Source organism: Amycolatopsis ultiminotia (genome assembly GCF_039536925.1).
In the GTDB taxonomy this organism is placed as follows: domain Bacteria; phylum Actinomycetota; class Actinomycetes; order Mycobacteriales; family Pseudonocardiaceae; genus Amycolatopsis; species Amycolatopsis ultiminotia.
On sequence record NZ_BAAAZN010000024.1, the window covers coordinates 1 to 115,343 of the forward strand.

Genomic DNA, 115,343 nt, shown 5'->3' on the forward strand with positions numbered 1-115,343 from the left:
GGCGCGGTTGCGGGCGCGGTTGCGGGCGCGGTTGCGGTTGCGGGCGCGGTTGCGGTTGCGGGCGCGGTTGCGGTTGCGGGCGCGGTTGCGGGCGCGGTTGCGGTTGCGGTTGCGGGGACTTGGCCACCAGGGGCTACCCGACCGGAAACTCGGCCACCACACGTCTGCCGCACCGGCAACCCGGCCGCCACACCGGCAACCCAGCCGCCGTACCTCTGCCGCACCGGCAACTGGGCCGCCACGCGCCTGCCACACCCACCGAAAACTCAGCCACCACACGTCCGCCACACCCACCGAGAACTCGGCCACCACACGTCCGCCACACCGAAAGCTCGGCCGCGCGCCTGTCGCACCGGCAGCTCAGCCACCGCGCCTCTGCTGCACCAGCAACCCAGCCAGCACGCGCCTGCCGCATCGCGACCCTGGCCACCGCGCCCCTGCCACACCACGACCTCGGCCACCACGCCTGTGCCACACCGGCAACTCAGCCGCGCGCCTGCCACCCCGGGAACTCGGCCGCCCTTCGCCGGAGACCCGGCTGCCGGGTGTCTGGTTCGTCGGAGCTTGGCCGGCGGGGATCTGCTCAGCGGGAACCCGGGCGTCCGGGTGCGCTGCGGGTCGCCTGCGGTCAGCAGCGGTGCGAGGGGGCCCGTCGTGGCCTGGCCGCGGCCGCGCCCACCAGGCCGGCGATCGCCACGAACGTCCCCACCGCGACGCCGATCTGCGGGCTCGCCACGAGCACGAGACCGGCCGGCACCGCGACGACCGCCACGGGCAGCAGGCACGCCCACAGCATCGGCGCCCAGGCCGAGAGCAGGCCGGCCAGGAACGACAGCCACGGCTCGCGGGTGTCCGGTTTGCGATGACGCCCGGTGCCGCTGCGGGCCAGCACCCTGGCCCCGGCGGCGATCATCTCCTCCGGGGTCGCGATGCGCCGCTCGGGCCGGGCGGGCGGCCAGTCGACGGTCACCCGGACCCGGCTGCGACCCGGCTTCTCCCCGATGTCGGCAAGTACGGTCACGAGGTCCTTTTCCTTGTCTCTTCCAGGCAGGCGGACGGGCTCGGGTGCCCTTCGGTGTCCGCTGGAGTCACGCCTTCCTCCCTCGACAACTCCGGTTGCCCACATCTTGGCGGGAACTCTGCGTTACCACTCGGTAGTACCCGCAGTGTCGCGACGAACGGTATTTCACGATCGCCCAGCGGTTCGAGTGACAACGCCAGCTACTCCCCGCGACCACCCTATCGTGGTACCAGCCTACCTCCGCGACCGGTCCGCGACGGTCACGATCGACCCCACATTCGGCCCGCACCTGCACAATCCCGGGCATCTGCACGTTCATCCGCACGTACCTCCGGTAGCCCGTCGCACCGTGGGCGGCAGCGCAGATCAACGCGGGCGCACACTGGGCGTCACCGAATGAGTCAGGACACGAGCACCGCTTATCACTCGGACGAGTTACCACGGAGAGTGAACATCACCTGACTGCACACACCGGTGGCAGCAGTGCGGAGCCGGTGGCCGCAACACCGGCAGCCGGTGGCACCGGCTGGCGGCACAGTCTCGCCCAGCATGCCCCGAGCCGTGGCCGGTCTCCGGTCCCGGACCGGGTTCGAACGGCGGTCAGTGGTCGTGGCGGCTGAGGGTCTCCGCGTCTTGTACGCGGAGCGTGCGGAGTCACACCAGAGTGCAGCCGAGGATCTCCGCGGGAGTCACACCGGAGCGCGGCCGAAGATCTGCGCGAGACTCACTCCAGGCCGCGGCCGAAGATCTGCACGAGAGTCACACCAGAGCGCAGCCGAGGATCTCCGCGGAACTCACACCAGGCCGCGGCCGAAGATCTGCACGAGAGTCACACCAGGCCGCGGCCGAGGGTCTGCGCGGGAGTCACACCGGGGCGGGTCCACTGCGGCGTGGGACGGCTGGTCGGGCCCCACGTCGCGACGCCGTCCGCGTCTGTGCGCCAGTACCAGCAGATCGGCGCGCCGTGCCCGCCGACCGGGGAACCGGCCTCCGCGGCATCGGGCCAGCCCGCGGGGTTGTCCTCCCACGCCTCACGGCGGCCGTAGGGCGTCATGTCGAGCAGGCCCAGGGACCCGTTGGCCGGCTCATTGCCCCGGCCGGTCGTGGAGTAGGTGAGGAACACGCGGTCCCCGTCGCGCAGGAAACAGGCGAGATGGCCCATGCCACCGCCGATCGGAGCGGCCACGTCGCGCACCGAGTACCAGGGTTGGGTGTAGCCCATGAACTCGACGTAGGCGGCGACCTCGTCCCAGCGGCCGGTGGTCAGCACGGCGAACGAGACGCCGCGGGCGTTGAGGTACACGGCGTCCTTGAGGTGCCAGACCGTGGTGGTGCAGCCTTCGCACTGGCCCTGGTGCGGCGCGCCGTCGTACCACATGTGCTGGTAGACCACGAGCTCGTCACGGCCCTCGAACAGACTCAGGAACGGGACCGGGCCGTCCGGTCCGACGAGTTCGACCGTCCCGTCGAGCTCCACCATCGGCAGCCGACGGCGGGCCGCGGCGATTGCGTCACCTTCGCGGGTGTGCGCCTTCTCGCGGACCAGCAGTTCGTCGCGCGCGGCCTGCCAGGTGGCCAGATCGACGATTGGCGGACGTCCTGGCGCCGCAGTGGCCGGATCGTTCGGAGTGCTCGGCATGGCGTCCTCCATGATGTCCCGCGCCGGGCGACGGTCGCCCGCGCAGGCTCGCGGCCGGGCCCGTCGCGGCGAGTCCTCCGCCGAGCCTGCACCGGCCGCGCGCGGCTGACAAGTGCGCGGACGCGCTTGCCGGTCCGCCGAGACCCGGGGTACCTTGCAATTAGGCAAACCTAACCTAACTAACTGTCAGGAATCCCGATGCCCACCATTCCCCAGCGGCGTGCACCCGTGGCGCGGCGGCTTCTCCGGGCTCCGGTCGTGCGGAGTGAACGGACCTCGGCGCATTTCGTCACGCTCACGCTCGGCGGGGACGAGCTTGCGGACTTCGTCCCGCTCGGATTCGACCAGTGCTGCCGGCTGTTCTTCCCGCGCGAAGGGCAAGCCGAGCTGCGCTTGCCCACTGCCTCGAACACCCGATGGTTCGCCCAGTACCTGCTGATGAGCACGCAGTCGCGGCCGTGGGTGCGCAACTACACCGTCCGCGCGTTCCGGCCGGCGGCGGCCGAGCTGGACATCGAGTTCGCGGTGCACGACGACGGCGGACCGGCGACCAGGTTTGCGCTGCGCGCCGGTCCGGGTGACGAGGTCGGGATCCTCGACGAGGGCATCACCTTTCTGCCGCCGGAGAACGGCACCCAGCTGCTCGTCGCCGACGAAAGCGCGGTGCCCGCCGCGCTGGCTGTGCTCGAGTCCTCCCCCGCCGAGCTGCGGGCGACCGTGCTGCTGGAGGTCGGCGCGCCCGAGGACGTGCACCCGGTCGAGGCGCCTGCCGGGGCGGACGTGCGATGGCTGGTGCGCGAGGACGACCGGCGGCCCGGTCTGCTCGCCCTCGGCGCGCTCGCGGAACTCGACCTCGCCGACCCACCCGCCTACACCTGGGTCGCCGGCGAGAGCGGCCTGGCGACCGGCGCCCGCCGGTTCCTCACCCGGGAACGCGGCGTGCCGAAGAGCGCGATCGCGTTCTTCGGCTACTGGAAACACGGACGCAGCGGGTTCGGCTGAACCGGCCGTGATCGGGGCCACGGCGCGGCGCCGGCCGATGCCGTGCGTGAGAGCATCGCGGTCCGACGACAGGAGGGCCATGCACGACGAATTCGCCGACGTCCCGACCACGACACTTGCCGACCTGCTCGGACGCGGCCGAGTACTCGACGGCGGCGTACGCCCGTTGTGGGGGCCGCCGGTCCCGCGCGTCGCCGGGCCCGCCTACCCCGTCCGCTGCCCGCCGGGTGACAACCTCATGCTGCACGCGGCGATCTACCGCGCACCGGCAGGTTCGGTCGTCGTGGCCGAATCCGGCGACCTCGGCTATGCGCTGGCCGGCGGCAACGTCTGTGCAGTCGCCCAGCGCCGTGGCATCGCCGGGTTCGTCCTGGACGGTGTCATCCGCGACGTCGCCGAGGTCCGGGAGCTGGGCTTTCCGGTCTTCGCCCGCGGCGTGGTCCCGATCCCCGGCACGAAAGCCGCCGCGACACCACTCGGCACGGCAGTGCGGTGTGCCGGCGTCACGGTGGCGCCTGGCGACGTCGTGGTTGCCGACGAGGAGGGCGTCGTGGTGGTCCCCGCTGCCGACACCCACCAGGTTCTCGCCGACGCCCGCGCGAAGCTGGCGAAGGAGCAGGCACAGCCGCTTGACGACTGGGAAGCCGACCATCGGGCGCGAGTCGAGGCCGCGTTGCAGGCGGCCGGTTTCACCGGCTGAAAACCGTCCGAAGAGGACTGTCTACTCCGGTCCCGGCTCCGAATCCGGTGGCGGTTCTTCCGGCTCCGGCAGCGGACGGTCCGGCCCGGGAGAGGGCAGCACCGGATCGGGCTCGGCCGGAACCGGCGGCACCGGTTCCGGCGGGGCGGGTGGCGCGGTGAGGCGGACGCTGGACATCGGGCTCCTTCCGCGGTCGCCGGACGGCCGGCGCTCGGCCGTCTCCATGGGGCTACCGCAGATCCGCGCCGGTGAAACCTCACCCGGTCCGGACGCAGTCGGCTAGGCTCGGAAAGGGGACCGGACGAGGGACGGAGCAGAGGACCATGACCACGGACAACCCCGGCGAGCAGCCGTTCGACCCCGGACAGGGGCCGGCGGTACCGGACCCGGACTACAGCGAGGGCGGAGTGCCGTCCTACGACTACGTCCGGGACCGGATCGAGAAGCGCTACACGACCTCGCTCGGCTCGACCGACCTGGCCGGCATCGGCGGCCCGGAGACCGTCGAATCGCTGGACAAGAAGATCGCCGACCGGGACAAGGCGGCGAAGGACAAACTGGCCGAGATCCGCCGCTCGATGGGCAAGGAGTGACCGAGCCCGAACCAGCAGTCCGCCCCGGCACAACACCGCACCCACCACCGCACTGAACGCCACCACAGCGCACTGCGGTGCCGGAAACACCGTACGGACACGGCACTCGACGCCACAGCCTGCGCCACGCCGCGCCCCGGACGGTGCTGCATGGGCAAGGCGCTCCGCAGCGACACCGCGCGCTGCACGGACAACACGCTTCGCGCCGCTGGCAACGCACCTCGCACTGCGCGGACCGGACTCTGGACGGTGCCGCGGGAGGAAGACACCCCGGCACTGCGCTGACAATTCTACTGTGGACTGACGACCGGTTTCCGTGGCGTGACCGGTGAATCGGGCCGGAAAGCGGCGAAAACCCGCCCGTGAACCGGCCGGACGCCGCCGCGGGCACCGGCCGGGCACCCGGGCAGCGGCCGCTCTCCGCTGCGGCGAATACGCGGTGGTGCACCGGCCGGATACTCTGGTTTGATGGTGGTCATGGGCAACACCATGGGCGCCACTGTGCGCGTCCCCGGGCTGGTTCTCACCGAGCACGAGTTTTCCGTGCCGCTCGATCACGCAAGTCCCGGGGACGGCGAGATCACCGTCTTCGCCAGGCAGGTGGCCGATCCGGACGGGCTCGACCGGCCGTTTCTCGTTTACCTGCAGGGTGGTCCCGGGCACGAGGCACCCCGGCCGTCGGCGAGCACGCCCAGCTGGCTGCCCCGCGCGCTGCGCGAGTACCGCGTGCTCATGCTCGACCAGCGGGGCACCGGCCGGTCCACCCCGGTGGGCACGCTGCCCGGCCGGTCGCCCGCGGAACAAGCCGCGTACCTCACGCACTTCCGCGCCGATTCGATCGTGCGCGACGCCGAGCTGATCCGCCGGGAGCTCGGTATCGACCGGTGGAGTGTGCTCGGTCAGTCCTTCGGCGGTTTCTGTACGCTGGCCTACCTTTCGCAGGCTCCCGACGGCCTTCGCGAAGCGTTCTTCACCGGCGGCCTGCCACCGCTGAAGCGGCATCCGGACGAGGTGTACACCGCCACCTTCGCCACCATGCTGGAGCGCAACCGCCGTTACTACGAGCGCTATCCGGCCGACCGGGAGCGGGTCCGCGCGCTGCTCCCCCGCCTCGACGAAGGCGAGATCACACTGCCCGACGGAAGCACGCTCACCGCGCGGCTGTTTCGCCAGCTCGGCTACCTCCTCGGCGCCGGCGGCGGTCCGGAGACACTGCACTACCTGCTCGAACGCGATCCGGCCTCGCCGGCGTTCGCCCACGACCTGGCCTCGATGCTGCCGTTCACCGCACGCAATCCGCTCTACTCCGTCGTCCACGAGTCGTCCTACGCCGACGGCGGAGCCACCCGCTGGTCCGCGCAACGCGTGATACCGGAGGCCTTCGCCGAGGATCCCACGCTGCTCACCGGCGAACACGTCTTCCCTTGGCTGTTCGAGGACGTCCGGGGCCTCCGGCCGCTGCGCGAGGCCGCCGGATTGCTGGCCGCGCACGAATGGCCCCGGCTCTACGACGCCGACGCCCTGCGTGCGTGCACAGTCCCGGCCGCGGCCGCGATCTACGCCGAAGACGTCTACGTCGATCGCGTGTTCTCCGAGGAAACCGCGCGGCTGATCCCCACCCTGCGGCCGTGGGTCACCAACGAGTACGAGCACAACGGCGTCCGCGTCGCCGGCGAGCAGGTGCTGGGCAGGCTGGTCGACTTGGTGCGCGGCCGGGTCTGAGCCGCGGGTCAGGGCCGCGCGAGGATCACCGCACGAGCGGCCAGGTGCAGGGCCAGCCGTTCGTCCGGACGCGACAGATCGATGTCCAGCAGCTGCTCGATCCGGGCGACCCGCGCGGCCACCGTATTGCGATGCACGCCCAGCACGGTGGCGGTCTCCGCGAGCGAAGACTCGGCGTCCAGGTAGACCGCCAGCGTCCGGATCAGGTCACCGGGGGCGGAGTTCAGCGGTGCCAGCAGGGCGCGAGCCGCGGGGTCGAAGGTGTCCGTACGGGTCCATTCCAGCAGCAGCTGCGCCATGCCCAGCTGATCGACGTGCAGGAAGTGCCCGGTTTCCTGGCGGGTGGCGGCGAGCCGGGCCGCGTCGGTCGCCTCGGCGACGGTCGCGGCGAGACCGTCGGGATGCGGATGCGGACGGCCGACGCCCAGATCGGCGTCGAGCGTGCGACGCAGGCTGCGGTGCACCGCACGCAACCGGGCGGACAGGGTGCGCACGCGTTGCGCGGTCGGTTCCTGGTCGAAGGTGACCCAGCCGGTCCAGCCTTCGCCGTGCTCGACCGCCACCGCATCCACGGATTCCGCACGCAACGCGCGGATCACCTCCTGCGTACGCGCCACCGTGTCCACCTCCGCGGGCACGCCGATGCGCAAGCCCACGTGCCAGCCGCCGAGCCGCCAGCCCGCGTCGGCTGCCCGGCGACGCAGATCGGCGCCCGGTTCGCTCTCCGGCCGCAGCAGATCGCCGAGCAACGCGGACCGCGAACGTGCATCACGTTCCAGTTCGAGCCGATTCGCCAGCAGCCAGCGCTGTACCGCCCCGGCGGCAACGGCGAGCGTGGCCGCCACCACGTCGGCGCGCGGCGCGTCCCGCTCGCCCAGCTCGGCGGCGAGCCACACCGACGGCCGCGGCAGCACCGCCGGATGCGCCAGCAGCACCCCGCCGTCGTCGAGGTCCACCCGCTGGGGCACCGGCTCGCTCACCCGCACCCGCGCGGCACCGGTGAGTTCACCGGCCAGCAGCCCGCCCCGGTCGTCGAGGACCGCGACCGGGACCCGCGTCAGCCGGCGCAGCACGGTGACCACCTCCTCCGGCGGAAGCAGCCGCTCCCCCACTGCCCGGTGCGTGGCGAGCACCGCGGTGGCCCGGTCCAGGTCCGGTGCGGCGAGCAGCATTCGCGCGTCCACGAGCAGTTCGAGCGGGTCCGCGGTGCTCGTCAGCAACGGCACGGACAACCGGTCGGCCAGCAGCCGTGACGCGGTAAGCGGTTCCGGACCGGGTAGCAGCACCCCGGCGGCACCGGCATCGGCACACCGCCGCAGCAACGTGTCCACCCGCCAGTCCGCGTCGAGCGGACGGACCAGCACGACCAGCTCCGCCTCCCCGGGTGTGCCGGACGCGTCGAGTGCCGGCCGCACTGTCTGCAGTGGACCGTCCACACCGGCCTCTCCGGCGAGTACCCGTACCTGTCCGTGCCACGACGGGAGCGCGAGCACCCGGCGCAGGATCACTGTGACACCACCGGATCACAGTCGATGCCGTACGCCCGCGGCCGCACCATCGGCAGCCGCCGCGGATCGGTCCAGAACGGTGCGGCCGCCAGGCACACCACGTCCACCTCCGCCCCCACCCGGATCGCGTCGCACAGGACCGGGGCACCGGTGCGGTGGTCGAGCACGGACAGCACCTCCGGAGTCGAGGCCACCGGTTCGCCGTCCCGCAACGCCAGCAGGTACTCGTTCTCCATCTCCAGCCGCAGCAGTGCCCCGTCCTGGTGATCGGCCAGCGTCACCGAACCGCGGCCGAAACCGGGGCTGCCGCGCCTGCTGCTGCCGACGTGCCGCGAGACCTCCAGCACCCGGCCCCGTGCGAGCACCCGGCCGCCGAGCGCCTCGGCCAGCGCCGGGCGATCCGGGCTCTCGCCGACCGCGAGCGCCCGCGTGCCCAGTTCCAGCGCCGCGCGCACGGTTCCGGTCACCGCGTGCCCGGCCAGTTCACCGGCCGGGATCGGGGCGAGCGCGATTGCCGCCCAGCCACCCGAACTGGCCAGGAACGCTCGTGCGCCCCGTTCCACCAGCGCGTCCGAGCCCGCGGCGAGCACCACCACCTGTCCGCCCGGTTCGGCGAGCGCGGCCGGTGCCACCCCACGACCGGTCGCCGCCACGGAGAACTGGTCGAGCCGCGGCAGTCCGCGCCCGGACAGGTCGGCGTCCACGCACGCCAGTCCCTGCTGCCGCGCGATCACCGGTGCGAGCAGCCCGTTGAGCCCGCCGATCTCGATCGACATCAGCGCCTGCCCACGGACCCCGGTCCACCGTTCGATCGCCGCGATCGCGGTGCCGAATTCGTCGCCGCCCGGCAGTTTCTCGGTGAACGCGGCGGTCGCGCCGACCAGGCCCACCGGCACCACCAGCGTGTCCGCGGCCAGCTCGGTGATCGCGTGCACGACCGGCTCCCGGCCGGATTCGATCAGCCTGCGCAGCAGCCCTGCCGAGGTGACGGTGTCCCCGCCGCCGCCGGAGCCGAGCAGCGCGACCCCGCGTTCGAGAGCAGGCACGTCCGCGGCGGTGATGCGCATGGCTGACCAGAGTAGACGAACTCAACGCAGGCTGTAGCCCCCGTCGGGATAGAGCGTCGAGCCCGTCGTGTAGCTGTTCCCGAACAGGTACAGCACCGCATCGGCCACTTCGGACTCCTTCCCGACGCGCTGCAGCAGCGTGTCCTTGCGGTACTGCGCGAAGCTCGCCGCCCGCACCGCGGCGGGCCGGTTCGCCCACAGGTTGCCGTCGATCGTGCCCGGCGAGACCACGTTCACCCGCACCGGAGCCAGTTCCACCGCGAGACCACGGCCGAGCCCCTCGATCGCCGCGTTGCACGCCACGTACGCGGGCGCCGCCGCGGGCGGGCGCACGCTCGCGGCGCCGGCCATCAGCACCACCGAAGCATCCGCGGACAGCTTGGCCGCGGCGTACTTCACCGCGTGGTACTGACCCCAGAACTTCGTGACGAACGGGCTGGCCGCCTCTTCGTCGCTCAGTTCCCGCATGGGTCCGACGGTGTAGGACGCACCGGGGGTGAACAGGTGGTCCACCCGGTCGAGCGCGCCGAAGAACGCGGCCAGCGAGTCCTGCTCGGTCGAATCGACCACCTGCCAGGTCGCCGCGGGCCCCAGTTCCGCGGCCGCGGCGGACAGCCGGGCCGCGGTCCGGCCACCGAGGTGCACGAGCGCGCCCGCGGCCACCACCTGGCGCGCGAGCTGCAGTCCGATGCCGGAACCACCGCCGACGATCACCACGATCCGGCCGGTCAGCGCGCTCATCCCGCCACCTCCACCGGGACGAAGCGGTGCGGCAGCCCGAACGCGGCCGGGCCGAAGGTGGCCAGCGCCTCCGGCGTGCGCATCAGCGAGGGGGTCGAGATGCCCACCACGGTGACCCGCTGGCCGTAGCGCAGGGTCTCGGTGGTGATCGGTTCCGCGGTCTCGGCTTCCAGTACGCAGACCAGATCGGGTACCAGGCAGCGGACCTCGCCGTCCACCATGGCGACCAGATTTTCGTTCTGGAACAGGATTTCCAGCTTGTGCTCACCGTCGAAGGACACCGCTTCGGCCCGGCCCCGGGCAAACCCGGCCTCGGTGCGTCGTTCCACATCGGACACTTTGCCGCGGAACAGCACCCGCAGATGGGAGTACCGGGTGTCGCCCAGCGCGGTGGCCAGTGCGGCCACCGGGTCGGCGCCGGCTTCCCGTGCCTCGCGGATCGCCCGGCCCACGGTCAGCGCGAGGGACAGCGTTCGCGGCACGGCGGTGCGCTGCACGTCGGCACCGCTCATCGGGTACTCCGCGATGTGCGCCACGCCGCCGAGCCGGATGGTGATCCCCCGCGCGAGCCACTCCATCCGCCGGTTGTCGGTGCCGGTGTCGATCACCGTGGTCTCCCCGCGTTCCCCGCCGATCGCCATCGGCGAGCCGGAAACGCCGTACACGCCGAACGTCTCCATCTGCAGTTCCGGGAACGCACGGCCCATCCCGTCCGCGTCCACCAGCGGCAGGCCGAGCCGGGCGGCGACGGCGAGCGGGATCGTGGAGTTGATCCCCCCGCATTCGATCGGCATGGTGGCCTCGGCCCGCCTGCCGAGGTGCCGTTCCAGGGTGCGCAGCGCGAGCGCGGGTTCCTCGCCGCTGGGCAGCTTTTCGTGCACCACGGTCGGTGCGCCCATCTGCGCGGTCGGGATCACCAGTGCGTCGCCGGCCAGTTCACCGGGGTCGAGGACGGTGACCGGCCCGTGCTCGCGGATCGCCTGGCGCGCAAGCAGCCGCCCGACGTACGGGTCGCCGCCCCCGCCGGTGCCCAGTACCGCGGCACCACGCGCGAGATCCTCCAGATGTTCTTCGGTCAGCGTCCAGCTCATCCGGCGACCCCGATCGGGTCGAGGTCGTAGCCGAAGTACCGGGGCCCGGCCAGTGCAATGCCCTCCGGGGTGTGCCAGCGGGGGTCCGCGGGCGCGGCCAGCACGCTCACCCGCTGTCCGTACCGCAGCGCCTCGGTGGTCACCGCGTCGCCGGATTCGTGGTCCAGCGTGCAGATCAGGTCGGGTACCGAGGCCAGCACCGCACCTTCCGCTTCGGCCACCAGATGCTCGTTCTGGAACCGCAGCACCATCTCCCGGCCGGTGTCCTCGTCCGTTCCGGACAGCCGGGCGGCACCACGGGCGAACCCGGTCACCGTGCGGCGCGAGACATCGACGACCTTGCCACTGAACAGTTTCCGCCCGCGCAACCGCGATGCCACGCATGCCACCGGGTCCTCGTGTGTCTCGCGCGCCCGCCGCACGAGCGCACCCAGTTCGGCGCACAGGCTCAGCGTCCCCGGGACGAGCGACTCGCGGGCCTGCGCACCGGACATCGCGTAGTTGCTGATCATCGCCGAGCAGCCCATGTCGATGGTGGCCGAGCGCGCGAGCCGTTCCGCCCAATGATTGTCCACAGTGTCCAGTACGCTGCGGTTGCCCTTCTCGTCCGCGATGGACATCGGGGTCGCCCTGATCCCGTACAGCGTGGGCAGCACCATCTGCAGTTCGGGGAACGCCCGGCCCATCCCGTCCGCGTCCACCAGCGGCAGCCCCAGCTGCGCCGCCGCGACGACCGGGATCAGCGAGTTCACTCCGCCGGCCTCGGCGCAGGCGATGTGCGTCAGCTCCCTGCCGAGGTACCCGGCGAGCGTCCGCGCGGCGAGGCCGACCTGTTCGGTGGACGGCAGTTTCTCCACCATCACGGTCGGCGCGCCCATCATCGCGACCGGCAGCACCACCGCGTCGTCGTCGAGATCGGCCGTCGGGACGAGCGGCACGGCGCCATGCTCGCGCACCGCGGACTGCGCCAGCAGGCGCCCGATGTAGGGGTCACCCCCGCCGCCGGTGCCGAGGATCGCGGCGCCACTGGCGATGTCGGCCAGGTCGTTGCCGGTGATTTCCCGCATCGGTCACACCCCCAGCTGCAGGTCGCCGACTGCCTTGGCCCGGATCCGGGTGGCATTGCCGGGCAGGTACGGGATGGGTACCTCGTCGAAGTCGACGATGCCGACCGAGGCCGGGCTCGCGCCGGCCGCGACCGCGCGGTCCACCGCTTCCTGCTTGGCCTCGTCCACCACCGCCTCCCGGCGCCCCGGTTCGATCACGTACACCCGGTCCACCTCGCCGCCGATCTGCGCGATCGCCGCCCCGATCGCGTTGGCCACCGCGTAGTGACCGGGACGGTGCACCTCGCCGGCCCCGGCCAGCTCGTCGGGCAGCAGCACCGAACCACCGCCGACCGCGACCACCGGCAGCGGCTCGGCCGAGGTGCGCATCCGGTCCACGACGTCGGAGACGTTCGCGGCGATCCGGTCCAGCGCGGCCCGCACGAGGTCGCGGTCCAGGTGCGCGACCAGCGCGGGGTCACCGATCTCGGCGCGTCCGGCGGCCACCGCGATGTCCGTGGCGGTCAGCGTGCCGCCACCGAAGACGAGTGCCCGCGAGGTCAGCTCGTAGCCCACCGAATCCGGTCCGACGGACACCTCGCCGGCCGTCCCGCGGATCCGGCTGCCGCCACCGAGGCCGATGGACAGCACGTCCGGCATCCGGAAGTTGGTCCGGATCCCCGCCACGCTCACGTCGGTGGTCGCCTCGCGCGGGAAACCCTGCCGCAGCACGCCGACGTCGCTGGTCGTGCCTCCGACGTCCACCACCGCACAAGTGTCCAAACCGGACAGCACGGCGGCCCCGCGCATCGAGTTCGTCGGACCGGACGCGAAGGTGGCCACCGGATACCGGCGGGCGAACCCGACGTCCATCAGCGTGCCGTCGTTCTGGCTCAGGTACAGCGGCGCGGTGATCCCGGCCCCGGTCACCGACGCGGCGAGACCGTCCACGATGTGCGCGGCCAGCTCGCGCAGCGCCGCGTTGATCACCGTCGCGTTTTCCCGTTCCAGCAAGCCGATCCGGCCGATCTCGTGGGACAGCGAGATCGCCACGTCGGGCAGCGCCGCACCGATGATCTCCGCGGCCCGTGCCTCGAACTCGGCGTTGACCGGAGAGAACACCGACGTGATGGCCACGCTGCGCACCCCGGCTCCGCCCATGTCCTCGGCGGCCTTGCGGAGTTCGCTCTCGTCGAGTTCGGCGATGTGCCGTCCGTCGAATTCGTGCCCGCCGTGCACCAGGTAACTGCGCCCGGACACCGCGTCGACCAGGCGCTGTGGCCAGTCCACCATCGGCGGCAGCGAAGCGCCGGCGGGCAGGCTGAGCCGCACCGCGGCGGTCGGCGCGAGCCGGTGTGCCTCCACCAGCGCGTTGATGAAGTGCGTGGTGCCGATCATCACCGCCTGCACCGCGGCCGGGTCGAACGCGCGCTGCTGCTGCAGCCCGTCGATGGCCGCGACGATGCCCGAGGTGACGTCCTCGGTCGTCGCGGTCTTGACCGAGGCGAGCACTTCGCGGCCGGACAGCAGGACCGCGTCCGTGTTGGTGCCGCCGACGTCGATGCCGATGCGCACGGGCTTTCTCTCCTTGGGGTTCTAGTGGGCCGCAGAAGCAGGCGAAGCCTCCGCGGTGCGGCTGCTGCCGACCCCGCGGATCCAGCCGAGCTTCCCGGCAACGACGTACAGGACGAATGCGACGACGAGCGAGTTGATGCTGGGCAGGCCCCAGCCCACGAACTCACCGCACAGCGCGGCGGCAAGCCAGACCACGATCGTCGCGGGCACCCATGCCGGTGCATCCGCGGGCACCGTGCCGCGGGCTCGGGCGGTCTCCAGCTCGCCGCGCCAGCGTTTCACCACGAAGTACTCGGCGACCATGATCCCGGCGATCGGCGGGAAGGCGACGCCGAGCACGGTGAGGAAGTCGGTGAACTTCGAGAGGATGCCCGCCGCAGCGAGCGCACTGCCCGCCAGGCCGAGCACCGCCGTGACGAGACCGCGGTGCGCCCGGCGGCCGCTGACCGTGCCGATGAAGTTCACCACACCGAGGCCGGAGGAGTAGAGGTTCCAGTCGTTGATCTTCATCGTGCCGGCGATCACGATCAGCAGCCCGGCCCAGCCGACCGACGAGGTGACGATGGTGGTGATTTCGGCCGTGCCGACGGCGTGTGCGAGCAGCACCCCGGCCAGTCCGATCACGTACTCGCCGAGCGTGATCCCGACCAGTGTCTGCTTCACCACGTCCCCGGCGCTGCGGTTGAACCGGGTCATGTCCGGCGTGATCACCGCGCCGACGATGAACCCGCCCGCCACCAGCGTGGTGCCCTCCAGCAGGCTCAGCGACGGCCCCGGTGGCGCGGACGCGACGAGCGCGCCCAGATCGTGCCGGCTCAGCTCGGCGACCACCGACCAGCCGACCAGGATCAGGAACGCGGGCACGGTGACGTAGGCGGTCCAGGCCATCGAGTGGAAGCCGCGCACCACGATCGCGGTGACCAGCAGCCCGAACACCAGCGCCCACGCCCATTCCGGAAGCCCGCCGACCAGCGCGACCAGCCCCTGTGCGGACACCGCGGACTGGATCCCGAACCAGCCGATCAGGCTGATCCCGATGGCCAGCCCGATCAGCGCGGAACCACCGCGGCCGAACCCGGTCCAGCGGGCGATCATCGACGTGGACAGGCCTTCCCGCATGCCGATCACGCCGACCAGCACGGTGATCAGCTCGAGGATCACCGAGCCGAGGGTGAACGCCAGCACCGCGGGCCAGAAACCCATGCCGAACCCGACCGCCGCACCGAGCAGGAACTGCGAGAGCGCGGACACCTGGCCGAACCGTTGCACCGCGACCGACCACCAGGAGTACCGGGCGTGGTCCGGGACCCTGGTCAGCGCGTAGTCGTCGGCTCCGACTGCCGAGGCCATCGTGACCTCCTTCGTCCGGGAGAGGAAACGGTTCCCCGCACGGTAAGCAGCGGTTCCGGCCTCGTCACCGGGCGAAGCGCACAGCCGTTCCGGCTCGGCGGTGCCAAGCGCACACCGCTGGTCAGCTGATCAGGGCATGCACCGTCTCGTAGGCGAAGGCCGCACCGCCGACGCCGGCTGCGAGGCTGACCACCACGTTCGCCGCAGCGGCGAAGTAGGCCCGGCGTTCGGTGAGCCGGACGGTCTCGTAGCCGAACGTGCTGTAGGTGGTGAGCGCACCGCAGAAGCCCGTGCCGAGCAGGGCGAACAGCGATTCGGGCAAGGCCGTCCCCGCCCCGGCGAGCCCGCCGAGGAGCAGGCAGCCTGCGAGGTTGACGGTGAACGTGCCCCAGGGGAACAGCGACTGGTGCCGGGACTGCACGGCCCGGTCGGTGAGATAACGCAGCGGCGCGCCGACGGCGGCGCCGAGGACCACGAGCAGCGGCGTCATCAGGCAGGCACCTCTCGTCCGCGGAGCACGGCTTTGCGGGTGACCGCATGCCCGAGCAGCACTGCCAGCAGTGCCGCGGCCAGCGTGCCCGCCAGGTAGCCGAAGGCAAGCGGGACGGTGTCCGGCCCGAGCAGGGCGCGGGTCTCCACGGCGTAGGTGGAGAACGTGGTGAACCCGCCCAGGATGCCGACGCCGAAGAACGGCCGCACCAACCGGTGCGGCTGCCAGGCCTCGGTGACGAGCACCATCAGCACGCCGATCAGGAAGCATCCGGCGACGTTCGTCAGGAAGGTGGCCCACGGGAAGCCGCCGGACGGGGTGGGCAGTGCCTTGGCCAGCCCGTATCGGGCCAGTGCACCGAGCGCGCCGCCGAGCGCGATCACCCCGAGCACCGGACCGTGCTGCCGGACGAGTTCGGTGCGCTGGACCGGATCACGAAGGTCCACGTCGGGGTCGACGGGCTCCTCGGACAACGGCCGGTCCGGCATCGGCTCCGCGGACGGCAGTGCCGCGCCGAGCGTGCGGGCTTTCCCGGACGGCAGTGCGGCCCCCGGCGGCACTGCGCTGGACGACGGTGCTTCCCCGGAGAACGGTGCTCCCCCGGAGTGCAGGGCTTCCCCGGAGTGCAGGGCTTCCCCGGAGTGCAGGGCTTCCCCGGAGTGCAGGGCTTCCGGCGGCAGCGCGCCGGTCGACCGTGCGCCGGACCGGGGTTCCGCCGCCTTCGCCGGCACCGGCTGCGATTCCTCGGACGACGGCTCTTCGGGGAGGGCCATTTCCGGCACAGTCTTCTCCTACTCCACGGACACGCGGGTCACGGTCGAGTAGGGACTGTTGGCGGTCACGACCGCGGTTGCCCGGGTGGATCCCCGGAGCGGCGAGCCCCACCACCGCACGTGTCGAGCTTACCCGATCACCCGCGCAGGGCGGCCAGGGCGGGCGCGAACATGGTGGACTTGATCGCCGCGAGCGTGCCCCGGTCCTTGCCTGCCAGCGGGGCGACGACCTCGCCGGCCGCGGCGAGCAGCGCGTCCGGTGCGGCGGTGCCCTCGACCAGGCCCAGCTCGGCTGCCTGCGGGCCGCCGAAGCGGCGTCCGGTGGTCATCGACGCGATTGCCGCCGACGGGGTGAGCTTGCTCTGCAGCAGCGCGGCCATCCCGGGCGTGAACGGGATGTTGATGTCCGCCTCCGGGAAGCAGAAGTAGCCCCGGTCCGCGCGCATCAGGCGGAAGTCGTGGGCCATCGCGAGCATCGCGCCGGCACCGAAGGCGTGCCCGTTGACCGCGGCGATCGTGGGCACCGGCAGCGACAGCACCCGGGCCAGCAGTTCGTGTACCTCGGCGACGTACTTCTCCGAATCGGCACCGTGCGCGGAGAGCCAGTCGAGGTCGAGGCCGTTGGAGTAGAACTTGCCACCGCCGACGGTGACGAGCGCCGCCGGTTCCGCACCGGCGACCACGGTGTCGAGGTGCGTGTTCACCGACTCCAGCCAGGCCGGCGAGAAACGGTTCTCGTCGCCGCCGAAGTCGAGTACGAAAACCGCGTCGGTACGGGTGAGTTCGGGCACGATCAGTCCTTTCCGGACAGTGGACGCCGCCCCGGCCGATCCGGTGGCGGAAGCGAGAGCACCGCACGCACGGCCGCGGCCAGCCGGTCGCGGCCGGCTGACCCGACGTGCCCGGTCACCAGTTCGCGGCGCAGCAAGGCGGTCGGCAGGTCGACCACACATGCGGTGATCACCTCGACGGCCGCGCCGTCGCCCCGGCCCCACTGCGCACGGGCGAGCCGAACGAGCAGCCGCACGAGGCGTTTGTCCAAGGCGTGCAAGGCTTCCGTAAGGTCTTCGGGCAACTGCGGGCCGAGTACGCGGTCGGGCGGCACGGTGATCATCAGCCGAGCCGCATCCGGGCGGGCCCCGGCGACCACCGCGGGCGTGCCGGCCGCCGCGACGACAGCGGCCACCGGATCACCGGAGGCCAGCGCCTGCCCCACGAGCCGCTCCTGTTCGTCGAGGAAGAACGTGGCGGCACGCAGCCAGGTCTGCCCGATCAGCGCGGGCAGCGAGCCGAACGCGTGGTAGATCGTGCTGTTCGGCACCCCGGCCTCCCGGGCCAGCAACCGCACGGTGAGTTCCTCCGGCCCCCGGTCGGCGACCAGCCGCTCGGCGGCGTCGAGCATCCGCTCGGGGTCGTGGATCCGGGGCCGGGGCATACCGGTGACCATAACGGAACACGTGCTCCAAAACCAGTGCGACGCGGGTCACCCGTCGGCGGACGAACCACCGCTCGGCGCACGGCCCCGGTCTGCGCGGCCGCCCTCGTCCGGCGGTGCTCAGGCGAACCGGCTGTGGCGCACGGGGTTGTGCAGGGTTCCGATGCCGTCGACGGTGATGGTGACGTCGTCGCCGGCCTCGAGCGTGATGTCCTGGCCGGGTACGGCGGAGGTCCCGGTGGCCAGGACTGCCCCGTGCGGGTACCGGTCGCCGCGGTAGAGCCAGGACACCAGATCGGCGAGCTTCCGGTGCAGCCGCGAGGTGCTGGTCTCACCGGACCAGCGGAGCTTTCCGTCGCGGTGGATGGCCACCGAAATACCCAGCGCGTACGGATCCGGCAGTTCGCTCGCGGGCACGATCCACGGCCCGGCCGCGCACGATCCGCGGTACATCTTCGCCTGCGGCAGGTACAGCGGGTTCTCCCCTTCGATACTGCGGGAACTCACGTCGTCGACGATCGTGTACCCGACGATCACGCCTTCGGCGTTGCTCACCACCCCGAGTTCCGGTTCGGGAACGTCCCAAGTGGAATCCTCCCGCACACCGATCGGCTGCCCCGGCCCGCGGACCCGGTGCCCGATGCTCTTGAAGAACAACTCCGGCCGAGCCGCGTCGTACACCCGCGCGTACACGTCGGCATCGCCGCTCTCGGCCATCCGCGCCTCGCGCGAGACCTCGTACGTCACCCCGGCCGCCCACACCTCGGTGTGGGCGTCAACTGGCGCCAGAAGGGTTTCCGGCGCGCCCGCCGCGAGCGGCACGGCGGCGAGCGTTTCCTCGAACGCCTCTGCGGACAACGCGAGCAGACCGCCCAGCATCGTTTCTGCCGGCAACGTTCCGGTAGCCGTGCCGTCGGAAACGACCCAGCCCGAAGGGGTCTTGGCCAGGCGGCGCATCAGTGCGAGTCCCTCGGCACGCCGGAACCGCGTTTGCCACGCAGGAAATCGAAGTCCGCGCCGACGTGTGCCTGCAGCACGTGCTCGCGGTACAGCCAGGTGTAGCCACTCCGGTAAGGGGATTCCGGCGCCGTCCACGCCGTGCGACGGGCGGCTAGTTCTTCGTCGGGCACGTGCAGGGTCAGCGACCGGGCGGGCGTGTCGAGGGTGATCAGGTCACCGGTGCGCACGAGCGCGAGCGGACCACCGGCCACGGACTCCGGGCTGACGTGCAGCACCACCGTGCCGTAGCCGGTACCGGACATCCGCCCGTCGCACACGCGGACCAGGTCGGTGACCCCCTCCTTGAGCAGTTTCGCGGGCACCGGCACGTTCGCCACCTCGGGCATGCCCGGATAGCCCTTCGGCCCGGCGCCGCGGATCACCAGCACCGTGGCGGGCGTGACGTCGAGCTCCGGATCGTCGGCGACCCGGTGGTAGTCCTCGGCGGTGTCGAACACCAGCGCCGGACCGGTGTGCGTGAGCAGTTCCGCCGACGCGGCCGACTGCTTGAGCACCGCACCTTCGGGCGCCAGGTTCCCGGTGAGCACGGCGGTTCCGGTACCGGGTGGCTGGAACGGAGCGTCGATCGAGGTGATCACCTCGTCGTTCCAGCAGTCCGCGGCAGCGGCCTCGTCGGCCACCGTCCGGCCGGTGACGGTGACCGCGTCGCGGTGCAGCAGACCGGCCTCGATCAGCCGGCGCAGCACCACCGGAACCCCACCGGCGTAACAGAAATCCTCCATCAGGAAACGACCGGAGGGCATCAGGTCCACCAGCGTGGGCACGATCCGGCCCAGCTCGTCGAAATCGGCCATGTCCAGCGGCACGCCCGCCCGGCCGGCCAGCGCCAGCAGGTGCACGATCGCGTTGGTGGAACCGCCGATCGCGGCGTTGACCCGGATCGCGTTCTCGAACGCTTCCCTGGTCAGGATCGCCGAGGGCCGCAGATCCTCCGCCACCATCGCGACCACCCGCCGTCCTGCCGCCTGCGCGGTTTCGAACCGCCGCGCGTCCACCGCGGGCCAGGCGGCCGAACCGGGCAGCTGCATGCCCAGCGCCTCGGCGAGACAGGCCATCGTCGAGGCGGTTCCCATGGTCATGCAGTGCCCGTTGGAGCGGGCCATACAGCCTTCGGCGAAGAAACACTCCTCCTCGCTCATCCGGCCCGCCTTCAGCTCCTCTTCGAACTTCCAGACGTGCGTGCCGGAGCCGACGTCCTGGCCGCGGAACTTGCCGTTGAGCATCGGCCCGCCGGTCACCATCACCGCGGGCAGGTCCACGCTCGCCGCGCCCATCAGCATCGCCGGGGTGGTCTTGTCGCAGCCGGACAGCAGCACCACCCCGTCCAGCGGGTTGGCCCGGATCAGCTCCTCGACCTCCATCGCCATCAGGTTGCGGTAGAGCATCGCGGTCGGGCGCATCAGCGTCTCGCCGGTCGCCATGGTCGGGAACGCCAGCGGCAGGCCGCCCGCCTGCCAGACCCCGCGCTTGACCGCATCGGCGACCCGGTCCAGGTGCACGTTGCACGGTGCCAGCTCGGACGCGCTGGTCGCGATACCGATCACCGGTCGCCCGTCGAACACCTCCGGCCCGAAGCCCTGCGAACGCATCCAGGACCGGTGGATCATCCCCGCCCGCCCGGACGCGCCGAACCACGCCGCACTGCGCCGTGCACCCCGTCGTTCACCCACTTGAACCCCGCCTCCCAGCTCGTGCCTGCCGGTCCACTCCACCGCAGGGAGCCGGACGGGACAAGACAGTTCAGCCCTTCACCGGCCGGCCGCTTGCCCGCCGCGTGGCACCGGGGCTGCGCGCAGCCCGGTGAGCTCGATCCGGCTGGGCTGTTCCCCTTCGGACCCGGGTGCGGCAGCCGGTGGCCACCGTTGCCGGCTGATAAGTCCCTGAGAACCCGGGCAAACGGGACACTGTACGGCGGTGCCGGACGTTGAACCGGATGACGGGAACGGTTCCCGGGGACGACGAGGTGTGTCATGAGCCTGATCGGAACCCTGATCGGGTGGGTGCTGACCCTGTTCATCCTGGTGCTGGTGGTCCGGATGGTGCTGGACTGGACCCGGCTGGTCAGCACCGGGCCCGCCTGGCTGGGCCAGGCGCGCCAGCTCAGCCACCGCGCCACCGAGCCGGTGATCGCCCCGGTACGCCGGGTACTGCGACCGGTACGAACCGGCGGAGTATCCATCGACCTGGCATTCACCGCGGTGTTCGTCGCCGCCCTGATCGTGCGGACGATCGCGTTCGCACTCTGACCACCAGGAGCTGCGGGAACCCGGTGAGTGCCCGTCCGAGCCGCACATCGGTCACAAGTGCAGCAACAGTCTGCCCGGTGGGTTCGCGCTGAGCCCGAAACAGGACCGCACGGTGGGAACGGCAGGGCAGCCGCGCGGACTCGCCGAAGCAAGCTGTCGTGGCACGCTTTCCCACCGCCGACGCGTGCCCGGCTGACGCACTCCGCCGGGACGCGGGCCGGGCCGTTGACCACCGGGCCATCGGCCGGCCGAGCCGCCGGGACGGAACCGTGCATCGTCGACCAGCTGAACAAAACGACCGTTCGTAGTGGCCGGATGCGTCCGGGATGCCGGGCTCGTCCCGCTTCGTGGTACGGCTTTCCGGCCTGGGCGCGGCAGGGCGATAGTCGCGGCGTGACGCACGTACTGCCGGTTCTCCCCCAGATCGCACCGCCCGAACCCGAACGGGGATCGGGTGGCGTGCTGTACCGGGACGCGGTGGTGGCACCGCTGCTCGGGTACCGCCCGTTGCTGCTCGACCTGGTCGTGCCGGACGAGCCCGCGCCGGATCGGGGCTGGCCGGTGGTCGCGTTCGTGCACGGCGGGGCGTTCGCGGTCGGCTCGCCGAAGCACGCGCCGCTGGGCCGGTACCTCACGCAGCAGTTGCGGGAAGCCGGGTTCGCGGTGGCGAAAGTCCACTTCAGACACAGCCGTGAAGCGGTGTACCCGGCGCAGCTGCACGACGTGAAGGCGGCAGTGCGCTGGCTCCGGCACCACAGCGCCACCCTGGCACTGGACCCCGAGCGGTTCGCCGCATGGGGCCACGCCGCCGGCGGGCACCTCGCGGCGATGCTCGCGGTGACCGGTGGCCGCGACGATCTCGAAGGAGACGTGGGCGTGACCGGGCCGGACAGCACGGTGCAGGCGGCCGTGGCGTGGAGCCCGCCGTCGGACTTCACGCGCCTGCCGCCGCCTCCGCCGGGGTCTCCCTTCCACGCCACCGGCGAAGACCCGCACGCCTGGCTGCTCGGCGACTCGCCCGCCGGGAACCCGGCGCTCGCCGCGGCGGCGAGCCCGCTCACCCACGTGAGCGCGTCGGCGGCCCCGCTCCTGGTCACCCACGGCACGGCCGACACCAACGTGCCGCTCGCACAGAGCGAAGCACTGGTCGCCGCCTACTGGCGCGCCGGAGCGGACGCCGACTTCCGCTGGCTCCCCGATGTCGGCCACACCTACGGCAACCCGACCCGAGCCGCCATGACGGCGACCGGAATCGCCTTCCTGCACGAACACCTGAGCAACCACCCCGGCCGGCCCCGCACCGCACACCCGTGACCGGTGGCACCACGCCGGAACCGCCGCCCCCGGACGTTCCCCCACCAAGCCCGAAACCACCCGACCCACGCGAACCGCAACGAACGACAAGCCGGCCACCCACCCGGAACGCGACGACACAGCCCGCCCGCCGCCACCACCGCACCAACCCCACTCAAGCCACCCCGCAACGACCGCCGGCGCCCCGCCACAGCTCGCAACCGCCTCCCCGCACCCCACCGCCGAACCGCCACCACCAGACCCGGACACCCACCAACCAAGCCCGCCACACGTCACGGCCGCGCCCGGACACCCACCGGCCCAGCGCGGCACAGCCCCACCGCCGTGCCCGGACACCCACCAGCCGAGCCACCGCGGACCATCGCCGAGCCCAACAACCCACCGACCGAACCGCAACGCCCCGCAGCCGAAAAGCCGCGCTCCCACCGCGGAGCCCAGGCGTCAGTCAGCGGAGCCCACCGCACCTCGCCGACAGACGTCCCGACCGCACCGGCCCAGCGCGCTGCCCGCCCAGACTAGGAAAGTGCACCAACACCGGCCTTCGTCAGCCAGCACCCAACCACGCCGCCCGCAAGCGAGCAGTCCCGTACCCAGGACGCGCACACGACCGGCCACCCGGCTCAGCAGCCACCCGCACCCGACGGCCCACCCGGCCCGGTCACCGCCCACACCCGGCAGCACCGTCGCCCGGCAGCACCCCTCACCCAGTCGCTGCCCTCGCCCAGCACGCCACCCGGCCCCGGCAACGCCCACGCCCGGCACCACCCTCGGCCTAGCAACACCCTCGCCCGGCGGCCACCGTTGCCCGGTGGTCACTTGCACCCGGCCGCCACACTGCCTCCACGATTACGCTCGGCCCATATTCGGTCGCTGCCCCGCCCAGTCACCACTCCTGCCCAGCCGCGCCCTAGCCCGGTGGTCGCCACTCCGTCCGGTCGCCGCGCTGCCCCGGCGGCCACCGTCACCGGTCCGCCGCACCGGCTCGACGGTCGCCCTCGCCAGCACTCCGCTCACCGCGGCCGCGACCCCACCCAGCGGCCACCCGACCCGGTCACCACCCTCACCCAGCTACACCCTCGCGAGCACACCCCTCACCGCGGCCGCCACCCGCACTCACCAGTCGCCACCCTCGCCCGGCACCGGCCTGGCCCGGCGGCCATCCACACCGAGTCGCCCTGCCCCGGCGGCCACCGTCACCCGGCCGCCGCACCGGCTCGACGGTCGCCCTCGCCAGCACTCCGCTCGCCCCGGTCGCGCCCCCGCCCAGCGGCCGTCCGGCCAGCACTCTGCCGCCGGCCACCCGGTCGCCCCGCAAGACCCGGCTCGCGCAACCACCGCCACCTGGGGCCGGTTCACTGTGCCGTGGTGAACTCCAGTTCCTCGGTGGTCACCGTGCCTGCGGTGCGGCCTGGGGCGCTTTGGTGCGTCCAGTACAGGTTCGTGTGGGCGATGACCTGGGCCGGTGGCGGGGCGCCCCACCTGGTGAGGTCTTCGGTGGTGTGTGCGTCGCTCACCAGGGTCGTGTCGTAGCCGCGGGTCAGTGCGCCGTGCAGGGTCGAGCGGATGCAGGCGTCCGTCTGCGCACCGCTCACCACCACGCGGCCCACGCCCAGTCCGGCCAGTACCGGCTCCAGCGTGGTGTCCTCGAACGAATCCCCGTAAGCCTTCTCCACCAACGGTTCCTCGCCCGCCCTGGGCAGCTCGGGAACGTACTCCCACGCGTCGCTGCCCTTCGGCATGTCCTCGTCCGCATGCTGTACCCACACCACGGGCACCCCGGCCCGCCGGGCCTTCTCCACGAGCGCACCCACGTTCGCCACCACGGCGTCCGCCTCGTGTGCCTCCGCCATGACGCCCTTTTGCACATCCACGACCAGCAGTGCGGTGTTCGGCCGGTTTTCCAGCGTGGTCATCACGCCTCCCCTCAGTCAGGTGGCGTCCACGCTAGCCCGCACCCCCGACAAAACCCGGGGACCGCGGTCAGACCGTCGCGAGATCCTGCTGTTCGACCGCGCCACGGTAGTGCGCGATCTTCATCCGGATGTGTTCCTGGTGCCCGTGCAGCCGTTCGATCTGCTCGGTCACGCGCTTTTCGTGCTCGAGCAACACCGCAAGGCGCTCTGCCGAGGTGTGCTCGCCGGCGCGCAGCAGGCCGACGAAGCGGAGCATGTCCGCGATGGGCATGTCGGTGTCGCGCAGACACCGCAACAGCTGCAGGAACTGCAGGTCTTCGTCGGTGAACCGGCGACGGCCGCCGGCGGTCCGGCCGACCTCGTGCAGCAGCCCGATGCGCTCGTAGTAGCGGATGGTGTCGATGCTGAACCCGGTCCGGGCGGTGACCTCGGCCGGTGAGTAGGAATCCACCCGTCCAGAATCGCACCTGGAGCGTGCTCCGGGTCAAGGTCCGGGTCTTGACCCGGAGCGCGCTCCGGGTAGTTGACTCGTCATCATGACGGACTTGAGCGAACTGCGGCCGCTGGGCCGCTCCGGCCTCTGGGTATCCCCGATCACGCTGGGCGCGATGACCTTCGGCACCTTCGGGCTGTGTTCCGACGACGACACCTCGCGCGAGGTGTTCCGGAGCTACTTCGAAGCAGGCGGCAACTTCGTCGACACCGCGAACAACTACAGCGACGGCCGCAGCGAGGAACTGGTCGGCGAGTTCCTGCGCGAACTGCCCGACCGCGACCGCGTCGTGCTCGCCACCAAGTATTCCGGACCACGCGTCGATGCCGGCGGTGACGAGGTCCGCGACCTCCCGAACCGCAGCAACGGCCGCAAGAACATGATCGCGTCGCTGGAACGGTCGCTGCGGCGCCTCGGCGTCGACCACGTCGACCTGTACTGGCTGCACATCTGGGACGGCTTCACCCCGGCCGAGGAGGTCGTCGCGGCGTTCGACGACCTGGTGCGCGCGGGCAAGGTGCGCGCGGTCGGGCTGAGCGACGTACCTGCGTGGTATGCGACCAAGGCGGCCATGCTCGGCGGCCCGCCGATCACCTCGCTGCAGCTGGAATACTCGCTCGTGGAACGCGTGATCGAGAACGAATACGTCCCGCTCGCCGTGGAATTCGGGATCGCGGTGCAACCGTGGAGCCCGCTGGCCGGCGGCTTCCTCACCGGCAAGTACACCCGCACCGGCTCCGCCGAGGGCCGGCTCACCGGTACCGAGCACTCCGCGTACCGCTGGGACGTGCTCGACGTGCTCCGGGAGGTCGCCGGGAAGATCGACACGACGCCCGCGCAGCTCGCGCTGCACTGGGTCCTGCGCCGGCCGGGCGTCGTGAGCCCGATCGTGGGTGCGCGTTCACCGGAGCAGCTGCGCGAAACACTCGGCGCGCTCACGCTGGATGTGCCGCAGGACCTCCTCGACCGGCTCACCGCGGCCGGCCGGACGACGCTGCCGTTCCCGCACAAAATGATCGAGTGGCTGCGACCCCGGTTCTGAGGATCACTCTTCACCGAGGGTGTCCAGCGGTGCCGAGGGCCCCAGCTCCGCCTCGAACCGGGCGAGCAGCTCCGCCAGCAACCCGTTCAGCTCGGTCATCCGGCCGGAGTCGAACGCGGCGGTGAACAACGCCTGCTCGTCTTCGGTGCGCTTCTTCGTCGCCGCGGCCCAGCGGGCCCGGCCCTTGCGCGTCAGCCGGACCGGCCTGCTGCGACCGTCCGCGGCGGAGACCCGCTCGATCAGGCCTGCCCTCGCGAGCCGGTCGATCCGGACGCTCACCGTGCCGGACGTGACGCCGAGCAGGTCGCCCAGTTCCTTCGGGGTGAGCACTGCGGCCGGTCCGGAGCGCTGCAGCGCCGACAGCGCCTGCCAGTCGCCTGCGGTGCAGCCGTAGTCCGCTGCGACCCGCCGCAGCAGCTGTTCGAACTGCCGTGACAGCCGCCCGATCCGCTGTCGCGCTGCCTCGACGTCGGGGTCCACGCCACCGGGCATCACGCGCAACCACGCGGCGAGCCCGGCACCGACCGAGTCCTGCTCCACTGGACACTCCCTTGATATTCAAGGTATATTTCCTTGAGTATCAAGATACCTGGTCCGAGGAGGTCCCGCGTGTCCGATCGCGTCTGGTTCATCACCGGTTCGAGCACCGGCTTCGGCCGCGTGCTCGCGGAAACCCTGCTCACGCAAGGGGAACGCGTGGTGGCGACCGCGCGGGACACCACCACGCTCGCCGATCTCGCCGGACGCGCGTTCGTGGCGAGGCTCGACGTCACCGACCCGGAATCCGTGCGCACCGCAGTGGCCGCCGCGATCGCCGAGTACGGACGGATCGACGTACTGGTCAACAACGCCGGCCACGGTCTGCTCGGCGCGCTCGAGGAACTGTCGGACGAGCAGACCCGGCGCGTGCTGGAGACCAATGTGTTCGGGGTACTCGCGGTGACCCGCGCGGTGCTGCCGCACCTGCGCGCGCAGCGAAGCGGGCACATCGTGCAGCTCTCCTCGGTCGGCGGCGTGGTCGGCAACCCGGGACACGCGCTGTACGCGACGTCGAAGTTCGCGCTGGAGGGCATGTCCGAGGCGCTGGCAGGCGAGGTGGCCCCGCTCGGCATCCGGGTGAGCATCGTGGAACCCGGGCCGTTCCGCACCGATTTCGCCGGGCGGTCGATGACCTTCGCCGACCCCATCGACGACTACCGGGACACCCCGGCGGGCCTGCTGCGCGAGCGTTTCTCCGCACAGAACGGCAACCAGCCCAACGATCCGGTGCGCGCGGCCGAGGCGATCGTCAAGCTCGTGGACACCCCGGACGCACCACTGCGGCTGCCGCTCGGCCCCGAGGCGGTCGACCGGATCCGGGCGAAGCTGGAACAGCAACTGGCCGACCTCGCCGCGTGGGAGGCGGTCTCGACCGACACCCGCTACCCGGCGTGAGCGTCAGGGCAGTGCGTCCAGAAACGGACGGTGCGCGTTCTGGAAGGCCCAGCCGGAGAAGTTGTCCCAGTTGATCGACCAGGCCATCAGGCCGCGCAGGCCGGCGATCGGGCCGCCGCGCAGACTGTAGCTGCCGCAGTCGGTGCCCTTGGCCAGGCAGCTCAGCGCGGTCTGCACGTCGGCGGGCGGGGTGTAGCCGTTGCCCGCTTCGCCGGTCGCCGGGACGCCGACCGCGATCTGGTCGTCACGCAGCCCGGGGAACGTCTGGCCGGTGTCCGCGACGCTGAAACCGGCCTTGAGCATGTCGGTCATCGCGATGTGGAAGTCGGCGCCGCCCATGGTGTGGTACTGATCGTCGAGGCCCATCACCGGGCCGGAGTTGTAGTCCTGGACGTGCAGTACGGTCAGCGCGTCGCGCAGTGCGTAGATCACCGGGAGGTACGCGCCGGTACGGGCGTCCCCGCCACCCGATCCGCCGTAGAACTGGTGGCCGACCTGGACGAAGAACGTCTCCGGCGCCATCGTGAGCACGAATTTGTCGCCGTAGTGGTCTTTCAGCGACGTGAGCGCGGAAATCAGGTTCACCACGACCGGTGTGGTCGGCTTGTGGAAGTCGGTGTCGCCGGAGTCGAGGGACAGCGAATGGCCTTCGAAATCGACGTCGAGACCGTCGAGACCGTACTTGTCGATGATCGCCGAGACGGAGCTGACGAACGCATCCCGTGCGGCGGTGGTGGTGAGCTGGACCTGGCCGTTGGCCCCGCCGATGGAGATCAGCACCTTCTTGCCCTGCGCCTGCTTCGCCCGGATCGCGGCGATGAAGTCGGCGTCGCTTTCCACCCCGGCGCATTCCGACTCCGGGCACCGGGTGAACCGGACGTCGCCGGAGGTCGGCGAGGTCGGCTCCGCGAAGGCGAGGTCGATGATGTCCCAGTCGTCCGGCACGTCGGCGAGCTTCAGGTAACCGGCACCGTTCGCGAAACTCGCGTGCAGGTAGCCGATCAGGGAGTGCTTGGGCAGCTCGGCCGCGCCCGCGGATCCGGCGCCGGCGAGGAACCCTCCGGCCACCAGGGCCAGCACGGCCATCAGCACACACAGTCGGGAACGCCTCATCGCGACCTCCGGTGTCGGTGGGGAGGCTCTTATTGTCTGGACCACTCGGCAATTTGTCCAGACCACTTCCGTAGGGTGCGGCAACCGGGCGAACTCGGGCGAGCGGGGTGCCGGTCCGGCGAGCGGGTCCGGTGAACCGGCTGCCCGGCCCGATGAACGGGACGGTGGTCGGGGAGTTGGGTCCGCAGGCCGTGGTCCGGGGTACCGGACGTGTTCCGGGGTGCCGGGGTGCGCGGGGCCGCCCAGGCGATCCGAATCGTTGGGCGCGTTCCGAGGCGCCCAGCCGGCACCGGCACGCTCCGTCCACGAGAGGTCGGCCAGCGGGCACCCGATTGTCAGGCACCGGCAAGGTTGCCGGGCGCAGTCAGGGGTTGCCGGGGCGAGTCGGGTTCCCGGAGGCGGGCCGAGCGGCCGGAGCGGATCAAGATGCCGAAGCGAGCCGAACAGCCAGGGCAGATCAAGATGCCGAGGACAGGCCGAGCAGCCGGGGCACGGGCCGGGGTGGCTGGGTCTCCGCCGGTCTGGCCGGAAGCCGTGCCCCCGAAGGGCGGTCCCTGGCCGGGGGCCGCTCTTCGGGGGTGGTCGGCCGGTGGGCTCAGCCCACCGGGCCTTGGACCGGGGTCACGGTGACGTCGTGTTGTCCGCCGGTGGCGGATACGACGGTCAGGGTGAGCTTGTCGCCGGGGTGGTGCTGGTCCATCAGGGTGGTGAGAGTCGTGGCCGAGTCCACTGCCTTGCCGTCCAGTGCGGTGATCACGTCACCTGCGGTGAGGCCTGCCTTCGCGGCCGGGCCGCCGGACACCAGGTCCTGGATGGCCGCGCCCTGGCCGGTCGTACCGGTTCCGCCGGGGGCGCCCTGGCCCTGCTGGCCGCCACCGTCGGACACCGTCACGCCGAGGAACGCGCTCTGTCCGATGTGCACGGTGTCGGACGCAGTGCCGCCGACGATCTGGTGCGCGATCGAGATCGCCTGGTTGATCGGGATCGCAAAACCCTGCTGGCCGGACGAGCCGTTCCGGCCGCTCCCGTTCTGGCCGCTCCCGTCCTGACCGGAGCCGTCTTGGCCGCTCCCGCCTTGGCCCTGGCCGAATCCACCGTCGCCCTCGCCGAGACCGCCCTGGCCCTGGCCGAACCCGCCGTCACCTTCGCCGAGACCGCCCTGGCCCTGGCCGAATCCACCGTCGCCCTGGCCGAGGCCGCCTTGGCCGGAGCCGCGACGGCCGCCGCCGTTGAACTGGTAGCCCGCCGACGCGGCCGTGTCGACGCCGACCACCTCGCCGTTCGCGTTGGCCAGCGGACCGCCGGAATCGCCGGACTGGATGTTCGCGTCGACCTGGATCAGGCCGGTCAGTTTCTCGGACGAACCGCTGGACTCGTCGGACGCGGTGATCGACTGGTTCAGCGCACGCACCCGGCCCGCGGCGACGGCGGGCTCCCCGCCCGTGCCGCCGGCGTTGCCGATGCCCACGACGGCGTCGCCGACCGTGACCTTGGACGAGTCGCCCAGTTTCTCGGTGGCCAGCCCGGACGCGCCGGCCAGCTTGAGCACCGCGATGTCGTGACTGCGGTCGTAACCGGTCACCGACGCGGTGTAGCTGCGGCCGTTCCCGATATCGGTGACCTTGATGCTGGTCGCGCCCTCGACCACGTGGTTGTTGGTGAGCACTTCACCGTCCGCGGTGAGCACGATCCCGGTGCCTGCCGCGGCCGCGCCCTGGTAGCCGAGTTCGGTGTTCACGTCCACGATCCCCGGATTCACCTTGCCCGCGATCGCGTTCGGATCGAGCGAGGTGTTCGACGCGCCACCGGGCGTGCCCACCGAGCCGAAGTCCTGGTTCCCGGACGCACTGTGCGGCTGCCACACGTAATGCCCGACGCCGAGCCCCACCACGACGGACAATCCGATCGCGCCCACCGCGATCGCCGCCGAACGCACGGGGTGAGCACGCCGGGCACGCGGCGGCTGCGGGAACTGCTGAGTCGGATACGGCCCCCACCCCGGGTAGGCGGCTCCCGGGTGAGCCGCACCGGGCTGTCCAACGCCGGCGTGCCCGAATCCCGGCTGTCCGGCCCCGGGCTGCCCGAACCCCGGCTGCCCGGCACCCGGCTGTCCAACGCCGGGCTGCCCGGCGCCCGGCTGTCCGATGCCGGGGTGCCCTGCGCCCGGCTGCGCGGCCCACGGACTGCCTTGCGCGTCGTACCCGCCGTACGGGGGGTAGCCCTGCGGATCCCGGCCCGGGTTCGGTTCCTGCTCGTTCATCTGCCGCTCCAGCATCGCTCGTGGCCTTCGCCTGCCCCAGCACACACCCTCTACCTGAGAGTTTCCTGGTCGTGGTCCAAGTGAATGCTGTGGAGCCGGGCGAGCATCCCGGAAAAACGGGCAAAACAGCTGGAACCGGCAGGTCAGCCGCTGGTGAGGCGCCAGCCGCGCGACCGTTCGTGGTCTGCCCACAGCGCGGCGTAGCGGCCGCCTGCCGCGAGCAGTTCCCGGTGCCGGCCCTGCTCCACCACACGGCCCCCGTCCAGCACCGCGATCCGGTCGGCGTGGGTGATGGTGGACAGCCGGTGCGCGATGACGAGCAGGGTGCGGCCGCGGGCCAGTTCCGCGAGTGCCCGGTGGATCGCCACCTCGTTCTCCGCGTCCAGCGCGGAGGTCGCCTCGTCCAGCAGGACGATCGGGGTGTCCTTCAGCAGCGTGCGCGCGATGGCGACGCGCTGCCGCTCCCCGCCGGAGAGCAGCCGGCCGCCCTCGCCGACGCGGGAATCCCAGCCGTCCGGCAGCCGCTGCGCGATCGGCTCCACCTGGGCGCGGCGCGCGGCGTCGAGCACCTGCTCGCGGGTCGCATCCTGGCGGCCGAGCCGGATGTTGTCCTCGATCGTGCCGTCGAAGAGGTGCACGTCCTGGAACACCAGGGAAACCGCGTCCATCAGCGCCGGGGTGGGCACCTGCCGGACGTCGCTGCCGCCGACCAGTACCGTGCCCGCCTCCGCGTCGAAGAACCTTGCGACGAGCTTCGTCACGGTCGTCTTCCCTGCGCCCGACGGTCCGACCAGTGCCGTGGTCGAGCCGGCCGGGACCCGCAGCGAGAACCCGTCCAGCACCGGGGCGCCGTCGTAGCCGAACCGGACGTCGCGCAGCTCCACCGAAGCGTCCGACACCGGCGCCGGCGAGGCGGGTTCGGGCAACGGCGGCGTGCGCAGCACCGCGTCGATGCGTTCGAGCGCGGCGCGGCAGCTGCGCACCGAGTTCGCCACCCCGGCGACGACCGCGAACGGCTGCAGGAAATGCAGGCCCAGGACCAGGATCGCGACGATCCGCGCGGGCGGCACCGAGCCACCGGTGGCCAGCAGCAACCCGACCACGACCACGGTGGTGAAGGCGAGCTGGATCGCGAGCTGCCCCAGGTTCTCCCCCGGCAGCGCGCCGAGCACCGCCCGCCGCGCGGCGCGGTACTGCCCCTCCAGCGCGTCGTCCAGCAGCGCACGACCGCCACGGGAGCGGCCGTTGGCCCGCAGCACCGGCTGGGCACCGGCGAACTCCACCAGCCGGGCTCCGGCATCGGCCGACGCCGCGTGGTGCGCGGCTTCCGTGCGCGCAGTCAGCCGGCCGGCGACCACGAAGGCCAGCAGCACGACCGGAACGGTCACCAGCACCGCGAGCGCGACCCGCCAGTCCGTCACCAGCAGCACCACGAAGATCGTGGCCGGGGTGAGCACCACGCCGACGAGTGCCTGCACCAGCCCGACCGTCCGCACCGCGGTCGGGATCCCGCTGCCGAGAACCTGCTGCAGGTCCGCGGTCCTGGTGCCGGTGAACCAGCCGAGCGGCAGCCGGACGACGTGCGCGCCCAGCCGGTCATACAGCGTCCGCCGCCACGCCGAGGTCAGCTCGAGCGCCCGGCTTTCCTTGTCGTAGTGGGCAAACCAGCCGATCACCACGGCACCGGCAAGCGGGAACAGCCACCACGCGGCGTCCGCCGTGCGCCCGCCGAGCAGATCGCTCAGCAACGGCACGAGGAGCCCGAACGCCGCACCCTCGGCGAGCGAATAGACCACAGTGGACACGACGAACCGCACGAACAGCAGCCGGTGCGCGCGGCCGACGAGGCGCAACAGCAAACCGATCACCGCACACCTCCGTGCTGGGCCCGCCACATCCGGGCATAACGGCCCTCGTGTGCCAGCAGCTGCTCGTGCCGTCCGCGTTCGGCCACCCTGCCGTCGTCGAGCACCAGGATCTGGTCCGCCTCGGCGATCGTGCGCAGCCGGTGCGCGATCACCAGTACCGTACGGCCGCCGGTGAGCGCAGCGAGCCCGTCCTGCACCGCGGCCTCGGACTCCGGGTCGGCGAACGCGGTCGCCTCGTCGAGCACCAGGATCGGGGTGTCCGCGAGCAGCGTGCGCGCGATGCTCACCCGCTGGGCCTCACCGCCGGAGAGCACCGCGTCCTCCCCCACCACCGAGTCGTAGCCACGCGGGAGCGCGAGGATCCGGTCGTGGATCGCGGCGGCCTTCGCGGCGGCGAACACCGCCTCGTCGCCTGCCTCCGGATCGGGCAGTGCGATGTTGTCGCGGATCGAGGTCCGCAGCAGGGTCACGTCCTGGAAGATGAAGCCCACGTGCCGGTACAGCTCCGCCCGCGACAGCCGCCGGATGTCGTGCCCGCCGAGCCGGATCGCGCCGCCGGTCACGTCGTGGAACCGGGCCAGCAGCAGGCCGAGCGTCGACTTCCCGGCACCGGACGGGCCGACGAGCGCGGTCACCGTGCCCGGTTCGAGCACCGCGTCCACGCCGTGCAGCACCTCCGGCCCGCCCGGATACCCGAACCGCACACCGGCGAGCTGCACGTCCGGCGGACCGGACGGCAGCGATTCCGGTTCCTCCGCCACCGCCTCGGCGGGCTCGGCCAGCAGCGCACCGACCCGTTCCGCAGCGGCCGCCGCGGTCCGGCGCTGGTCCCGTGCCGAGTAGATCGGCGTGAGCTGCTCGAACAATCCCAGGCCCAGCAACGCGAACGCGACCACGTCGATCGGCCGGGTCCAGCCCGCCGCGGTGAACCCGACCCCGCAGCCGGTGACCAGCAGCAGGATCGTGGCAGGTGCGACCGTCGCCCTGGTGATACTGCGCTGCACCAGAAAACCGCGCTGGGCCTCGTCTCCGGCCCGGACGAGTTCGTCGGCGGCGGCCCCGAACCGGCGGGGCACCCCGGCCCCGCCGAACGCCTTCACCACCGCGATCCCCTGCACCAGTTCGACCGAGGCCGCGGACAGTTCCACCGACGCCGCGGAGATCCGCCGAACCGGTTCCGCGGCCCGGCGCGCCAGGCGCATCCGCACCCCCTGTGCCGCGGCCACGACCGCGACGGTCAGCAGCGCCAGCCGCCAGTCCGTCGCGAACAGATACAGCGCGATCACCGCCGGACCGGTCACCGCGGCCGCCATCTCCTCCTTGGCGTGCGCGATGGCGTGGTGCAGCGCGGACACGTCGTCCTGCACGGTGGCGCGGACCTTCGCGGACACCCCGCCGGCGAACCAGCTCAGCGGCAGCACCGCGAGGTGCCCGGCGAGGCGACGGCGCAGCGCGATCGCCAGATCCGCGTCCGCGAGGTGCCCGACCAGTCCGGCGACCAGGTAGAGCACGATCCGCAGGGCGAGCAGCCCGACCGCGAACCAGGCGATCGGCCACACCCCGTCGGTACGCCCGGCCAGCAGCCTGCGGCCGATCTCGACCACCGCCACCATCGGGACGACCGACAGCGCCGCGGCGAGCGCCTGGAACACCGCCGCGACGGCGATCCGGCCACGGACCGGGCGTTCCAGCTCGGAAACAGCGGACACGCCGCCGATCATGCCCCGCTCTTGAGCGCGGCCGCCAGTTTGGGTGCCACCTCGTCGAGCGCGTACGGAATGCTCAGCACGGACGGGAACGCCATCGCGATCCCGATGCTCTGGTCCAGTGGCAGGTACGCACCGCGTTGCACTGCGGGCAGCGCGCGGAAGAGCGGGTTCGCCTCGAACGCGGTGCGCGAGGCCTGGCTGTCGTAGCTGATGATGATCACGTCGGCGTCGAGCAGATCGAGCCGCTCCGGTGAGATCTCCGCGCGCCCCGGCGTGCTCGACGCGGGCAGCGAGGTGACCTTCGGCGAGAGTTTCAGCCCCAGCTGGGAGAAGAAGGTCGCGGCGGCGTCCGCGGTGCTGTTGATGGTGTAGACGCTGTTGGTCGAGACCGGGCCGAAGGTGAACGTCTTCCCGGCGAAGTCCGGATGTGCCGTGCGGACGCTCTCGATCTTGTCCTTCACCTGCTTGACCAGGGCGGCCGCCTGGTCACTCTTGCCGAGCACCTGGCCCGCCCGCTGGGCCATCTCCGGCCAGCCGTCCTTGCCGACCCCTGCCCGGTACCCGAGGGTGGGCGCGATCTTGCTCAGCTTCGCCAGGTCGTCTTTCAGGCTGTAGTCGTCCGAAGCGAGGATCAGGTCCGGCTTCACCGCGGCGATCTTCTCCAGCGGCAACCCGCTGTCGGCGGCGTAGGCGGCCTCCGTGCCGGAGCCCAGCTTCGCCCATGGCGCGAGCCCGCTCGCGAACGACTGGTTCCGCACCGACAGCACGAGGTCCGCGCCGAGCGCGAGCGCCAGATCGGTGTCGCGCAGGTATCCGGCCGCCACCACGCGCCGCGGCGGCGAGGTGACCGTGGTGCTGCCCAGTTCGCCCGGCACGGTGACCGGGAACCCGGGTGCCGCCGTCCGGTCCGTCGCGGACCCGCCGCCGGAGCTGCAGCCGGCGAGCAGCAGGGAGGCACCGGCGGAACCGAGCAGGAAACCGCGGCGGGACAGGCTCATGGGGGACTCCTCGGGGTCAGCCGGCAGGCAGTGGTTAGCTTAGCCTAACCACGCCCACCGGCCGACCCGTCGGGCCGTACCGGAACCACCGGCGCCACCGGACCCGGCCCGCAGACCCGGCCCGGACGGCGCCGGGTCACGCGGGGAGCCCGGGAAGTCCCGTCCGGCCCGCCGGGCCGAGCCGGACGCCGACCGCGGAGATCCGCGCCGGGAATCTCCGCCGGAGCGCCCCGGGCACCGGCATCGGCCCGGCCGTGCCCGGGGACGGGGAGCTCAGCTCACGTGCACGTAGTCGATCACGAGCTGCTGCGGGAACTGCGTGGAATCGTCCGGGTCGCCCGGCCAGTCCCCGCCCACCGCGAGGTTGAGGATCAGGAAGAACGGGTGGTTGTACACCCACTGGTTGCCGTTCAGGTCCGCAGGCGTGCGGGTCTGGTAGGCGTTGCCGTCGACCGACCAGACGATCTGGTTGTCCGTCCAGTCGACCGCGAAGGTGTGGAAGTCGTCGGAGAAGTTCGGGCCGTCATACGGGGCACCGATGCCGCCCTCCCCGGAGTAGCCGGGACCGTGGATGGTGCCGTGCACGGTGTTCGGCTCCTTGCCGATGTTCTCCATCACGTCGATTTCGCCGTCGGCGGGCCAGTTGCTGCCGCCGAGCATCCAGAACGCGGGCCACATGCCCTGTCCGCGCGGCAGCTTCATCCTGGCCTCGATGTGGCCGGACGCGGTATCGAACTTGCCCGAGGTGTTCAGCCGCGCCGAGGTGTACTCACACGCGCCGTACCAGCAGGTGTTGCCGGAGTCTTCCTTCTTGGCGGTGATCACCAGGTTGCCCTGGCCGTCCAGCGCGGCGTTCGCCGCACCGTCGGTGTACCACTGCCGTTCGTGGTTGTTGCCGCCGTTGTCGCCGGTTTCGTAGGTCCACTTCGAGCCGTCCGCAGGTGCACCGGCCGCACCGTCGAAATCGTCGGAGAACGTGGCCGCCGGTGCGGCCGAGGCGGAGGTGCCCAACGGAGCGAAGGCGACCGCACCGACCACCGAGACAAGCACGGGAATCGTGAGCAACCGCCACCGGGCAGGGGACTTCGGAGACTTCATTGTCGGCATCCCTCATCACTCGAGGAGCGGCCTGGCGGCGCCACCCCGGGTTTGTTGTGGATGACAACAAAGTATGCCTGTGCCCTCACCCACCGGCAAGCCGCGACGTCAGATATTTTCCGCCGTGCTGCCGCCGGTCGGCACTGCCGCCGCGGTGGCCTCCTCGGCCAGCCACAGCACCCCGCTCGGCGGCAGCTGCAGCACCGCCGACGCCGGAAGCCCGTGCCAGGGCTCTTCGGTGGCCTCGACCGCGCCCAGGTTGCCGACGCCCGATCCGCCGAATGTCTCCGCGTCGGTGTTGAGCACCTCGATCCAGCGTCCGGTGGACGGCAGGCCCACCCGATAGTCGTGGTGCGGGACGCCGGCGAAGTTCGCGACGCAGGCCAGCCGCGAACCGTCCGCGCCGAGGCGCAGGAAGCTCAGCACATTGCCGCCGGAATCGTTCGCGTCGATCCAGCGGAAGCCCTCGGACTGCACGTCCGCGCTGAACAGTGCGGCACTGTCGCGATAGGCCTGGTTCAGCTGGCGGGTCAGCTCCCGCACGCCGCGGTGCAGCGGGGTGTCGAGCAGCTGCCAGTCCAGCGACCGGGACTCCGACCATTCGCGCGGCTGGCCGAACTCGCCGCCCATGAACAGCAGCTGCTTGCCCGGATGTGCCCACATGAAGGCCAGCAGCGCACGGAGGCCGGCCGCCTTGTTCCAGTCGTCGCCGGGCATCCGCTCCCACAGCGAACCCTTGCCGTGCACCACTTCGTCGTGCGACAGCGGCAGCACGAAGTTCTCGGTCCACGCGTACACGAGCGAGAAGGTCATTTCGTTGTGGTGATAGGCCCGGTGGATCGGTTCGTGGCCGAGGTACCGGAGCGTGTCGTGCATCCAGCCCATGTTCCACTTGAAGCCGAAGCCGAGCCCGCCGAGATGCGTCGGCCGCGTGACACCGGGCCATGCGGTGGATTCCTCGGCCACCATCACCACGCCCGGGTGTCGCTTGTAGACGGTCGCGTTCAGCTCCTGCAGGAACCGCACCGCGTCGAGGTTTTCGCGGCCGCCGTACTCGTTCGGCAGCCACTCCCCCTCGTTGCGCGAGTAGTCCAGGTAGAGCATCGAGGCGACGGCGTCCACGCGCAGGCCGTCGAGGTGGAATTCCTCCAGCCAGTACAGCGCGTTGGCCACCAGGAAGTTGCGCACCTCGTTGCGGCCGAAATTGAACACCAGCGTGCCCCAGTCCGGCTGCTCGCCGCGGCGCGGGTCCTCGTGCTCGTAGAGCGGGCTGCCGTCGAACCGGGCGAGCGCCCATGCGTCCCGCGGGAAGTGCGCGGGCACCCAGTCGACCAGCACGCCGATACCGCGCCGGTGGAGCTCGTCCACCAGGTACCGGAAGTCGTCCGGTGAGCCGAACCGCGACGTCGGGGCGTAGTACGAGGTGACCTGGTACCCCCAGGACCCGCCGAACGGATGCTCGGCCACCGGCAGGAACTCCACGTGCGTGAAGCCGGTTTCCTCGACGTAGTCGGCGAGCTGGACGGCCAGTTCGCGGTAACCGAGCCCGGGTCGCCACGAGCCGAGGTGCACCTCGTACACGCTCATCGGCGCGTCCGCCCAGTCGGTCGCCTCGCGCCGGGCGATCCAGTCGTCGTCGGCCCAGGTGTAGGCGGATTCGGTGACCTTCGACGCGGTCGCGGGCGGCACCTCGGTGGCGAACGCCATCGGGTCGGCCTTCTCGTGCCACTGCCCGTCCGCGCCGAGGATCCGGAACTTGTAGCAGGCGCCGGGCGCCACCCCGGGCACGAACAGCTCCCACACCCCGGACGAACCGAGCGCCCGCATCGGGTGCCCGCGGCCCTCCCACGAGTTGAAGTCCCCGATCACCCGCACGCCGCGGGCGGTCGGCGCCCAGACCGCGAACGAGACACCGCGGACGGTGCCCTTCGGGGTGTCGTAGGCACGCACGTGCGCACCGAGGGCGTCCCACAGCCGTTCGTGCCTGCCCTCACCGATCAGGTGCAGGTCCAGTTCGCCGACCGTGGGCAGCCAGCGGTACGGGTCGTCGTCGGTGACCACGGACTGCCCGTGGTAGCCGACCTCGAACCGGTAGTCGCCCGGATGCTCGGGCAGCGTCGCCGCGAACAGTGCGTCGGCCACGCACTCCAGCGGGTACCGGTGGTCGCCGGCGAGCAGGGCGACCGACTCCGCACCCGGACGCAGTGCGCGCACCACCACGCCTTCCTCGCCGGCGTGCACGCCGAGCACCGAGTGCGGGGCGTGGTGCGAACCGGCCAGCAGCCGGTCGATGTCCTGCGGGGACGGGGCCGCCGCGGGCAGATCCCGGGGAATCGCGTTCACGGGGTCACTCTCCTCCATCGGTGCTGCGGGCGATCGCCGCCAGCGGCACGGCCAGCCAGTCCGGCCGGTTCGCGTGCTCGTAGGCGACCTCGTACACCGCTTTGTCGAGTTCGAAGGCACGCAGCAAACCCGCGTGCGCCAGTGGGTCGCCGACCGGACCGTCGGCACCCGCGTACCCGGCGCAGAAGGCGGCACGGTTGCGCGTCGCCCACTCCAGCGCACGGGTGGCCGTCTCCGGTTCACCCGGGCGGCCCACGAGCAATTGCTGGGCGGCGTAGTCGAAGGACCGCAGCATGCCCGCGACGTCACGAAGCGGCGACCGCAGCGCGTGCCGCTCCGCCACCGGCGCGGCCGGCTCACCCTCGAAGTCCAGCAGCAGCCAGCCGCCGACCGTGCGCAGCACCTGGCCGAGGTGCAGATCTCCATGGATGTACTGCATCGGCCCCGGTGCCGTGCCGTCGGACCGGACGGCCTCGAACGCCGCCCGCACCGCGGGCACCTGCGCGGCCAGCTGCGGCACCTGCGCGGCGACCCGATCCAGCCGGTCGTGCATCGCCTGCACCGTGCGGTCCAGTTCGGCCCGGTCCACCGCTTCGGTGCCGAGTGCCCTGGCCAGGTCCGCGTGCACCTCGGCGACCGCGGCGCCCAGCCGTTCGGCCTCGCCGGCGAAATCGCCACCCGCCTCGTCCGGATGCCGGTCCTCGTCGGCCATCAGGTCCCGCACGCTGGTGGTCGCCATCGCCCAGCCGTCCACCGCGTCCGGCAGGTACTCCTGCAGCATCCCGATGGTGGCGGGCTCCCCCGCCAGCGCACCGGTGATCGACCCGACGACCCGTGCCACGTGCCGGCATCCGGCAGCCTGCAACGCCCGGTGCGCCAGCAGGTCCTTGTTCGTGCCGGGGCTGAGCTTGCGGAACAGCTTGAGGATGTACTGCCCGCCGTACACGAGTGAGGTGTTGCTCTGCTCCGCGGTGATCGGCCGCGCGCGCAGCCCGCCGGTGAGCGCCTCGCCCGGCTCCGGTTCGAACCTCAGCGCACCGGCCCGCGCGCCCGCCGCGATCCGGTCCAGCAGCACCGCGGTGAGGTCCGCATCGCCGCTCGCCTCGTACAGGCCGGTGCCCTCGCCGAACCACGCCGCGGACGGGATCTCCGGCGGCTGCGAGCGGCTGCCGACCAGCAGCTGGTACGGCTCGGTCCGGTCGCCCTGCACCACCTCGACGACCACGTGCAGCAGCAGCGGATCACCCTCGACCAGCACGGTCAGCGCGACCGGGCGGACCTCGCCGACCGGCCGGTCCTTGCCCGCGAACCAGCGCTGCGCCGGCAGCCATCCCGGCAGCAGCGCGGCCAGCTCGGCCTCGACGGACCGGTGCTCGGTCAAGGGACCCACCTCATTCTTCCGGCTCGAGCAGCTGGAACCAGTAGAACCCGTGGCCGGGCAACGTGAGCAGGTAGGACAGCTCGCCGATGTCCGGGAACCGCACCCCGCCGGTCAGCTCCACCGGCGTGGCACCGCGGTGCGCGGACAGGTCGAGTTCCACCGGCTGCGGGAAGCGCGACAGGTTGTTCACGCACACCACCACGTCCTCGCGCCCGTCCGGACGGCGCCACCGGCGCTGGTAGGCGAGCACGCTCGGGTTCGAGCCGCCGAGGTCGGTGAAATCGCCCTGTGCGAAGGCCTGGTGCTGCTTGCGCACCTCGATCATCCGGCGGGTCCAGTTCAGCAGCGACGAGGCGTTGTCGGTCTGCGCCTCGACGTTGAGCGCCTGGTAGCCGTACACCGGGTCCATGATCACCGGCAGGTAGATCCGGCCGGGATCGCACGAGGAGAACCCCGCGTTGCGGTCCGGCGTCCACTGCATCGGGGTGCGCACCGCGTCGCGGTCGCCCAGCCAGATGTTGTCGCCCATGCCGATCTCGTCACCGTAGTACAGCACCGGCGAACCCGGCAGCGACAGCAGCATCGCGGTGAACAGCTCCTGCTGGTTGCGATCGTTGTCCAGCAGCGGCGCGAGCCGGCGGCGGATGCCGATGTTGGCCTTCATCCGCGGGTCCTTGGCGTACTCGGAGTACATGTAGTCGCGCTCTTCGTCGGTGACCATCTCCAACGTGAGCTCGTCGTGGTTGCGCAGGAAGATGCCCCACTGCGTACCGGACGGGATCTGCGGGGTCTGCAGCAGGATCTCCGAGATCGGGAACCGCGATTCGCGGCGCACCGCCATGAAGATCCGCGGCATCAACGGGAAGTGGAACGCCATGTGGCATTCGTCGCCACCGGCCGCCGGATCACCGAAGTACTCCACCACGTCCGAGGGCCACTGGTTCGCCTCGGCCAGCAGGATCCGGCCAGGGAACTCGTCGTCGACCACCTTGCGGCAGCGTTTCAGGAACTCGTGCGTGCGCGGCAGGTTCTCGCAGTCGGTGCCCTCCTGTTCGTACAGGTAGGGCACCGCATCCAGCCGGAACCCGTCGATGCCCAGATCGAGCCAGAACCGCAGCACGTCCAGCATCGCCTCGGCCACCTCGTCGTTCTCGTAATTGAGATCGGGCTGGTGGGTGAAGAACCGGTGCCAGTAGAACTGCCCGCGCACCGGATCGTAGGTCCAGTTCGAGGTCTCGGTGTCGACGAAGATGATCCGCGCGTCGGCGTAACGCGAATCGTCGTCGCTCCACACGTAGTAGTCGCCGTACGGGCCGTCCGGATCCGACCGCGACTGCTGGAACCACGGGTGCTGGTCGGAGGTGTGGTTCAGCACCAGATCGGTGATCACCCGGATACCCCGGCGGTGCGCCTCGTCCAGCAGGTAGACGAAATCCTCCACGGTGCCGAATTCCGGGAGCACCGCGCGGAAATCGCTGATGTCGTACCCGCCGTCGCGCAACGGCGAGGCGTAGAACGGCGGCAGCCACAGGCAGTCCACGCCGAGCCATTCGAGATAGTCCAGCCGCCCGGCCAGCCCGCGCAGGTCCCCGGTGCCGTCCCCGTTGGAATCGGTGAACGCCCGCACGAGCACCTCGTAGAACACCGCGCCCTTGAACCACTCCGGGTCCTTCGGCGCCGCGTGCGCGTGCTCGAAGTCGCCTGCCTGCGGCTCCACCAGTATGCCGCCCGAGGTCACCGCCTCCCCGGTGTGCGGCACGCCCGCCAGGCCTGCCGCGGCGTCGGGCCGGCTCTCCTCGTCCATCCGTTCCACCTCGTCCTGAATACCCGGGTACGTTCGATCGTCCCCGCCGCGGCGGGGACGTGCAGGGTGGGCGAGCTCCGCCGGGTCAGTCCGCGAGCCTGCGGCGCAGCGAGACCACGTGCGCGACCACCCGCCACGGTTCGAGCCGCACGAAGTTCGCCTGGCCCCAGTCCCAGGTGTCGCCGGTGACCTCGTCGTGCGCGATCAGCCGCTCCGGCCAGTCGAAGCCGAGCGCGGGCAGGTCGAGCCACAGGGTGCCCTCCTGCGCGCCGTGCGGATCGAGGTTCACCACCGTGACCACGGTGTCGCCGGTCGCCGGATCCTGCTTCGAATAGGCGATCAGCGCGTCGTTGTCGACATGCTGGAACCGCAGCGACCGCATGCCCTGCAACGCCGGATGCGCGCGGCGGATCGCGTTCAGCCGGGCAATCCAGGGCTCCAGCGACCGCCCCTGCGCGAGCGCGCCGGCGAAGTCACGCGGGCGCAGCTGGTACTTCTCCGAGTCGAGGTACTCCTCGCTGCCCGGCCGGACCGGCTCGCTCTCGAACAGCTCGTAGCCGGAGTAGACCCCCCAGGTCGGCGACATCGTGGCGGCCAGCGCCGCGCGCAGCGCGAACATGCCGGGACCGCCGTGCTGCAGGGATTCGTGCAGGATGTCCGGGGTGTTCACGAACAGGTTCGGCCTGCCGTGGTCCCAGTGCGCCAGCAGATCGACGCCGAACTCGACCAGCTCCTCCTTGGTGGTCCGCCAGGTGAAGTAGGTGTAGCTCTGGGTGAAGCCGAGTTTCGCCAGTCCCCACAGCCGGGCCGGGCGGGTGAACGCCTCGGCGAGGAACAGCACGTCCGGATGCGCGTCCTTGACCGACTGGATCAACCAGGTCCAGAAGTCCGGTGGCTTGGTGTGCGGGTTGTCCACCCGGAAGATGCGCACCCCGTGTGCCACCCAGTGCAGCACGACGCGCAGCACCTCGGCGTAGACCGCGCGCGGATCGTTGTCGAAGTTGACCGGGTAGATGTCCTGGTACTTCTTCGGCGGGTTCTCCGCGTAGGCGATGCTGCCGTCCGGGCGGGTGGTGAAGAACTCCGGATGCTTGAGCACCCACGGGTGATCCGGCGCGGCCTGCAGCGCCAGATCCAGCGCGACCTCCATGCCGAGCTCGCTCGCCCGCGCGACGAAGGCGTCGAACTCCTCCTCGGTGCCCAGCTGCGGGTGGATCGCGTCGTGGCCGCCCTCGTCCGCGCCGATCGCCCACGGCGAGCCGACGTCGTCCGGGGTCGCGGTGAGGATGTTGTTGGGGCCCTTGCGGTTCACCCGGCCGATCGGGTGCACCGGCGGCAGGTAGACGACGTCGAACCCCAGGCCGGCGATCCGGTCCAGCTCGCGCGCGGCGGTGCCGAAGGTGCCGTGCACGGCCTTGCCCTGCGCGTCCACCCCGCCGGTGGAACGCGGGAAGAACTCGTACCACGAGCCGAACGCGGCGCGGCGCCGGTCGACCCACAGTTTCAGCGCACGGCCCTTGGTGATCAGCTCCCGCACCGGGAACTCGTGCATGATCTGCCGGACCTGCGGCGCCAGCGCCGGGCCGACCCGCTCGGCGAGGGTGCGGTGCTCGTCGCGCAGCGCGGCCGCGGCGCCGGCGAGCAGTGCGCGCTCGGCACGCCGGTCGGGCCGGCGCGAGACGCGCTCCAGCAGCCGGGCACCGGTCTCCAGATCGTTGGCGAGTTCGTCCGGCCCCTGCCCGGCGGCGATCTTCACCTCGGCCGCGTGCTCCCAGGTGGTCCACGGGTCGCTCCACGCGTCCACCCGGTAGGTCCACATGCCCTCCGCGTCCGGCACGAGCACCGCACCGAACCGGTCGAGCCCGCGGCCCTGTTCGGTCATCCGGGCCTGCCGGGAGACCCGGTCGCCGGGTCCCCGCCAGCTGACCGTGGCCGCGACCGCGTCGTGGCCCTCCCGCCAGACCGTGGCGGTGACCGGAAAGTGTTCTCCCACAACGGCTTTGGCCGGATACCGGCCAGCACTGACGAGGGGCGTGACGTCGTCGATCCCGAGCCGGCCGGACATGGCAACGCCCCTTTTTCGCTGTGATCGGACTGTGCGGACGCGAGCACGCTCAGTGTGCCTGATTCCCGCAAAGCCCTTGACAGCGGGGCCTTTTTCGGTATCCGGCACCACCCGGTCGGGCGAACGCAGCTCCGATCGGGGGGCGGAGCCGGATTTTCCGGCCGGGCTTGCCGCACGGCCTTCCGGCACGGGCTTCCGGCAGGGCCCCGGACGTCCCGGCGAACCCGGCCCGTCCGGCGGCCCGGCCACCGGGTCACCGGCGTTACGGGGTTTCCGGTGCTGCCGAATTCCCCACGGCTTCCGGGCTTTCCGGGACTTCCGGGTGCACCAGCAGATCCCGCGGCGCGCGCAGCAGCTGCAGGGACCGCGCCTGCACGCGGATCGTCGACTTCGGTTCCAGTACGCCGGGGTTCGCCGGGCTGCCGTCCGCGGTTCCGGTGTCCAGCGTCGGCTTGAACGTCTCGCCGTATTCGGGCCCCGGCAGCACCACGTCCACCGGCTCGGCACCCGCGTGCAGTATCAGCAGCCAGGAATGGTCGGTGACCAGCGCGCCCTCGCGGTTGCGGGCCTGGCTGTTCGAGCCGTCGATCCACATGCACAGCGTGTGCCGGTCCTCGTCGAACCAGTCCACCTCGTCGAACTCCTCGCCGTCCGGGCGCAGCCAGACCAGATCGGGTTCGCCGGTGGGGGTGGTGCGGCCCTCGAAGAACTCCGGTTGCCGCAGCGCGGGACTCTCCGCGCGCAGCCGGACCACGCGCCGGGCGAAGGTGAGCATCGGCGAGGGCGTCTCGGCCGGCGTCCAGTCGAGCCAGGACGTCTCGTCGTCGAGGCAGTAGGCGTTGTTGTTGCCGTGCTGGGTCCGGGACATCTCGTCGCCCGCGGTGAGCATCGGCGTGCCGGTGGACAGCAGCAGGGTGGCGAGCAGATTGCGGGCCTGGCGGGCACGCAGCGCGATGATCGCCGGATCGTCGGTCCCGCCCTCCGCGCCGTGGTTCCACGAGCGGTTGTCGGTCGTGCCGTCGCGGTTGTCCTCGCCGTTGGCCTCATTGTGCTTTTCGTTGTAGGACACCAGATCCTGCAGGGTGAATCCGTCGTGCGCGGTCACGAAGTTGATCGACTGCCACGGCCGGCGCAGGTTGTGGTCGTAGAGATCCGACGAGCCGGACAGCCGGTAGGCGAGATCGCGCACGCCGGTGGCGCCGCGCCAGAAGTCGCGCACGGTGTCGCGGTACCGGCCGTTCCACTCCGCCCACTGCAGCCCGAAGCCGCCGACCTGGTAGCCCTCCGCGGTCGCGTCCCACGGTTCGGCGATCAGCTTGCACCGCGAAAGCACTGGATCGGTGGTGATCGCGGTGAGCATGGTGGATTCACGGTCGAACCCGCCGCCGCGCGGGCGGCCGAGCGTGCTCGCCAGGTCGAACCGGAACCCGTCCACGCCCAGCTCCTGCGTCCAGTACCGCAGCGAGTCGGTCACCAGCCGGACCACCGCGGGCGAACCGGCGTCGAGCGTGTTGCCGCATCCGGTCAGGTCGGCCGGCTGCCCGCGCCGGTTGTGCAGGTAGTACGCGGGCGCGTCGAGCCCGCGCAGGGACAGCGTCGGACCGTCCGGCCCGCCCTCGCAGGTGTGGTTGAAGACCACGTCGAGGATCACCTCGATGCCCGCCCCGTGCAGGGCGGCCACCATCGTGCGGAACTCCTCGACCTCCCGGCCGGGTTCGCTGGCGTAGTCCGGATGCGGCGCGAAGTAGCCCAGCGGCGAGTAGCCCCAGTAGTTGTGCCGTCCGGCGCGGATCAGCGCGGGCTCGTCGGCGAACGCGTGCACCGGCAGCAGTTCCACCGCGGTCACGCCGAGCCGGGCCAGGTGTTCGATCGCCACCGGATGCGCCAGGCCGAGGTAGGTGCCGCGCAGCGCCTCCGGGATGAACGGGTGCTGCGCGGTGAACCCCTTCACGTGCACCTCGTAGAACACCGACTCCTCGAACGGCACCTCCGGCTTGTTCCCGGTCTCCGGCCCGCCGGGCGAGCTGACCACCGACAGCGGCACACTGCCCAGTGAGTCCACAGTGGACATCGGACCGCGGTCGGGGTCGCCGGTGAAGCCCTGTGCGGCGGCCAGGTCGGTGAGCCGGCCGGTGATCCGGTGCGCGTACGGGTCCACGAGCAGCTTCGCCGGATTGCAGCGCAGGCCGCGGGCCGGATCGTAGGGCCCGTGCACCCGGTAGCCGTAGCGCTGGCCGACCGTGACGCCGGGGACCAGCCCGTGCCACACGCCGAAGGTGCGCTCGGGCAGCTCGATCCGCCGCTCCGTCCCGTCGTCGCCGATCAGGCACACCTCGACCGCGTCGGCGACGGCCGAGGTGACCGCGAAGCGGACGCCGCCCGCCTCCGGGTGGGCGCCGAGCGGGAACGGACGGCCGGCGAGGACCTGAGTGCCGGGTGCGGGTCGGATAGCCATGGGCCGATCCTTCCAAATCCGGCGCCCGCCCGGCTCCGGCTCCCGGTGGAACTTCCCCGCCGGTACCGCGGGCCTGCCCGCTCAGCCGGTGCTGACCAGTGCGAACGACTGCGGGGCCAGCCGTGCCGAAGATCCTTCGAGGCCGGGCGCGCCCCAGGCCGCGAGCACCTCCCCCGGTGTCCCGTCCAGCGGGACAGTGGCGGGAACCGGGCCGAAGTTGCAGGCCAGCCGGAGCGCGCCGCGGTGCAGGACCAGCCACGAGCCGTCCGGCGCGGCCGCCACGACCAGCCGGTCCAGCCGGGGATCGGCCAGTTCGGGGCGCTGCCTGCGGAGCCGGATCAGCGTCCGGTAGAGCGCCAGCATCTCGCGGTGGCCGTCCTGCTCCGGTTCGGTCCAGTCCAGCCGCGAGCGCGCGACGGTGGCCGGGTCCATCGGGTCCGGCACGTCGGCCTCGACCCAGCCGTGCCGGGCGAACTCGCGCCGCCGCCCGGTGCGCACCGCCTCGGCCAGCTCCGGATCCGGGAACGACGCGAAGAACTGCCACGGCGTGCTCGCCGCCCACTCCTCGCCCATGAACAGCATCGGGGTGTACGGCGAGCAGAACACCACCGCCGCGGCGGTGGCCAGCAGCCCCGCCGGCACGGTCGCGGACAGCCGGTCGCCTGCCGCGCGGTTGCCGATCTGGTCGTGGTCCTGCAGGTAGCCGAGGAACCGGTGGCCGGGCAGCACCCGGGTGTCGACCGGCCGTCCGTGCGTGCGCTCGCGGAACGACGACCAGGTGCCGGCGTGGAAGAACACCTCGCGCAGGGTTTTCGCCAGCGCGTCCGGGGTGGCGAAGTCCGGGTAGTACCCGGTGGTCTCGCCGGTGAGCCGCACGTGCAGTGCGTGGTGCAGGTCGTCGGACCACTGCGCGTGCAGGCCGTAGCCGCCGCCGTCCCGGCTGGTGACGAGCTTCGGGTCGTTCAGGTCGGACTCGGCGATCAGCGTGAGCGGACGGCCGAGTGCCGTGGACAGCGCCTCGACCTCGACGGCCAGCTCCTCCAGCAGGTGCGTCGCGCGCTTGTCGACCAGCGCGTGCACCGCGTCGAGCCGCAGCCCGTCCACGTGGAAGTCGCGCAGCCAGCCCAGCGCGTTGTCCAGCACGTAGCGGCGCACCTCGTCCGAGCCGGGGCCGTCGAGGTTGAGCCCGGCACCCCAGTCGGTGCGCCCGGCGAAGTACGGCCCGAACCGGTCGAGGTACGCACCGGACGGGCCGAGGTGGTTGTAGACCACGTCGAGCAGCACGGCGAGACCGCGCGCGTGGCAGGCGTCGACGAACCGCTTGAGCCCGTCCGGACCGCCGTAGGGCTCGTGCACCGCACCCCACAGCACGCCGTCGTAGCCCCATCCGGCGGTGCCGTCGAAGGAGTTCACCGGCAGCAGCTCGACGTGCGTGATGCCGAGCTCGACGAGGTGGCCGAGGCGCTCGATCGCCGCGTCGAACGTGCCGGCCCCGGTGAAGGTGCCCAGGTGCAGTTCGTAGAGGACGCCACCGGGCAGCTGCCGTCCGGTCCAGGACCGGTCGGTCCACGCGAACTCGGCGTGCTGATAGGTCCGCGACGCCTCGTGCACGCCGTGTGGCTGGCGCAGCGAGCGCGGATCCGGCAGCGGCCGGTCGTCGTCCCCGAGCAGGAAGGCGTAGTCGGTCCCGGTGACCTCGGCCTGCCACCAGCCGCCCTGCCCGGCGGTCATCGCGTGGTCGGTGCCGTCGACCCGCACCCGTACCCGGTCGGCCGCGGGTGCCCACACGGTGAACATCAGGATTCCTCCCGGACCAGCAGCGCCACCGGATAACGGTCGAACAGGGCGGCCACGCGCGGTGCGTCGCCGACCGCGCGGCCGGTGAGCAGGTCGGTCCAGGTGCCGGCCCGCAGCGGCAGCACGGTGTCCCGCCAGCCGCCCGAGCGCTCGAGCCCGAGCGGCAACCGGGTCGCCGCCACCGCCAGCCGCCCGCCGCGTTCGAACGCGAGCAGGTGATCGGCGGCCACTCCCTCACCGTGCAGCGGACGGTATCCGGTGAACAGCTCCGGCCGGTCCCGGCGGGCCGTGAGCGCCTTGTGCACGACCAGGAGTTTCGCCGCGCCGGTCTCGTCGATCTCCGGCTGCTCGCCTGCCCGCACGCGGTCCAGGATCTCCCGGCGCGCGCGGTAGCCGACCTCCCGCCGGTTGTCCGGATCGACCAGCGACAGATCCCACAGCTCGGTGCCCTGGTACACGTCCGGCACCCCGGGCCCGGCCAGCTGCACGAGCTTCTGGCCGAGCGAGTTCGACCAGCCCGCGCCGCGCACGCGGGCGACGAACGCCTCGACGTCCGCGGCCAGTCCGGCGTCGCCGAGCACCTCGTCCGGCCACGCCTCGACGGCGCGCTCGAACTCCTCGTCGTGCTCGGTCCAGCTGGTGCGGAGCTTCGCCTCCTTGGCGGCCTTGTCGAGATAGCCGCGCAGCCGCCGCGGCGAGATCGGCCAGGCCGCCACGAGCGTCTGCCAGGCCAGCAGGTTCAGCGCCGGTTCGTCGATTCCCCGCCGCGCGCTCCACCGGCGCACCGCGGCGGCGAATTCTTCGGCCACTTCGGACAACGCGGCGAGCCGGGCGCGGGTGTCCTCGGAACGTTTGGTGTCGTGCGTGGTCAGTGTGGTCATGGTGGACGGCTGCGCGGCGGCCCGACCGGCGGCCAGAGCGTGGAAGCCCGCGACGTCCAGGCCGAACCGGTCCGGGCTGCCGCCGACCTCGTTCAGCGCGGCGAAGCGGGTGAACCGGTAGAACGTGGTGTCCTCGGTGCCTTTCGCCACGACCATGCCGGAGGTCTGCTGGATCCGGGTGGCCAGCTCGCCGTCCGGCGCGCCCCGCACCCGGCTGTCGAGCGCGTCGAACGCCGGAGCGAGTTCCGGACGCCGCTCGCGGGCGCGTTCGAGCGCGGCCGCCCAGTGCGCGGCGCCCTCCGGCAGGTACGAGCGGTAGACCGGGAACGCGATCAGCACCTCGGCCACTGCGGCACGGGCCGCCGCGGCGTCGACGCCGTTGAGCAGCGCGGCGATCCGGTGCACCTCGGCGACCAGGATGTCGTCGGTGACCAGCCGCCGCGACCGCTGCTCGACTTCGGCGTAGCCGGTGCGCGCGCCCTGTTCCGCGGCCAGCCGGGTGAACACCGGCTCCGCGGCCGGATCGACGAACACGCCGCCGATCTCGCGCAACGCGTCGTACCCGGTGGTCCCGTCCACCGGCCAGCTCTGCGGCAGCGATTCGCCCGGGTGCAGGATCTTCTCCACCACCAGCCACGCACCGGGCGCCCCGGTCCGCAGCCGGCGCAGGTACCCGCCGGGGTCGGCGAGCCCGTCCGGATGGTCCACCCGCAGTCCGGTCACCTCGCCGTCGGAAACCCAGCGCAGCACCTCACCGTGCGTTTCGGCGAACACCTCCGGCCGTTCCACCGACACCGCGGCCAGGTTCGTGATGTCGAAGAACCGCCGGTAGTTCAGCTCCCGGTTGCCGCGCCGCCAGCCGGCGAGCTCGTAGTGCTGGCGCTCGTGCACCTCCTGCGGCGTGCCCTCGCCGGTACCGGGTGCGATCGGGAACCGGTGCTCGTAGTAGACGAGTTCGTCCCCGTCCACGGTCAGCTCGGCCACCGCGGCATCGTCGCCGAGCACCGGCAGCAGCAACCGGCCGCGGGTCCAGTCGATGTCGAAGAACCCGGCGTACTCCGAGGCACGCCCGTGCCGCAGCACGTCCCACCACCACCGGTTGGCCTTCGGCACCTCGACGGACATGTGGTTCGGCACGATGTCGACCACAAACCCGAGCCCGGCGTCCTTCAGCCGCGCCGAGAGCGCTTTCCGCTCCGATTCGCCACCCAGCTCCGGACGGGCCTGGGTCGGGTCGGTGACGTCGTAGCCGTGCGTGGATCCGGGCGTGGCATCGAGCACCGGCGACCCGTAGAGCGCACCGGCGCCCAGCTCTCGCAGGTAGTCCACGATCTCGGCGGCAGCCCGGAAACCGAACTCCGGACGCAGCTGCACGCGGTAGGTCGAGGAAGGCACGCTCATGCGTCCTCCTCGGTGGCGGTGCGCTGCAGCACGACCAGCGAACGCGCGGCGAGCGTGAACTTCCCGCCGCCCTCGACCGGTTCGGTGCCGGTGCCGTCCACCTCACCGGTCGCGGTGTCCACCACCACCGTCCACTCGCGACCGTAGCCGTTGCCGGGCAACGTCATCGCGATGTCCTCCCAATAGGCGTTGAAGGCCAGCAGGAACGAGTCGTCGGACACCGGCATGCCACGCGGGTCCAGATCGGGGATGCCCTCGCCGTTGAGGAAGATCACCATCGACTTGCCGAAGCCGTCGTCCCAGTTCTGCTCGGTCATCACCTCGCCGGCCGGGGTGAACCAGGCGATGTCGCCCAGTTCCGCGCCTTTGCGCACCGGCTTGCCCTGGAAGAACCGGCGGCGCCGGAACACCGGATGCGCCTTGCGGAACGCGGTCAGCGCGGCGGTGAACCCGACCAGGCCGGTGTTCTCGGCGGCGAGGTCCCAGTCCATCCAGGACAGTTCGGTGTCCTGGCAGTAGGCGTTGTTGTTGCCCTGCTGGGTGCGGCCCATCTCGTCGCCGTGCAGCAGCATCGGCACTCCCTGCGACAGCAGCAGGGTGGCCAGCAGGTTGCGGCGCTGGCGGGCCCGCAAGGCGAGCACCTCGGCGTCGTCGGAGGGGCCTTCCACCCCGCAGTTCCACGAACGGTTGTCGTCCGCGCCGTCGCGGTTGTCCTCGCCGTTGGCCTCGTTGTGCTTTTCGTTGTAGGACACCAGATCGGTGAGCGTGAAGCCGTCGTGCGCGGTGACGAAGTTGATCGAGGCGAACGGACGGCGGCCGTCGTCCTGGTACAGGTCCGCGGACCCGCTGATCCGCGAGGCGAACTCGCCGAGGGTGGACGGTTCGCCACGCCAGAAGTCGCGCACGGTGTCGCGGTACTGCCCGTTCCACTCGGTCCACACCGGAGGGAAGTTGCCCACCTGGTAGCCACCCGGCCCGACGTCCCACGGCTCGGCGATCAGCTTCACCTGGCTCACGATCGGATCCTGCTGCACCATGTCGAAGAACGTGGAAAGCCGGTCCACGTCGTAGAAGTCGCGGGCGAGCGCGGAGGCGAGGTCGAACCGGAAACCGTCCACGTGCATCTCGGTCACCCAGTACCGCAGCGAATCCATGATCAGCTGCAGGGTGTGCGGGTTGCGCACGTTCAGCGAGTTGCCGGTGCCGGTGTAGTCCATGTAGTACTGCGGATCGTCCTCGACGAGCCGGTAGTAGGCCTCGTTGTCGATACCGCGCATGGACAACGTCGGGCCGAGGTGGTTGCCCTCCGCGGTGTGGTTGTAGACCACGTCGAGGATCACCTCGATGCCCGCCTCGTGCAGCGCGCGCACCATGCCCTTGAACTCCGGCACCTGCCCGCCCTGTTCCGGCATCGCGGTATACGCGTCGTGCGGGGCGAAGTAGCCGATCGTGTTGTAGCCCCAGTAGTTGCGCAGGCCGCGCTGATCGAGGCCGTGGTCGGTGACGAACTGGTGCACCGGCATCAGCTCGACCGCGGTCACGCCGAGCTTCTGCAGATGCTCCACCACGGCCGGATGCGCCAGCCCGGCGTAAGTGCCGCGCAGCCGCTCCGGCACGAACGGATGCGTCATCGTCATGCCGCGCACGTGCGTCTCGTAGATCACCGTCTCGTGGTACGGCGTGCGCGGCGCGCGGTCGTTGCCCCAGTCGAAGAACGGGCTCACCACGAGCGAGTACGGCACGTGCCCGGCCGAGTCGTCGTCGTTGCGCTGTTCCGGATCGTCGAAGTGGTAGCCGAACAGCGTCTCGCTCCAGTCGACGCCACGGGAAAGCGCCTTGGCGTACGGGTCGATCAGCAGCTTGTGCGGGTTGCAGCGCAGGCCGCGCTCGGGCTCGTAGGGACCGTGCACGCGGAACCCGTAGCGCTGCCCCGGCCCGACGCCGAGCAGGTAGCCGTGGTGCACGAAGCCGTCGACTTCCTCCAGCCTGGCCCTGCTCTCGGTGCCGTCCTCGTCGAACAGGCAGAGGTCCACGTGGTCGGCGACCTCGGAGAACAGCGCGAAGTTGGTTCCCACGCCGTCATAGGTGGCGCCGAGGGGGTAGGGCGTTCCTGGCCAGGGCCGCACAGGGCTCTCCTTCGGGACTTCGGGTTCGGGCTTCAGCTGCGGGGCAGCGGGCGGGCCGCCGCGAGCGGGGCGACCGCCGCCCGCACTCGGGGGTCGGCGAAGAACCCGTCGACGGTGACGGGGAGCGGAATCCGCCAGTTAGGGTACTCATCCACGGTGCCGGGCAGGTTCGGCTGGCGCCGCTCGCCGATCACGTCGGCGGGCGCGGTGAGCACCAGCCGGGACGCCGCGGAAGCCAGCAGCGCGTGCAGTGCGACCACGAGATCGTCGTCCGGGAGGTGCTCGCGGGCCACCAGCTCGAGCAGCGCCCGGCGCTCGTCGGCCGCCTCCGCGTACTCCTGCTCCGCCGGGCGGGTGAGCAGATCCAGGCCGGACCGCACGCGCACGTGCTCCGCGCCGAGCCAGCCGGAGACCGTCGGCAGGTCGTGTGTGGAGATGCTGGCCATCGCATCCGGATCCCATTCGGCGGGCCGGACGAACGGCTGGTCCGGGGCGTCCCAGTCGCGCTGGAACCACAGCACGGCGGAGCTGAGCAGCCCCCGCTCGTGCATGGTCTCGGTGACCGCGTCCTCGACCGTGCCGAGGTCCTCCCCCACCACCACGGCGCCGGCGCGGTGTGCTTCCAGCGCCAGTACGCCGAGCATCGCTTCGGCGTCGTAGTGCACGTACGTGCCGCGGCCGGCCGGCTCGCCGGGCGGGATCCACCACAGCCGCCACATACCGGCGACGTGGTCCACGCGGATGCCGTCCGCGTGCTGGAGCACGCCGCGCACGACGTCGCGGAACGGCCCGTACCCGGCTTCGGCAAGCCGGTCGGGGCGCCACGGCGGCAGGTTCCAGTCCTGGCCCTGCTGGTTGAACGCGTCCGGGGGCGCACCGACCCGGACGTCCGCGGCGAACACCTCCCGTGCCGCCCAGGTGTCCGCGCCGCCGGGATGGACGCCGACCGGCAGATCGTGCACCACGCCCACCGGCATCCCGGCCACGCGCGCGGCGCGGCGGGCGTCGTCCAGCTGTTCGTGGCACAGCCGCTGGAGCCAGCCGTGGAACTCGATCCGGTCGGCCAGCTCCTCGCGCGCGGCGGCCACTTCCGCACTGCCGGGAGCACGCAACGGCTCGGGCCATTCGCGCCAGTCGCTGCCGTGCACCTCGGCGAGCGCACAGAAGGTGGCGAACTCGCGCAGGTCCTCGTCCAGCTCCACCGGCCGCGGGTCGAACGGGCGCAGGAGGGTGAGGGCGTCCCGCTTCGCGGTCCACACCGCGTCGTAGTCGATCAGCTCGCCACCGGCCGCGGGGCCGCGGACCTTCGCCCGGGTTTCGCCGTCGGCCAGCCGGAACGCTTCGGTGTCAGTGACGCGCAGGTACAGCGGGTTCGCGAACCGGCGGCTGGCGGGCGAGTACGGCGAACGCTCCACCGGATGTGCCGGGGCGACCGCCTGCACCGGGTTGACCAGGAGCACCCCGGCACCCAGCTCCGCGGCCGAGCGGGAGGCCATCGTGCGCAGGTCGCCGAAGTCGCCCATCCCCCACGACTCCGCCGAGTGCAGGGCGTAGAGCTGCAGCATCCAGCCCCACGCCGGGGGCACCGCGGGGAGCCGGCCGGGAACCACCGCCAGCGGGATCCGCCGGTCCGCGGTCAGCACGTGGTGCCAGCCCAGTGGCAGATCGGCCGGGAGCGCGGTGCCGACGTCGCGGAGCGTGCCGTCCTCCAGCTCGACGGTTGCCGTCCGGCCGAGGTCCCGCTCCTGCCCGGCGCGCACCACGAGGGTGGGCGGCAGCTCGGCGGAGGCGCGTGCCCGGCGCACGGCGGCCAGTTCGCGCCGGATCGCCTCGGGAGTCCCCGCATCGACGTCCAGCTGGGCGAGCACCGCGACCACGATGTCCTGCTCGACCGCCACCTCGACCTGGTCGGAGTTCTCGTAACGGGTGGCCACGCCGTGCGCGGCGGCGAGTTCGGCCAGTTCGGGGGACACGGTCACGTTCGGGGATCCGGGGACGGGGCTCAGCACCGGTCCAGTCTCGCGGGCCGGACCCGCGTCCGCCATTCGCCCCTCCGCTGCCATCCGGGCGAAGCGGTGACCGGCCAGTCGGGGGGCGTGCCGGCCGGTCACCGCCACACGAACACAGAGGGCACCGCGCCGGCACCATGACGCACGACGGCGGACTTCACTCGTTCGAGTGGACACCGTCCGGTCGACGGGCACTTTTGCACGCACGTGGCACCGGTGCGTGCCTCAGCCCCCGAGACCGCATGGCGACCTGGGTCCGGCCCGCGCCATTGCCCCGGATGCGGGCAACGGCCTGCCGACGCGCCCGCGACCGCCCCGGCAACACCGCCGCCCCGACCGGTCCCGACATCCCACGCGACCACCCACCGGACCCCGTCTTCCGGACACCCCCTGAATCGGCCGAACCCGCCCGCGACCGTCCGCAGGCACCGCACGATGTTCCGCAGCCGCAGCCGGACGTGTCGCGGCTGCAGTCAGGAGCGCACGGACGTCGCCCGCTCGAGTTTGCCCGCCAGCCGGCCCAGCCACGCCTCGACCTCCGCGGGTTCGCGGTCCGGCAGGCCGAACACCACCTCGGTCACGCCCGCATCCGCGAGCCGGGCCAGTCCGTCCGGGTCGGGGCGCGGGCCGAGCGCGATCACCTCCGGATCCCCGGTCCGTCCTTCGGCGCGCCAACTCCCGTGCAGCTGCGCGATCTTCGCCTCGATGTCCTCTTCGGACGGTGTGGTGAGCCAGCCGTCGGCGTGCCGGGCGATCCAGCCGAAGGTGCGTTCCGTACCGCCGGCCCCGACCAGCACCGGAACCTGTGCCTGCACCGGTTTCGGCCACGCCCAGCTCGGCCCGAACTCCACGAACTCACCCTCGTGGCTGGCCTCCTCCTCGGTCCACAGCGCGCGCATCGCGGTCAGGTACTCGCGCAGCGCGGTACGCCGGCGGGCACCCGGCACGCCGTGATCGGCGAGTTCGTCGGTGTTCCAGCCGAAACCGACCCCGAGCGTGACCCGGCCGCCGGAAAGGTGGTCGAGCGAGGCGATCGTCTTGGCCAGCGTGATCGGATCGCTCTCCACCGGCAGCGCGACCGCGGTCGCCAGCCGGATCCGCGAGGTCACCGGCACCGCGGTGGCGAGCGCGACCCACGGGTCGAGCGTGCGCAGGTACCGGTCGTCGGGCAGGGTCGCGTCCCCGGTCCGCGGATGCGGCGCCGACCGCCGGATCGGGATGTGCGTGTGCTCGGGCACGTAGAAGGTGTCGAATCCGGCCGTCTCCGCCGCCCGCGCCGCGTCCGCCGGGGTGATCCCGCGGTCGCTGGTGAACAGCACGATCCCGTATCTCACGACCACGACAATATTAGAACATGTTTCAGTTTGCAACGAGCGGGCCGGCACAGGCCGGCGGATTCGCGATTATTCCGGCAAAACCCATGCTTGACGGCACCCCCGCCCGGGTACTCCACTGGTAGTGCATCACCGGCCCGTCCCGCCCGAGGAGGGGGTCATGCTGCCCCATCGCGACCGCAGCGCACTGCGGAAGATCGAAGAGGAACTGGCCGCGAGCGATCCCGAGTTCGCGGCCGCGCTGAGCCACGGCTCGCCGCCCGCACGGTCCCGGCTCTGGTTCGCCGCACTGGTCCTCGCGGACATCACCGTCCTGCTGATGATCATCCTCGGTCTGGCCACCGGAGACACCGGGCTGTTCCTGTGGGGCCTGGTCGCCACGCCCGGCCTCGTCTGGGCACACCGCGCCCGGCGGCCGCAGGACCGCGAACACGACACCGGCAGCACTGCGTGAGCATCACCGGTCGAACGCGCGCTCCAGCAACGGGGTGAGCCGGTAAGGCACCATCTCGCGCATCACGAGCGCGTTGCTGGTGCGCTCGACGCCGGGGATCTCCAGCATCTGCCCGGCGATCCGGTAGAGGTCGTCGGCGTCCGCGGCCACCACGTGCACCAGCAGGTCCTGCGGTCCGGTCAAGCCGTGCACCTGCAGCACCTCCGGTACGGCCGCGAGGGAGCGGCCCACCTCGTCGAGCATCCGCTGGGTGACCTGGACCGTGACGAACGCGGTGAGCGGGTAGCCGAGCGCGGCCGGATCGATCCGGTGCTCCGGTGAACGCAGCACGTCGCCCTGTTCCAGCCGGGCCAGCCTGCTCTGCACGGTGTTGCGGGACAGCCCGAGCTCGTCGGCGAGCGCGACGGCGGTCGCCCGCGGGGCGCGGCCGAGCGCGAGCAGGATGCGGGCGTCGGTGGCGTCGAGCCTCCGGCCACTGGGCATGGTGCGCAGTCCTTTCCGCGCCGGACGGCGCTGTTCTGGGCGTTCTGCTCAATTCCGGACGGACTGGTTGAGCAGCATACCCAGCTCTGCTGGACTGGAGCTCACTTTCCGCCCAAGAGAGGTTCCGCAGCCGTGACCAGCACCACCCCCGGGTACCGCCCGGAGAACGACACCGTGGACGTCCTGCGCGAGGTGGCCGACCGCGTGCTGTGGCTCTCCACCGCGATCATCGACCACGCCAACCGCGTCCGGCCGAACCCGACCGGGCTCAAGGTCGGCGGCCACCAGGCCTCGAGCGCGTCGATGGTCTCGATCATGACCGCGCTGTGGTTCGCACGGCTGCGCGAACAGGACCGGGTTTCGGTGAAGCCGCACGCCTCCCCGGTACTGCACGCGATCAACTACCTGCTCGGCGACCTCGACGAGAAGTACCTGACGTCGCTGCGGGAATTCGGTGGCCTGCAAAGCTATCCGTCACGCTCGAAGGATCCGGACCGGGTCGACTACTCGACCGGTTCGGTCGGCATCGGCGCCACCGCACCGATCTGGGGTGCGCTGGCCCGCCGCTACGTCGAAGCGCACGGCGGCGGCGCGGGCACCGGACGGCAGTACTCACTCGTCGGGGACGCCGAACTCGACGAGGGCGCTTGCTGGGAAGCGATTCTCGACCCGAACGTGGCCGAACTGGGCGAGGTCGTGTGGATCGTCGACCTGAACCGCCAGTCGCTGGACCGCGTGGTGCCGAACATCGGCGCGACCCGGCTGCAAGGCATGTTCGAAGCGGCGGGCTGGCAGGTGCTCACCGTGAAGTACGGCCACCTGCTGCAGGAGCTGTTCTCGCGGCCGGGTGGCGAGGCGCTGCGCCGCCGGATCGACGAGATGTCCAACCCGGAGTACCAGCGGCTGCTGCGATGCACGCCTGCGCAACTGCGTGCACGGCTTGCCTCGCCGGAGCTGGCGCCGTTGCTCGACACCCTCGGCGACGACACACTGCACGCGGCCATCCGCAACCTCGGCGGGCACGACCTGTCCGCACTGCTGGACACCTTCGACGCGATCGAGGACCACCGTCCCACGGTCGTTTTCGCCTACACCGTCAAGGGTTTCGGCCTCGCCAGTGAAGGACATCCGCAGAACCACTCCTCACTGCTGACCGCCGACCAGATCGGCGAACTCGCCGCCCGCGTCGGCACGTCGGCCGACGATCCGTGGCGGAAGTTCGCCGACGGATCCACCGCGGCCCGGCTGTGCACCGAGACCGCCCTCCGGCTGCATCGGAAAACCATTGCCCCGCAACGGATTCCGGCTATCCCGGCGGATATCGGGCGCACCCCGGCCGGCCGCGCCACCACGCAGGCCGCGCTCGGGCGGACCCTGCTGGACCTCACCCGCGAGGCACCGGAGGCGGCAGAACTCGTGGTGACGCTGTGCCCGGACGTCTCGTCCAGCACCAACCTCGGCGGCTGGGTCAACAAGGTCGGCGTGTGGTCCCCGCAGGAACGGGTGGACTGGTTCGCCGACGATCCGGAGACCATCCTGCACTGGCGGGAACAGCCCACCGGGCAGCACCTGGAACTGGGCATCGCCGAGGTGAACCTGGTGAGCGCGCTGGGCGAACTGGGTACCACGTGGTCGCGCTGGGGCAGGCCGCTGCTGCCGATCGGGGTGCTCTACGACCCGTTCGTGGAGCGCGCGCTCGAACCGTGGTCGTTCGGCATCTACGGCGGCGGCCAGTCGATCCTCGTCGGCACCCCGTCCGGGGTCACGCTCGCGCCGGAGGGCGGCGCGCACCAGTCGGTGACGACGCCGTCGGTGGGCCTGGAGCAGCCGGGCTGCGTCACCTACGAGCCCGCGTTCGCGATCGACGTCGAGTGGACGCTGCTCGCGTCGCTGGCCCGGCTCGGACGGCCGGACGGCACCTCGGCGTACCTGCGGCTGTCCACCCGCCCGGTGGACCAGAAGCTCGCCGCGGTGCCGGCGGACCCGGCGGCGAGGGAACGCCGCCGCCGCCAGGTCGTCGCCGGTGCCTACCCGATCCGTCTCGCCCCGGTCGCCAGGCCCGACGTCACGCTGGTCACGATGGGCGCGACGGTGACCGAGGCGCTGGCCGCGGCCGATCGGCTCGACGCACTCGGCAAGCACGCCGACGTGGTCTGTGTGACCAGCCCCGGGCTGCTGTTCCGCGCCGTGCAGGCCCGCGCGGGCCGGGACACTACAGAGACCTGGATCCTCGAATCGGCGCTGCCCGCCGAACGGTCCGCGCCGATGGTGACCGTGCTCGACGGGCACCCGCACACGCTCGCCTTCGCCGCCACCGTGCACCGCGTCCGCGCCGCGCACCTGGGCGTGACGCAGTTCGGCCAGTCCGGCGACCTGGAAAGCGTGTACCGCCACCACGGCATCGACACCGACAGCATCATCCGGGCGGCACTCGACGTCGCCGACTGAACTCCGGCTCGCCCTGCTCGCGGCGGCGCCGCGGTCCATTCCGGACCGCGGCGCCGTGTGCGTGACGCCAGTCACAATCATACCGGGAGAGAACCTCGTGCCGGGGTGCCCGCGACTACCCGGACGAACCCCGGGATGCGGGGTACACCGGCCAGTGTCCGAATCGGACGCCAGTCCGATTCGGACACTCGAGGGAGGGAGAACGCGATGTCCACGATGGCAGGCAAAGGACGGATCGTGATCGGAGCAGCCGGGGTGGCGGCAGTCGCAGCCATCGGAGCGGGCGGGATCGCCGCCGCGTCGACAGCCCCGGCACCACTGCAGAAAGCGGGAAACATCGTGCAGACCCAGGATCAGCAACCGCCGAAGGGCACCAGGGCGACCGTGCAGGTCAGCCCGAACCCCGCCTACCGCGGCGACGAGGTCACCATCACCGGTAACTGCGCCGGCGGCACCGGGTTGAAGCGGGTCGCCAGCCTGCCGAACGTCCCGGCGCTCGTCGACATCAAGATCGTCGACCCCGGCCCGGAGAAGTTCGTCGCCAAGGCCAGGGTGAGCGACAAGATCGGCAACGGCGTCGGCCCGGTGATGGTCGACTGCGGCGGCGAAGCAGGGGTCACCCTGCTGATCACGCACACCCGGTAGCCGGATCGCTCCCGGTTCGGCCCGGCAGGGGCGGGCCGAACCGGGAGCCGGGCGTGCGGGACACACCGCCGGAGCGGGCAACGACGGCTGGACACGCACACTACGTCCAGACCGTCGAACCCCTGCCGCGAAAGACTGCGACCCTCGAGCTGGACGGCCGCGCCGGCGTGAACGAACTCGCGGCAGCCGTCGAAGAACTCATTTGGCAGCAAACCTAGTGAAATCCGCCGGCAAACCAGCTCACGAACGGGATCAGCAGCGCGATCGGAATGCTCAGCGTCGCGTACGGGGCCAGCGTGATCAGGTTGTCGACCAGGATGATCCGCCGGCCATCTGCCCTGGCAGCACGGGAAAGCGCCCCTTCGGCCGGTGCCGGATTCCCCTTGGCCGTGTCCCGGTTCGCCCGGATGTGGTCGGCCCGGGTGTGGTTCTCCGAGAATTCGACCGCGACCCCGTATTCCTTCTGCAAATCCACGAAGCGTTCGCTGGTCGGCGCGAGATGGCTGACGAAGAACCCCTCGGCGGAAATCGAGATCTGCTGGATCCGCTTGTAGCCGGCTTCCATTGCCCGCGACCGGGATCCGTAGTTGACACTCGAGACCACGAGGGAGGCGACCAGGGAAAGAATGGCCAGTGCGACCATCAGGCCGTCGCCGCCCGAACCGTACATGTCCCGGTCGGCCAGCAGGCCGACCGCGGAGATGGTCGTGGAGGTGGCGAGCGCGATGAGCGAGGCGTTCCAGGCGTTGTTCCTCCGCGCCAGCCGTTCGTAGGCCTTCAGGCGCGCCAGGTAGGTCGTGAACGCACGCCGCTCCAGCTTTTCGACCGCACTCTTGAGATCCGCAGACACTTTCACTTCCCTGGTCTTTCCGAACTGTGCCGCAACCGGACCCGGTCCACCGATCAGCCGGAGCCGGACGAGGTGGCCGGAACCCGGTGCAGGGCGAGGTTCTGCCCGGCGTCCGGATCGGCCGCCCACGCGCCCGACTCCGCAGTCCAGGTCTGCCCGGCGAAACTGACCTTGTCCACGCCGACCGCGGCAGCGCGCGCAACGAGCCAGCTGGCGATCCGCCAGCCCTCCGCGGGCGGGTGCGCGCCGCTGAGCCGGGCGGTGCCGAGTTCGGCGTTCGCGGTGTTCACCAGGTCCGCCTCGGCCGGGCCGACCGCAATGTTGCGGCAGGTCATCGCCGCCGGGTACTGGCCGGTGAACGCGCCGGCGGCGGCACCGGCCACCGGCTCCCACTGTGCGTAGGCATCCGGGGCACCCGAGCGCTGCACTTCCTGCGCCGCTTCGGTGATCGGCAGGTTCTGCCAGCCGGACAGCTTCGCCAGCCTCGCGTAGAACGCGGTCGCCGCGTAGACCGGGTCCTGCAGCTGCTCCGGCGTGCCCCAGCCCTGGCTCGGGCGCTGCTGGAACAGGCCGACCGAATCACGGTCACCGCCGGGCAGGTTGCGCAGCTTGGATTCCTGCAACGCGGTGGCAAGCGCGATCATGACCGCGCGCGCAGGCAGGCCTTCCTTGCCCGCCACCGCGGCGATCACCGCTGCGTTGCTCATCTGCTGGGGTTGCAGGGTGTACTGCGAGGTGTCCTGGTCCTTCGCCGCCTTCGGCACGGTCACCGTGCAGCCCGGCGTCTTCACCTCGCCTCCGCGCGACAGCACGACGACCACCACGACCACGGCAACCAGCACCACCACCACAGCGGCGATCGCCGCCCGCACGCCACACCCGCGCACCGTCTCCCCTGCCCTTCCACCCACGCTCTCCGGCTGTCCAGTCTGCCGGGACAGCGGTGCTCGCGGATGCGCGGGTGGGTCAGCTGCCCAGGAAGACCGGATTGGACATGGCCACCATCGCGTTCGGCGTGGTGGTTGCCGGGCCACCCGACGGCCTGCGCACCTCGACCCGCGCCCAGCGGCTGTACCGCGGGTAGGTCGTCCAGCTCACCGTCGCACTGCCGGAATCCGGCACCGTCTCGGTGTGCTCCGGCCCCAGCTGGTCGAGGAAGGTCACGGTGGTGCCGGGCACCCCGGCGACGGTCGCCCGCACGGTGACCGGCGTCCCGGTGCCCGCGCGCAGCCGCTCGCCGATACCGGCGGTGCGCCCGCCGCCGGACGCGGAGAACTCGAGCTGCACCGTCTTCGACTCGGCCAGCCACGACCGGCCCGCCTTGATCCCGGCGAGCAGGTCGGCGCGCGCGAGCCGGTCGGCCAGGACCACGGTGTGCGGCAGCGCGACCGTCTGGTCCGGGTTGTGCGCGTCGGAGTCACCGATCGCCGGGATCCAGCGGCCGCCGCGGAGCAGGCCGTCCCAGTGCGTGACGGCGGCTTCGTCGTCGGCGGTCCACGGGCCGTTCCAGACCTCGACGAGGTCGGCGATCTCGTAGCCGAACTCGTACGTGCAGCCGAAACAGTTGGCGAACGGATGTGCCGCGGTGACCAGGCCGCCCGCATGGTGCACCTGGTCGACGAACCGCCGGAAGTCCCGCGCGTCGGCCGCGCGGTAACGCCAGTCGATCCAGGTGCCCGCGGGCAGGCCGATCGCGGGCCAGTGCCCGGAGCGGGTGGTGACTTCCTCGCCGTTGAGGATCAGCAGGTCGTCGGTGGCGTAGTCACCCCACACGAGCTGCGCGCTCTGCGTGTTGTGGTCGGTCGAGACGATGAAGTCGAGCCCGGCCGCCCGCGCATCGGCGACCAGCTGCTCCGGGGTCCGCTTGCCGTCGGAGTGCACGGTGTGCAGGTGGCAGTCCCCCCGGTACCAGGCCCGTCCGCGCTCCTTGGCCGGTGCGCGTTCCGGCGCCGGGTTCGGCCGGAACGGCTCGGCGTCGTCCTCGCCGAAGGTGAGCGTGACGTCCACGCGGTAGTTCATGCCTTGCGGGGCGACCGTGTACGGGCCGAGGATCACGTGCCAGCGGCCGGGGGTGATCGGACCGGCGAGGTACCCGGGCGTGGCCTGCGCGGCACTGATCGAGAACCGGTCGCGGAACCCGCCGGACCAGCCCCGGAACCCGCGACGGTTGCCGAGGTCGTGCCCCTCCGGCCCGAACATGCCGATGTCGCAGGCGTTCCCGCGGGTACCGGCCGGGACGGACGGCTTGTCGTAGGAGTAAGTGACGTCGATCTGCCGTACCCCCGGCGGCACGTCGACCGGCAGGTAGTACCAGTCCGGGACGTCCGGCCGGAACGTGCCGGTCACCGTCTTGGTCTGGCGCGCGGTGCCGGGCGCCGGCGCCGCGAACGACACGCCGGGTAGCAGGCCGGTCGCCGCGACGGCCGCGGCCACCCCGCTCGCGCGCAGCACGGCACGCCGGCTCGGTTCCCCAGTGGACATCTGCCTACCTCCGCGCTCGGGCGTCGCGCCGACGCTAGGCGAGCGCACCGGCACCCGCAACGACGCACACGTGAACACTCGGCGACGACCGGCACGGGATAATCCGGAAAAAGATCAGCCGCGGCTGCCGGTCAATTCTCTTTCCGCCGCGGGCCGCCCGGCCGCGGGGCGGACCGGAACGCAAGCCAGGAGCAGGAAAGCCGCCACGACGCCCAGGAGCACGTGGCCGGCGAGGGCGCACAATCCGCACAATGCGGTCCATAGGACGATCTTCATTCACCGAGTGTAGAACCCACCGGAATCGACGGCGGAAAACTTGGGAAAGACTTAGGGTTGGCACGATTACTATTCCATGAGACGAATAATCACCCGGGAAGGAAAGGGTTGCCTGACCTTTCCGGTACCGCCACGCCACACCGCAACACCGAACCAACGCCGGGTCATCGCCCACCGCCCCGCCGCGCCGCACCGCACCGCCGGCCCGCTCCGCCCTGCCACGCCACCCCGCCGACCCGCTCCGCCCTGCCACGCCACCCCGCCGACCCGCTCCGCCCTGCCACGCCACCCCGCCTGCCGCGGCACCTGTCCCAGCGCCCGCGCTGCCCAGCCCCGGATCAGGCTCGCCAAACCGCAATCGCGAGACAGCCCCGGCGCTCGGCTTTCCGCTCACCAAACCGCTGCCGCGACCGGCTCCCCGCGACGCTCGGCTCGCCAAACCGCTGTCGCAACGCTTCCCGCCCTCCGGCACTCGGTTCACCACACCGCCACCGCACCACCCAACCCTCGACCTTCGGCCCACCACACCGCGACCGCAGTGCGTTGCCCAACCCCGGCACACGGTCACCACACCGCCACCGCACCACCCAACCCTCGACCTTCGGCCCACCACACCGCGACCGCAGTGCGTTGCCCAACCCCGGCACACGGTCACCACACCGCCGCCGACCACACGACCGACCCCGCTCACCACGCCGCCATCCCGGCTCGTCAGGCTCCGTCGCACCGCACCGCCGGCCTACTCACCACACCGCGACCGCAGCGCCTTAACCAACCCCGGCACACGGTCACCACACCGCCGCCGACCACACGACCGACCCCGCTCACCACGCCACCATCGTGGTGTGTCCCGGACGGCGCGCTGCCACCGCACTGGCCCGGTTTGCGCCCCACCTGGCGGTTGTGGCGGACCGTCCGGCAGGATCGGGGCGTGCCTGAACCCGGAACCAGTGCGCTCGTCGTCGAACTGCCTGCCGCGGGTGGGTTGCTCGCTCTTGCCGCGGAAGTCGATCCCGGGCTCGTCCGGCCGGGGTTGCCACCGCACGTCACCGCGTTGTACCCGTTTCTGCCCGCCGCGCAGCTCACCGAGGCGGTCGACGAGGCGGTGCGCGCCGTCGCCGCCGCGCACCAGCCGGTCGACGTCCGGCTGACCGAGCCGGTCACCGCGCCCGGGTTCGTCGCGGCCGCTGCGCCGGCGCTGCAGCCGCTGGCCGACGCGGTGTGCGAGCGCTGGCCCGACGTGCCGCCCTACGGCGGACGGTTCGGACCGCGGCCGCCGGTGCACCTGACCATCGCGATGGGCGGCACCGACGAGCAGCGCGCAACCGTCACCGAGCGTGCCGCCGCCGCACTCCCGGTGACCGATCGCGCCGAGAAGCTGCATCTCGTCGTGCTCACCGAGCAGGGCTGGCAGCTCCGGTTGTCGGCTCCGCTCGGAACGCCTGCGCGATAGCCCGTAGCCGCGCCACCTCCGCGGCGAAAGCGGTGTCCGCGAGGCCTGCTTCGCCTTCGTCGCGCGAAGGTCCTTCGCCGCTTCTCAGCACCCGCGCGGCCGCGGACGGGGAAAGCTGTGGGCCGACGCCGGCGAGCAGAAGACCGTCGTTGATCTCGCTCATCACGGTCAGCAGCCGTTCCCGGCTGTTCGTCGCGGCACCGTCGAGCCGCACGACCTCCGGGTACCGCGCCACCACGTGCGCGTGCAGCGGGCGCAGCGCAGCACGAGTCCGCGCGTCACGCACCGAACGCCCGGCGGCCGGGAGCGCCGGCAACGTCAGCCCCACCACGAGCAGCAGCACCGAAATCGCCGGAAAGCCCACCGCGAGCGAGCAATCCGGCGTGGCGAACGCGCCGGGGCAGACGTGCGCGACCGGGTGCGCATCGGCCACGTTGCGCACCAGGTCGACGATTTTCCCTGCCAGATAAGCGAATGCGAACAGGCAGCCGACGAACAGCACACCCATCCCGGCACGGAACGCACCCGTGCCCGCCCGCACCGCGCCGACGGACACCACGGCGATTTCCCCCACCGCGAAGCCGAGATAACCGGTGTAGACCACGATGTAAGCGATCAGCGTGGGGTTCGAGCGGTACAGCTCGTCGAACAGCCCCACCCCGGTGGGCAGCCCGCGGGTGGCGAAGAACGACGCGGTCAGGATCACCAGCGCGGTCAGCAGGACGCCCAGCCTCGTCCGCCGCCGCCGGTGCGCCACGCCGCCGATTTCCGCAACGGTGACCGAGATGCCGTACGCAGCGATCATGGTCGCGAGATTCGACAGCAGCCTGCCGAGGCTCGGGTAGATCTCGCTCTCCACCGCCTGCGCGCTGTCGGCCAGCAGGCAGAACGCGAGCCCCAGCGCGATCAGGCTGATCGCCAGGCCGCGACCGGCGCCGGTGCGCCTGGCCCGCAGCGCCCGCCAGATCCCGATCGCGACAGCGAACAGCCCGACCCCGAAGAAGAGGGCGTCGATCATCCGGCGGCTACCCGAGCACCGACGCGAACCGCCGCGCGCGATCGGCCGCCGGGCCGGAGGCACCGGGCCGCAGCGGCGCCTCGTCCGCGGTGGCGGCGCTCATCAGCAGCACGGCCATCAGTTCCGCCTCGTACTCGTCGGAGTCCGTGGTGACCCGGGTGAGCAGGTGCGAAAGCAGGTGCGCGCTGAGGTCCGGGGCGAGCCTGGCCGCCTCGGCCTCGGACAGCACGCATTCGCCGCGGTGCTCGCACAGCAGGTGCGCGATCTCGTGCGCGATGATGTGGTCCTGGTGCAGCGTGGAGGTGCCCGCGGCGTAGGCGACCAGGTCGTAGCTGTCGTGCCGCTGCCATGCACCGGAGGGCCGGCCCGGCGCGTACCGCACGGCCAGCAGGTCGATGTCGCGCCCGCGGTGGCGTTCCAGCCGGTCGATCCAGTCGTTCATCGACCACGGCCGGGGCGGCGGTACCTCGCGCAGCAGGCCGCGCACCCGCCGGCGGGCACGCGTGCGCAGGCTCGGGTCGATGACCCCTCCCGAGACGATCGGCGGCAGGACCAGCCGGTCGCACCACGGCGTCCCCGGTGCTCCGGCGACACCCAGCATAGCGGCCCGCGTCACTCGGGCTTGCGTGCGCGCCGGGTCCGCGCACGCCCGGCCGCGTAGCTGTTCAGCTGGTCCATCAGGGCAGTCACCGTCTCGCGGTCGCGCGGGGACAGCTGCATCGCGCGTTGCGCCAGGTCCCGCGCCCGGGTGTCGCGCCAGGCCACGACATCGGCGACCTGGCGCTCGACCTGCTCGGCCACCTCGTCGTCGAAGAAGTAGGTCACCGGCACCCCGAAGAACCGGGCCAGCGCCTGGATGTGCGAACGCTTCGGGTCGCGGCGCGCGCCGACGGCCAGCTGCTGCACGTGCGTCGCCGACATGCGCACCCCGGTCAGATCCACGACTCCCTGTGCGATCTCCCGGTAGGAGTAGGGCTTGCGGTCCGGCGGGTGCACGGTCGCGATCAGGTGCGCGAGCCGCTGCGCGAAGGTGCGCTCTTCTTCCTGCTCGGTCATGACGCCCCCAGCCCGTCCTCTATTCGCGACGACGTCCAGCATAACTGTCACGCAAACTTGACACCAGCCGTCCTGTTCCGGATACACTCCCGAGGAGCAGCGTCACGAAAACTAAACAAGGGATCCGCGTGTGGCCGCTGGGGGTGTCCACACGCGGACCCGCTTCTTCCCGCCGGTCTCCACCGCCAGCGGGGTGCACAGGCAGCGGAGGTAGGTTGTCCGCCATGGCACTCCCCCGCGGTCCGGAAAGGACACCCGTCGTCGTCACGGGTGGCAGCGGCTTCATCGGCCGGGTCACCGTGCGCGCGTTCCGTGAACGCGGCTACCCGGTCACCGTTGTCGACCGGGTGCCGTATGAGACTGACGACGAGGGCGTACGCGTCGTCGTCGGCGACCTGCGGGAGCCGGCGACCCGCGAAGCGGCGGTCACGCCGGGCACCGGCGGAATCGTTCACCTCGCAGCGCTCACGTCCGTGCTGAAGTCCGTCGAGCTGCCGCGCGAGACCTTCACCGAAAACGTCGCGGTGACCCACGAACTGCTGGAGCTGAGCCGCGAACGCGATGTGCCGCGGTTCGTGCTCGCCTCCACGAACGCGGTGATCGGCGACGTCGGTACCTCCGCGATCACCCTCGACCTGCCCACGCGCCCGCTCACGCCGTACGGGGCCACGAAGGCGGCATGCGAGATGCTGCTCTCCGGCTACTCCGGCGCGTACGGCATCACGACTTGCGCGCTGCGGTTCACGAACGTCTACGGCCCCGGCATGTCCCACAAGGACAGCTTCGTCCCGCGCATGATGCGCGCAGCGCTCAAGGGCGAAGGCGTGCGCGTGTACGGCACCGGCGAGCAGCGCCGCGACCTCGTGCACGTGGACGACGTGGTGCGCGCGATCGTGCTGGCGTACGAAAGCGGGCACACCGGCCGTGCGATCGTCGGTGCCGGACATTCCGTGTCGGTGCTGGAAATGGTCGAGACCGTGCGCGCGGTGACCGGCGCCGAACTGCCGGTGGAGCACGTGCCCGCGCCGGCCGGGGAGATGCCCGCGGTGATCGTGGACGTGTCGGCGAGCGCGGAGACGATCGGCTACCGCCCGGCGATCTCGCTCGCCGACGGGCTGGCGACGGCGTGGAAATACTTCTCGGAACTGGAAAATCCCGCGCCGTGACCCGGTTCCTCCGCCGCCACGCCGTTCTCCTCGTCCTGCTCGCGGCGGGTACCGCGCTGCGCGTGCTGGCCTGGGTCGCCTACCGGCCTGCCCTGCTGTACATCGATTCCTTCCGGTACCTGGACAACCTGCACGCGCTGCGCGCCGACCAGCTCAACCCGATCGGCTACGACCTGGTGCTGCGCCCGCTGCTCGCGGTCGGCGGGCTGTCCTTCGTCACCGCGGTGCAGCATCTGGCCGGACTGGCGATCGCGGTGGGGAGCTACGCGCTGACGCGGCGGCTGGGCGCGCGCCGCTGGGTGGGCGCGCTCGCCGCCGCTCCCCTGCTGCTCGACGGCTACCAGCTGCAGATCGAGCAGAACATCATGTCCGAGGTGCTCTTCGAAGCGCTGCTGCTCGGGTTGCTGTGGCTGTTGCTGGCGAAGGGAAAGCCGAACTGGCGGCGGATCGCGCTGGCCGGGCTGGTGGTCGGCTTCGCGGTGCTGGTCCGGCTGATCGGCGTCGTGCTCGCGGTGCCGTTCCTGCTGTACGTGCTAGCGGCGGGCCGTGCCTGGCGCTCGTGGCGGGGCTGGCGCCGCGCCGGAGCCGGCCTGCTCGCGATACTCGTCGTGATCGTGCCGTACGCGGCGGAAGTCAAGGCACAGACCGGGAAGTGGGGGCTGACCGGACCGTCGGGCAACATGCTCTACGGACGCACCGCGGCGGTGGCCGACTGCCCGAACCTCGACCTGAGCCCGACCCTGCGGGTGTTCTGCCCGGCCAATCCGGTCGGCGCCCGCCGAGTGGACGACTACACGCACGCCGACCTCGATCCGGCGTGGCCCGGCCCGCTGCCTCCCGGCGCGGACAAGGCCGCGCTCGCCCACGAGTTCGCCGTCGACGTGCTCGCGGTGCAGTGGTGGGACGTCGCCAAGGCGATCATCGGCGACTTCTCGAAGAGCTTCCACTTCACCCGGGTGAGCGCGGTCAACGACGTCGAGGTCGACCGGTGGCAGTTCCAGCGGGCCTACCCGGAGTGGAACGATCCGCCCGCGATCGCGGCGATCACCCAGCAGTACGACGGCATCGACCCGGTCGTCGACACACCGATCGCCGGGTTCCTGCGCGACTACCAGCTCAACGGCGGTTTCGTGCCCGGCGCGGTGCTCGGTTTCTTCGCGCTGCTCGGGCTGGCGGCCGCGGCCCGCCGGAAGAAACCCCGCGACCGGGCCCGCAGCGGCGCACTGCTTGCCGCGGGTACCGGGCTTTTCCTGCTCTTCGCGTCCGCGGTGTTCGAGTTTTCCTGGAGGTATCAGTTGCCCGCACTCGTGCTGCTGCCGGTGGCAGGCGCGCTCGGCTTCACCACACTCACCGCCGCCAGCCGCCGAAGGCTGGGCGCGTACCCCGACGCCGTCGACGAAGGCGCCGTCGCGGACTTCCACGACCGGCACCCCGGCGCGCAGCTGTCCGAGCTGACCGTGGTGATCGCCGCGTACAACGAAGCGGGCGGCATCGGCCAGGTACTGGAGAAAATGCCCGCGGACTGCCTCGGTCTCCCGGTGGACGTTCTGGTGGTCGTCGACGGCGGCACCGACGACACAGCGGCGATCGCCGAGAAGCACGGCGCGTACGTGTGCGTCGCACCGGCGAACCGGGGTCAGGGCGCGGCGTTGCGGCTCGGCTATCACCTCGCCGCCGAGAACGGCGCGAAGTACCTCGTGACCACCGACGGCGACGGCCAGTACGACAACAGTGAGATGGCCGAGCTCGTCGGCCCGCTGCTCGAGGGCACCGCGGACTTCGTCACCGGCTCGCGACGGCTCGGCCACGAAGAGGCCGACAGCCGGATGCGGTGGATCGGCGTACGGGTCTTCGCGTGGCTGGCTTCGCTGCTCACGCTGCGCCGGATCAGCGACACGTCGTTCGGCTTCCGCGGTATGCGCGCGGACCTCGCGTGCGCTGTCCCGCTGAACGAGCCGCAGTACCAGTCATCGGAACTGCTGCTGGGCGTGACCGCGCGCGGCGCCAGGGTGCTGGAACGGCCGATGAGCATGCGGCTGCGCAAGGCGGGCAAGAGCAAGAAGGGCGGCAGCCTCGTGTACGGCGCGAACTACGCCCGGGTCATGACGGGGACGTGGTGGCGGGGGTACGTGCTGCGTCGCGGGCGAAAACAACGCGATCGAGCAGCGTGAACTTCAGGACGAACACCACTGCGTAACTGAACACGTACGCGCCGTCGAGCACCACGACCCACCAGACGTGCGGCAGTGCCAGCGGCGCGAGCAGGTGGCCGGTGAGGGTGGTCAGGCCCACCGAGGCGAGCCCGCCGAGCGAAATGACCGCCACGTAGGGCAGCAGTTCCCTGCCGACCTCCGGCCTGCCCCTGCGGCCCCACACCCAGCGGCGGGTCAGGAAGAAGTTCAGCACCGCGCCCGCGGCGAAGGCGACCCCGCTGGCCAGCCACGGCGCCCCGCCGACGGCGAGCACGGTGATCAGCGCGACCTGGCTCAGCACCGTCGCGGCCACCGAACTCGTCGCCGCACGGAAGAAACGCACCAGGCCCCGGCGGCGCCGCGGAGGCGATTCCTCCGCCGTGCGCGGGTTCACCGGGTTGGTTACCGTCGTCATGTCCCCAGTCTCCCCTTGGGCCGTCCGGACTGCCGAACGGCCCCCGGCACACAGCGGATTCACAGCTTCCTGCCAGGTGCCCATCAGCACCCGGTCAGTAGGTTCACACCCGGTCCCGGCGTCATGTACAACGAGGAATCGGCGTGCTTGTCGCACAACGAACGGAAAGGCTCCTCCATGCGAGTGCTGGTTCTCGGCGGTGACGGCTACCTCGGCTGGCCCACCGCGCTGCACCTGTCGGACAAAGGTCACGAAGTGGCCGTTCTGGACAATTTCGCGCGGCGCGGCTACGACGTGGAGCTGGGCACCGAAAGTCTCGTGCCGATCGAAGACCTGGCCACCCGCGTCGAGGCGTGGCAGGAAGTGTCCGGCAAGACGATCGCCTCCTACGAAGGCGACCTGCTGGACGCCGAGTTCGTCTTCGACACCGTGCGCGACTTCCGGCCCGAGTCGATCGTGCACTTCGCCGAGCAGCGGTCCGCGCCGTATTCGATGATCGACCGCGAGCACGCCGTGTACACCCAGCACAACAACGTCGTCGGCAATCTGAACCTGCTGTACGCGATCGCCGAGATCGACCCGGACATCCACCTGGTCAAGCTCGGCACGATGGGCGAGTACGGAACGCCGAACATCGACATCGAGGAAGGCTGGCTCGACGTCGAGCACAACGGCCGCCGCGACCGGATGCTGTACCCGAAGAAGCCGGGGTCGTTCTACCACCTGTCGAAGGTGCACGACTCGCACAACATCGAGTTCGCCTGCCGGATCTGGGATCTGCGCGCGACCGACCTGAACCAGGGCGTGGTGTACGGCCAGCAGACCACGCAGACCGTGCTCGATCCGCGGCTGGCCACGCGGTTCGACTACGACGCGGTCTTCGGCACGGTGCTCAACCGGTTCGTCATCCAGGCCGTGCTGGGGCAGCCGCTCACGGTGTACGGCCAGGGCGCGCAGACCCGTGGCCTGATCGACATCCGCGACACCGTGGAATGCATCCGGCTGGCCGTGGAGAACCCGGCCGACCGTGGTGAGTTCCGGGTGTTCAACCAGATGACCGAGAGTTATTCGGTGGCGCAGATCGCGGACATCGTGGCGAACTGCTTCCCCGGGCCGGTGCAGATCGAACAGCTGGACAACCCGCGGGTCGAGCAGGCCGAGCACTACTACCACGTGAAGCACACCGGGCTCGTCGAGCTGGGCCTGCAGCCGCACCTGCTCTCGGACACCCTGATCGAGACGATGTTCGACCTGGTCGGCGCCAACAAGCACCGGGTGGACGACGACCGGATGCGCCCGACCGTGCGCTGGCGGGGCGCGATCAAGTCCTGAGCCCGCGGTTCCCGGCCGCTCGGCCGTCCGCTCCGGAATTGTCGGTACCGGATGCGATGCTTCTCCGGTCAGCCCCGGCAGGGGTGGAGATCGACCGAGCGGCAAGGGAAACGTGGCAGGCGAGGTGACGGCGCGCTGGAGCGCGGACCGGGTGAACGGGCTCGCGCCGGACCCGGCGGCGGCGAGAGCTGCGCGCGGGCTGGCGGTGCCGTCGAGGTGGTCCGGCACCGGCGCGTCCGGACGGGCGGTGTGGGGTGCCTGTCTCGGCAGCGGGAAGACGCCGTACCGCACCGCGGTCGAGCCGGCCGGACCGGCGTTCCGGTGCAGCTGCCCCAGCCGCAAGGTCCCGTGCAAGCACGTGCTGGGGTTGCTGCTGCTGTGGTCCGCCGGGCGGCTGCCCTCGGCGGAGGAACCGGACTGGGTGCGGGGCTGGCCGGAAGAACGCGCGGCCGGGCCGGCGCGAGCGGGCGCTGCCGCGGCCCGGTCCGCCGCGGGCCCGAAAGACCCGGAGGCGGCGGCGAAACGGGCGCGCGACCGGCTCGCCCGGGTCACCGCCGGTGCCGCGGAAATGCGGGACTGGCTCACCGACCGGGTGGCCGCCGGGTTCGCCGGCCTGGAACGCGGCGGCGGCGAGGAACTGCGCACGCTCGCCGCGCGGATGATCGACGCGCGGGCCCCTGGCCTGGCGAGCGGCCTGCACCGAGCGGCCGATCTCGTCGGCCACGGCCGCGACTGGCCGGAACAGCTGCTGGCGGAGCTGTCGTTGCTGCATCTGCTCGCCGGAGCGGTGACCCGGCTGGCGGAGCTGCCCGCCGCGCTGGCGGACACCGTGCGGACCCGGGTGGGTTTCCCGGTGAGCACGGCGCAGGTTTCGGAATCCGGCGAGCGGGTGGCAGACCAGTGGCTGGTCACCGGCGCGGCGGACGAGGACCAGGAAACCCTGCGCAGCCGCCGCACCTGGCTCCGGGGCAGGCACACCGGCCGTGACGCGCTGGTGCTGTCGTTCGCCCCGCCCGGCCGCGCACTGGACAACACCCTGCCCCCAGGACACGTGATCGCGGGCGAACTGGCCTTCTACCCAGGAGCAGTACCGCTGCGGGCACTGTTCACCTACCGGGAAGACGCCTCCCCCGCATCTCCACCCGGACAAGGCGAAACGTCCCCCGCCGCGCACGACACACCACACGACCCCGGCAACCGCGAGCCCGCGCCATCGGCTCCCGGTTTCCCCTCGGATGCCGGCCACCCAACGGGCATCGGCAATCCAGCGGACCCCGGCCGTCCAGAAGCTCCCGGCTTCCCCGCTGTCCCAAGCCGTCCAGAAGCTCCCCGCTTCCCAGCAGCCACCGGCAATCCAGCAGCCCCCGGTGCCCCGGCAGCCCCCGGTATCGCCGCTGTTCCGGCCGTCCCGGTCGCGGCGTGCGGTCGTGCACTCGCGGTGCTCCACGACGCCACCTCGGCTGCTCAGCCCGGTCGCTCGCCGGACCGCTCCTCGCCGGCGCCTCGGGTTGCGACGGATCCGGCCGGGTCCACGTCGACGACGAGTCATCGCGCGGCACCGGATGCCCGGTCCGGCCGTCCGCCGGGCCGGCGCCCGGCCGACCCCGGCACCCCGGCGCCCGGCCGTCATACCGCCGCGTCCGTCGGCGGGCCGGGTCCGGGCACCGGTGGCCGGGTTCCCCCGGGTGCCGCGGCGGAATCGGTGGCGGCACAAGGCTTCCCGGATCCGGCAGACAGCATCACCGAAGCGTTGTCCGCCTACCGCGAGGCGCTCGCCGCGGATCCGTGGCTCGATCGGTGGCCGGTGCTGTTGTCGCGGGTGTCCCCGGCGCGGCGGCCGGACGGCTGGGCTGTGTCCGATGAGGACGGTCTGGCGCTTCCCCTTGCGGCGGCGGTCGATCCGTGGCCGTTGCTGGCCGCCGCAGCGGAGGGATCGGTGACCCTGGCTGCCGAGTGGACCAACGCCGGGCTGTGGCCGCTCACCTGCTGGTACCGCGGCGGGATGGTGCGCCTGTGACCAATTCCGACCCGGCCGGAGGTACGCCGTGACCGCATGGGACGAGGTGGTCGGCGCGGTGCTGCTCGGCACCCGGCGGCGACCGGTCGACCTGACCGGGCTGCCGGACGGCGTCCGGCGCCTCGCCGAGACCCGGGACGAGCCGGCCGAGCAGGCACTCGTCGCCGCTGCCGCGTTCACCGGGTATCGCCGCGCCGGGTGGCAAGCGCTCGCCGGCGTCCGGCCGGAGGAGCCCGCTGCCGCGGACGGCCGGGCGTTGCTCCCATCCGCAGCGCGGGAAAGGCTGGTACGGCTGGAATCCGCCCACCGTCCCGAGTTGCTGGAGGAGTGGCTGCACGCGGTCGCGTCCAGAGGGCTCCGGATTCCCCCCGAACAGCTGCCCGCGCTCGCCGACGCGGCTCGCGCGCGGGTTTCCCTGCGCGCCCCGCTCGCCGAGGTGGCCGGCGCACTCGGGACCTGGCTCGGGCAGCGCAATCCCGAATGGGCGTTCCTCGTCGCAACGGATGCGGGGGACGCCGACGCCTGGCAGTTCGGCAACTCCGCGCAACGCCAGGCGTGGCTGGCCCGCACTCTCCGCACCGATCCGGGCCTGGCCCGGGAGACGCTGGAAAGCACCTGGCGCACCGAACCCGCCGACCTGCGGGCGACGTTCCTGACTCTGCTCGGCGAACACCTCACCGACGCTGACGAGCCCTTCCTCGAAGCAGCGCTGGGCGACCGCGCCGCCGGCGTTCGCGAGATCGCGCTACGGCTGTTCGGCCGGTTCCCCCGATCTGCCTTCGGCGAACGGATGGCCGCGCGGCTGCGTGCATGCGTCACCGTCCGCACCCGCGCGCTGCGGGCCGACGTACTCGAGTTCAGCCCACCGGAGCCGGACGAGGCCATGCCGCGCGACGGGATCCGGGTGCCACCCGGACCGGGGCAGGGCACGGCGCGGTTGCGTGCGCTCATCGCCTCGGCACCCCTGCGGTTCTGGGCCGCCTTCGGCACCCCCGGCGAGCTGGCCGGGATGCTCGTCGAGGGCCCGCCGCTGCACGCGGTTCGCGAAAGCTGGGCCACCGCCGCCCTCCGGCAGCACGACGAAGGCTGGGCGCAGGCACTGGTGGAAGCCGAACCGGGCGGGCGCGCCACCGCCGCGCTGATCGGGGTGCTGTCGCCGGACCAGCAGGCCGCCACGGTGGCGAAACTGGCACGCAGCCTGCCGATCGAGTCGCTGACCCGGCTGATCCTCGATCTGCCCCGCCCGTGGCCGGTGCCGCTCGGGCAGGTGCTGCTCGACTGGGTCGCCGCGCAGCCCGACCACCGCCTCGTCGCGCATGCGGCCGCGCTCGTGGCCAAGGCGGTGCCCCCGGAATGCCTCGGCCACCCGCTGGCCGAGGTGCCACCGCCCGGCGAGGCCGTCCCGTGGCTGCGCGCCGTCGCCGAAACACTCACCTTCCGCCGCGAAATGCACGAGGAGCTCTCATGACATCCGCAGTTCTGCGGCCGCACGCCGAAGAGGAGCACGCCGTGGAGCTGGCCGCCCTCGCCGCGGCCGACGACCGGGTCAAGCCGCCGTCCTGGCACCTGTCGCCTTGGTCGGTGGTCACCTACCTGCTCGGCGGCCGGCTCGAAGACGGCACCGAGATCACCCCGAAGTACGTGGGCCCGCGCCGGCTGATCGAGGTCGCCGTGGCCACCCTCGCCACGGACCGGGCACTGCTGCTGCTCGGCGTGCCCGGCACGGCGAAGACCTGGGTGTCCGAGCACCTCGCGGCCGCGATCAGCGGTGATTCGACGCTGCTCGTCCAGGGCACCGCGGGCACCTCCGAGGAGCAGATCCGCTACGGCTGGAACTACGCGCGCCTGATCGCCGAAGGCCCGAGCGAACGCGCGCTGGTGGAAAGCCCGGTGCTGCGGGCGATGCGCGAGGGCAAGGTCGCCCGTCTCGAAGAGCTCACCCGCGTGCCGGCGGACGTGCAGGACTCGCTGATCACCGTGCTGTCCGAGAAGACCCTGCCGATCCCGGAGCTCGGCACCGAGGTGCAGGCGCGGCCGGGGTTCACCCTGGTGGCCACCGCGAACAACCGGGACAAGGGCGTGAACGAGCTGTCCAGCGCACTGCGGAGGCGGTTCAACACGGTGGTGCTGCCGTTGCCGGACACCGCCGAGGCCGAGGTGGAAATCGTCCGCCGCCGGGTCGGGCAGCTGGGCGCGGCGCTGTCGCTGCCCGCCGAAGCGGCCGATCTCGCCGAGATCCGCCGGGTGGTCACGGTGTTCCGGGAGCTGCGGGCCGGCCGCACCGAGGACGGGCGCACCGCGGTCAAAACCCCGTCCGGCACGCTGTCCACCGCGGAGGCGATCAGCGTGCTCACCGGTGGCCTCGCGCTGGCCGCGCACTTCGGCGACGGGGTGCTGCGGGCGCACGACGTCGCGGCCGGCATCCACGGTGCCGTGGTGAAGGATCCGGTGGCCGACCGTGCGATCTGGGCCGAGTACCTGGAGACCGTGGTCCGGGAACGCGAGGGCTGGGCCGACTTCTACCGCGCCGGCCAGGAGATCACCGGATGACCACGCACCTGCTCGGGATCCGCCACCACGGGCCGGGCTCGGCGCGGGCGGTGGCCACGCGGCTCGCCGAGCTGGCACCGGACGTGGTGCTGATCGAGGGGCCGCCGGAGGCCGACCGGCTCGCCGGGCTCGCCGCCGGGGAAGACCTGCGGCCGCCGGTGGCGTTGCTGGCCTACGCCGCCGACGACGTGTCACGGGCGGCGTTCTGGCCGTTCGCGGTGTTCAGCCCGGAATGGCAGGCATTGCGCTACGCGACAGCCGCCGGCGTCCCGGTGCGGTTCTGCGATCTGCCCGCGGCACACCGCTTCACCCCCGGCGAAGAATCCGCGCCGCCGCGCACCGATCCACTCGCCGAACTCGCCGCGGCAGGCGGCTACGACGATCCCGAACGGTGGTGGGACGACTTCGTCGAATCGCGCCGCGGCGGGGAATCGCCGTTCGAGGTGATCGAGGAGGCGATGACCGCGCTGCGGGAAGGCGAACGGCCGGACGATCCGCACGAACAGCGGCGCGAGGCGTACATGCGCTCGGTGCTGCGCAAGACCCGCAAGGAGGGGTTCCAGCGGATCGCGGTCGTGTGCGGTGCCTGGCACGTGCCCGCGCTGGCCGATCCGCTGCCGCCCGCCACCCGCGACCAGTCCGTCCTCAAAGGACTGCCGAAGCGCAAGGTCGTCTGCACCTGGGTGCCGTGGACGCACGGGCGGCTCGCCGTGACGACCGGATACGGCGCGGGGGTGCGCTCACCCGGCTGGTACCACCACCTGTTCACCACCACCGAAGACGTGACCACCCGGTGGCTCACCGCGGTCGCCGGCGTGCTGCGGGAGGAGGACCTCCCGGTCTCGACCGCGCACGTGATCGAAGCGGTCCGCCTCGCGGACACGCTGGCCGCGCTGCGCGGCCGGTCCTCGGCCGGGCTCGCCGAGGTCGACGCGGCCACCCGCGCCGTGCTGTGCAGCGGCGACGACGTGCAGGCCGACCTGGTCACCCGCCGGATGGTGGTCGGCGAGCTGCTGGGTGCGGTACCGGAATCCGTGCCACAGGCACCACTTGCCGCCGACCTCACCGCCACCGCCCGCAGGCTGCGGCTCAAACGCGAGCCGGTGGCCAGGGAACTCGACCTCGACCTGCGCACGCCGGGCGGGCTCGACCGCTCGCGGCTGCTGCACCGCCTGCTGGTGCTCGACATCCGCTGGGGTGCGCCGGAAACCTCGTCGATCCGCGGCAAAGGCACCTTCCGGGAAACGTGGACGCTGTGCTGGGAGCCCGGATTCGAGGTCGACCTGGTTGCGGCCGCCGCGCACGGCACCACCGTTCCCGCAGCCGCGGCCGCGGTGGTGCGCGAGACCGTTGCCGCGGCCCCGCCGCTGGCCGGCATCACCGCCGCGGTGGAGAACTGCCTGCTGGCCGATCTCGGCGACGCACTGCCCGAAGTGCTCACCGCACTCGACTCCCGTGCGGCCGCGGATGCGGATGTCGCCCACCTCATGGCCGCGCTGCCGCCGCTGGCACGTGCGACCCGTTACGGCGACGTGCGAGGCACCGAAACCGCCCGGCTGCGCGAAGTCGCCGACCGGATCCTCGCCAGGGTCTGCACCGGGCTGCCGCCCGCCGTGCACGGGGTCGACGAAGAGGCGGCGGAGCGGTTCTGCGACCTGGTGGACGAGGTGCACGAAGCGGCCGACCTGCTGGGCGACACCGCACGGGAACGCTGGCTCACCGCGTTGACCCGGCTCGCCGCTCGCCCCGTGCTGCCACCGCTGCTCGCCGGGCGGATCGTGCGGCTGCTGCACGACGCGGACCTGCTCGACAGCGCGGAAGTCGAACTGCGGCTGGGCCGGGCGCTCACCGCCGGCGTCCCGCCTGCCGACGGTGCGGCGTTCGTCGAAGGATTCTTCGCCGGGGGCGCACTGCTGCTGGTGCACGACGAGCGGATGCTGCGAGTCGTGGACGGCTGGCTCGGCGCGATCCCCCCGGAAGTGTTCCCCGAGGTGCTTCCCTTGCTCCGGCGTACTTTCGGCGCGTTCGCCGGACCGGAGAAGCGCGCCATCGGCGAACGCGCCGCGGCGCTGTCGGCCGGATCGGCCCCGGCCGGCCGCACCGCGGACGACTTCGTCGATGCCGACCGGGGCGCGCAGGTCCTGCCGGTCTTCGCCACCCTGCTGGGCGGAGCCGCCCGATGAGCCCCGATCCGGAGAATCTCCGCCGCTGGCGCCTCGTACTGGGGGGTGCCGAAGACGGCACCGGCCGTGGACTGTCCGAAGAGGACAGTGGGATGGACGGCGTGCTGGCCGAGCTCTACGACGAAAACCCGGCGACCACGCGCGGTGGCAGTCGGCGCGGCGGTGGGCTGGGTGCCTCGGCGCCGCGGGTCGCCCGCTGGCTCGGCGACATCCGGCAGTACTTCCCCGGTTCCGTCGTGCAGGTGCTGCAGCGCGATGCGGTGGACCGGCTCGGGATCACCCGGATGCTGCTGGAACCGGAGCTGCTCGCCGCGGTGGAACCCGACGTGCACCTGGTCGGCACCCTGCTGTCGCTGAACGGCGTCCTGCCCGAGGAGACCAAGGCGACCGCCCGCGCGGTCGTGCACAAGGTCGTCACGGAACTGGAGGAGCGGCTTGCCGAGCGCACCCGGTCGGCCGTGCGCGGGGTGCTCGACCGTGCCGTCCGCGGACGGCGGCCGCGCGGCGGGGACATCGACTGGGACCGCACGGTGCGGGCGAATCTCCGGCACTACTCCCCCAGCCTGGGCACGGTCGTACCGGAACGGCTGATCGGCTTCGGCCACCGGAACAACAGCGTCCGGCGGGATGTGGTGCTCGCCGTGGATCAGTCCGGGTCGATGGCGGAATCCGTGGTGTACTCCGGGGTGTTCGGCGCGGCACTGGCGTCGATGCGGGCGTTGAGCACGAAGTTCGTCGCATTCGACACCGCGGTCGCCGACCTCACCGAGCACCTCGACGATCCGGTCGACCTGCTCTTCGGCACCCAGCTCGGCGGCGGCACCGACATCGGCCGCGCGCTGGCCTACTGCCAGGGCCTGGTCGAGCGCCCCGAACAGACGCTGCTGGTCCTGATCAGCGACCTGTACGAGGGCAGCGGCCGCGACGGCCTGCTGCGCCGGGTGGCCGAGCTGACCGGCGCCGGGGTCCAGGTGGTGGCGCTGCTGGCACTGTCCGACTCGGGTGCGCCGTTCTACGACCACGAGAACGCCGCCGCACTAGGCGAGCTGGGCGTGCCCGCGTTCGCCTGCACCCCGGACCTGTTCCCGGATCTGCTGGCCGCCGCGTTGCGCCAGGAGGATTTGCGCCGATGGTCCGCCGGGGACTGACCGCGCACCCGGTGGAGCCGGATGCGGCCGCACCCCGATTCGGCGGCGACGGCAGCCACCGGGGCTCGCACGCCGTCGGTTTCCCAGCGCCCACCCGGACTCTGCTGACGCGGCGGACAGCTTCGGGTGGGGCCCCGCCGGGCCGGGTCGGGAACCACCGGCCCGGCGGGGAGATCTGGGCTCACCGCAGTGGAACGACCTTCGTAGCGCCGAACCTGCCCGCCGGCAGAATCTCCGCGGTGCGGCGCCGTACCGGCACTCGGACGCGGCCCTGGCGCCGGATCGGGGCCGGCGAGCTGCCGGTCCGAACCGCTCCGGCCGAGGCCGGCGGACGCTGATCCTGAGACGGTGACTTCATCTACAGTACTCGCAGTGTAGAAGTTTGCGAGCAGTGTGTTATCCCACAGTCACCGGGCTTGCGCAGTCGCCGTGTTCACCCGGACGCACCAGGTGAGCGCCGCTGCGACGGTCGCGACCGCCGCCGTGATCCGCATCAGTACCTGCCGCTCGCCGGCGAGCGCGTCACCCCGGGTGCCGCTACCCGCTGCGACGGACTGCAGCCGCGCGTACCTCGGCAGCCGGGCCGAGCGGCGCGTGACTCCACAGTGGACGGACCCGGCCACGACGCGGTAGCCGGCTTCCCCGGCCGAGGTCCCCGAGCGCAGCGCAGTTCTCCGGCACGGCAACGCCTTCCAGGACATCGTCGGCCCGCGGGCTCAGGTGGCGGGTCAGCGTGTCCCGTCGGTGCGGCGGGGCAGCTGCCACGGATTGTCCGCACGCAGGGCTTCGGGCAGCAGCGCGTCCGGGAAGCCCTGCCAGGCCACCGGGCGCAGGAACCGCTCGATGGCCGCGGTGCCGACCGACGTCGTGGTCGGCGCAGTGGTCGCCGGGTACGGGCCGCCGTGCTGCTGCGCCCAGCTCACTGTGACGCCGGTGGGCCAGTCGTTCCACAGCAGCCGCCCGGCCAGCCGGGTCAGCGACGGCAGCAGCGCCCGCACGTACTCGGCCTCGTCATCCTCTCCCTGCACGGTGGCGGTGAGGCCGGGGTCCAGCGTGTCCAGGACCTCGATCAGTTCGGCCTGATCGGCGTAGGTGACGATCAGCGACGCGGGACCGAAATGCTCCTCGCGCACCGCCTCGCCGCCGGCCAGGAATTCCTTCGCGGTGGTGCTCAGCAGGCTCGGCGTGCAGCCGAGATCCTGCCGGTCGCCGTCCACCAGGGACGTGACCCCCGGTGCCTCGCGCAGTTCGGCCAGCTTGTCCGTGAACCCGGAGGCGATGCGCTCGTTCAGCATCTCCTGCCGGGCGACCGCGCCAACAGCCTCGCGGAGCGTGTCGTCCAGCCCGTGGCCCTCAGGCAGGAACAACAGCCCGGGTTTGGTGCAGAACTGCCCGGCACCGAGGCTGAACGATCCGGTGTAGGCCTTCGCCACGGCCTCACCCCGCGCGGCGAGCGCGCCCGGGGTGACGACCACCGGGTTCACGCTGCCCAGCTCGCCGTAGAACGGGATCGGGTGCGGCCGCGACACCGCGATGTCGAACAACGCCCGCCCACCGGGCACGGAACCGGTGAACGAGGCGGCCGCGATCCGCGGGTCCTTCAGCGCGGTCACCCCCTGCTCGACCCCGTGGATCACGGCGAACGCGCCGGCCGGAGCCCCGGCCGCGGCCAGCGCAGCGGCCACGATCCCGCCGGTGCGGGCGGAGAGCTCCTCGTGCCCGGGATGCGCTTTCAGCACGACCGGGCATCCGGCGGCGAGCGCGGACGCGGTGTCGCCGCCGGCCACGCTGAACGCGAACGGGAAGTTGCTCGCCGCGAACACCAGCACCGGGCCGATCGGCACCAGCACCCGCCGGATGTCCGGACGCGGGCCCATCGGCCACTCCGGATCGGCGTGGTCGACCGTGGCGCCGAGGTACGCGCCGTCCCGCAGCACCGCACCGAAGAGCCGCAGCTGGAAGGTGGTCCGGGCCAGTTCGCCCTTCAGCCGGGGAGCAGCGGGCAGGTGGCTTTCCTCGTGCGCGAGCGCGATCAGCTCCTCGGCCTCGGCGTCCAGCGCGTCGGCCACGGCGATCAGCCAGCCGGCCCGCTCCGCGGGCGTGCCGGCGGCGAAGGGCCGCGCAGCGGCGGCCGCCTCGGTGAGCACCCGCTCCAGGTCGGCTGGGGAGGTTTCTCGACTCATGATCTCCTCGTTCGGTTCAAGACGCTTCGTGCGCGGCGGCGACTGCGGAGTGCAGGTCCGGCCACCGCGCGGGGCCTGCCAGGCCCAGATGGTAGAGGTGCAGTTCGGTGGCGCCTGCCTGGCCGAGCCGGTGCACGTAGGCCTCGATGTCCGGCACCGGGCTTGCCGCGACGGCGGTGACGTAGCTGCCGACCGCGACCTGCGCGGGCAGCGCCTTCCGCGCCGCGGCCACCGCGTCGACGCTGCGCTGTCCCGGCGCCCAGTTCTGCAGCACCACGGACGCGGCGTCGCCGGCCGCGGTCGGGGTGAGTCCGGGCAGCGCACCGGTCACCCACGGATCCAGCGCTCCGTGCAGCACGACCCGGGTACCGGGCTCCAGTTTCGCGAGCACCGCTGCACGCAGGGCATCCGTGGCCCGCTGCCGCCCGGCGAGCAGCACGTCTTTCAACGATCCGGGAAGCCGGTCCTCGGTCACCGTGAGATCGGCAGTGGCCAGCAACCGGCGCACCTCGGTACGCAGCCGCTCGCGCACGTCCTGCGGGTTCTGCCCGAGCCAGCCTTCGGCGCACGCGGCACAGCAGCAGATGGACAGCAGCCGCGCCACCGCGGGCGCCCACACCCCGTCGGTCTTCTCGTGCTGGTGCTGGTGCACCGCGCCGAGCGGACCGCACGCTTCCAGGATCACCGACGACAGTTCCAGCCCCGCGACCGCCTCGGCGGTCAGCGTGGCGGCGTACTCGCGCACCGCCGGCTGCGACGGGCACAGCGCCCACGGGTAGGTCTCACCGAAGCAGTTCTGCACCGCATACCCGGGAAACGCGTTGCCCAGCTGGGAATTGTGGGTCAGCACGAGCCACGCCGCGCACGGCAGCCCGGCCGCGTTCGCCAGCCGCACGGCGTCCCCGCCGCTGTCGGGCTGAGCAACCCAGTCCGGGACGGCAGGCACCAGCTCGTGACCCGCCCACACCTCCTCGCGCAGCGGGCGGTACGCCGCGGCGGTACGGGCGACCACCGAAGTACGGTCGGGCGACCACGGCGTGGCCGCCCGGGTGCTGTGGTAGGTCAGTGCCACCGCGATCTCGTCCACGCCGAGGTCCCGCACGCGTTCGACGAAACCCGGATCGCCGAGCACATCCCAGGGATAGGCGTAGCCGGTCACCTTCACCGCATCACCACCTCGCCGTGTTCGGCTCGAACCCGGGACGGTACTTGCGCATGTAGGTCACGTCGTCCCGTTTGGTCAGGCCACACCGGAGGTAATCCTCGTGCGCACGGGCGAGCGCGTCCTGGTCCAGTTCGACGCCGAGGCCCGGCTTGTCCGGCACCGGCACGGCACCGTCGACGAACCGCAGCGCACCCGGCGCGATCACGTCGGTGGTCTTCCACGGCCAGTGCGTGTCACAGGCGTAACTGAGATGCGGCGTCGCGGCCGCCACGTGCACCATCGCGGCGAGACTGATGCCGAGGTGGCTGTTGGAGTGCATGGACAACCCCACGCCGAAGCTCTCGCAGGTGACCGAAAGTGCCTGGGTGTCGCGCATCCCGCCCCAGAAGTGGTGGTCCGACAGCAGCACACCGATCGCCCGCGCGCGAAACGCCGGCTCGATATCGCCGAAGTTCACCACGCACATGTTGGTGGCCAACGGCATGTTCGCCCGCTGCGCGACCTGCGCCATGCCCTCGATGCCCGGGGTCGGATCTTCGAGGTACTCCAGCACGCCGTCGAGTTCCCCGGCGACGCGGACGCTCGTCTCCGGCGTCCACGCCGCGTTCGGGTCGATCCGCAGCGGATGCCCGGGGAACGCCCCGGCGAGCGCCCGGATGCCGTCGATCTCCTGCTCCGGTTCGAAGACCCCGCCCTTGAGCTTGATCGAGCGGAAACCGTACTCGCCGACCATCCGCTTCGCCTCGTCGACGAGCGCCTCCGGGGTGACGACCTCGCCCCAGCTGTCCTCGTCCGCGCCGAGGTGGGCGCCGTATTTGTAGAACAGGTAAGCGGAGAACTCCACCGCGTCGCGGGTCTTGCCGCCGAGCAGGTCTGCCACCGGACGGCCGAGCGCCTGCCCTTGCGCGTCGAGGCAGGCCACCTCGAACAGCGAGTACACGCTGGCGATGGTCTTGCGGATGGAGAACCCGCCGATCAGGCCGTGCTCGTCGGTCAGCACGGTGCCCGCCAGCGTGCGCGCGACGATCCGCTTCAGCCCGGGCAGGTCGAACACGTCCTGCCCGGCCAGCTCCGGCAGGACCTTGCGCACCTCACCGAGGAACGCCGCGTCGCCGTAGGACTCGCCGAGGCCGAGCACGCCGTCGTCGCACACCAGCTGCACCACACTGCGCAACGCGTACGGCTCGTGCACGCCCATCACGTTCAGCAGCGGCGGATCCGCGAACGCGACCGGAGTGAGCACCACGTCACGGATCTTCATCAGCGGCCCTCGATCCTCTTCAGCGTGGCGAACCCGTCTTCGACGATCTTGCCGAGCCGGTCGATCTGCTCGGTCGTCGGCTCGACCAGCGGCGGCCGGATCGTGCCCACCTTGTCGCCCCGCAACCGGGCAGCCGCCTTCACCAGCGACACGGCGAACCCGGGCGTCTCGTCGCGCAAGGACACCAGCGGCAGGTAGAACCCGGCGAGCAACGCGTCCATCGGCTCCTCGTCGCCCTCGCCGAGCGCGCGGTGGAAGCGGTGTGCGATCTCGGGAGCGAAGCAGTGCACTGCCGAGGAGTAACGGGCCACGCCGATCGCCGCGTAGGCCTTCGCGGACACCTCGGCGGTGGGCAAACCGTTGAAGAACAGGAACTCGTCGGCGCGCCTCGTGCCCAGCGCGCGGATGGTGGTGACGATGCGGGTCATCGCCTCGACGTCGCCGTAGCCGTCCTTGATTCCCACCACCGACGGGATGTCCAGCAGCTTCGCCGCAGTCGGCGCGGTGAACACGCCGGTGCCGCGGTGGTACACGACCACCGGCACCGTGCTGTCGCCTGCCGCGTAGCGCACATAGTCGACCAGGCCCGCCTGCGGCCCGGTGACCAGATACGGCGGGAGAAGCAGCACCCCGTCGGCACCGCCGGCCTGTGCCGCGGCCACGCCCGCGCGCGCATCCGCGGCGCCTCCCCCGGCCCCGACCCACACCGGCACCCGGCCGGCGGTCACCTCACGGGCTTTCGCCAGCAGGGCGGCGACCTCACCGGCCGAAAGCGAGCTGAACTCCCCGGTGCCGCACGCGACGAACAGCGCACCGGCACCGGCGGCGACATGGCTTTCCACGTTCTCCGCGAACCCGTCGAGATTGACCTCGAGGTCGTCGGCGAACGGCGTCAGCGGGAACGCCAGCAGGCCGTCCAGCTCGATCTCGGTCTGTGCCATCAGTTTCTGCTCCAATGTTCACATTCTTGAATGGAGTCTGTTATCGTGACTATGTTCATCCACAAGAACGCTGTTCCGGACGCTAATATGGCCGGACTCACAAGTCAACGGCCCGGTCGGAGGACGCACATGGCGCAGAAGCTGGACGCCTCAGGCAACCAGGGCACCCCGGACACCGCTGCCGCTGCCGCCCCCGGCGAGGCGCCGGGAGCCTCGGGAGTGAAGTCCGCACGGCGCGCCATCGATCTGCTCGAGACCTTCGCCGCGAACGACGTGTGGCTCTCGTTGTCCGATCTGCACGCGCGCACCGGTTTCCCACGCTCCAGTCTGCACGGTCTGCTGCGCACCCTGCTGGAGGCAGGCTGGCTGGAAGCGGATGCGAACTCGGCCCGCTACCGGCTCGGCGTGCGGGCGCTGATCTGCGGCACGGCCTACCTCGACCGGGACGCGATCGTCCCGTTCGCCACCGAGGCACTGGAGCGCATCCGGGAGAAGACCGGCTTCACCGCCCACTTCGCCCGCCGCAACCGCACCGAGGTGGTGTATCTGGAGACGCGCGAGTCGCAGCACTCCACGCACCTGGTCTCGCGCGTCGGCCGGACCCTGCCCGCGCACGCCACCGCACTGGGCAAGGCACTGCTGGCCGAGCTGACGCACGACGAGATCGAAGACCTCATGCCGGACGAGCTCTCCCCGCTCACCCAGCACACCATCACCACGCGCGAAGCACTGCACGCCGATCTCGCCCGCACGCGCGACCGCGGGTACGCGGCCGAGATCGAGGAGGGCACTCCCGGCGTGCGCTGCGTCGCGGCGGTGATCCCGTACCGCATCCCCGGCACCGACGCGATGAGCTGTTCGATGCCGGTCGGCCAGGTGACCGATGCCGACGCCGAACGCGTGGGCATCCTGCTGGCCGAGACCACCGCCGAGCTCGGGCAGCAGCTGCGCCGGGCGGGCATCCGCTGACCGCCGCCATTGCCCTGCCCCGTGCCCGCGGGGCGATCCCCGTCCGGAGAGGAACCCCATGCCAGACCAGCGTGTGCTGATCACCGGAGCAGCCGGCGTCGTCGGCACCCTGATGCGGCCCCGGCTGCGCAAGCCCGGACGGGTGCTTCGCCTGCTCGACCTCGCCGGGCAGCCCGCGGCCGAGCCGGGTGAAGCGGTCGAGATCGTGACCGGGTCGGTCACCGACGCGGGCGTGATGGCCGCCGCCTGCGAAGACGCAGATGCACTGATCCACCTCGGCGGGCACAGCCGGGAGAACTCCTGGGACGCGACGCTCGAGGTCAACATCAACGGCACGCGCACCGTGCTGGAGGCAGCGCGCGAAGCCGGGATCAAGCGGGTGGTCCTCGCGTCGAGCAACCACGCGGTCGGCTTCCGCCGCATCGCCGACGCCGGCGAGACCGGACTGCCCGCCGATTCGAGCCCGCGGCCGGACACCTACTACGGCGTCAGCAAGGCAGCGATCGAAGCGCTCGGCAGCCTCTACGCGGCACGTTTCGACATGGACGTGATCGTGGTGCGGATCGGCTCATGCTTCGAGACGCCACTGCCACTCGGCCCGCGCGGGCTGGTCACCTGGCTTTCCCCGGACGACGGGGCGCGGCTGTTCGAGTCCTGCCTCACCGCGCCCTCCCCCGGTTACCGGCTGATCTGGGGCGTCTCGGACAACACCCGGCGGATCTACTCACTCGCTGAGGCCGAAGCGCTGGGCTACCGGCCCCGCGACAACGCGGAGACCTACGCCGAGCAGCTGACCGGGAACCCGGCGCCGTCCGGAGCTGCCGCGGAGTACGTCGGCGGGCCGTTCTGCACCGCACCGCTGGGCGAGTTCAACCCGATGTGACCCGCTGCCCGGCCGGCTACGACGAGCCGGCCGGATCGGCCGTCGGCCGGCCGCCGGCGACAGGGCCGCCCCAGTCCTGTTCCAACGCGTCACGCAGCGCCGTCACCCGCCGTTGCCCGATGCGGCGGGCCAGTTCGGCTTCCACTTCGGCGAGCAGCTCCCTCGCCTGCCGTCGATGCGCCTTGCCTGCCGGGGTGAGCAGGACGAGTTTGGACCGCGCCGAGCGGGGGTTCGGCACGACCTGCAGCAACCCGAGGTCGACGAGCTGGTGGACCGCCTGGTGCATCGCCGGGCTGCTCACGCCGATCAGCCGGGCGAGGTCGGACATCGGCATACCGCCGGGATCGAGCTGGCTCAGCAAGGTCGCGTGCGCGGGACTCAGCGGTCCGGGGCCGGCCTGCAGGCCCGTGGTCACCTCGGTGCGGAACCAGTGATGCGCCCGCCACAGCAGTCTGGCGAGCGGTTCCGCGGACGGCTTGTCATGCGTGGACACGGTGCTACAGTAACAGACAGACCATTAAGTAACTTAATGGTTCACGGTGGGCCCGCCGTCGTCCAGTCCACCAGGAAAGGCGCACTGTCATGAAGGTCATCGCCCTCGAAGAAGGTTTCTGGTACGACAAACTGGCGACCGACGGCTCCCCGCTTAAGCACCTTCCGGTGCAGCCGGAAGCAGCCGCCGACTGGCGACGGAGGCTGGTCGACTTCACCGAGCTCCGGCTCCCGGAGATGGACGCACACGGGATCGACCTGCAGGTGCTGTCACTGACCGCCCCCGGCGTCCAGATGCAGCCGGACCCGCGGCTCGCGGTGGCCGACGCCCGCTTGACCAACGACTTCCTGGCCACCGTCGTCGAACAGCACCCCGGCCGGTTCCAGGGCCTGGCCACGGTCGCCCTGCAGGATCCCGGCGAAGCCGCCACCGAACTGCGCCGCGCCGTGCTGGACCTCGGCCTGTGCGGAGTGCTGGTCAACGACCACACGCTCGGCCACTTCCTGGACGAGCCGCAGTACGCACCGTTCTGGGAAACCCTGCAGGAGCTCGGGGTCGCGCTCTACCTCCACCCGAATCCGGTGTCCTCCGACGAATGGCAGGTCCTGCGCGGATACCCCGGCCTGGACCACGCGACCTGGGGCTGGAACCAGCGCGTCGGCGGGCACGCCCTGCGGCTGATCTTCGGCGGGATCTTCGACCGGTACCCCGGCGCCCGGATCATCCTGGGGCACATGGGTGAGTTCCTGCCCGCCCAGCTGTACCGCATCGACACGCACTACCGGCATCTCGACCCCGAACGCCAGCAGCCACTGGAAAAACTGCCTTCGGAGTACTTCGGCCGGAACATCGCGATCACCACATCCGGCGTGTTCTCGCACCCGGCGCTGCTCGACGCGATCCAGACGATCGGGATCGACAACGTGATGTTCTCGATCGACTACCCCTTCGAGCCGACCCGGGACGCGGCGGAATTCCTCCGCACCGCACCGCTCTCCCGAGCGGACAAGGAACGCGTGGCGCACGGGAACGCCGAACGCATCCTGGGCCTGAAGCCGTAGCCCGGCCGGAGGAGCAGCACACCGGACCCCCGTGCAACCCCTCCGTGGCGGCCGGCCGGACTGCCCAGCCGGTCCGCCGCCACCGAGGAAGCTCAGAGCCGAGGCAGCGCAGGCTTTTCCAGCCAGGCCGCGAAAAATGCGTGCAGCGAGCGGCCCGCGTACGAGTCCGCCAGCGCGGTGAACTCCGCGGTGCGCACAGTTGCGTGCCGATGCTCCACTGCCCACGCCTTCACCAGTGCGAAGAACGCCGGATTCCCGATTTCGCCGCGCAACGCGTGCAGGGTGAGCGCACCCCGCTTGTACACGCGCTCGTCGAACATCCGCGCCACGCCCGGATCGCCGATCGCCACGTCGGCAGGCAGCGACCGCATGCGCGTGTGCCAGAAGCGGGCGAGCGAAGCCGCGGATTCCCCGCCGGATTCCTCCGACCACAGCCATTCGGTGTAGGTCGCGAAACCCTCGTTCAGCCAGATGTGCCGCCAGTCGGCCACGGTCAGGCTGTTGCCGAACCACTGGTGCGCCAGCTCGTGCACCACCAGCCGCTCGTGTGTGCGCCTGCCGTCCACGTGGTTGGCGCCGAAGATCGACATGCCCTGCGCCTCGATCGGATCGTCCAGCTCGTCGTCGGTCACCACGACCACGTACTCACCGAACGGATAGGGCCCGAACCACTGCTGCAGCACGTCCATCATCCGGCCCTGCCGCGCGAAATCGCGCTCGAACGGCCGGCGCAGCCGAGGCGGGACCGCGGCCCGCTGGACGACCCCGTCCGGCGCCGCGCCGGACTCCGGTACCCAGGCGCCACCGGCCAGCTCGACGTCGTCGTAGCGGCCGATCTGCACACTCATCAGGTACGCCGCAGTCGGTTCCGGACGCTCGTACACCCACTTCGTGGTGCTCGCCGAGCAGTAGCGCGAGACCAGGTTCCCGGTCACCAGCACCAGATACGGCGACGAGGCGGCGACCGTGACCCGGTAGGCCGCCTTGTCCGAGGGATGGTCGTTGCACGGGAACCACGAGGGGGCGCCCACCGGCTGGCTCGCCACCAGCGAACCGTCGGTCAGCTCGTCCCAGCCGATGTCGCCCCACCGGCTGCGCACCGGGCGCGGATTGCCCGAGTAGCGGACCTCCACCCGGAACACCGCACCGGCCGGCACCGACCGCGCCGGTCTGATCTGCAGTTTCAGCCCGCGCCGGAGGTACTTCGCGGCACGGCCGTCCACCAGCACCCGCGCCACGCGGAACTCGCCGAAGTCGAACGAGAACCGGGAGAGCGCCTGGGTGGCGACGCAGGTGAGCACCGCCGTGGCGGCGAGCCGGTTGGGGCCGATGCGGTAATCGAGGTCCAATTCGTAGTGCCGGACCCGGTAACCGCCGTTGCCGTGGCCGGGGAGATACGTATCGCCGGAGGTTTCCGCGCCGGGCGCCGGCGCGGCTGCCTTCGTACTCACCCGAGAAGAACCCCGCTTTCGCCTGCCGTGATCGTTCCCAGCATTGCGCGCCCGCACCGGGCCCGCAATGCTCCGCCCCGGTCCGTTTTCGGGCCGGCGGCGGTCAGCCGCGCCAGGTGGAGATCGGGTTGCCCAGCCAGCGGCTGTCCGCCGGGACTGCGTCGCCGCGGGTCACCAGCGAACCAGGGCCGACCGTGGTGCGCGCGCCGATGCTCGCGCCGGGCAGCACGATCCCGTGCTGGCCCAGCGTGGCGCCCTCGGCCAGCTCGACCCGCGACATGGTCATGATCCGGTCGTGGAACAGGTGCGTCTGCACCACGCAGCCGCGGTTGATCGTGGCACCGTCGCCGAGTGCGACGAGGTCCGACTCCGGCAGCCAGTACGTCTCGAGCCACACGCCGCGGCCGATCCGCGCGCCCATCGTGCGCAGCCACGCGGTGAGCAGCGGCGTACCGCCGACCGAACCGATCAGCCACGGCACCGCGAGCGCCTCGACGAAGGTGTCGGCCAGCTCGTTGCGCCATACGAACGAACTCCACAGCGGGTGGTCCACCTCGCGGAATTTCCCGACCAGCAGCCATTTGGCCGCGGTCGCGGTGCCCGCCGCGACGACCCCCGCCACCAGCAGCACCGGACCGGACAGCAGCGCGGCGACCGGGAATCCGGCCGACGAGGCCAGCGCCAGCAGCGCCACCGCGACCCCGACGGTGAGCGCGACCCCGCACATCACCGGCACGATCCGGCACAGCTCGACCAGCGCCCGCGCGGCCTTGAGGTGCACCGGCGGCGTGTAGGTGCGGCTGGTGTCCGCGTCGCCGACCGCGCGGCGCACCGGCAGCGGCGGCATGCCGAGGTAGGACGAGCCCTTCTTCGCCTTGGCAGGCGTCGAGGAGAGCACTCCGACCAGACCGCGCTTGGGCACCGAACGGCCCGGCGCGGTCATCCCGGAGTTGCCGAGGAACGCCTGCTTGCCGATCCGCGCCGGTGCCACGTGCAGCCAGCCGTGGCCCAGTTCGTAGGTGGCCACCATGGTGTCGTCCGCGAGGAACGCGCCACTGTCCACTTTGGTCATCTTCGGCAGCGCCAGCACGGTGGAGGCCTCCACGTTCCGGCCCACCTTCGCGCCGAGCAGCCGCAACCACACCGGCGTGAACAGGCTGGCGTACAACGGGAAGAGACCCTCGCGGGCCATGCCCATCAGCCGTTCGGTGGCCCAGACCTGCCAGGCGATCCGGCCGTGCACCGGATGGTAGCCCTCGACCAGCCCGGCCCCGAGCGCGCGGACCCCGGCCAGTACGAGCAGCGCGTAGGCGAGGAAGTAGGCGACGGTCGCGACCGGCACCGCGGCCAGCGCGCGCAGCCCGGCCGCGCCGAGCGTCGGCGAGCCGGAGATCGCGGAACCCAGCACCGCCACCCCGGCCAGCGCGGCGATGCCCGGCAGCAGGCCGAGTGCCACCGACGTCGCGCCGTAGACCGCGGCCCAGAACCGGGAACGCGGCGGACGGCTCGACGGCCACTTCAGCGCATCCTTGTCGTCCTTGCCGACCCAGACCGCAGGCGATCCGGCCCAGCGCCGACCGGCAGGCACCGCGCCGCGCACGGTCGAACCCGCGGCGATCTCCGCGCCCTTGCCGATCCGGGTGCCGGGGAACAGCGTGCTGCGCGCGCCGACCCGCGCCTCGGCACCGATCCGGATCTTGCCGAGGTGCACCAGGTCGCCGTCGACCCAGTGGCCGGACAGGTCGGCCTCCGGCTCCACCGCGGCCCCGCGGCCGAGCTTGAGGAACCCGGTGACCGGCGGCGGCGAGTGCAGGTCCACGTCCTTGCCGATGCGCGCGCCGAGCGCCTTCGCGTACGTGGTCATCCAGGACGCGCCGGCCACGCTGTCCGCACCGCTGAACTCGGCCAGCTTCTCCGCCGTCCACAGTCGCAAGTGGACATTTCCGCCACGCGGGTAGGTACCGGGGCGCACGCCGGACAGCAGCACCCGCGCACCGCCCGCGGCGATCGCGATCCGGCCCGCCGGGCTGAACAGCACGAGCCAGGCGAGCATCAGCCACGCCCAGTTCAGCGTCGGCGCCCAGGAGAAGCCCAGCAGTGCCAGCACGTTCGAACAAGCCGCGGCGAGCGTCGTCCAGCGCAGCCCCACGAGCCCCATCAGCGGGATCATCAGCACGCTCTGCAGCACGCCCGCCCGCGGCGGGGTCGGCGCGATGTCCCGGCGTTCGGTCTGTTGCCCGGACAGCGCGTCCAGCTTGGCGGCCAGCTCGCCCAGCTTCGGGTGCTGGTAGATGTCGCTGACCGACACCTCGGGGTGGCGGGTGCGGATGCGCGCGATCAGCTGTGCCGCGGTGAGGCTGCCGCCGCCGTGGGTGAAGAAGTCGGCCCGCGCGGTGCTCACCGACACGCCGAGGATCTCGCTCCACCCCTCGGCCAGCCAGGCCTCGGTCGGTGACAGGCCGGCCGCACTGGCGTCCACAGTGGACAGCGGCCACGGCAGTGCGGCCCGGTCCACCTTGCCAGACGTGCGGGTCGGCAGGTCGCCGACCACGGCGAGCAGCGGTACCAGCGCAGCCGGCAGCTGCGCGCGCAGCCGGGTCGCGGCGTCGTCGAGGTCCGGCGGCGCACCGTCGCCGGGCACGAGGTAGCCGACCAGGACCTGGTTGCCCGCCTTCGTGCGGCGGATCGACGCCGCGGCGCCGAGCACGCCGGGCAGCGCCTGCAGTGCCGCGTCGACCTCGCCGAGCTCGATGCGCCTGCCGCCGAGCTTGATCTGTTCGTCGAGACGGCCGAGGAACAGCAGCCCTTCGGCCTCCGCGCGGACCATGTCGCCACTGCGGTAGGCCCGGTCCCAGCCGAGCGAGGGCAGCGGCGCGAACTTCTGCGCGTCCTTCTCCTCGTCGAGGTAGCGGGCGAGCCCGACCCCGCCGATGACCAGCTCGCCGGTCTCCCCCATGCCGACCGGGCGGCCGTCGTCGTCGACCACGGCCAGCTGCCAGCCCGCCAGCGGGAGACCGATGCGTACCGGCTCCTCCCCGGTCAGCTGCGCGGCACAGGCGACCACGGTGGCCTCGGTCGGGCCGTAGGTGTTCCACACCTCGCGGCCTTCGACCGCAACGCGTTCGGCCAGTTCCGGCGGGCACGCTTCGCCACCGAAGATGAGCAGCCGCACGTCTTCCAGCGCGTCCGCGGGCCACAGCGCGGCCAGCGTGGGCACCGTCGAGACCACGGTGATGCCCTGCGCGACGAGCCACGGGCCGAGGTCGACGCCGGTGCGCACCAGCGCCCGGGGCGCGGGCACCAGGCAGGCGCCGTGCCGCCAGGCCAGCCACATCTCCTCGCACGAGGCGTCGAACGCGACGCTCAGGCCCGCCAGCACGCGGTCGCCGGGACCGATCGGCTCGTCGGTGAGGAACAGCTTCGCTTCGGCGTCCACGAAGGCCGCGGCGGAACCGTGCGTGACCGCGACGCCCTTCGGCTTGCCGGTGGAACCGGAGGTGAAGATGATCCACGCGTCGTCGGCAGGACCGGGGCGACCGGTGCGGCCGCCCGGGACGCCGTGCGCGGTGAGGGCGCCGTCGGTGGCGACCGCGGCCACGCCCGCCTCGCCGAACACCAGCTCGGCCCGTTCGTCCGGGTCGTCCGCGTCGACCGGCACGTAGGCCGCGCCGACCGAGAGCGTCGCCAGGATCGCCACGTACAGCTCGGCGGTGCCGGAGGAAATCCGGACACCGACCCGGTCGCCCAGCCCGACACCGTGTGCACGGAGCCGTCGGCCGTATCCCTCGATCTCTTCGAGCAGCCGGCGGTAGCTCAGCGTGCCGGTGCCGTCGTCGAGCGCGGGCGCGTTGGGGTGCCGTTCGGCGGTGGCGGCGAGCACGTCGAGCAGGGTGCGCGCGGTGCCTGCGGCCGCGGACCGGAACACCGCCGGTGCGGCCGCAGGCGTGAGCACGACCTCGGGCAGCAGCGGCAGCGCGGAGCTGCCGGGCTCGGCGGTCAGGGTCATCGGACCCTCACGGCGAACCGGTCGGCTCCGGGTTTCCGGAAACGGGCGGGCTGGATCGTTCGGTGGGCGGGCAAGCCCATCACTCACCTCTCGCGAGTGTTGCCGGGCTTGCTCGGCTGAGGCGCCCGTTGCGACCCGCTACCTTACGCGCAGGTCAACGCCGGATCGCGCAAGGGTCACAGCCGAGTGTCGGACGTCACCGGTGCCGAACGTCAGCGACCACGCGAAGCCTTGCCCCCGGCCTTCGGCCGTTGCTTCTTCTCCCGCACCCGCACGTTCACCCGGACGGGACTGCCCTCGAAGCCGAACCGCTCGCGGAACTTGCGCTCGATGAAGCGCCGGTAGCCCGCCTCCAGGAAGCCGGTGGTGAACAGCACGAGCGTGGGCGGCCGGATACCGGCCTGGGTGGCGAACAGCACCTTCGGCTGCTTGCCGCCGCGCACCGGCGGCGGGGTCGCCGCGATGAGCTCGGAGAGCCAGCCGTTGAGCTGGCCGGTGGGCACGCGCTGGTCCCACGACTTGAGCGCGGTGCGCAGCGACGGCGCGAGCTTGCGCACCGAACGCCCGGTGAGCGCGGAGATGTTCACCTTTTCCGCCCACGGCACCCGCACCAGGCCGCGGTCGAGTTCACGCACCATCGCGTGCCGGCGGTCCTCGTCGACCAGGTCCCACTTGTTGAACGCCAGCACGCACGCGCGGCCCGCTTCGACCACCATGGTGAGCACGCGCAGGTCCTGTTCGGACAGCGGCTCGGCGGCGTCCAGCAGGACGATCGCGACCTCGGCCGAGTCGATCGCGGTCTTCGTGCGCAGCGAGGCGTAGTACTCCGCGCCGTTGGCCGAGTTGACCCGCTTGCGCAGGCCCGCGGTGTCCACGAACCGCCAGGTCTGCCCGTCCAGCTCGACCAGCGAGTCGACCGGGTCGACGGTGGTGCCCGCGACCGCGTCGACCACCGAACGCGGTTCGCCGGCGAGCCGGTTGAGCAGGCTGGACTTGCCCACGTTCGGTTTGCCGACCAGTGCGACGCGGCGCGGTCCCGCGGTGGCTTCGCCTGCTTCCCGCGGTGCGGAGGGCAGCGCGGCGATGATCGCGTCGAGCAGATCGCCCGAGCTGCGGCCGTGCAGGGCACTCACCGGCCGCGGTTCGCCGAGACCCAGCGTCCACAGTGCTGCGGTGTCGGCCAGTAACCGGTCGTCGTCGACCTTGTTCGCAGCCAGCAGCACCGGTTTCTTCGAACGCCGCAGCACTCGTGCGACGGCCTCGTCGGTTGCGGTCGCGCCGATCGTGGCGTCCACCACGAGCAGCACCGCGTCCGCGGTCTGCATGGCCAGTTCGGCTTGCGTGGCGACCGCGGCCTGCAGGCCGGTCGCATCCGGTTCCCAGCCGCCGGTGTCCACGAGCGTGAACCGGCGGCCGCTCCAGTACGCGTCGTAGGCGACGCGGTCGCGCGTCACGCCCGGCACGTCCTGCACCACCGCTTCGCGGCGGCCGAGGATGCGGTTCACCAGCGTGGACTTGCCCACGTTCGGCCGCCCGACGACGGCGAGCACCGGCTGCGCGAGATCCGCTTCGGCGGCCGCTTCGTCCGCCTCGATCCGCGCGTCGAGCGCGGCGAACTCGGACTCGTCGGACCAGGTGCCGTCGACCTCGCCCAGCCCGCCTTCCGCATTGCCCGCGGAGGCGGCGTCGAACCCCGCCGACGCGTTCTTTCCCGCGGAGGCGGCATCAAACCCTGTCATCGTTTCCCACTTCGCTTACGGCGTGGCGAATCCGTGTTCGCCCCGCCAATCGTCCAAAGTCCGCACGAGCGCCGCGAGCTCCCCGCGGAGCTCTTCGGTGCCCTGGTCGAGCCCGGTGCGGCCGGGGCCGACCTTCGGCGTGAACGGCTCCCCCACGAGGACGTCCACGCGAGGGCGCCAGCGCCGTTTGCCGTCCGCCGGCTTGCGCGTGCCGCGCGTCGCGATCGGCAGCACCGTGGCCCCGGACGCGCGCACCAGCCACGCCGCGCCGCGTTCGGCCGCCCCGACGTCACCCGCACCGCGAGTGCCTTCCGGGAAGACCCCGACCACTCCGCCCGCTTTGAGCACGCCCACGGCGGTCATCAGCGGGGCCCGGTCGATTTCGCCCCGGCGCACCGGGATCTGGCCGATCGCCCGCAGGAACCGGCCGCCGACCCCGGCGAACAGTTCGGCCTTGGCCAGGAACGCGCTGCGGCGCGGCAGCATTCCGATGATCAGCTGCGGATCGACGTTGGAGCTGTGGTTCCCGATCAGCACGACCGGGCCCTGCGCGGGCACCCGGTCCCTGCCGTGCACCCGGATCCGGAACACCGGACGCAGATAGTACCGGCCGCAGAGGCGACCGATGTCGTGCAGCAGCCCGTTCGCGCCCTCGGGAAGCGCGCCGCTCACGTGCCGACCTCGGCGTCGGCCGGGCAGTCGGCCAGCAGGCCGCGCCGGCAGGCCAGTTCGGACAGCGCGACGATCACCTGGTCGACGCTGAGTTCGGAGGTGTCCACCGGCACCGCGTCCTCGGCCGCGCGCAGCGGTGAGGCAGCGCGGCTGGAGTCGAGCCGGTCGCGCCGTTGCACGGACTCCCGCGCGTCGGCCACGCTGGACCGGCGGCCGGCCGCGCTGTCCTGGGTGCTCCGGCGCGCGGCGCGGACCTCGGCGGAGGCGGTGAGGTAGATCTTGAGCGGCGACTCGGGCGCCACCGTGGTGCCGATGTCGCGGCCTTCCACCACGATGCCGCCGGTTTCCGCGAGCACGTCCGCGATGATCCGGCGCTGGCGGGCGACCAGCAGCTCGCGTACCTGCGGCACGGCGGACACCGCGGACACCGCACCGGTGACCTCCGGGCCGCGGATCTCGGCGGCCACGTTCTGCCCGCCGAGGCCGATCTCCGGCCGCTCCGGATCGGTGCCGATGCTGAACTCGACGTCGTGGGCGAGGTGACCGACCGCGTCCGGGTCGGCGGGGTCGGTGCCGGATCGCAGCACGGCCAGCGTGATCACCCGGTACATCGCGCCGGTGTCGAGGTAGCCCGCGCTCAGCCGTCCGGCGAGCTTGCGTGCCACCGTGGTCTTGCCGGTTCCGGACGGGCCGTCCAGCGCCACCACCCCGCGTAGGGCTCCGGTCACCGATTCTCTCCTCGCGTCGTCCTGCTCAGCCGGGCGCCGCTCATTCTGCCGGGCGGGTGTTCCGGCGGGTCAGCCGGGCGTCCCGCCGAACCGCGTGACGAGCAGCGCCAGCCGCTCCTCGCGGTACCGGCGCGGTTGACGGCGGCCCCGGTCCAGCGTGACCAAACCGTGCAGCGCGGCCCAGAACACCTCGGCGAGCGCACCTGTGTTCAGGCCTTCCGCGACCGGTTCGAGCACTGCCTGCAAGGTTTCGAAGCCCGCGCGCAGGACCGGCGGGGTGTCGTCCGCGCCGAACGGCAGGTCGAGGTCGAGTGTGAACATCGCGTCGTACAGCGCGGGTTTCTCGTCCGCGAACGAGACGTACGCCTCCGCGACCGCACGCACCCCGCCGCTTCGGACCGACGTGAGACGTTCGGTGAACTCGGCGAAGCCTTCCAGCGCCGCGGCCCGCATGATCGCGTCTTTGCCCTTGAAGTGGCTGTAGAGCACCGGCTGGCTGTACTCGATCAGCGCAGCCAGCCGTCGCGTGGTGACCGCGTCCCAGCCCTCCGCCTCGGCGAGTTCCCGTGCCGCGGCAACGATCCGCCGTTCTCGTTCCGCCCGGTCCCGTTCGCGGCGCAGTCGCTGGTTCATACCGCCATTCTAGCACTGCTAGACAATCTAGCATCGCTACATTAGCGTTGACAGCATTCCTAGCGTTGCTAGATCCACGGGAGGGAACCTCATGACTGTCGCTGCGTACGTGCTCACCAGCGTCATCGCGATCGGGATCAGCTACATCGGCATCGGGTACGTGCGGTCCCCGGAGAAGAGCGCCGCGACGTTCGGGCTGACCGTGCTGCCGACCGGAAGCACCTCGTTCTTCCAGATCAAGGGCGTGCGGGACATCTCGTCCGGGCTCGTGCTCGGCGCGGCGATGCTGGCCGCCGGACCGCATGCGGTGGGCTGGATCGTGCTCGCCGCGTCGTTCACCGCATTCGGCGACATGCTGATCATCCTGCGGCACCGGGGGAAGCGCCCGATGGCGTTCGGCGTGCACGGCGCGACCGGGGCAGTGATGGTGGTCAGCGCACTGATGCTCCTGCTGCGCTGACTGCCGCGCGGAACCCAACTCCTCGAAACGGACAATCGACTCGATGGGTTACCGTGGCAGGGTGAACGTCGAAGTCACCCCCCTTCCCGGTATCGGTGTCCGCAAGGACTTCGCCACTCGCAGCGGACGGCGCATCGGCGTCGTCACCCAGCGGGACGGCAAGATCGAGCTCATCGTGTCCAAATCGGATGATCCGGATGCCTGCCTCGCGTCGCTGCCGCTCACTGCGGAGGAGTCCGGCGCACTGGCCAACCTGCTCGGCGCGCCGCAGCTGGTGGCGCAGCTCAACGAGGAGCACCGCGAGCTGCCCGGCATCAACACCAAGCAGCTGCCGATCAGCGAGAACAGCCCGTTCGACGGCCGCACGCTCGGCGACACCGCGATGCGCACGCGCACCAGCGTGTCCATCGTCGCGGTCATGCGGGCCGGACAGGTGCATCCCTCGCCGACGCCGGACTTCCTGTTCACCGCAGGGGATCTGCTGGTTGTCGTCGGCACCTCCGAGGGGCTCGAGTCCGCCGCCAAGATCCTTAAGCACGGCTGATGGATCACACCGCGCAGTCGCTGATCGAACTCGGTGCCGTCTTCTTCGCACTGGGGGTGCTCGGCCGGCTGGCAGGCCGGATCGGGCTCTCCCCCATCCCGCTCTACCTGCTCGGCGGACTGTGCTTCGGCTCCGGCGGCCTGATCCCGCTCACCGACATCGGCGACTTCACGCACCTGGCCAGCGAGATCGGCGTCGTGCTGCTGCTCCTGCTGCTCGGGCTGGAGTACTCCGCGGCCGAACTGTTCACCGGGCTGCGCCGCTCGTGGACCGCCGGGCTGCTGGACATCGTGCTCAACGCGGCCCCGGGCGCCGCGGTCGCGCTGCTGCTGGGCTGGGGGCCGATCGGCGCGATCGTGATGGGCGGCGTCACCTACATCTCCTCGTCCGGGATCATCGCGAAGGTGCTCGGCGACCTCGGCCGCCTCGGTAACCGGGAAACGCCGGTGGTGCTGTCCATCCTGGTGTTCGAGGACCTGGTGATGGCGCTGTACCTGCCGATCCTCACCGCGATCCTGGGTGGGGTCAGCCTGCTGGGCGGGCTGGAGGCGGTCGGCATCTCGCTGCTGGTGATCACCGTGGTGCTGGTGATCGCGCTCAAGTTCGGCCGCTACGTCTCCGCACTCGTGGACAGCGACGACCGCGAGGTGTTCCTGCTCAAGATCCTCGGCGCGGCGCTGCTCGTGGCAGGGCTGGCCTCGGCGATGCAGGTGTCCGCGGCGGTGGGCGCGTTCCTGCTCGGCATTGCGGTGTCCGGATCGACCGCGCACAACGCGACCCGGCTGCTGGAACCGCTGCGGGACCTGTTCGCCGCGGTGTTCTTCGTGGTGTTCGGCCTCAACACCGACCCGAAGTCGATTCCGCCGGTGCTGGGCTGGGCAGTGGTGCTCGCGGTCGCGACCACGCTCACCAAGGTGGGCACGGGCTGGTGGGCCGCGCGCAGGCAGAACATCGGGAAGCTGGGCCGTGCCCGTGCGGGTGCCGCGCTGGTCGCCCGCGGTGAGTTCTCCATCGTGATCGCCGGGCTGGCGGTGACCGCCGGCGCGGTGGACGGTGAACTCGCCGCGCTCGCCACCGCGTACGTGCTCCTGATGGCCGTCCTCGGCCCGACCGCCGCGCGCATCGTGGAGCCGATCGCGAAGGCCCTGCAACGCAAGCGCAAGCCGGTCGCCAAGGCCGAGGCCGAGGCGGAATCCGAGACGGTCACCAGCAGCTGAGGGATCAGCGCAGGTCGGCCGGTGCGTGCCCGGCCACGTGCGCCAGCGGGCCGTCCGGGAGGCGCTCCGCACGCGGGGCGGCGGGCACCGTGCCCGCCAGCGGGATCCGCACCGAGGTCCTGGCCAGGTCGACGGTCAGCTTCGGGAGGTTCGCCGGCGGGGTGATGGCGTCGATGTCGGTACCGCCGACGATCAGTGCCAGCCGGTGCCCGGCCGGCACGACGTGGTCGGTGCTCGCCAGCCGGAAGCTCATCGAGTACGGCTTGCCCGGAGTCAGCGCCGACTCCTTGCTCAGCGACTGGTAGTTCGCCAGATCCGCCCAGCCACGGCTGATGATCGTGTAGTCCACCTTCGTGGTGTCCGCGCCGGTCTCCTTGTAGCAGGCGTCGTCGCCCGGTGCGTTTTCTCCCCAGCAGGTCTCCTCGGTGCCGGTGGTGATGCCTTCGCCGCTGCCGGCGTAGTTGCGGATGGTCGCCGGGCCGTAGTCCACGAGCATCGCCGACAGCCGCGCGGACGAAGTGCTCGGCGTGGCCGTCACGGTGACCGAAGACGTACCGGAAACCTGCACTGGCGAGGAGAGCGCACCGGTGCTGTAAAGCACGCGGCTCGCCGATGCGGCCGACGGGTCCGCGGCCCAGCTGTCCTCACCGGACTTCGCCTCGTCCGTGAACGACACGGTGCCCGAACCCTCGGCAGTGCCCAGCGTGCCGACCCCCGGAGTGCTGCCGGCCTGCGGGTGCAACGTGGTCGCCGACGCGTCCTTCGCCGGGTACGCCGACTGGTCCGCCCATTCGTCCGGCTGCCGTTCGACGGTGGCCACCGGCTCCTTGTCGATGCCGTTGTCGAGGCCCATCAGGGTGTGGTCGAACCACCGGTGCAGGGTGTCCACCCATTCGGCCCGCCGGTAGTCGAACGGGTCCACGTGCCCGGTCTGCGACAGCCAGATCTTGCGCTGCACCCCGTTGGCCGCCAGCGCGTCCCACCACTGCCCGAAGTTGATCGTCCGGACGTTCAGATCGTTCACGCCGTGCGAGACGAACACGCTGGCGTGCACGTTCTTCGCCTGTGCCACGTAGTCCCGCTCGGCCCACAATGGGCCGTAATCCCCGTTCGCAGTGGCGCCTTCGGCGAGTTTCCCGTTCTCCGCGGAACAATCCTGGCCACCGTTGTGCGCCTCGACGGTCTCCGCGAGCCCGTCCGGGTCGAAGCCGAAGGTCGCACCGTCCGAGCGGTAGTAGTCGTACCAGGAGCTGATCGCCGAAATCGGCACGATCGTCTTCAAGCCGTCGACGCCGGTGGCGGCCACGCCGTTGGCAATGGTGCCGTCGTAGGACTTCCCGATCATCCCGACGCTGCCGTCGGTCCAGTCCGCGGTGACCTTCGTACCGCCGGACTTCGCGCTGTACCCGGTCGCGCGGCCGTTGAGCCAGTCGATGACGGTTTTCGCGGACGTCACGTCGGACTTCCCGCCCACGTCGACGCAGCCGGTCGACCGGTTGGTGCCGGCCAGGTCCACCAGCACCGTCGCGTAGCCGCGCGGCACGAAGTAGTTGTCGTAGAACAGCGGGAACCCGACCGGACGGCCCTCGTCGTCGTAGGTCTTGAACTCCGTCTCGTTACCCCGACCGACCGAGGAGTAGTACGGGCTGGCGTCCATGATCACCGGGACCTTCTGCCCCGCTTCGGCGGGCTCGGCCGGACGCACGATGTCCGCGGCGACCCGATCCGGCTGCCCGTCCCCGTCGCCGTCCCGGCCGAGGTCGACCCACACCGTCTCCCGGACTGCCCCGGCGAAGTCGTACTGCGGCTCGGTCGCCGCCGAGGCAGCGGCCGGGGTGGCCACCAGTCCGGCCGCGATCAGCACAGCGACGCACAAACCGGTACGAACCCGCATCCCGTTGCCTCCCAGCCGTCTCGGATGCTGCTCACGCTAGAAGCGCACCCGCCCGGCCGCCACGGCGGAAAGTGGGGTCTTGCCCGATGATTCGGCCGGCAATGACAGGCGGCACCCGCACCGAGGCCCTCGCGAGGCCGGCGGCCGGCTTCGGACCCGGGCCCCCGGCCGTGCGGCTCAGAGCCCGACGTTGCGGTACAGCGAGCCGACCTCACCGCGGTTGAGCCTGCGGATCGTGCCCGGCCGCTGGTTGCCCAGCTGCACGTCGCCGATCGCGGTGCGCACGAGCTTGCGCACCGGATGCCCGGCCGAGGCCAGCAGCCGGCGCACGATGTGCTTGCGGCCCTCGTGGATCACCAGCTCCACCATGGTCCGGCCGGAGTGCATGTCCTTGACCCGGAACTGGTCGACCTTGACGATCCCGTCCGGCAGCTGCCAGCCCGCCCGCAGCTGTTTGCCCAGCCCGCGCGGCACCAGCCCCTCGACCTCGGCGAAGTAGGTCTTGAGCACCTGGTAGGACGGGTGCATCAGCCGGTGCCCGAGGTCGCCGTCGTTGGTGAGCAGCAACAGGCCCTCGGTGTTCTCGTCGAGCCTGCCCACGTGCACCACCCCCGGCGTCTCCTCCCAGCGGCCGCGCAGGTAGTCGCCGATGCACGGGCGGCCCCGGTCGTCGGACATGGTGGAGTGCACGCCCTTGGGCTTGTTGAAGGACAGGTACACGAGGTCGTCGCGCAGGTTGACCCGGGTGCCGTCGACGTGGATCACCGCTTCCCGCGGCTCGACCCGGCGGCCCAGTTCGGTGACGACCTCGCCGTCCACCTCCACCCGGCCTGCGGAGATCAGGTCCTCGGCGGCGCGACGGGATGCGACGCCCGCCTGCGACAGGACCTTCTGCAGCCGGACGCCGTCGGGATGTTCGTCAGATGTCATCGATGGAGTCCACTTCGGGTAGCAGCGGAGCGATCGGGGGCAGGTCGTTCAGCGACGACAGCCCCAGCCGCTCCAGGAAAAGCTCGGTCGTCACGTACAGCGTGCCCGTCGTCTCGGGGTCGGTGCCCATCTCCTCGATGAGCCCCCTGGCCAGCAGAGTCCGGATCACGCCGTCCACGTTCACCCCACGCACCGCCGCGACCCGCGCACGGGTCACCGGCTGCCGGTACGCGATCACGGCGAGGCTCTCCAGCGCGGCCCTGGTCAGCTTCGACCGCTGGCCGTCCAGCAGGAGCTTCTCCACGAACGGGGCGTAGGTGTCCCTAGTGTAGAACCGCCACCCTTCGCCGACGCGCCGCAGGTCGATCCCGCTGACCCGCTCGGTGAACTTCTGCGCCATCGTCGACAGCGCGACGCTCACCCGCGCCACCGGCTGCTCCAGCGTTTCGGCGAGACTTTCCTCGCTCGCCGGCGAATCGACCACGAGCAGCAGCGCCTCGAGAGCGGCCTCCAGCGCTTCGTCGTCCTCGATGTCGGGCAGGCCGCTGTCCCGGCCGGCACCCAGCTCGTCGCCGGATTCCTCGTCCCCCGCGAACTCCGGACCCGGCTCGGCACTGGGCCCGGGTGCGGGTACCGCGCCCGGTTCCGCAGCGGCGTGCGGCTCCGTCTCGGGTTCGGGTGCGGCATCCGGCTCGGGTGCGGCCTCTGCCTCAGCAGTGGCCTCCGGCTCCGGCGTGCTTACCGGCTCCGGCGCGGCTTCCGGCTCCGCTTCCGGCGCCGAAACGTCGGAAACCTCTTGGGCCGCAGCAGTTTCCGGCTCGGGTGCGGGGGCGGCGCCCACCGGATCTGCTGCCCTTGCGGGCTCCTCCGCTGGGGCACGGTCGTCTTCGGTGCTCACCCGTATTCCTCCTCTTCGGCGGCCGCGCGGTCGTGCTCCGCGGCGGCGGACGCCTCGGCGACCGAGCCGCCGGTCCAGCGGACGTGCAGTTCGGCCAGTGCCTCCAGCTGCTCGAACTGCACCGACGATTCGCGGTACAGCTCCAGCAGCGCCAGGAACCGCGCGACCACCTCCGCGGTGTGCTCGCAGTCGGCCACGAGTTCCTTGAACGTGGACTGCCCGGATTCCGCGAGCCGCAGCCGCAGTAGCGCGGCGTGCTCACGCACCGACACCCGGCCCATGTGCAGGTGCGCGAGCGACACCGTCGGCGGCGGCTTCGGCCGGAACACCGACACCGCGATCTCCGCGAACCGCTGCGGGGTGACGCCCAGCATCACCTCCGGCAGCAACCCGAGGTACCGGTCCTCCAGCGCGACCGAACGCGGGTACCGCCGCAGCGCGCCCTGCTCCAGCTCCCCGAACAACGCGGCCACCTGCTTGTACGCGCGGTACTGCAGGACCCGCGCGAAGAGCAGGTCACGGGCTTCGAGCAGGGCGAGGTCGTCCTCGTTCTCCACCTCGGCCGACGGCAGCAGCCGGGCCGCCTTCAAATCGAGCAGGGTCGCGGCGATGACGAGGAACTCCGTGGTCTCGTCGAGGTTCCAGTCCGGTCCGAGCGCCCGGGTGTAGGCGATGAAATCGTCGGTGACCTGGTGCAGTGCCACCTCGGTGACGTCCAGCTGGTGCTGCGAGATCAGCTGCAGCAGCAGATCGAACGGGCCTTCGAAGTTCTGCAGCCGCACCTGGAACTTCGACGTGCTCAGTTCCTCGGCGAGCCCCTCCGGGATGGTGCCGCCGTGCACGGTCTCGGGCACGGCCGGGGTCTCGGGCACGGCCGGGGTCTCCGGCGCGCCGGCCGCCGGACCGCCGGACTCCGCGCTCCCGGTGTCTGCGGTGCTCCCGGTTTCCGCCGTACTTCCGGTGTCCTCGGCGGCCACGGTGCCCTCGGCGGCTTCCGGGGCCGCCGCCTCCGGCTCCGGCTGGGCGGCCGATGCCGGTTCGTCCATCAGCCCTCGGTTCCGCCGTCCTCGTCGACCGCGCGCAATCGCTGCACCAGCACCGAATCTTCGCCACGCTGGTCGAAGTCGGCCAGCAGCACGGCGACCGCCTCGCGCACCAGCCGGCCGCGGTCGACCACCAGGTCGTGCTTGGCCCGCAGGTTCAGCCGGGCCTGCTCCATCGCGAGCAGTTCCTCGCCGGAGACGTAGACGGTGATCTTCGCGTCGTGCTTGGTGCGGCCGGAACCGCTGCGCGCGGCGTTGCGGGCCAGCTGGTCGTTGTCCCGGCCCTTCTTCGCCGGCGGTTCGGCCGGGGCCGGGGCAGGCGCCGGGGTCCGTTCCAGTGCGGGACCGGCGGAACTGGCGGTGAGGCGGAACAGCTCCGACGCTCCGGGCAGGGAAGCGCGCCTGCTCACCGAGCGATCACCTCACGGGCCAGTGCGCGATACGCGGTCGCACCGGCGGACTTGGGGGCCCAGGTCGTGATCGGCTCACCCGCGACCGTCGTCTCGGGGAACCGCACGGTGCGGTTGATCACCGTGTCGAACACGGTGTCGCCGAATGCCTCCACCACGCGAGCCATGACCTCCTTCGAGTGCAGGGTTCTCGGGTCGTACATCGTGGCGAGAATCCCCACTATGTCCAGTTTGGGGTTGAGCCGTTCCTGCACCTTCTCGATCGTGTCGATCAGGAGCGCAACGCCTCGCAGACTGAAGAACTCGCACTCCAGAGGGATGATCACACCGTCCGCGGCGGTCAGCGCGTTCACCGTCAGCAGGCCGAGCGAGGGCTGGCAGTCGACAAGAACATAGTCGTAGTCGTTCATCACCGGACGAAGGACCCGTAACAACGTGTGCTCGCGCCCTACCTCTGCGACGAGCTGGACCTCCGCCGCGGACAGGTCGATGTTGCTCGGCAGCAGGTCAACGCCGTCGACGCGGGTTTTCCGGAGCACGTCCTCGATCTGCACCGAGCGCTCCATGATCACGTTGTAGACGGTCTGGTCCAGTTCGTGCGGCTGGATGCCGAGCCCGACCGACAGCGCGCCCTGCGGGTCGAAGTCCACGAGCAGCACCCGGCGGCCGCATTCGGCGAGCGCCGCGCCGAGGTTGATGGTCGAGGTGGTCTTGCCGACGCCGCCCTTCTGATTGCACATGGCGAGCACCTTGGCCGGACCGTGCCGCTCCAGCGGCGGCGGTTCGGGAATCTCGCGCAGCGGCCGTCCGGTGGGCCCGATCCCGCTCTCCGCGCGCTCTTTCGCCCTGGCACGCGCCCGTTCCGCCCTGGTCCGCGGGCCGCGGTCCGGCTCGTCGCCCTCGTGCGAGGCCGGCGTGGCAATCTCCGCGCGGTCCAGGTTCGCCGCGGCCGACCCGGCGGACGCGGCCGGGCGACCCGGCTGGTTCGGTGTCGGTGTCGACATGGCGGGAAAACTCCTCGTTCGGCTGGTCCCGGCAGCCTATGCGCGGATCCGGAGCCCCGGCAAAGCGCCGCGCCGGACCACCTGCGGCGAGTCACCGCAGCGTGCGAACGCCCTTGGCGGTCATCCCAGTGCCCGCGGATGCGCGGTCGCGTACACCTCGCGCAGGGTCGTGACGGTCACGAGGGTGTACACCTGCGTCGTGGTGACCGAGGCGTGGCCGAGCAGTTCCTGAACCACCCGGACGTCCGCGCCGCCTTCCAGCAGGTGCGTGGCGAACGAGTGGCGCAGCGTGTGCGGCGACACCACGGAGGTGATCCCGGCGCGCTCCGCGGTGTCCTTGAGCACCTGCCACGCGCTCTGCCGGGAAAGCCTGCTGCCACGGGCGTTGAGGAACAGCGCCGAAGTCCCCCGCCCGTGCGCGGCGAGGCCGGGACGGGCGCGCACCAGGTAGGCGTGCACCGCCTCCAGCGCGGGACGGCCGATCGGGACCAGCCGCTGCTTGCCGCCCTTGCCGTCGAGCAGCACGGTGCGCTCGCGATCGTCCACATCGTCCACATCGAGCCCGACGGCCTCCGAGATGCGGGCGCCGGTGGAGTAGAGCAATTCGAGCAGCGCACGGTCCCGCAACGGACGTTCGCCGTCCGGGGGCGGGGTGTCGAGCAGCTTGAGCACGTCGGCGACCGGGAGTGCTTTGGGCAGCCGCTTCGCCGCGGCGGGCGGGCGGACGTCCCTGGCGGGATCGTGTTCGGTGATGCCGTCGGCGTGCGCGAACTTGTGCAGCCCGCGCACCGCCACCAGCGCGCGGGCGGCCGACGAAGCAGCGAGCGGACGATGCTCGCCGTCGCCCTCGCGCAACGCGGCCCCGAACGAAGTGACGTGTCCGGGCTGAACCTCGGGCAGGAGCCCGACCCCTTCGCTCGTGAGGTGGGCGGCGTAACGGCGGAGGTCGCGGGCGTAGCTGTCGAGCGTGTTGCGGGCGGTACCCCGCTCCACCACGAGGTGGTCGAGGTACGCGGCGATCACCTCGTCCACGCCCTTGCTCGTCACCGGGCCACTGTAGCTCCGCGGCTGCCTCGCCACCGTGCCCGGCGAGGCAGCCGCGGGCGGGAGTTCAGCCCTCGGCCAGCCGCCGGGCGAAGCGGCTGGGCCGGTCGCGCCACGCAGCGTCGGCCGGGCGGGCCGGCGCGGCTCCGGTGACCACGGCGTGCGCCGCGAGCACCCCGGACACCGTGGCACCGTTCACCAGCTCGCCTGCCAGCGCCATGCGCACCGCCTCGGCGAGCGGGAACTTCCGCACCACCAGGTCGGCCTCCTCCTCGCCGAGCACCTCTCGGTCCACTGGGGACGTTTCACGGGCGAGGAACACCCGCACCACCTCGTCGGTGAAACCGGGCGAGGCGGCCACGTCGACCAGCGTCACCCAGTCGTCCGCGGCGAGCCCGACCTCCTCGACCAGCTCGCGCCGCGCCGCGTCCACCGGATCCTCGCCGGGGTGGTCGATCAGCCCGGCGGGCAGTTCCCACAGCCTGCGGCCGAGCGGATGCCGGTACTGGTGGATGAGAGTGACCGCACCGTCGGCGTCGAGCGCGAGAATCGCGACCGCACCGAGGTGTTCCACGATTTCGCGCTTCGCGGTCTCCCCGCCGGGCATCACCACGTCGTCGATCCGCAGTCCGACGACGCGTCCGATGTGGACGACCCGGGTGCCGGCGACGGCGAACTCGTGCGTGCCCGGCTCGCTCATCGGGCCGCCACCGGCGGTTCGGCCAGCTCCACCGGCAGCCGCTCGGCGACCTTGCGGTCCACCACGGCCTTCACGAACGCACTGAACAGCGGGTGCGGCCGGGTCGGGCGGCTCTTCAGCTCCGGATGTGCCTGGGTGCCCACGAAGAACGGGTGCACGCCCGCAGGCAGCTCCACGAACTCGACCAGCCGCTCGTCCGGCGAGGTGCCGGAGAACACCAGCCCGGCCTCGGAAAGCTGCTTGCGGTAGGAGTTGTTCACCTCGTAGCGATGCCGGTGCCGTTCGGACACCTCGGTGCCGCCGTACGCCTTCGCCACCTGCGAACCGGCCTTGAGTTTCGCCGGGTAGGCGCCGAGGCGCATGGTGCCGCCCATATCGCGTTCGCCTGCCACCACGTCGCGCTGGTCGGCCATCGTGGAGATCACCGGGTGCCGGGTGTCCTCGTCGAACTCCGCCGAGTTGGCGTCCTCGACGCCGGCCAGGTGCCGGGCGGACTCGATCACCATGCACTGCAGGCCGAGGCACAGCCCGAGCACCGGCACCCCGCGGGTGCGCGCGTACTCGATCGCGCCGACCTTGCCCTCGATGCCGCGGATGCCGAACCCGCCGGGGATCAGCACACCGTCCACATCGGACAGCACGGCGGCGGCACCGGCCGCGGTCTCCGCGTCGTCCGAGGCGACCCACTTGATCTCCACCTTGGCACGGTGGGCGAATCCGCCCGCGCGCAATGCCTCGGTGACCGACAGGTACGCGTCCGGCAGGTCGATGTACTTGCCCACCACGGCAACCCGCACGACCTCGTTCGGGTTGTGCACGCGGTCGAGCAGATCGCCCCACACCGTCCAGTCGACGTCGCGGAAGGGCAGGCCGAGCCGACGGACCACGTACGCGTCGAGCGCCTCGCGGTGCAGCACCTTGGGGATGTCGTAGATCGACCGCGCGTCCGGGCAGGCGATGACCGCCTCGGAGTCGACATCGCACATCAGGCCGATCTTGCGCTTGAGGTCCTCGGGGATCTCCCGGTCGGCCCGGCAGACCAGCGCGTCCGGCTGGATGCCGATGTTGCGCAGCGCGGCCACCGAATGCTGGGTCGGCTTGGTCTTGAGCTCGCCGGAGGGGGCGAGGTAGGGCACCAGCGACACGTGCAGGAAGAAGCAGTGGTCCCGGCCCACGTCGTGGCGCACCTGGCGGATCGATTCCAGGAACGGCAGCGATTCGATGTCCCCGACCGTGCCGCCGACCTCGGTGATCACCACGTCCGGGGTGCTGCCGTGCTCGTCCGGTTCGGCCGCGGCGGTGATCCGTTTCTTGATCTCGTCGGTGATGTGCGGAATGACCTGGACGGTGTCGCCGAGGTACTCGCCGCGCCGTTCCTTGGCGATCACCTCCGAGTACACCTGCCCGGTGGTCACATTGGCCTTGCCGTCGAGGTCGCGGTCGAGGAAACGCTCGTAGTGCCCGATGTCGAGATCGGTTTCCGCGCCGTCGTCGGTGACGAAGACCTCGCCGTGCTGGAACGGGTTCATCGTCCCGGGATCGACGTTGAGGTATGGATCGAGTTTCTGCATCGTGACGCGGAGCCCGCGTGAGGTGAGCAGCTGTCCGAGGCTCGACGCCGTCAGACCCTTACCCAGAGAGGAGGCGACGCCTCCGGTGACAAAGACATACTTGGTAGCCCGCGACTGAAGTCCCACGGGCCGCCAGCATATCGCACGGCCCGGGGATCGCCCGTCGGCGGCGGTCCCCGGCGCGGCGGAACCGGCCCGCACCGGCGCGCTAGGCTGCTGCGCGTGACGAATGCGCACGAAGACACCTGGCCGGCGCCGGTCGCCTCGGCCGCTCTCGACGCCACAGTGCGCGTCCCGGGATCGAAGTCGATCACGAACCGCGCGTACGTGCTTTCCGCGCTCGCGAGCGCGCCGACCCGGGTACGCGTGCCGCTCGATTCCCGCGACACCCGGCTGATGCTCGGCGCGCTCGCCACCCTGGGTGCCCGTTCCGAGGAGACCGCCGACGGGCACCTCGTGCACCCGCTCGGCTCGAACAGCGGCCGCGGTGACGAAGTGACCGTCACACTGGGCAACGCCGGGACCGTCGCACGGTTCACCCCGGCACTGGCCGCGCTGGGCAGCGCCTCCGTGCTGTTCGACGGCGACGAGGCGATCCGCCGTCGTCCGATCGACCCGTTGCTGACCGCGCTGCGCCGCCTCGGCGCGCGCATCGACGACGAGGGCCGTGGCGCCCCTCCGTTCACCGTGCACGGGGACGGCGGGCTGCGCGGCGGCAAGGTCGACCTGGATTCGTCGGCATCCAGCCAGTTCCTCTCCGCGCTGTTGCTCGCGGGCCCGGCGTTCGACCATGGCGTCACCGTGCGACTGGTGGGCGGCACGCCGCCGAGCGAACCGCACATCGCGATGACGCTGGACATGCTGCGCCGCTTCGGGGCCACAGTGGAGCGCGAGGGCAGCGAGTTCCACGTCGCACCGTCGAAGCTGTCCTGCCCGGAGTACGTGGTGGAGCCGGACCTGTCCACGGCTGCGCCGTTCCTCGCCGCGGCGGTGGTCTCCGGTGGCACGGTGCGCGTGCCGGGCTGGCCGAAGCACACCACCCAGCCCGGCGACTGGCTGCGCAGCCTGCTCCCGAACCTGGGCGCGAAGGTGACCCTGGACGACGACGGCCTCACCGTCACCGGCGGGCCGGTGATCCCCGGCGTGGAACTCGATCTGCACGAGGTCGGCGAGCTGACCCCGGTGATCGCGGCGGCACTGTGCTTCGCCGAGGGCCCGTCGGCCATCTCCGGCGTCGCGCACCTGCGCGGGCACGAGACCGACCGGCTGACCGCACTGGCCACCGAACTGACCGCGCTGGGCGCAGGCGTCACCGAGACCGGGGACGGCCTGCGCATCACCCCGGCCCCGCTGCACGGCGGCGTGTTCCACACCTACGACGACCACCGCCTGGTGATGGCCGCGGCGGTGCTCGGCCTGCGGGTGCCGGAGGTGCACGTGGAGAACCCGGGCACGGTGGGCAAGACGTTCCCGGAGTTCACGGCGACCTGGAACGAGCTGGTCGGCTGAGCCGCGTCAGGCCACCAGCCTGCGGATCTCGCCGGCCACCACGTCCGGTTCGGTGATCGGCACCAGGTGCCCGGAGCGCTCGGCGATCACCTGCCGGCCACGCGCCGAAGCCCCGGCCCGGCGTGCGTGTGCGGCGTTCGCCTCGGCCCGCACCGCGGCGTTCATCCCGTCCCCGGCGCGCTCGCCGGAAACGACCGTCACCGGGTGCGCACCGGGCGCCGGCGGGTCGCTCCGCCAGGCAGCCAGTTCGTCGAGGAACGTCCGCGCCTGTTCGGCCTGTGTGCGCAGCACCTGCGTGGTGAAGCCCTCCCGCTCCAGGTCGGCGCGGACGTCGTCGGGCAGCGCGCGCCGCATCGGCCGGTACAGCGTCTTCAGCAGTCCGGCGCCGGCAAGTATCCGGCCGGTACGCAGGAAGAGCCGCTCCGCACGGCGGAATCGGGCCGAGAACAGCACTTCCGCGGCCTCGTCGGTGGGATCGACCAGTACGAGACCCGCGATGTCCGCGGCCGTCCTCGCCGCGGCGAGCCGCACGATCGGGCCGCCCGCGCTGTGCCCGGCCAGCACGTAGCGCCCCGGTCCGAAGTGGGTCAGCACGTCGACGAGGTCGTCGGCCATCCGGTCCAGCGTGCGCCCGGCCGGATCCGGTGCACTGCGGCCCAGCCCGGACCGGTCGTAGACGACGGCCCGCGCGAACCCGGCCACGAGCGGCTGCACCAGCCCCCACGAGGACCGGCTCGTCGCGGCCCCGGCCTCGAACACCACGGTCGGTGCGGACGCGGGACCGGCCAGCACCATCGCGTGCAGCCGTCGTCCGTCCCTTGTGGACACCCATTCGGACACGCCCTGCGTGTGCGCCATCAGCGACCCCCTCGATCCGAGTTAGGGTCACCTTACTGGAACTCAGCCGGCCGGGCGCTCGTCCTCCGCGGCGTCCCCGAACAGCGCCCGCAGCGTGACCGCCCGGTTGACCCGCACGTGCTCGGCCGCGTACTCGCCGGCGCGCTGCGCGTCCCCGGACGCGATCGCCTCCACCAGACGGCGGTGCTCGTCGAGCAGTTCGCTCCAGTGCTCGTTCTGGCTGGTGAGCCAGCGCAACCGGCCCTCGAGCGGCTGCACCATCGTGGACAGCAGGCCGTTGCCCGCGATCGCCACGATCTCGTCGTGCAGCCGGGTGTTGAGCACGGTGATCCGTGCGCCCTCGCCCCGCTGGGTGGCACGTGCGGCGTCGGCGAGCAGCCGGTCGAGCCGGCGCAGCTCCGGTTTGCCCGCCCGCCGCGCGGCGAGACCTGCGGCCAGGCTCTCCAGCGCCTCCCGCACGTCGAACAGCTCCTCGACGTCCACCCGCGCCAGCTGACGCACCACCACGCGCCGGGGCGACTGCACGACCAGGAATCCCTCGGCCTCGAGGCTGCGGATCGCCTCGCGCACCGGTACCCGGGACACGCCGAGGTCCTCGGCCAGTTCGCGTTCCACGAGCCGGTCCCCCGGCCGCAGCCTGCCGGTCAGGATCCGCTCACGCAGCTCCTCGCGCACCCGCTGCCGGGTCGCCGCGAGTGGCTGCCGCTCGTCCGTCGTGTCCACCGGTCTCCTCCGCAACGCCGCCGAAACCGGCGGTAACCGGAGTTTATCCGCGGCAGGGTTGACTCGGCCGGACCGCGGGGTGATATTTGGGATCCCAAGTTTGGGATACCAAACCTGCCGGCCCGTCGAGCGGAGGCCCGCATGAAAGCCGCCTCGTCCACCGGAACCACCGTCCACGACCTGCCTGCCGACCCCGATCCGCGGCTGTGGAACGCCGATCTCGCCCCTGCCGGGAAGCGGAGCTGGAAGGTCTACGACATCTTCGCGCTGTGGATGTCGGACGTGCACAACCTCGGCAACTACACCTTCGCGGCCGGCCTGTTCGTGCTCGGCCTGTCCGCATGGCAGGTGCTGACCGCGCTGCTGTTCGGGTTCGTGATCATCTTCATCGGCATGAACCTGATGGGGCGGATCGGCCAGCGCACCGGAGTGCCGTTCCCGGTGGTCGCGCGGATCAGCTTCGGCACGTTCGGTGCGAACCTGCCCGCGCTGATCCGCGCGGTGATCGCGATCTTCTGGTACGGCATCCAGACCTACCTCGCCAGCGTCGCCATCACGCTGCTCGTGCTTGCCATCGACCCCGGCCTGAAACCGTGGACCGAGCACAGTTTCCTCGGCCTGCACGCGCTCGGCTGGATCAGCTTCCTCGCACTGTGGCTGGTGCAGGCGCTCGTGCTGACCCGCGGGATGGAGGCGGTCCGCAAGTTCCAGGACTGGTGCGGCCCGCTGATCTGGGTGGTGATGATCGCGCTCGCGGTGTGGATCCTCGCCGCCGCGCACTGGCGGATCTCGTTCACCGCCAGCCCGCGCGCACTGCCCGCCGGGGAACAGGTGCGGCAGTGGTTCGGCGCAGCCGGGCTGATCCTGTCCACCTACGGCACGCTGATGCTGAACTTCTGCGACTTCTCCCGTTTCGCCCCCGACCAGAAGACCGTGCGACGCGGCAACTTCTGGGGCCTGCCGGTCAACTCGTCGGCGTTCGCGCTGCTGTCGGTGATCGTCACCGCGGGCAGCCTGCAGGTGTTCGGCGAGGCGATCACCGACCCGGCCGAACTGCTCGCCCGCGTGCACAGCACCCCGGTGCTGATCGTGGGCGCGCTCACCTTCGCCATCGCGACCATGGGCGTGAACATCGTGGCCAACTTCGTTTCCCCCGCCTACGACCTGGCCAACATCTGGCCGAAGCGGATTTCGTTCACCGTCGGCGGGATGATCAGCGCGGTGGCCGCGCTGTGCGTGCTGCCGTGGAAGCTCTACTCGTCGCCGGTGGTGGTGAACTACTTCCTCGGCGGGCTCGGCGCGTTCCTCGGTCCGCTGTTCGGGATCATGGTCGTGGACTACTACCTGGTGCGGCGCGGGAAGATCGACGTCGGGCAGCTGTTCGCGCGCGAGAGCGGCTACCGGCGGGTGAACCCGCGGGCGATGGCGACGTTCCTGCCTTCGGCCGCGCTGTCCGCGGTGATCGCCCTGGTGCCGTTCTTCGCCCCGGCCGCGCCGTACTCGTGGTTCCTCGGCACCGCGACCGCCGGGGCACTCTACTTCGCCGTCTCAGGCCGGCAGCGGAGGTCCGCGTGCGCATCCTCGTGACCAACTGCAACACGACCGAGGCGATGACCAAGGAGATCGAAACCGGCGCCCGCGCGGCAGCGAGTCCTGGCACCGAAATCCTCGCCCGAACCCCGTTGTGGGGTCCGGAATCCGCGGAAGGCTGGCTCGACAGCTTCCTGTCCGCCGCCGCGGTACTGGACCTGCTGCGCGGGATCACCGAGCCGTTCGACGCCGTGGTGATGGCCGGCTTCGGCGAACACGGCCGCGAGGGCGCGCGGGAACTGCTGGACGTGCCGGTCGTGGACATCACCGAGGCCGCCGCCCATCTGGCCGGCCTGCTGGGACGCCGCTACGGGGTCGTCACGACGCTGGACCGTACCTGCGGGCTGATCGAGGACAGCCTGCACAGTGCGGGCGTGCACACCCACTGCGTCGCCGTGGTCGGCGCCGGGCTGGGAGTGCTGGAGCTGGGCGACGAACGGCGCACCGAATCGGCGCTGCTCACCGCCGCGCGGCGGGTCCGGGACGCGGGCGCCGAGGTGCTCGTGCTCGGCTGTGCCGGGATGACCGGGCTGGACCGGAAGATCTCCGCGATGCTCGACGTGCCCGTGGTGGACGGCGTCGCCGCGGCCGTGCGGCTCGCGGAGTCCCTGGTGGCACTGGGGCTGCACACGAGCCGGGCCGGATCCTACGCACGGCCGCTGGACAAGCGTCGTCGCTGGCCGGCCGGCTGAGCGCGGATCAGCTCGCGGCCGCCCTGGCCGGCTCCGGCTTGGCTGCG

98 protein-coding genes and 1 pseudogene (1 of these 99 running past the window's edge) are annotated in these 115,343 nt (G+C 71.6%); 31 read left to right on the forward strand and 68 right to left on the reverse strand.

Features of this window, described 5'->3' with window-relative positions; translation table 11 throughout:
• Window positions 1-628: 628 nt before the first annotated feature.
• A complete protein-coding gene (locus tag ABD793_RS36960) occupies window positions 629-1,021 on the reverse strand; it encodes a hypothetical protein (protein WP_344868108.1) in 393 nt (130 codons plus the stop codon).
• 829 nt (window positions 1,022-1,850) lie between these two features.
• The gene (locus ABD793_RS36965; protein WP_344868110.1) at window positions 1,851-2,660 is read right to left on the reverse strand and encodes a DUF899 domain-containing protein; all 810 of its coding nucleotides are present in this window, start codon (window positions 2,658-2,660) and stop codon (window positions 1,851-1,853) included.
• A 198-nt stretch (window positions 2,661-2,858) separates the two neighbouring features.
• On the opposite strand from ABD793_RS36965, the gene ABD793_RS36970 reads away from it, so the two are divergent.
• Both ABD793_RS36970 and ABD793_RS36975 read left to right on the forward strand, forming a co-directional pair.
• Complete coding sequence (locus tag ABD793_RS36970) at window positions 2,859-3,662, forward strand: siderophore-interacting protein (RefSeq protein WP_344868112.1); 804 nt, start codon at window positions 2,859-2,861, stop codon at window positions 3,660-3,662.
• A gap of 79 nt (window positions 3,663-3,741) precedes the next feature.
• The gene (locus ABD793_RS36975) at window positions 3,742-4,362 is read left to right on the forward strand and encodes an RraA family protein (RefSeq protein WP_344868113.1); all 621 of its coding nucleotides are present in this window, start codon (window positions 3,742-3,744) and stop codon (window positions 4,360-4,362) included.
• A 21-nt stretch (window positions 4,363-4,383) separates the two neighbouring features.
• On the opposite strand, the gene ABD793_RS36980 is transcribed toward ABD793_RS36975, so the two are convergent.
• On the reverse strand, window positions 4,384-4,539 hold the full coding sequence (locus tag ABD793_RS36980) for a hypothetical protein (RefSeq protein ID WP_344868114.1): 156 nt from the start codon (window positions 4,537-4,539) through the stop codon (window positions 4,384-4,386).
• A gap of 146 nt (window positions 4,540-4,685) precedes the next feature.
• Here ABD793_RS36980 and ABD793_RS36985 point away from each other — a divergent pair, with 146 nt between their 5' ends.
• From ABD793_RS36985 to ABD793_RS36995, 3 genes are all read left to right on the forward strand, one after another.
• Window positions 4,686-4,955, forward strand: coding sequence for a hypothetical protein (locus tag ABD793_RS36985; RefSeq protein WP_344868116.1), 270 nt, complete (start codon window positions 4,686-4,688; stop codon window positions 4,953-4,955).
• Between the two features lie 150 nt (window positions 4,956-5,105).
• Complete coding sequence (locus ABD793_RS36990) at window positions 5,106-5,240, forward strand: hypothetical protein (RefSeq protein ID WP_344868118.1); 135 nt, start codon at window positions 5,106-5,108, stop codon at window positions 5,238-5,240.
• A gap of 183 nt (window positions 5,241-5,423) precedes the next feature.
• Window positions 5,424-6,677, forward strand: a complete 1,254-nt coding sequence (locus ABD793_RS36995) for an alpha/beta fold hydrolase (RefSeq protein ID WP_344868119.1) — start codon at window positions 5,424-5,426, stop codon at window positions 6,675-6,677.
• An 8-nt stretch (window positions 6,678-6,685) separates the two neighbouring features.
• On the opposite strand, the gene ABD793_RS37000 is transcribed toward ABD793_RS36995, so the two are convergent.
• The 13 genes from ABD793_RS37000 to ABD793_RS37060 form a co-directional block, all read right to left on the reverse strand.
• On the reverse strand, window positions 6,686-8,185 hold the full coding sequence (locus ABD793_RS37000; RefSeq protein WP_344868120.1) for a helix-turn-helix domain-containing protein: 1,500 nt from the start codon (window positions 8,183-8,185) through the stop codon (window positions 6,686-6,688).
• On the reverse strand, window positions 8,182-9,252 hold the full coding sequence (locus ABD793_RS37005; RefSeq protein ID WP_344868121.1) for a DUF917 domain-containing protein: 1,071 nt from the start codon (window positions 9,250-9,252) through the stop codon (window positions 8,182-8,184). The genes ABD793_RS37000 and ABD793_RS37005 overlap by 4 nt, the downstream gene beginning before the upstream one ends.
• Before the next feature lie 21 nt (window positions 9,253-9,273).
• On the reverse strand, window positions 9,274-9,993 hold the full coding sequence (locus ABD793_RS37010; protein ID WP_344868122.1) for an SDR family oxidoreductase: 720 nt from the start codon (window positions 9,991-9,993) through the stop codon (window positions 9,274-9,276).
• Complete coding sequence (locus ABD793_RS37015) at window positions 9,990-11,084, reverse strand: S-methyl thiohydantoin desulfurase family protein (protein WP_344868123.1); 1,095 nt, start codon at window positions 11,082-11,084, stop codon at window positions 9,990-9,992. The genes ABD793_RS37010 and ABD793_RS37015 overlap by 4 nt, the downstream gene beginning before the upstream one ends.
• Window positions 11,081-12,151: an S-methyl thiohydantoin desulfurase family protein gene (locus ABD793_RS37020; protein WP_344868124.1), complete on the reverse strand. Its 1,071-nt coding sequence runs from the start codon at window positions 12,149-12,151 to the stop codon at window positions 11,081-11,083. Before ABD793_RS37020 ends, ABD793_RS37015 begins: the two co-directional genes overlap by 4 nt.
• Before the next feature lie 3 nt (window positions 12,152-12,154).
• On the reverse strand, window positions 12,155-13,705 hold the full coding sequence (locus ABD793_RS37025; RefSeq protein WP_344868126.1) for a hydantoinase/oxoprolinase N-terminal domain-containing protein: 1,551 nt from the start codon (window positions 13,703-13,705) through the stop codon (window positions 12,155-12,157).
• A 21-nt stretch (window positions 13,706-13,726) separates the two neighbouring features.
• Window positions 13,727-15,055 (reverse strand): purine-cytosine permease family protein, encoded by a 1,329-nt coding sequence (locus ABD793_RS37030; protein ID WP_344868127.1) that lies wholly within the window; start codon window positions 15,053-15,055, stop codon window positions 13,727-13,729.
• 121 nt (window positions 15,056-15,176) lie between these two features.
• Window positions 15,177-15,545, reverse strand: a complete 369-nt coding sequence (crcB, locus tag ABD793_RS37035) for a fluoride efflux transporter CrcB (RefSeq protein ID WP_344868128.1) — start codon at window positions 15,543-15,545, stop codon at window positions 15,177-15,179.
• Complete coding sequence (locus ABD793_RS37040) at window positions 15,545-16,318, reverse strand: fluoride efflux transporter FluC (protein WP_344868129.1); 774 nt, start codon at window positions 16,316-16,318, stop codon at window positions 15,545-15,547. The genes crcB and ABD793_RS37040 overlap by 1 nt, the downstream gene beginning before the upstream one ends.
• A gap of 137 nt (window positions 16,319-16,455) precedes the next feature.
• The gene (locus tag ABD793_RS37045) at window positions 16,456-17,109 is read right to left on the reverse strand and encodes an enoyl-CoA hydratase-related protein (RefSeq protein ID WP_344868130.1); all 654 of its coding nucleotides are present in this window, start codon (window positions 17,107-17,109) and stop codon (window positions 16,456-16,458) included.
• Window positions 17,110-17,111: 2 nt separating this feature from the next.
• The gene (locus ABD793_RS37050; RefSeq protein WP_344868131.1) at window positions 17,112-17,753 is read right to left on the reverse strand and encodes a TetR/AcrR family transcriptional regulator; all 642 of its coding nucleotides are present in this window, start codon (window positions 17,751-17,753) and stop codon (window positions 17,112-17,114) included.
• Between the two features lie 120 nt (window positions 17,754-17,873).
• Window positions 17,874-18,710 carry a fumarylacetoacetate hydrolase family protein gene (locus ABD793_RS37055; RefSeq protein WP_344868132.1) on the reverse strand — a complete coding sequence of 279 codons (837 nt, stop codon included), beginning with the start codon at window positions 18,708-18,710 and terminating at the stop codon, window positions 17,874-17,876.
• Window positions 18,710-20,443 carry an IlvD/Edd family dehydratase gene (locus ABD793_RS37060; protein ID WP_344868133.1) on the reverse strand — a complete coding sequence of 578 codons (1,734 nt, stop codon included), beginning with the start codon at window positions 20,441-20,443 and terminating at the stop codon, window positions 18,710-18,712. Before ABD793_RS37060 ends, ABD793_RS37055 begins: the two co-directional genes overlap by 1 nt.
• A gap of 300 nt (window positions 20,444-20,743) precedes the next feature.
• Between ABD793_RS37060 and ABD793_RS37065 the strand changes: the two genes are divergently transcribed.
• The gene (locus ABD793_RS37065; RefSeq protein ID WP_344868134.1) at window positions 20,744-21,019 is read left to right on the forward strand and encodes a YggT family protein; all 276 of its coding nucleotides are present in this window, start codon (window positions 20,744-20,746) and stop codon (window positions 21,017-21,019) included.
• Between the two features lie 393 nt (window positions 21,020-21,412).
• Window positions 21,413-22,333 carry an alpha/beta hydrolase fold domain-containing protein gene (locus ABD793_RS37070; RefSeq protein ID WP_344868135.1) on the forward strand — a complete coding sequence of 307 codons (921 nt, stop codon included), beginning with the start codon at window positions 21,413-21,415 and terminating at the stop codon, window positions 22,331-22,333.
• Between the two features lie 1,352 nt (window positions 22,334-23,685).
• On the opposite strand, the gene ABD793_RS37075 is transcribed toward ABD793_RS37070, so the two are convergent.
• Entirely contained in the window at window positions 23,686-24,246 is a 561-nt protein-coding gene (locus tag ABD793_RS37075; RefSeq protein WP_344868136.1) for an isochorismatase family protein, read from the reverse strand.
• A gap of 67 nt (window positions 24,247-24,313) precedes the next feature.
• Window positions 24,314-24,697, reverse strand: coding sequence for a MerR family transcriptional regulator (locus ABD793_RS37080; RefSeq protein WP_344868138.1), 384 nt, complete (start codon window positions 24,695-24,697; stop codon window positions 24,314-24,316).
• A gap of 85 nt (window positions 24,698-24,782) precedes the next feature.
• Between ABD793_RS37080 and ABD793_RS37085 the strand changes: the two genes are divergently transcribed.
• Window positions 24,783-25,781, forward strand: coding sequence for an aldo/keto reductase (locus ABD793_RS37085; RefSeq protein ID WP_344868139.1), 999 nt, complete (start codon window positions 24,783-24,785; stop codon window positions 25,779-25,781).
• A gap of 3 nt (window positions 25,782-25,784) precedes the next feature.
• Here the strand turns inward: ABD793_RS37085 and ABD793_RS37090 are convergent, their stop codons facing one another.
• Window positions 25,785-26,321: a MarR family winged helix-turn-helix transcriptional regulator gene (locus ABD793_RS37090; protein WP_344868140.1), complete on the reverse strand. Its 537-nt coding sequence runs from the start codon at window positions 26,319-26,321 to the stop codon at window positions 25,785-25,787.
• Window positions 26,322-26,390: 69 nt separating this feature from the next.
• Here ABD793_RS37090 and ABD793_RS37095 point away from each other — a divergent pair, with 69 nt between their 5' ends.
• Window positions 26,391-27,215, forward strand: coding sequence for an oxidoreductase (locus ABD793_RS37095; RefSeq protein ID WP_344868142.1), 825 nt, complete (start codon window positions 26,391-26,393; stop codon window positions 27,213-27,215).
• Between the two features lie 3 nt (window positions 27,216-27,218).
• Here the strand turns inward: ABD793_RS37095 and ABD793_RS37100 are convergent, their stop codons facing one another.
• Both ABD793_RS37100 and ABD793_RS37105 read right to left on the reverse strand, forming a co-directional pair.
• A complete protein-coding gene (locus ABD793_RS37100; RefSeq protein ID WP_344868143.1) occupies window positions 27,219-28,328 on the reverse strand; it encodes a chitinase in 1,110 nt (369 codons plus the stop codon).
• A gap of 595 nt (window positions 28,329-28,923) precedes the next feature.
• Window positions 28,924-30,264 carry a S1C family serine protease gene (locus ABD793_RS37105; RefSeq protein ID WP_344868144.1) on the reverse strand — a complete coding sequence of 447 codons (1,341 nt, stop codon included), beginning with the start codon at window positions 30,262-30,264 and terminating at the stop codon, window positions 28,924-28,926.
• Window positions 30,265-30,345: 81 nt separating this feature from the next.
• Here ABD793_RS37105 and ABD793_RS37110 point away from each other — a divergent pair, with 81 nt between their 5' ends.
• Window positions 30,346-30,672: a hypothetical protein gene (locus ABD793_RS37110; RefSeq protein ID WP_344868145.1), complete on the forward strand. Its 327-nt coding sequence runs from the start codon at window positions 30,346-30,348 to the stop codon at window positions 30,670-30,672.
• 59 nt (window positions 30,673-30,731) lie between these two features.
• Here ABD793_RS37110 and ABD793_RS37115 read toward each other — a convergent pair whose 3' ends face one another.
• The 14 genes and pseudogenes from ABD793_RS37115 to ABD793_RS37180 form a co-directional block, all read right to left on the reverse strand.
• Window positions 30,732-32,456 (reverse strand): ABC transporter ATP-binding protein, encoded by a 1,725-nt coding sequence (locus tag ABD793_RS37115; RefSeq protein WP_344868146.1) that lies wholly within the window; start codon window positions 32,454-32,456, stop codon window positions 30,732-30,734.
• Window positions 32,453-34,165 carry an ABC transporter ATP-binding protein gene (locus ABD793_RS37120; RefSeq protein WP_344868147.1) on the reverse strand — a complete coding sequence of 571 codons (1,713 nt, stop codon included), beginning with the start codon at window positions 34,163-34,165 and terminating at the stop codon, window positions 32,453-32,455. Before ABD793_RS37120 ends, ABD793_RS37115 begins: the two co-directional genes overlap by 4 nt.
• 8 nt (window positions 34,166-34,173) lie before the next feature.
• On the reverse strand, window positions 34,174-35,163 hold the full coding sequence (locus tag ABD793_RS37125; protein ID WP_344868148.1) for an iron-siderophore ABC transporter substrate-binding protein: 990 nt from the start codon (window positions 35,161-35,163) through the stop codon (window positions 34,174-34,176).
• Between the two features lie 276 nt (window positions 35,164-35,439).
• A pseudogene (locus ABD793_RS37130) lies at window positions 35,440-36,261 on the reverse strand (glycoside hydrolase family 16 protein); the annotation flags it as partial.
• Window positions 36,262-36,369: 108 nt separating this feature from the next.
• Window positions 36,370-38,604: a 1,4-alpha-glucan branching protein GlgB gene (glgB, locus tag ABD793_RS37135; protein ID WP_344868149.1), complete on the reverse strand. Its 2,235-nt coding sequence runs from the start codon at window positions 38,602-38,604 to the stop codon at window positions 36,370-36,372.
• A 4-nt stretch (window positions 38,605-38,608) separates the two neighbouring features.
• The gene (locus tag ABD793_RS37140) at window positions 38,609-39,985 is read right to left on the reverse strand and encodes a maltokinase N-terminal cap-like domain-containing protein (RefSeq protein ID WP_425548835.1); all 1,377 of its coding nucleotides are present in this window, start codon (window positions 39,983-39,985) and stop codon (window positions 38,609-38,611) included.
• Window positions 39,986-39,995: 10 nt separating this feature from the next.
• The gene (treS, locus tag ABD793_RS37145; RefSeq protein WP_344868152.1) at window positions 39,996-41,789 is read right to left on the reverse strand and encodes a maltose alpha-D-glucosyltransferase; all 1,794 of its coding nucleotides are present in this window, start codon (window positions 41,787-41,789) and stop codon (window positions 39,996-39,998) included.
• Between the two features lie 85 nt (window positions 41,790-41,874).
• Window positions 41,875-43,854 carry an alpha-1,4-glucan--maltose-1-phosphate maltosyltransferase gene (locus tag ABD793_RS37150; protein WP_344868153.1) on the reverse strand — a complete coding sequence of 660 codons (1,980 nt, stop codon included), beginning with the start codon at window positions 43,852-43,854 and terminating at the stop codon, window positions 41,875-41,877.
• Window positions 43,855-44,116: 262 nt separating this feature from the next.
• Window positions 44,117-46,309, reverse strand: a complete 2,193-nt coding sequence (glgX, locus tag ABD793_RS37155; RefSeq protein ID WP_344868154.1) for a glycogen debranching protein GlgX — start codon at window positions 46,307-46,309, stop codon at window positions 44,117-44,119.
• Between the two features lie 81 nt (window positions 46,310-46,390).
• Window positions 46,391-48,109 (reverse strand): malto-oligosyltrehalose trehalohydrolase, encoded by a 1,719-nt coding sequence (gene treZ / locus ABD793_RS37160; RefSeq protein WP_344868240.1) that lies wholly within the window; start codon window positions 48,107-48,109, stop codon window positions 46,391-46,393.
• Window positions 48,106-50,388, reverse strand: a complete 2,283-nt coding sequence (treY, locus tag ABD793_RS37165) for a malto-oligosyltrehalose synthase (RefSeq protein ID WP_344868155.1) — start codon at window positions 50,386-50,388, stop codon at window positions 48,106-48,108. Before treY ends, treZ begins: the two co-directional genes overlap by 4 nt.
• The gene (gene glgX / locus ABD793_RS37170; RefSeq protein ID WP_344868157.1) at window positions 50,385-52,514 is read right to left on the reverse strand and encodes a glycogen debranching protein GlgX; all 2,130 of its coding nucleotides are present in this window, start codon (window positions 52,512-52,514) and stop codon (window positions 50,385-50,387) included. The genes treY and glgX (ABD793_RS37170) overlap by 4 nt, the downstream gene beginning before the upstream one ends.
• Before the next feature lie 32 nt (window positions 52,515-52,546).
• Window positions 52,547-54,487: a 4-alpha-glucanotransferase gene (gene malQ / locus ABD793_RS37175; protein WP_344868242.1), complete on the reverse strand. Its 1,941-nt coding sequence runs from the start codon at window positions 54,485-54,487 to the stop codon at window positions 52,547-52,549.
• A gap of 509 nt (window positions 54,488-54,996) precedes the next feature.
• On the reverse strand, window positions 54,997-55,857 hold the full coding sequence (locus ABD793_RS37180; RefSeq protein WP_344868158.1) for an LLM class F420-dependent oxidoreductase: 861 nt from the start codon (window positions 55,855-55,857) through the stop codon (window positions 54,997-54,999).
• A 160-nt stretch (window positions 55,858-56,017) separates the two neighbouring features.
• Between ABD793_RS37180 and ABD793_RS37185 the strand changes: the two genes are divergently transcribed.
• Window positions 56,018-56,311 (forward strand): DUF3040 domain-containing protein, encoded by a 294-nt coding sequence (locus ABD793_RS37185; RefSeq protein WP_344868160.1) that lies wholly within the window; start codon window positions 56,018-56,020, stop codon window positions 56,309-56,311.
• A 3-nt stretch (window positions 56,312-56,314) separates the two neighbouring features.
• Here the strand turns inward: ABD793_RS37185 and ABD793_RS37190 are convergent, their stop codons facing one another.
• Window positions 56,315-56,794 carry an Lrp/AsnC family transcriptional regulator gene (locus tag ABD793_RS37190; RefSeq protein ID WP_344868162.1) on the reverse strand — a complete coding sequence of 160 codons (480 nt, stop codon included), beginning with the start codon at window positions 56,792-56,794 and terminating at the stop codon, window positions 56,315-56,317.
• A 174-nt stretch (window positions 56,795-56,968) separates the two neighbouring features.
• Between ABD793_RS37190 and ABD793_RS37195 the strand changes: the two genes are divergently transcribed.
• Both ABD793_RS37195 and ABD793_RS37200 read left to right on the forward strand, forming a co-directional pair.
• Window positions 56,969-59,242 (forward strand): transketolase-like TK C-terminal-containing protein, encoded by a 2,274-nt coding sequence (locus ABD793_RS37195; protein ID WP_344868243.1) that lies wholly within the window; start codon window positions 56,969-56,971, stop codon window positions 59,240-59,242.
• Between the two features lie 207 nt (window positions 59,243-59,449).
• Complete coding sequence (locus tag ABD793_RS37200; protein WP_344868163.1) at window positions 59,450-59,887, forward strand: hypothetical protein; 438 nt, start codon at window positions 59,450-59,452, stop codon at window positions 59,885-59,887.
• A 214-nt stretch (window positions 59,888-60,101) separates the two neighbouring features.
• On the opposite strand, the gene ABD793_RS37205 is transcribed toward ABD793_RS37200, so the two are convergent.
• The 4 genes from ABD793_RS37205 to ABD793_RS37220 all read right to left on the reverse strand — a co-directional run bounded on the left by ABD793_RS37205 (window position 60,102) and on the right by ABD793_RS37220 (window position 63,494).
• Window positions 60,102-60,737 (reverse strand): SLATT domain-containing protein, encoded by a 636-nt coding sequence (locus ABD793_RS37205; protein ID WP_344868164.1) that lies wholly within the window; start codon window positions 60,735-60,737, stop codon window positions 60,102-60,104.
• Window positions 60,738-60,790: 53 nt separating this feature from the next.
• On the reverse strand, window positions 60,791-61,609 hold the full coding sequence (locus ABD793_RS37210; protein ID WP_344868165.1) for a hypothetical protein: 819 nt from the start codon (window positions 61,607-61,609) through the stop codon (window positions 60,791-60,793).
• 94 nt (window positions 61,610-61,703) lie between these two features.
• A complete protein-coding gene (locus ABD793_RS37215; RefSeq protein ID WP_344868166.1) occupies window positions 61,704-63,218 on the reverse strand; it encodes a CehA/McbA family metallohydrolase in 1,515 nt (504 codons plus the stop codon).
• 114 nt (window positions 63,219-63,332) lie between these two features.
• On the reverse strand, window positions 63,333-63,494 hold the full coding sequence (locus ABD793_RS37220; RefSeq protein ID WP_344868167.1) for a hypothetical protein: 162 nt from the start codon (window positions 63,492-63,494) through the stop codon (window positions 63,333-63,335).
• 931 nt (window positions 63,495-64,425) lie between these two features.
• Between ABD793_RS37220 and ABD793_RS37225 the strand changes: the two genes are divergently transcribed.
• On the forward strand, window positions 64,426-64,947 hold the full coding sequence (locus ABD793_RS37225) for a 2'-5' RNA ligase family protein (protein ID WP_344868168.1): 522 nt from the start codon (window positions 64,426-64,428) through the stop codon (window positions 64,945-64,947).
• On the opposite strand, the gene ABD793_RS37230 is transcribed toward ABD793_RS37225, so the two are convergent.
• Genes ABD793_RS37230 through ABD793_RS37240 form a run of 3 tightly spaced genes read right to left on the reverse strand, consistent with a single transcriptional unit; the run spans window position 64,889 to window position 67,021 of the window.
• A complete protein-coding gene (locus ABD793_RS37230; protein WP_344868169.1) occupies window positions 64,889-65,965 on the reverse strand; it encodes a hypothetical protein in 1,077 nt (358 codons plus the stop codon). The genes ABD793_RS37225 and ABD793_RS37230 overlap by 59 nt on opposite strands.
• Before the next feature lie 7 nt (window positions 65,966-65,972).
• Entirely contained in the window at window positions 65,973-66,581 is a 609-nt protein-coding gene (locus ABD793_RS37235) for a hypothetical protein (RefSeq protein ID WP_344868170.1), read from the reverse strand.
• Window positions 66,578-67,021 (reverse strand): XRE family transcriptional regulator, encoded by a 444-nt coding sequence (locus ABD793_RS37240; RefSeq protein ID WP_344868171.1) that lies wholly within the window; start codon window positions 67,019-67,021, stop codon window positions 66,578-66,580. The genes ABD793_RS37235 and ABD793_RS37240 overlap by 4 nt, the downstream gene beginning before the upstream one ends.
• Before the next feature lie 224 nt (window positions 67,022-67,245).
• Here ABD793_RS37240 and ABD793_RS37245 point away from each other — a divergent pair, with 224 nt between their 5' ends.
• Both ABD793_RS37245 and ABD793_RS37250 read left to right on the forward strand, forming a co-directional pair.
• A complete protein-coding gene (locus ABD793_RS37245) occupies window positions 67,246-68,187 on the forward strand; it encodes an NAD-dependent epimerase/dehydratase family protein (protein WP_344868172.1) in 942 nt (313 codons plus the stop codon).
• The gene (locus ABD793_RS37250; protein ID WP_344868173.1) at window positions 68,184-70,358 is read left to right on the forward strand and encodes a glycosyltransferase; all 2,175 of its coding nucleotides are present in this window, start codon (window positions 68,184-68,186) and stop codon (window positions 70,356-70,358) included. The genes ABD793_RS37245 and ABD793_RS37250 overlap by 4 nt, the downstream gene beginning before the upstream one ends.
• On the opposite strand, the gene ABD793_RS37255 is transcribed toward ABD793_RS37250, so the two are convergent.
• The gene (locus ABD793_RS37255) at window positions 70,288-70,794 is read right to left on the reverse strand and encodes a GtrA family protein (RefSeq protein ID WP_344868174.1); all 507 of its coding nucleotides are present in this window, start codon (window positions 70,792-70,794) and stop codon (window positions 70,288-70,290) included. The two genes, ABD793_RS37250 and ABD793_RS37255, sit on opposite strands and share 71 nt — an antisense overlap.
• A 177-nt stretch (window positions 70,795-70,971) precedes the next feature.
• Here ABD793_RS37255 and ABD793_RS37260 point away from each other — a divergent pair, with 177 nt between their 5' ends.
• The 6 genes from ABD793_RS37260 (at window position 70,972) to ABD793_RS37285 (ending at window position 80,024) form a co-directional block, all read left to right on the forward strand.
• Window positions 70,972-72,126: an NAD-dependent epimerase/dehydratase family protein gene (locus tag ABD793_RS37260; protein ID WP_344868175.1), complete on the forward strand. Its 1,155-nt coding sequence runs from the start codon at window positions 70,972-70,974 to the stop codon at window positions 72,124-72,126.
• Window positions 72,127-72,238: 112 nt separating this feature from the next.
• On the forward strand, window positions 72,239-74,143 hold the full coding sequence (locus ABD793_RS37265; RefSeq protein ID WP_344868176.1) for an SWIM zinc finger family protein: 1,905 nt from the start codon (window positions 72,239-72,241) through the stop codon (window positions 74,141-74,143).
• A gap of 28 nt (window positions 74,144-74,171) precedes the next feature.
• A complete protein-coding gene (locus ABD793_RS37270) occupies window positions 74,172-75,611 on the forward strand; it encodes a DUF5691 domain-containing protein (protein ID WP_344868177.1) in 1,440 nt (479 codons plus the stop codon).
• Complete coding sequence (locus ABD793_RS37275) at window positions 75,608-76,693, forward strand: ATP-binding protein (RefSeq protein ID WP_344868178.1); 1,086 nt, start codon at window positions 75,608-75,610, stop codon at window positions 76,691-76,693. The genes ABD793_RS37270 and ABD793_RS37275 overlap by 4 nt, the downstream gene beginning before the upstream one ends.
• Window positions 76,690-78,876, forward strand: coding sequence for a DUF5682 family protein (locus ABD793_RS37280; RefSeq protein WP_344868179.1), 2,187 nt, complete (start codon window positions 76,690-76,692; stop codon window positions 78,874-78,876). The genes ABD793_RS37275 and ABD793_RS37280 overlap by 4 nt, the downstream gene beginning before the upstream one ends.
• Complete coding sequence (locus ABD793_RS37285; protein WP_344868180.1) at window positions 78,873-80,024, forward strand: VWA domain-containing protein; 1,152 nt, start codon at window positions 78,873-78,875, stop codon at window positions 80,022-80,024. Before ABD793_RS37280 ends, ABD793_RS37285 begins: the two co-directional genes overlap by 4 nt.
• A 407-nt stretch (window positions 80,025-80,431) precedes the next feature.
• On the opposite strand, the gene ABD793_RS37290 is transcribed toward ABD793_RS37285, so the two are convergent.
• Genes ABD793_RS37290 through ABD793_RS37310 form a run of 5 tightly spaced genes read right to left on the reverse strand, consistent with a single transcriptional unit; the run spans window position 80,432 to window position 85,574 of the window.
• Window positions 80,432-80,725 (reverse strand): hypothetical protein, encoded by a 294-nt coding sequence (locus ABD793_RS37290; RefSeq protein ID WP_344868181.1) that lies wholly within the window; start codon window positions 80,723-80,725, stop codon window positions 80,432-80,434.
• A gap of 27 nt (window positions 80,726-80,752) precedes the next feature.
• Window positions 80,753-82,207 carry an aldehyde dehydrogenase (NADP(+)) gene (locus tag ABD793_RS37295; RefSeq protein ID WP_344868183.1) on the reverse strand — a complete coding sequence of 485 codons (1,455 nt, stop codon included), beginning with the start codon at window positions 82,205-82,207 and terminating at the stop codon, window positions 80,753-80,755.
• 16 nt (window positions 82,208-82,223) lie between these two features.
• Window positions 82,224-83,372 carry a hypothetical protein gene (locus ABD793_RS37300; protein ID WP_344868184.1) on the reverse strand — a complete coding sequence of 383 codons (1,149 nt, stop codon included), beginning with the start codon at window positions 83,370-83,372 and terminating at the stop codon, window positions 82,224-82,226.
• 4 nt (window positions 83,373-83,376) lie between these two features.
• Window positions 83,377-84,633 carry a glucarate dehydratase family protein gene (locus tag ABD793_RS37305; protein WP_344868185.1) on the reverse strand — a complete coding sequence of 419 codons (1,257 nt, stop codon included), beginning with the start codon at window positions 84,631-84,633 and terminating at the stop codon, window positions 83,377-83,379.
• Complete coding sequence (locus ABD793_RS37310) at window positions 84,633-85,574, reverse strand: 5-dehydro-4-deoxyglucarate dehydratase (protein WP_344868186.1); 942 nt, start codon at window positions 85,572-85,574, stop codon at window positions 84,633-84,635. The genes ABD793_RS37305 and ABD793_RS37310 overlap by 1 nt, the downstream gene beginning before the upstream one ends.
• Before the next feature lie 129 nt (window positions 85,575-85,703).
• Here ABD793_RS37310 and ABD793_RS37315 point away from each other — a divergent pair, with 129 nt between their 5' ends.
• Window positions 85,704-86,543, forward strand: a complete 840-nt coding sequence (locus tag ABD793_RS37315) for an IclR family transcriptional regulator (protein ID WP_344868187.1) — start codon at window positions 85,704-85,706, stop codon at window positions 86,541-86,543.
• A 58-nt stretch (window positions 86,544-86,601) separates the two neighbouring features.
• On the forward strand, window positions 86,602-87,426 hold the full coding sequence (locus tag ABD793_RS37320) for an NAD-dependent epimerase/dehydratase family protein (RefSeq protein ID WP_344868188.1): 825 nt from the start codon (window positions 86,602-86,604) through the stop codon (window positions 87,424-87,426).
• Between the two features lie 16 nt (window positions 87,427-87,442).
• Here ABD793_RS37320 and ABD793_RS37325 read toward each other — a convergent pair whose 3' ends face one another.
• The gene (locus ABD793_RS37325; protein ID WP_344868189.1) at window positions 87,443-87,919 is read right to left on the reverse strand and encodes a MarR family winged helix-turn-helix transcriptional regulator; all 477 of its coding nucleotides are present in this window, start codon (window positions 87,917-87,919) and stop codon (window positions 87,443-87,445) included.
• An 89-nt stretch (window positions 87,920-88,008) separates the two neighbouring features.
• Between ABD793_RS37325 and ABD793_RS37330 the strand changes: the two genes are divergently transcribed.
• Complete coding sequence (locus ABD793_RS37330; protein WP_344868191.1) at window positions 88,009-88,980, forward strand: amidohydrolase family protein; 972 nt, start codon at window positions 88,009-88,011, stop codon at window positions 88,978-88,980.
• Between the two features lie 92 nt (window positions 88,981-89,072).
• Here ABD793_RS37330 and ABD793_RS37335 read toward each other — a convergent pair whose 3' ends face one another.
• From ABD793_RS37335 to ABD793_RS37360, 6 genes are all read right to left on the reverse strand, one after another.
• Window positions 89,073-90,431, reverse strand: a complete 1,359-nt coding sequence (locus ABD793_RS37335; protein ID WP_344868193.1) for a M1 family metallopeptidase — start codon at window positions 90,429-90,431, stop codon at window positions 89,073-89,075.
• A 103-nt stretch (window positions 90,432-90,534) separates the two neighbouring features.
• Complete coding sequence (locus ABD793_RS37340; RefSeq protein WP_344868194.1) at window positions 90,535-94,437, reverse strand: Pls/PosA family non-ribosomal peptide synthetase; 3,903 nt, start codon at window positions 94,435-94,437, stop codon at window positions 90,535-90,537.
• A gap of 212 nt (window positions 94,438-94,649) precedes the next feature.
• Complete coding sequence (gene der, locus ABD793_RS37345) at window positions 94,650-96,092, reverse strand: ribosome biogenesis GTPase Der (RefSeq protein WP_344868244.1); 1,443 nt, start codon at window positions 96,090-96,092, stop codon at window positions 94,650-94,652.
• A 99-nt stretch (window positions 96,093-96,191) separates the two neighbouring features.
• Window positions 96,192-96,848 carry a lysophospholipid acyltransferase family protein gene (locus tag ABD793_RS37350; RefSeq protein WP_344868195.1) on the reverse strand — a complete coding sequence of 219 codons (657 nt, stop codon included), beginning with the start codon at window positions 96,846-96,848 and terminating at the stop codon, window positions 96,192-96,194.
• Window positions 96,845-97,555: a (d)CMP kinase gene (gene cmk / locus ABD793_RS37355; protein ID WP_344868246.1), complete on the reverse strand. Its 711-nt coding sequence runs from the start codon at window positions 97,553-97,555 to the stop codon at window positions 96,845-96,847. Before cmk ends, ABD793_RS37350 begins: the two co-directional genes overlap by 4 nt.
• Window positions 97,556-97,645: 90 nt before the next feature.
• Window positions 97,646-98,209 carry a TetR/AcrR family transcriptional regulator gene (locus tag ABD793_RS37360; protein ID WP_344868196.1) on the reverse strand — a complete coding sequence of 188 codons (564 nt, stop codon included), beginning with the start codon at window positions 98,207-98,209 and terminating at the stop codon, window positions 97,646-97,648.
• Between the two features lie 91 nt (window positions 98,210-98,300).
• Here ABD793_RS37360 and ABD793_RS37365 point away from each other — a divergent pair, with 91 nt between their 5' ends.
• The 3 genes from ABD793_RS37365 (at window position 98,301) to ABD793_RS37375 (ending at window position 100,430) form a co-directional block, all read left to right on the forward strand.
• Window positions 98,301-98,669 carry a DUF4267 domain-containing protein gene (locus ABD793_RS37365; protein WP_344868197.1) on the forward strand — a complete coding sequence of 123 codons (369 nt, stop codon included), beginning with the start codon at window positions 98,301-98,303 and terminating at the stop codon, window positions 98,667-98,669.
• A gap of 61 nt (window positions 98,670-98,730) precedes the next feature.
• Window positions 98,731-99,213 (forward strand): cation:proton antiporter regulatory subunit, encoded by a 483-nt coding sequence (locus ABD793_RS37370; protein ID WP_344868199.1) that lies wholly within the window; start codon window positions 98,731-98,733, stop codon window positions 99,211-99,213.
• Window positions 99,213-100,430: a cation:proton antiporter gene (locus ABD793_RS37375; RefSeq protein ID WP_344868200.1), complete on the forward strand. Its 1,218-nt coding sequence runs from the start codon at window positions 99,213-99,215 to the stop codon at window positions 100,428-100,430. The genes ABD793_RS37370 and ABD793_RS37375 overlap by 1 nt, the downstream gene beginning before the upstream one ends.
• Window positions 100,431-100,434: 4 nt before the next feature.
• Here the strand turns inward: ABD793_RS37375 and ABD793_RS37380 are convergent, their stop codons facing one another.
• The 9 genes from ABD793_RS37380 to pyrG all read right to left on the reverse strand — a co-directional run bounded on the left by ABD793_RS37380 (window position 100,435) and on the right by pyrG (window position 110,050).
• Window positions 100,435-102,324, reverse strand: a complete 1,890-nt coding sequence (locus ABD793_RS37380; RefSeq protein WP_344868202.1) for a Xaa-Pro dipeptidyl-peptidase — start codon at window positions 102,322-102,324, stop codon at window positions 100,435-100,437.
• Between the two features lie 177 nt (window positions 102,325-102,501).
• Window positions 102,502-103,254: a pseudouridine synthase gene (locus ABD793_RS37385; protein WP_344868204.1), complete on the reverse strand. Its 753-nt coding sequence runs from the start codon at window positions 103,252-103,254 to the stop codon at window positions 102,502-102,504.
• Complete coding sequence (scpB, locus tag ABD793_RS37390) at window positions 103,244-104,152, reverse strand: SMC-Scp complex subunit ScpB (RefSeq protein WP_344868205.1); 909 nt, start codon at window positions 104,150-104,152, stop codon at window positions 103,244-103,246. Before scpB ends, ABD793_RS37385 begins: the two co-directional genes overlap by 11 nt.
• The gene (locus ABD793_RS37395; RefSeq protein ID WP_344868207.1) at window positions 104,149-105,198 is read right to left on the reverse strand and encodes a segregation and condensation protein A; all 1,050 of its coding nucleotides are present in this window, start codon (window positions 105,196-105,198) and stop codon (window positions 104,149-104,151) included. The genes scpB and ABD793_RS37395 overlap by 4 nt, the downstream gene beginning before the upstream one ends.
• Complete coding sequence (locus ABD793_RS37400) at window positions 105,198-105,605, reverse strand: cobyrinic acid a,c-diamide synthase (protein WP_344868209.1); 408 nt, start codon at window positions 105,603-105,605, stop codon at window positions 105,198-105,200. Before ABD793_RS37400 ends, ABD793_RS37395 begins: the two co-directional genes overlap by 1 nt.
• On the reverse strand, window positions 105,602-106,609 hold the full coding sequence (locus ABD793_RS37405) for a ParA family protein (protein WP_344868211.1): 1,008 nt from the start codon (window positions 106,607-106,609) through the stop codon (window positions 105,602-105,604). Before ABD793_RS37405 ends, ABD793_RS37400 begins: the two co-directional genes overlap by 4 nt.
• A gap of 120 nt (window positions 106,610-106,729) precedes the next feature.
• A complete protein-coding gene (gene xerD / locus ABD793_RS37410) occupies window positions 106,730-107,632 on the reverse strand; it encodes a site-specific tyrosine recombinase XerD (RefSeq protein ID WP_344868247.1) in 903 nt (300 codons plus the stop codon).
• Between the two features lie 88 nt (window positions 107,633-107,720).
• Complete coding sequence (locus ABD793_RS37415) at window positions 107,721-108,353, reverse strand: NUDIX domain-containing protein (RefSeq protein WP_344868212.1); 633 nt, start codon at window positions 108,351-108,353, stop codon at window positions 107,721-107,723.
• The gene (pyrG, locus tag ABD793_RS37420) at window positions 108,350-110,050 is read right to left on the reverse strand and encodes a CTP synthase (RefSeq protein ID WP_344868213.1); all 1,701 of its coding nucleotides are present in this window, start codon (window positions 110,048-110,050) and stop codon (window positions 108,350-108,352) included. The genes ABD793_RS37415 and pyrG overlap by 4 nt, the downstream gene beginning before the upstream one ends.
• Before the next feature lie 96 nt (window positions 110,051-110,146).
• Here pyrG and aroA point away from each other — a divergent pair, with 96 nt between their 5' ends.
• Entirely contained in the window at window positions 110,147-111,433 is a 1,287-nt protein-coding gene (gene aroA, locus ABD793_RS37425) for a 3-phosphoshikimate 1-carboxyvinyltransferase (RefSeq protein WP_344868214.1), read from the forward strand.
• Between the two features lie 6 nt (window positions 111,434-111,439).
• Here the strand turns inward: aroA and ABD793_RS37430 are convergent, their stop codons facing one another.
• Together ABD793_RS37430 and ABD793_RS37435 are read right to left on the reverse strand one after the other, a co-directional pair.
• The gene (locus ABD793_RS37430) at window positions 111,440-112,291 is read right to left on the reverse strand and encodes an alpha/beta fold hydrolase (protein ID WP_344868215.1); all 852 of its coding nucleotides are present in this window, start codon (window positions 112,289-112,291) and stop codon (window positions 111,440-111,442) included.
• Window positions 112,292-112,333: 42 nt separating this feature from the next.
• On the reverse strand, window positions 112,334-113,014 hold the full coding sequence (locus ABD793_RS37435) for a GntR family transcriptional regulator (RefSeq protein ID WP_344868216.1): 681 nt from the start codon (window positions 113,012-113,014) through the stop codon (window positions 112,334-112,336).
• A gap of 141 nt (window positions 113,015-113,155) precedes the next feature.
• On the opposite strand from ABD793_RS37435, the gene ABD793_RS37440 reads away from it, so the two are divergent.
• A complete protein-coding gene (locus tag ABD793_RS37440) occupies window positions 113,156-114,601 on the forward strand; it encodes an NCS1 family nucleobase:cation symporter-1 (RefSeq protein ID WP_344868218.1) in 1,446 nt (481 codons plus the stop codon).
• Window positions 114,586-115,296, forward strand: coding sequence for an aspartate/glutamate racemase family protein (locus tag ABD793_RS37445; protein ID WP_344868219.1), 711 nt, complete (start codon window positions 114,586-114,588; stop codon window positions 115,294-115,296). Before ABD793_RS37440 ends, ABD793_RS37445 begins: the two co-directional genes overlap by 16 nt.
• A 7-nt stretch (window positions 115,297-115,303) precedes the next feature.
• On the opposite strand, the gene ABD793_RS37450 is transcribed toward ABD793_RS37445, so the two are convergent.
• Window positions 115,304-115,343, reverse strand: the 3' end of a protein-coding gene (locus ABD793_RS37450; RefSeq protein ID WP_344868220.1) for an acyltransferase. The gene runs 1,130 nt beyond the window's last position; the window shows 40 of its 1,170 coding nt (coding positions 1,131-1,170); the start codon falls outside the window, past its right edge; its stop codon occupies window positions 115,304-115,306.

Bases quoted from the DNA above. Each gene is read 5' to 3' on its own strand.
- ABD793_RS37245 (WP_344868172.1), top strand. From the start codon at position 67,246: ATGGCACTCCCCCGCGGTCCGGAAAGGACACCCGTCGTCGTCACGGGT.
- ABD793_RS37015 (WP_344868123.1), bottom strand. From the start codon at position 11,084: ATGAGCTGGACGCTGACCGAAGAACATCTGGAGGATCTCGCGCGTGGT.
- ABD793_RS37020 (WP_344868124.1), bottom strand. From the start codon at position 12,151: ATGCGGGAAATCACCGGCAACGACCTGGCCGACATCGCCAGTGGCGCC.
- ABD793_RS37230 (WP_344868169.1), bottom strand. From the start codon at position 65,965: ATGATCGACGCCCTCTTCTTCGGGGTCGGGCTGTTCGCTGTCGCGATC.
- ABD793_RS37295 (WP_344868183.1), bottom strand. From the start codon at position 82,207: ATGAGTCGAGAAACCTCCCCAGCCGACCTGGAGCGGGTGCTCACCGAG.
- ABD793_RS36970 (WP_344868112.1), top strand. From the start codon at position 2,859: ATGCCCACCATTCCCCAGCGGCGTGCACCCGTGGCGCGGCGGCTTCTC.
- ABD793_RS37280 (WP_344868179.1), top strand. From the start codon at position 76,690: ATGACCACGCACCTGCTCGGGATCCGCCACCACGGGCCGGGCTCGGCG.
- ABD793_RS37260 (WP_344868175.1), top strand. From the start codon at position 70,972: ATGCGAGTGCTGGTTCTCGGCGGTGACGGCTACCTCGGCTGGCCCACC.
- ABD793_RS36980 (WP_344868114.1), bottom strand. From the start codon at position 4,539: ATGTCCAGCGTCCGCCTCACCGCGCCACCCGCCCCGCCGGAACCGGTG.
- crcB (WP_344868128.1), bottom strand. From the start codon at position 15,545: ATGACGCCGCTGCTCGTGGTCCTCGGCGCCGCCGTCGGCGCGCCGCTG.
- ABD793_RS37100 (WP_344868143.1), bottom strand. From the start codon at position 28,328: ATGAGGCGTTCCCGACTGTGTGTGCTGATGGCCGTGCTGGCCCTGGTG.
- ABD793_RS37285 (WP_344868180.1), top strand. From the start codon at position 78,873: ATGAGCCCCGATCCGGAGAATCTCCGCCGCTGGCGCCTCGTACTGGGG.
- ABD793_RS37320 (WP_344868188.1), top strand. From the start codon at position 86,602: ATGCCAGACCAGCGTGTGCTGATCACCGGAGCAGCCGGCGTCGTCGGC.
- ABD793_RS37310 (WP_344868186.1), bottom strand. From the start codon at position 85,574: ATGGCACAGACCGAGATCGAGCTGGACGGCCTGCTGGCGTTCCCGCTG.
- ABD793_RS37340 (WP_344868194.1), bottom strand. From the start codon at position 94,437: ATGACCCTGACCGCCGAGCCCGGCAGCTCCGCGCTGCCGCTGCTGCCC.
- ABD793_RS37305 (WP_344868185.1), bottom strand. From the start codon at position 84,633: ATGAAGATCCGTGACGTGGTGCTCACTCCGGTCGCGTTCGCGGATCCG.
- ABD793_RS37200 (WP_344868163.1), top strand. From the start codon at position 59,450: ATGTCCACGATGGCAGGCAAAGGACGGATCGTGATCGGAGCAGCCGGG.
- ABD793_RS37190 (WP_344868162.1), bottom strand. From the start codon at position 56,794: ATGCCCAGTGGCCGGAGGCTCGACGCCACCGACGCCCGCATCCTGCTC.
- ABD793_RS37315 (WP_344868187.1), top strand. From the start codon at position 85,704: ATGGCGCAGAAGCTGGACGCCTCAGGCAACCAGGGCACCCCGGACACC.
- ABD793_RS37255 (WP_344868174.1), bottom strand. From the start codon at position 70,794: ATGACGACGGTAACCAACCCGGTGAACCCGCGCACGGCGGAGGAATCG.
- ABD793_RS37065 (WP_344868134.1), top strand. From the start codon at position 20,744: ATGAGCCTGATCGGAACCCTGATCGGGTGGGTGCTGACCCTGTTCATC.
- ABD793_RS37040 (WP_344868129.1), bottom strand. From the start codon at position 16,318: ATGGCCCTCCCCGAAGAGCCGTCGTCCGAGGAATCGCAGCCGGTGCCG.
- ABD793_RS37185 (WP_344868160.1), top strand. From the start codon at position 56,018: ATGCTGCCCCATCGCGACCGCAGCGCACTGCGGAAGATCGAAGAGGAA.
- ABD793_RS37220 (WP_344868167.1), bottom strand. From the start codon at position 63,494: ATGAAGATCGTCCTATGGACCGCATTGTGCGGATTGTGCGCCCTCGCC.
- ABD793_RS37440 (WP_344868218.1), top strand. From the start codon at position 113,156: ATGAAAGCCGCCTCGTCCACCGGAACCACCGTCCACGACCTGCCTGCC.
- ABD793_RS37150 (WP_344868153.1), bottom strand. From the start codon at position 43,854: ATGTCCGGCCGGCTCGGGATCGACGACGTCACGCCCCTCGTCAGTGCT.
- glgX (WP_344868154.1), bottom strand. From the start codon at position 46,309: ATGGCTATCCGACCCGCACCCGGCACTCAGGTCCTCGCCGGCCGTCCG.
- treS (WP_344868152.1), bottom strand. From the start codon at position 41,789: ATGGACGAGGAGAGCCGGCCCGACGCCGCGGCAGGCCTGGCGGGCGTG.
- ABD793_RS37240 (WP_344868171.1), bottom strand. From the start codon at position 67,021: ATGACCGAGCAGGAAGAAGAGCGCACCTTCGCGCAGCGGCTCGCGCAC.
- ABD793_RS36990 (WP_344868118.1), top strand. From the start codon at position 5,106: ATGGGCAAGGCGCTCCGCAGCGACACCGCGCGCTGCACGGACAACACG.
- ABD793_RS37430 (WP_344868215.1), bottom strand. From the start codon at position 112,291: ATGGCGCACACGCAGGGCGTGTCCGAATGGGTGTCCACAAGGGACGGA.
- ABD793_RS37085 (WP_344868139.1), top strand. From the start codon at position 24,783: ATGACGGACTTGAGCGAACTGCGGCCGCTGGGCCGCTCCGGCCTCTGG.
- ABD793_RS37010 (WP_344868122.1), bottom strand. From the start codon at position 9,993: ATGAGCGCGCTGACCGGCCGGATCGTGGTGATCGTCGGCGGTGGTTCC.
- ABD793_RS37050 (WP_344868131.1), bottom strand. From the start codon at position 17,753: ATGCCCCGGCCCCGGATCCACGACCCCGAGCGGATGCTCGACGCCGCC.
- ABD793_RS37075 (WP_344868136.1), bottom strand. From the start codon at position 24,246: ATGACCACGCTGGAAAACCGGCCGAACACCGCACTGCTGGTCGTGGAT.
- ABD793_RS37275 (WP_344868178.1), top strand. From the start codon at position 75,608: ATGACATCCGCAGTTCTGCGGCCGCACGCCGAAGAGGAGCACGCCGTG.
- ABD793_RS37405 (WP_344868211.1), bottom strand. From the start codon at position 106,609: ATGTCGACACCGACACCGAACCAGCCGGGTCGCCCGGCCGCGTCCGCC.
- ABD793_RS37380 (WP_344868202.1), bottom strand. From the start codon at position 102,324: ATGCGGGTTCGTACCGGTTTGTGCGTCGCTGTGCTGATCGCGGCCGGA.
- ABD793_RS36965 (WP_344868110.1), bottom strand. From the start codon at position 2,660: ATGCCGAGCACTCCGAACGATCCGGCCACTGCGGCGCCAGGACGTCCG.
- ABD793_RS37125 (WP_344868148.1), bottom strand. From the start codon at position 35,163: ATGAGCCTGTCCCGCCGCGGTTTCCTGCTCGGTTCCGCCGGTGCCTCC.
- ABD793_RS37030 (WP_344868127.1), bottom strand. From the start codon at position 15,055: ATGGCCTCGGCAGTCGGAGCCGACGACTACGCGCTGACCAGGGTCCCG.
- ABD793_RS37415 (WP_344868212.1), bottom strand. From the start codon at position 108,353: ATGAGCGAGCCGGGCACGCACGAGTTCGCCGTCGCCGGCACCCGGGTC.
- ABD793_RS37365 (WP_344868197.1), top strand. From the start codon at position 98,301: ATGACTGTCGCTGCGTACGTGCTCACCAGCGTCATCGCGATCGGGATC.
- ABD793_RS37360 (WP_344868196.1), bottom strand. From the start codon at position 98,209: ATGAACCAGCGACTGCGCCGCGAACGGGACCGGGCGGAACGAGAACGG.
- ABD793_RS37375 (WP_344868200.1), top strand. From the start codon at position 99,213: ATGGATCACACCGCGCAGTCGCTGATCGAACTCGGTGCCGTCTTCTTC.
- ABD793_RS37395 (WP_344868207.1), bottom strand. From the start codon at position 105,198: ATGGACGAACCGGCATCGGCCGCCCAGCCGGAGCCGGAGGCGGCGGCC.
- ABD793_RS37215 (WP_344868166.1), bottom strand. From the start codon at position 63,218: ATGTCCACTGGGGAACCGAGCCGGCGTGCCGTGCTGCGCGCGAGCGGG.
- ABD793_RS37005 (WP_344868121.1), bottom strand. From the start codon at position 9,252: ATGCGCATCACCGCCGCGGACGTGCCTGCTCTCGAACGCGGGGTCGCG.
- ABD793_RS37290 (WP_344868181.1), bottom strand. From the start codon at position 80,725: ATGTCCTGGAAGGCGTTGCCGTGCCGGAGAACTGCGCTGCGCTCGGGG.
- ABD793_RS36985 (WP_344868116.1), top strand. From the start codon at position 4,686: ATGACCACGGACAACCCCGGCGAGCAGCCGTTCGACCCCGGACAGGGG.
- treY (WP_344868155.1), bottom strand. From the start codon at position 50,388: ATGAGCGTGCCTTCCTCGACCTACCGCGTGCAGCTGCGTCCGGAGTTC.
- ABD793_RS37385 (WP_344868204.1), bottom strand. From the start codon at position 103,254: ATGACATCTGACGAACATCCCGACGGCGTCCGGCTGCAGAAGGTCCTG.
- ABD793_RS37330 (WP_344868191.1), top strand. From the start codon at position 88,009: ATGAAGGTCATCGCCCTCGAAGAAGGTTTCTGGTACGACAAACTGGCG.
- ABD793_RS36975 (WP_344868113.1), top strand. From the start codon at position 3,742: ATGCACGACGAATTCGCCGACGTCCCGACCACGACACTTGCCGACCTG.
- ABD793_RS36995 (WP_344868119.1), top strand. From the start codon at position 5,424: ATGGTGGTCATGGGCAACACCATGGGCGCCACTGTGCGCGTCCCCGGG.
- ABD793_RS37055 (WP_344868132.1), bottom strand. From the start codon at position 18,710: ATGCGCCGCCTGGCCAAGACCCCTTCGGGCTGGGTCGTTTCCGACGGC.